Raw genomic sequence first — 115,343 nt, 5'->3', positions numbered from 1 at the left:
TATCGAAGTGGCGCGGGTCGATGTGCAGTCGAGTCTGCCCGGCCCGGCGGTGAGCGCGTTCAACGCGGTGTTAACTGCTAGTCAGCAGGCTGACAAAGCTGTTGCCAACGCGCGAACTGAAGCCGAGAAACTGACTCAGTCCGCCAATGAACAAGCCGACCGCACGCTGCAAGTGGCTCACGCCCAGGCCAGCGAACGCCTGGCCAAAGCTTCCGCCGACACCGCCACGGTGCTGAGTTTGGCCAAGGCGCAACAGCAGGGCACCGACCCGCAAATGCTGCTGCGTATTTACCGTGAGCGGATGCCGAAGATTCTCGGTCAGGCTGGTTCGGTGACGACGGTCGATCCCAAAGACGATTCCCGCCTGATCATTCAGGGAGCTGCACAATGACTGCCCAAACCGCCGCCGCGCCGAGCATGTTGTCCTCGGCTGAACAACGTAGCGCCGCGCGCCAGTTGACCCTGGCCATGCTTGCACTGGGCTTGCTTGCCCTCGGCCTGGTCTGGCGCTGGTTGTTGCCGGAACAGACCGGGGTCAGCCAATTGCTGTTGGGTTTTGCCTCGTTGCTGGTGGCCGTGCCGGTCATGCGCTCGGCGTGGTACAGCCTGCGTTATCCGAGCCTGCACGGGATCACCGATCAATTGATCGCCCTGGCCATGCTCGGTGCCTGGGCCACTGGCGATCTGCTGACTGCGGCACTGCTGCCGATCATCATGATCTTCGGCCATGTGCTGGAAGAGCGCAGCGTGATCGGTTCCCAGGAGGCTATTCACGCCCTCGGCAAACTGACCCGCAGCCATGCACGCAAGATTCAGGCTGACGGCGCTATCGTTGAAGTCGATAACGGCACGCTCAAGGCCGGCGACTTGGTGGAGGTGCGTGCGGGTGATCGCGTGCCGGCCGATGGCCGGGTGTTGTCCGGTCAGGCGAGCCTCGACACGGCATCGATCACCGGTGAGTCAGTGCCCATAGAGGCCGTCGTGGGCATGCCGGTGTTCGGCGGGGCGATCAACCTCGATGGCCTGCTGCGCATTGAAGTGACCCGCACGGGGCACGAATCGACGCTGGGCAAAGTCATCGCGCTGATGCAAAACGCCGAACGTTCCAAGCCGCCGATCACCCGTCTGCTCGAACGCTACGCCGGTAGCTACATGGTGCTGGTGTTGCTGCTGGCCGCCGTGACCTGGTTCGTTACCAATAATGCCCAGGCGATGCTCGCAGTGTTGGTGGCCGCGTGTCCTTGCGCGTTGGTGTTGTCGGCACCAGCCACGGCGATTGCCGGGGTGGCGGTCGCCGCTCGGCACGGGATTCTGATTCGCAGCTCGGCGTTCCTCGAAGAATTGGCGGACCTGACCTCGTTGGTGGTCGACAAGACCGGCACCCTGACATTCGGTACCTTGCGCCTGCAATCGATCGACAGTCCCCTGAAAGATCGCAGTCACGTATTAAAACTCGCCGCCAGCCTCGGTTCCGCCAGCAGCCACCCGGTCAGCCGCGCGTTGGCCGGGTTGGTCACTCAGGAACATTTTCTGCTGCTCTCCGACATCCGCGAGCGTCAGGGGCTGGGTGTGGTGGCAATGACCGAGCAGGGCGAAGCGGCCCTCGGTCGTCCGGAGCTGTTCGCGCAATTGGGCATCGTCACTTCAGCCGTTCCAAAACACGATGGCCCGATCGCCGGGTTGGCACTCGATGGCGAGTTTCTCGCCTGGCTATTGCTCGCTGACAGCGTCAAACCCGAGGCACGATTTGCCCTGAATGAGTTGCGTGAACTGGGCCTGGGGCGTCAGCTATTGCTCACCGGGGATCGGCACAGCGTGGCGCACACCCTGGCCCGGGATGTGGGCATCAGCGATGTCGAAGCCCAGGCGTTGCCCGAGGACAAACTCAACCGTGTGCTGAAAGAAATCGGCAGTGGTTTCCGGCCGATGGTGGTCGGCGACGGGATCAACGATTCTCTGGCGCTCAAGGCCGGTGTGGTTGGCGTGGCCATGGGCGCGGGCGGTGCGGACATCGCGCTGGCCTCGGCCGACATCGTACTGATCGGCAGCGACCTGCGCCGACTCGGAACCTGTGTGCGCTTGAGTCGCCAATGCCGTCAGACTTTGCAGGTCAATGTGATCATCGGTCTGGGCTGGACCCTGGCGATTGTCGCCTTCGCCGCATTCGGCTGGCTGGGCGCGGCCGGGGCGATGATTGCCGCGCTGTTGCACAACTTGAGTACGTTATTGGTGCTCGGTAACGCTGGGCGTTTGCTACGCTTTCAGGAACCCCTACTCAAGCTTAAGGATGAGGTGTGAGCGACTACTCAACTTTTCAGAACTGTGTGCCGGGGTTGTAGTCTTTTAGGTTAGAGGCGGGGCATATCAAGGCTCGCCCGTTGGCGGCTTTACCGTTGGTGGCAACACCGGGAATAGAAAAAGGCTATTAATTCGATAGCCTGCTATTTTTCAAGGATGGTCTACCCTCAGATCTGACGTCTGAAACAAGGGGGACTTTTCATGCTCGCGCAACTTCCACCGGCCTTACAGAATCTGCAATTACCGCTTCGCCTGCGGCTCTGGGACGGCCATGAGTTCAATCTGGGGCCGACGCCCAGCGTCACCATTGTGGTCAAGGACCCGCACATGGTTACCCAGTTCACCCATCCGAGCCTGGACGCGCTGGGGGCGGCGTTCGTCGAAGGCAAACTGGAGCTGGAAGGCTCCATCAGCGACGTGATTCGTGTCTGCGATGAATGGAGTCAGGCGCTGATCAGCGAAGACGAAGAGGTGCTGCCGGTGCGTTCGGTTCACGACAAGGAAACCGACGCCAAAGCCATCTCCTACCACTACGACCTTTCCAACGAGTTCTATCAGTTGTGGCTCGACAGCGACATGGCGTATTCCTGCGCCTACTTCGAGACCGGCAGTGAAACCCTTGAGCAGGCTCAACAAGCCAAGTTTCGCCACCTGTGCCGCAAGTTGCGCTTGCAGCCAGGGGAGTATCTGCTGGATGTCGGTTGCGGCTGGGGCGGGTTGGCGCGGTATGCCGCGCGGGAGTTCGGCGCGAAGGTGTTCGGGATCACGCTCAGCCAAGCGCAATTGACTTTGGCTCGTGAGCGGGTGAAAGCCGAAGGCCTGGAAGACCAGATCGAACTGCAACTGCTCGACTACCGCGATCTGCCTCAGGATGGTCGCTTCGACAAGGTGGTCAGCGTCGGCATGTTCGAACATGTCGGCCACGCCAACCTGGCCGAATACTGCAAAACCTTGTTCGGCGCGGTGAAAGAGGGCGGCCTGGTGATGAACCACGGGATCACCGCCAAGCACACCGACGGTCGCCCGGTGGGGCGCGGTGCCGGTGAATTCATCGAGAAGTACGTGTTCCCCAACGGCGAACTGCCGCACCTGGCGATGATCTCCGCCGAGATCAGCGAAGCGGGGCTGGAGATTGTCGATGTCGAGAGCCTGCGCCTGCATTACGCGCGGACCCTGGACCACTGGAGTGAACGCCTGGAAGACAATCTGGAAGCCGCCGCCAAACTGGTGCCGGAGCAGGCGCTACGCATCTGGCGGTTGTACCTGGCGGGGTGCGCCTATGCCTTCGCCAGAGGCTGGATCAACCTGCATCAAATCCTCGCGGTGAAAACCCATCCCGATGGCAGCCATGAACTGCCATGGACCCGCGACGACATCTACAGCTAGAGAATCGGTGAAATCAGCCGGGCGATCCGCATGCCGACCTGTTGCAGGCGGCGGGTCTCCCGGCCTTCTTCTTTGGCGATTTCATGCGCCTGGGCGAAGTCATCGTTGAGCATCTGTTCCACGTCGGCGGCGAATCCGCTGTCGACTGTCAGCAACATCACTTCGAAATTCAGCCGGAACGAACGGTTGTCCATATTGGCGCTGCCAATGGCACTGATTTCGCTGTCGATCAGCACCACTTTCTGATGCAAGAATCCAGGTTGGTAACGGAACATACGCACCCCGGCACGTACCGCTTCGAAGGCGTAAAGGCTGGAAGCGGCGTAGACGATCCGGTGATCCGGTCGCGACGGCAGCAGGATCCGCACGTCCACACCGCGCAGCACCGCCAGTCGCAACGCGGCGAATACGGCTTCGTCGGGGATGAAGTAGGGGCTGGTGATCCACACTCGCTCCGTCGCTGCATGGATGGCTTCAACGAAGAACAACGAACAGGTTTCGTAGGAATCCGCCGGGCCGCTGGCCAGTAATTGGCAGAGTACGCCGTCATCTGGATAAACGTCCGGCAGGATCAGTGGCGGCAGCGAACGGGCCGCCCAGAACCAGTCTTCGGCGAAGGACTCCTGCATGCAGGCCACCACGGGCCCGCGTACTTGCACGTGGGTGTCGCGCCAGGGTGCCAGGGGTGGTTTCTCGCCCATGTACTCGTCGCCGACATTGAGCCCGCCGACAAATCCGACAATCCCGTCGACGACTACGATCTTGCGGTGGTTGCGGAAATTGACCTGAAAGCGGTTGAGCCAGCCGCTGCGGGTGGCGAAGGCTTTGACCTCGATGCCGGCATCTCGCAACGGCTGCACATACTCGTGGGGCAGGGAGTGGCTGCCGATACGGTCGTAGAGCAAGTAAATCGCCACACCCTCGGCCGCTTTCTTCATTAGTAGGGCATGCAGGCGTTGGCCGAGGCGGTCATCGTGGATGATGAAGAACTGGATCAGTACCGCTTGCCGGGCCTTGCTGATGGCGTCGAAAATCGCATCGAACGTGGCCCGGCCGTCGATCAACAAGTGCACTTCATTGTTCGCCAGACACGGCATGCGTCCCAGCTTCGGCATCGCCCGCAAAGATGCGTAAGCGCTGGAGGCGCGCGCAGCCAGTGCCTCTTCTACCCAGGGGCGCCAGTTCAGTTCGGAGATGGCCTTGCGCATTTCCTCGTTGGCTTGTCGCCTGGCCTTGATGTAACCATCGAAGGTGCTGCGGCCAAATACCAGATACGGGATAAGCGTGAGGTAAGGAATGAACAGCAGTGACAGAGCCCAGGCGATCGAGCCCTGAGCGGTTCGAACGGTCAACACGGCATGGATGGCGGCGATCGAGCCCAGGGTGTGCAGCAGTGCGATCAGATAACCGAAAACATGCGGTCCGAAATAATCCATGGGGCAGCCTTGCTCCTTGAAGATTCAATGCTTAACAGACCATGTTCCGGGCAGAATGTCGCTATTTAATTGGCCCATGAACCGAAGCCCGTGGCTGACGTCTAACGGCCACTAATGATCAGGAGTTATTCGATGAACGTTCGTCTGCTGGGCTTGGCCATTGCGTTTGGTTTGACACTTCCTGTGGCCGCTCAGGCGCAGATGTTGCAACCAGGTTTGTGGGAAATGACTTCAAGCAACATGAAGGTCGATGACCAGAACCTGCCCGATCTGCAGTTGATTCTCGGCCAGATACAGAGTCAGATGACCCCTGCACAGCGCGCGCAGCTGGAAAAGCAGGGGATCACCATGGGCGGTAAAGGGATTCGGGCCTGCCTGACGCCTGAGCAGGTGAAGAATGACAATATTCCGCTGACGGACCCGCAATCGGGCTGCAGGCAGGAAATTACCGAGCGTACCGGCAACCAGTGGAAATTCCGTTTCAGCTGTCCGAAAGCCCAAGGCAACGGAGTGGCCACTTTTATGAGCGATCGTGAGTTCACCACCAAGGTCAACGGCACTTTCAATGCCACTGGCATTCAGCAGAAGGGTAGCCTCGATACTCGCGCTGTGTGGTTGGGCCAGGATTGCGGCACAGTGAAGCCAAGAGCCTAAAAGCGTTGCGAGCAGGCTCGCTCCCACAAGGTCATATGCGATCCCTGTGGGAGCGGGCTTGCCCGCGAAGGCGTCCGCTCAGGCACCTCCAGTCTTGGGCTGACTCAGCAACTCACACACCGCCTCAATCCCTTGCTCCCCGAAATCCTCCCCGCTGCCACTGCGCATACTGACAAACCCACCGTCCCTTTCCTTCTCTCCCACCACTAACAGATAAGGCACCTTCTGGCTGTGCTGGCGAATCTTGTGGCTGATTTTCTCATTGCGCAGGTCCGAGTTGGCGCGCAGTCCACGACGGCGCAGCGTCTCGGTCACAGAGTGTGCATAAGCGCTCTGACGCTCATCGATGTTCACCACCATCACCAGCGGCGGCGCTCGCCAGGTGGTCAGCTCCTGTTGGCTGGACCAGCATGTGCCGTAGATCCGTTGCTGCAACGTGCCGCTGATATGGTCCAGCGCGAAAGCCTGCAATACCTTGGTGGTGGGAACATGCGGGCCTTCAGCGAAACCTTCGAAGTCCCCCAGGCGATACAGCGATAACCCTTCGCTACTCGTCGCGCGAGAGGCTGGTTCCCGACGGCGGATCGAGTGGTTGGTTGCCGCCAGTGCACGCATGCGCGCTTCGATCGTTGGCAGCGCGGCCAGGGTTAACGATCGCCGGAAAGCAAATTCATAAAAGAAGCCGTCACCCAGCACCGATCCGGCCCGCAGCTGTGCATTCGGATGCAGCTGTTTCACGGCCATGGCCAGCATCAGCGCACAGGAACGGCGAAGGATCTCCAGACCGTCGGGTTCCTGGGACGTGACGATACTGACCCGGGCATCGCCCTCGATCAGGAAGCCACAGTCCACCAGCACGCCGTCTACCCGACCCGCGACCGCCGCGTTAGCCAGGCCGAGGCTGATGCTCGCGGCAACCTCATACACGGACAGCGGCTGGTCATATTCACGCAAGGAGCCATCGGGCAGGGTGATGTGGATCATGTCGGTGTTCTCGAAGTCTTCCAGACGTGCGTTAGCGCATGAACCGCAGGGGTAAACCCTGGCAGCTGTCATGTAGACGATTGGCGTGCCAGGCAATTTGCCCCGATACGACGGTGGTGCTGACGCTGTGGCGAAAGCGATGCCGGGCGAAGGGCGTCCAGCCACATTGCGAGAGGATGGGTTGCCGGGAAACGGCCACGCCATCGGGCTCGGGTTTGATCAACACCAGGTCGGCCCAATACCCTTCGCGCAGGTAGCCGCGGTCGGGGATGGCAAACAGATCGGCGACCCGGTGACTGGTTTTGGCCACAAGGGTGGTGATCGGCACGATTCCATCGGCCACCAGTTCCAGCAGCGCGGGCAGGGCGTGTTGCACCAACGGCAAACCGGACGGCGCCTGACTGTAGGGGCGCTGTTTCTGCGCCCATGTGTGAGGTGCGTGATCGCTACCGATCACGTCCAGTCGATTGCCCGACAGTGCTTTGCGCAAGGCATCGCGGTCGGCCTGGGTCTTGATCGCCGGGTTGCATTTGATCAGGTTGCCGAGGCTCGGGTAGTCGCGGTCGTCGAACAGCAAGTGGTGCAGACACACCTCGGCAGTGATGTGTTTCTGGGCCAGTGGCTTGTCTTCGAACAGCGCCAGCTCACGGGCGGTGGTCAAGTGTAAAACGTGCAGTCGGGTGCCGTGTTGTCTGGCCAGATCAACGGCCATCGAGGAGGAGCGAAAGCACGCTTCGGCGTTGCGGATCAGCGGGTGAGCGGCGGGTGGAAGGCGATCGCCGAACAGTCCCCGCAGGTTCGCTGTGTTGGCCTCAATGCTGGGAGTGTGTTCGCAGTGGGCCAGCAAAAGGGTCGGCACCTCGGCGAAGAGCCGTTCAAGAATCCGTGGATCGTCCACCAGCATGTTGCCCGTGGAGGCGCCCATGAACACTTTGACCCCGGCCACCTCGCAAGGATTGAGTGCGGCGACGGTGTCGAGATTGTCGTTGCTCACGCCGAAATGAAAGCCGTAATTGGCCACTGAATGGATGGCCGCTTGGCGCTTCTTGTCGGCCAGTGCGGCGAGGGTCAGGGTGGCAGGAGAGGTGTTGGGCATGTCCATGAAACTGGTGATGCCTCCGGCCACCGCCGCTCGAGACTCGGTATGGAAGCTGCCCTTGTCCGGTGCTCCGGGGTCACGGAAATGCACCTGGTCATCGATCATGCCCGGCAGCAGCCATTGACCGTTGGCGTCGATTTCCACGGCAGCTGTTTCACCTTCGATGCTGCTGGCGATCTTGACGATGCGACCGTGGCTTACCAGCAGATCACCGTCGAATTCCCGGCCTTCGTTCACCAGTCGGGCGTTGCGAATCAGCACGCTGCTCATGGTCAGAACTCGTTCTGCAGGGCTTTGTAGCCGCGGACTAAATCAACGTTGGTGCGCGCCACGTCTTCGGAAAACTCCGAGGCGCTGACGCTGACTGGTGGGAACTGCGACAGGTCGGTGTTGGGGCCGATGCGTGTGGTGGAGGGCACGTAGAAGGCGTCAGGCAAGTCACGACCATCGACTACCGAGTTGTGCCGCACCACGCAACCGTCGCCCACCGCGCAGTTGAACAGCACGCTGTTGAAACCGATGAATACGCGATTACCGACGCTGCAGGGGCCATGGACGATGGAGCGGTGGGCGATTGAGCTGAACTCGCCGATGGTCACCGCCGCGCCGGACTTGGAGTGGATCACCACACCGTCCTGGATGTTCGAATTGGCGCCGATGGTGATCGCTTCCATCTCGCCCGAGTCGTCCACTTCGTCGGCGCGAATCACCGCGTAGGGGCCGACGAAGACGTTCTCGCCGATCACCACTTTGCCGCAGATGATTGCGGTTTTATCCACGTACGCCGACTCCGCAATCAACGGCAGATCACCTGAAGGATTCTTGCGGATCATGGCTTGCTCAACGCCTCGTACAAGGTGTTGAGGTTGTATTCGAACAGCCCGATGAAGGTGCTGGCCGGGCCAGTTGCAGCGAGGGCATCGGAGTACAGCGTGCCGCCGATATGCGCACCGCTTTCTTCCGCAATTTGCTTGAGCAGGCGTGCGTCCTTGATGTTTTCCATGAACACCGCTTTGACCTTGGCCTGACGGATCTGCGTGATCAGCGCAGCGACTTCGGCGGCCGATGGTTCGCGCTCGGTGGACAGACCTTGAGGCGCCATGAAGTTGATGCCATAAGCCTGACCGAGATAGCCGAAGGCATCATGGGAGGTCACGATTTTGCGATTGCCCGGCGGCAGCGAACCAAGCTTGGCTTTGGCCTCGGCGAGCAGGGCGTAGATCTTTTTCAGATAGGCCTGGCTGTTGCGCTCATAGTTGGTTTTGTTGGCGGGGTCGGCGGCGATCAGTGCTTTGGTGATGTTGCTGATGTACAACTCGGTGTTCGCCAGGTTGTGCCAGGCGTGCGGGTCCGGGATGGTTTCGCCGTCTTCATCCAGTGAGCGCGGGATGACTCCATGGCTGGCGCTGATCACCGGTGCTTTGGTCTCGGTGCTGGTCACCAGGCGGTCCAGCCATGGCTCGAAACCCAGCCCGTTCTTGATGATAAGTCTGGCGTTGAGCAATGCCTTTGCATCGTCCGGCGTCGGTTCGTAGGTGTGAGCATCGGCGTCCGGGCCGACCATGTTGGTGATCTGAATATGGTCGCCGCCGACCTGACGGGTCATGTCGGCGAGGATGCTGAAGCTGGTGACCACCTGGAGTTTTTCCGCGGCAGACAGCGACATAGACAGCATCAAACTGAACAGCACGAGTAAAGCGCGCATCGGGCAACACCTCATTGGGATGTGAGCAAAGGCGGGCGGCGCAGCAAGCCGTGCACCGGACCGAACACCACGGACAGCAGATACCAACCGCCAGCCACCAGCACGATCGCCGGACCGCTGGGCAGTGAGTAGTAGAGCGACAGCAATAGTCCGAGCCAGACCGAGAGGCAGCCGAGCAGCGCGGCGATGGCAATCAGCACTGGCAAACGGCGACTCCAGAAGCGGGAAGCAGCAGCCGGCAACATCATCAAACCAACCACCATTAGTGCGCCGATGGCTTGGAAACCGATCACCAGGTTCAGCACCACCAGCGTCAGAAATACCCCGTGAGCCAGTGGCCCGAGGCGGCTGACGGTTTGCAGAAAGAGTGGGTCGAGGGTGTCCAGCAACAGTGGTTTGTAGATGAGCGCCATGGCGATCAGGCTGAAGCCCGAGACCCAGAGCATGCCGGTCAAGGTCGGGCCATCGACCGCCAGCGCCGAGCCGAACAACAGGTGCAACAGGTCCAGACGCTTGCCGGCGATGCCAAGGATCAGCACACCGCTGGCCAGCGATATCGGGTAGATCGCGGCCAGGCTCGCGTCTTCCCGCAAACCGGTGCGACGGGTAATCCAGGCGGCTAATCCGGCCATGCTCAGGCCGGCACCGAGGCCGCCGATGGTCAGCGCGGGCAGGCTCAATCCGGCGAACCAGAAGCCCAATGCGGCACCGGGCAAGATACCGTGAGCCACCGCGTCGCCAATCAGGCTCATGCGTCGCAGGATCAGAAAGACCCCAAGCGGTGCCGTGCTGCACGCCAGGACAAGGCCACCGAGCAGCGCTCGGCGCATGAACACGAATTCGTGGAACGGTTGCCAAAGGTTAGCGGCAGCGATCATCAAGCCACCTGCGTCTGAGGTTGTTGGCGAATCAGCTCGGTACTGGGACCGAGGACGCAACCGCTACTTTTGATCAGTAATGCTTGTGGAATATGTTGGCGCACGGCGGCCAGGTCGTGACACACCACGACCAGGGTTCGGCCATCGGCATGCCAGGCGTGGATGTGTTTCCAGAGCAGCGCCTGGCCGAGCTCATCGAGAGCGGCGTGGGGTTCGTCGAGCAGCAGCAAGCGCGCTTCGGCGAGGCTCAGTCGGGCGAGCAGGGCCCGCTGCAATTCGCCCCCGGAAAGGGCCATCAACGGGCGATGTTCCAGACCGGTCAGGCACCAGTCTTCCAGTGCAGCCTTGAGTCGCTGGCTGCGAATTTCCGGAGTTTGCTTGCTGCCCCAAAAACCTGCGGCCACCAACTCTTGCAGGCTGACGGGGAATTGCCGGTCCAGGTGTTGTTGCTGAGGCAGGAACGAAAGCCCGCCCTTGCGTGGAACATCAATGACGACGTTGCCAGCCAGTGGCTTTTGCAAGCCGGCGATGACCTTCAGCAGGCTGCTTTTACCCGAACCGTTGGCGCCGATGACGGCGGTCAGGCTGCCCTGGGGTAATTCGAAATCCACTGGCGGAGTGAGTGGCTGACCGGGTGCGCCCCAGCGCAAGGCTTGGCATCGGATCATGCAGCCTCCCAGTTCCAGCGGCTTTCGGCGACGGCATCGTGGGCGTGAAGACTTTCGGCGTGGACGACTCGCACGTGAAAGGCGTTGATGCCCGGGGAGCGTCTCAGTGCCAAGTTCAGGCGTCGCGCGGCGTCTTCGCAGAACATCAGGTTTTGACCGTTGGCGAGGGCGAAAGCTTGTTCGTCGGCGCGTTTCACGGCGGTTTGCACAGCAGTGCCGAGGGCTGCTTCCGCGTCGTTGATCGCGGCGATCAGCGGCAGGTCATCCAGATAGTCATCCAGACGCAGCCGTAATTGTGCATTGCTGCGTTGGCTATGCGGTGTCGCGATGATGCCTTTCGTGGAGCCGAGCCAAGCCAGAACGTCTGCGTGTTGCAATGGTTGATTGGCGAAATCGTCAACGAATTGCTGCTGAATCAACTGTCTCGCAAGGGCTGCTGAGCACGGGCAGGTTGAGGAATAAGGCACGTCGATTTTAAGTTCCACGTGGAACATCGCGTTTTTAAAACTGGCTTCGATGCTCACCGGATAAGTTTTCCAGCCGGCCAGGGGACTGACGAGCGCGGGTCTTTTGAGCAATAGATCGGTATGAATTTTTAGGTAAGCGTTGTGGGAAAGTCCTTCATGAGTCTCGAGAAAACTCCGCAAGACTCGCCGCAACAACGCGGGTGAAAGGTTCTCCTGCTCAAGCAGTTCCAGCGCCAGATACAGCCGCGACATATGAATGCCACGCGCCTCTCCATCGTCGAGGCTAACGCCGGCGTCGGCCTTTGCGTTCAGTCGCTGGCCATCGAATAAAACAGGAAGAGCAACGCCGCACATGCCCACCCAATCGAGTGGCAGGGCTTGGCGTGAGGCCTGCGCGGCGATATCCGGCAGAGTCAGCGCATTCATGAGCAGGTCCATCGTGGGAGTTGATTTGGCATGTTATATTATAACAATCAAATCGACGATGCCTTTTTCGTGAACGAGCTTTCATCATGCACAGACGTCACTTGCTCAACCTGATTCTGGCCAGCGCGGCCTTCGCGTTACCTTTTGGTGTGTCGGCCACGCAAATTCGCAATGCACGACTGTGGCGTTCGGACGACAAGCTGCGACTGGTGTTCGATCTGAGCGGGCCGGTGCAATACAAAACCTTTTCCCTGAGTGCTCCTGAGCGGCTGATCATCGATCTGAGTGGCGCCGACCTCAGTGGCGACTTCAGTCAGTTGGTGCTCGACAACTCGGTGATTCGCGCGATCCGTTCCGGGCATTTCGGTCAGGGTGATACGCGGATCGTTCTTGACCTCAGCGGCCCGGTGCAGCTCAACAGTTTCCTGCTGCCGCCACAGGATGGGCAGGGGCACCGATTGGTGCTCGATCTGAAGGCCATTGCTCCGCTACAGATCGCGGCGGCGTCGTCGGAAAAACGTGAGCCCATCATCGACAAGGCTCACCCCAAGCGCGACATCATTGTGGTGGTCGACCCTGGTCACGGCGGCAAAGACCCGGGCGCGGTCGGCGCCAAAGGTGAGCGGGAGAAAGACGTGGTGCTATCGATCGCCCAGCTGTTGGCCAAGAGGCTGAAGCGTGAAAAGGGCTTCGACGTGAAACTGGTGCGTAACGATGACTTCTTCGTCCCGCTGCGCAAGCGCGTGGAGATCGCCCGCAAGCACAAGGCCGACATGTTCATCTCCGTCCATGCGGACGCCGCGCCGCGCCTCACCGCTTCAGGTGCGTCGGTGTACTGCCTGTCCGAAGGCGGCGCGACCTCGGCCACGGCGCGCTTCATGGCGCAACGGGAGAACGGTGCGGACCTGTTGGGCGCCACCAGCCTGCTCAATCTCAAGGACAAGGATCCGATGCTCGCCGGGGTGATTCTCGACATGTCGATGAACGCCACCATCGCCGCCAGTTTGCAGTTGGGCAACACGGTGCTCGGCAGCCTGGCAGGCATTACCACGCTGCATCAGAAGCGTGTGGAACAGGCGGGTTTCGCCGTGTTGAAGTCGCCGGATGTGCCATCGATTCTGGTGGAAACCGGCTTCATCTCGAACGCCCGCGACAGCCAGCGACTGGTGACGGCGCGGCATCAGCAGGCCGTGGCGGATGGTTTATTCGAAGGCTTGCAGCGTTACTTCCAGAAGAATCCCCCAATGAACAGCTATATCGCCTGGCAGCAGGAGCAGAAAAAGGCACAGGCCTAGCAACCGGTCATCCGGCTGCAGGTGAACTTCGCGCTGCTGCCCCCGGAGCTGGAGAACCGATTGATGGTTGTCCAGCCAACCCGGCGGTTGTAGCCGACCCAGGCTTCGCCATCGGACGCGATGCCGGTAAAGAACGTCAGTTGCCCGTAGCGGCTATTGGTCTGCGCCCAATAGCGTTTACCGGCGACTTCAAAGCCGCGCAAGTAGATCATGTTGCCGACGGTGTTAACGCTGTAGGCATTGCCGTCGGCATCCACGCAGGCCAGCAGATTGGCGCTGCGGGTGCATTTGGCCAGGCTGGGAATTTGTCCCCAGGCATCGACTGCGATCAGCAGCGAAAGGCTCAACAACGAGAATCTCAGAGCGTTTCCCATGGCATTTCTCAAGGAGCGGACGGGTTAAAGCATCGTGCTCTTTGTCGCGGTGAGCAAGAGGAGAGTGGCTTGTTTGTGTTGTTATACTATAACATAAATTAAGCCCGACATTGCGACCGGGCATCCCTGTGAGGAATACCTGATGCCCAATCGTCTCCCCGTGACCGTCCTGTCGGGCTTTCTCGGCGCCGGAAAAAGTACACTGCTGAATTACGTACTACGTAATCGCGATAATCTGCGGGTCGCGGTGATCGTCAACGACATGAGCGAGATCAATATCGATGGCAGCGAAGTTCAACGCGATGTCAGCCTGAACCGTGCCGAAGAAAAGCTCGTGGAAATGAGCAATGGCTGCATTTGCTGCACCTTGCGGGAAGATTTGCTCGAAGAAGTCAGCAAACTCGCCAAGGACGGTCGTTTCGATTACCTGTTGATCGAGTCCACGGGCATTTCCGAGCCGTTGCCCGTGGCGGAAACTTTCACGTTTCGCGATGAAGAAGGGCAGAGCCTTGCGGACATTGCACGGCTTGACACCATGGTCACCGTGGTCGACGGCATGAACTTCCTGCTCGACTACCAAGCCGCTGAAAGCCTCGCTTCCCGTGGCGAAACCCTGGGAGAGGAGGACGAACGCTCGATCACTGACCTGTTGATCGAGCAGATCGAATTCGCTGACGTGATCCTGATCAGCAAGATCGATTTGATCAGCAGCCGCGAGCGCCAGGAGTTGATCGCGATCCTCGAACGGCTCAATGCCCAGGCCGAAATCATTCCGATGGTCATGGGTGAAGTACCGCTCAAGAAAATCCTCGACACCGGCCGCTTCGACTTCGAAAGGGCCGCTCAGGCGCCGGGTTGGTTACAGGAACTGCGTGGTGAGCACGTCCCGGAAACCGAGGAGTACGGCATTGCCTCCACGGCCTATCGGGCGCGGCGACCGTTTCATCCGCAGCGCTTTTTCAGCTTCATCGACCGCCCGTGGGTGAACGGCAGACTGCTGCGTTCCAAGGGCTTTTTCTGGCTGGCCAGCAAACACATGGACGCCGGCAGTTGGTCCCAGGCCGGCGGCTTGATGCGTCATGGTTTTGCCGGGCGCTGGTGGCGTTTCGTGCCGAAAAACCAGTGGCCGCAGGATGAAGAAAGCACCGCGGGGATCATGGAAAACTGGACGGCCGCCACCGGCGATTGCCGGCAGGAACTGGTATTTATCGGCCAGAACATCGACTTTGCACAACTCACCGCCGAACTTGATAACTGCCTGCTGACGGATGCTGAAATGGCCCTGGGCGTCGAGGGTTGGCGGTTGTTGCCCGATCCGTTCGGTCCCTGGCACGAAGAGGCGGCGGCCTGATGCTGGCGCCCAGTCTGAAGCGGCGACCGCTCATTGCTCAGGTTCAAGGTGAAACGCCAAAGGTGCTGACCGGGATTCTGGACGACGGTGTGAACCTCGCCCTCTGGCAACGCCAACTGCCGGCGCACATTGCCGGTTTCGGTCGCTTGCTGCTGTCCCTGAACGAGCCGCTGGCCGAATCGCTGTCCCTGGAAATGGCCAGTGAAGACGCCGAACCCAATCTCCACGGTTTAGCCTCAGGCTTCGGCGACCTTGAAGGTTACGAAGGCTTTATCGCCGACGTTTCCTGGCTGGTCAGCGCGTTCGCCTGCCTGCTGGGCGCCCAACGTATCGGCCTGCGCCTGCGGGTTCTGGACAAAGCCATGTGCCCGCGTTTCCACGTCGATCATGTGCCGGTGCGGTTGATCACCACCTACGCAGGGATTGGCAGCCAATGGCTGAAGGAAGGGGCGATGGATCGCCGGCAATTAGGCAAGCCTGACGCCGAACCGCAGGATGATTCGCTGGTCCAGCAAATCGCCAGCGGCGAAGTGGCGCTGCTCAAAGGAGAGAAGTGGCACGGCAACGAAGGCTTCGGCCTGATTCACCGTTCGCCGCTGCTGGCGCCGGGTGAGCGTCGTTTGATTCTGACCCTTGACTGGCTGAGCTAGCGGCTCAAGGGTTGAGCCAGGTTCCCTGGCTCTGGGTTTCGCAAAACGGCTTCAGATACGCCGCATCGGTGGCCACGCCGTAATAGTGAATATCCTGCCGGTAAGGCATATTGGCGACTTGAGCGTTGCTGCACACCCCGAACGCGCCGGTGGGGCATTGGTCGACGTACTGCACCTCGACCTTCTGCCCGGCCAGATTCGGCTGGCAGAAACCGTCGGCGAACAGTTTTTCCGGGATGTTGCGGTTCTGCTGGCAGACCTTCACGTCGAGCCGCGCAGCCGTGCTGTGCACCACGCAGGCCTGGGCCAGCACTTCACTCGACGTGAGCACCAGAAGTAACGACCATCCCATCAACCGCATCCTTGACCTCCTCAGAAAACCTTGATCATGTTGCAGAACATTCCCACCCATGTCATTGCAGGCCCGCTGGGGGCAGGCAAGACCAGCCTGATCAAGCACCTGCTGGCGCAGCGGCCGGCGGGTGAGCGCTGGGCGGTGCTGATCAACGAGTTCGGCCAGATCGGCCTGGATGCTGCGCTGTTGACCCAGGACGCCGATGGTATCGCACTGGGGGAAGTGGCCGGGGGGTGTTTGTGTTGCGTCAATGGTGCGCCGTTTCAGATCGGCCTCGGGCGGTTGCTGCGCAAGGCACGACCGGATCGACTGTTCATCGAGCCCTCCGGGCTGGGGCATCCGGCGCAGTTGCTCAGGCAATTGCGCGAGGCGCCATGGCAAGGCGTCCTGGCGGTGCAGCCCTGTGTGCTGGTGTTGGACGCCCAGGCGCTCGCGGCCGGAAAACCGCTACCTGCGGCGCAACAGCAAGCCTTGGACAGTGCCGGCTTGCTGTTGCTGAACAAGTCTGAAGGCCTCGACGACAGTGGTCGCCAGCGAATCGCCGCACAGTTACCGTCGCGTCCTTTGTACTGGACGCAGCAAGCCGTCTTGCCGTTGACCGAGTTACCGGGCCTCAAGGCCCAGGCTGTCGCGGGTGTGGATAACTTTGTCGTGCCCAAGGGATTGGCGCAGATGCCAGCCATCTGGACTGACCCCACGCAGCCGATTTGCTTGAGTCAGGCGCAAGAGGGTGGCTGGAGCGTCGGCTGGCGTTGGCATCCGAGTCAGGCATTCGATGTCGTACTGATCGGAAAGTGGCTCGAGAGCCTTGAATGGCGGCGGGCGAAACTGGTTATCCACAGCGTCGAGGGGTGGGTGTCGGCCAATGGGCTGGATAACTCGTTACTGGATTGGCAACCCAGCGAATGGCGACGGGATTCGCGCATCGAGCTGATTTTCAGTGAGGCGCAGGCTGTTGAGGGGTTGCAGCAAGGCTTGGCCGGATGCCGGGTGCAAGCGAGCTAGCTGGTTTTTTGCAGAGCCTGTGAAGGCCTCTTCGCGAGCAAGCCCGCTCCCACAGGGGTTCTGTGGGGTTTACACAAGTTGTGCCGCACAACAGACCAAATGTGGGAGCGGGCTTGCTCGCGAATGGATTTATCTGACGACAACCACCTTCAAGGCCGCCACTTGGTGTGTTCCTGCCGCCACTGGCTCAATTCAATCACCTCGGCGCTGGGCTTCGCGATATCGACCACCGGCGGTGTGTCGTCGAACGGCATCGGGTAGGGCGCGAGCTCGATCTGCGCGCTATGGGCGCCGAACTGGGTGATGGTACCGGTGTGGCGTGTTTCGCCGGTCACGGTGAATTCGAAGTTATACACACGGGCCAGGCGCCGACGGCCATTAGCGTCTTTAATGAAAGCGATCTTTTTCAAGGCTACGTTGCCGTCCAGCAACTCGATCCGCAGCTTGGCACAGTGCTGCTGAACCCGTTCCAGCGCGCGTTCACGCAAGCCGTGGTTGTGCCACAGCCACGCACCACCGGTGGCGAGCAGCATAAACACGAAGATATTTCCGAGGGTCAGCATCAGCAGGGTGCTCCAACAAGATAGTGTCAGCTTAACTGCGTCGCCGGTCTGTCGTACAGGCTGCGTTTAGTCGCATACTGCGCGGCTCGAATTTCAATCGGTTTACGGAAAACTCACCGCATGAAACGTACGCCCCATCTGCTCGCCATCCAGTCCCACGTGGTGTTCGGCCATGCTGGCAACAGCGCCGCGGTATTCCCGATGCAGCGGGTCGGGGTGAACGTCTGGCCGCTCAATACCGTGCAGTTCTCCAACCACACGCAATATGGCCAATGGGCCGGGGAAGTGCTGTCTCCGCATCAGATTCCGGAATTGGTGGAAGGGATCGCGGCAATTGGCGAGTTGGGTAACTGCGATGCCGTGTTGTCCGGCTACCTCGGCAGCGCGGCCCAGGGCCGGGCGATTCTGGTGGGGGTGGAGCGAATCAAATCGATCAATCCAAAAGCTTTATATCTCTGCGACCCGGTGATGGGCCATCCGGAAAAGGGCTGCAGTGTTCCAGCCGAGGTCAGCGATTTTCTGCTCGAAGAAGCCGCGGCGGTGGCCGATTTCATGTGTCCGAATCAGTTGGAACTGAACAGCTTCTCGGGGCGTAAGGCGCAATCATTATTCGATTGCCTGGCCATGGCGCGGTCGCTGCTGGCGCGCGGTCCGAAGGCGGTGCTGGTCAAGCATCTCGACTATCCCGGCAAACCGGCGGATGGCTTCGAGATGTTGCTGGTGACCGCTGAAGGCAGCTGGCACTTGCGTCGGCCGCTGCTGGCGTTTCCCCGTCAGCCGGTGGGCGTTGGCGATCTGACTTCCGGGCTGTTCCTGGCGCGTGTGCTGCTGGGTGACAGCCTGGTGAATGCCTTTGAATTCACTGCGGCGGCGGTGCATGAAGTGCTGCTGGAAACCCAGGTTTGTGCCAGCTACGAGCTGGAACTGGTGCGGGCGCAGGACCGGATCGCCCATCCCCGGGTGCGGTTCGAGGCGACCGCGATCAGTTTGTAATCGGGGGGTTATCCCAATCGCGAGCAGGCTCGCTCCCACAGAGTTATCGCTGTACCTGTGGGAGCGAGCCTGCTCGCGATAGCGGTCTGAAGAGCGCGGGATAACTTTCTGCTCAGGCGTCGCCCTTGATTTCCTGATAGCGCTTTTCCAGCTCCTGACGAATCTGCCGACGCTGCTGGGCCTGCATGTATCGACGCTTATCCTCACTGTTCTGCGGTTGCAGCGGCGGGACGGCGGCCGGTTTGCGCTGGTCATCCACCGCGACCATGGTGAAGAAGCAGCTGTTGGTATGGCGCACCGAGCGCTCGCGAATGTTCTCGGTCACGACCTTGATGCCCACCTCCATCGAGGTATTGCCGGTGTAGTTGACCGAGGCCAGAAAGGTCACCAACTCGCCGACGTGAATCGGCTCGCGGAAGATCACCTGATCTACCGACAAGGTCACCACGTAACGGCCGGCATACCGGCTGGCGCAAGCGTAGGCCACTTCATCGAGGTATTTGAGCAGGGTGCCGCCGTGGACATTGCCAGAGAAGTTGGCCATGTCGGGGGTCATCAATACCGTCATCGACAGCTGGGCGTTTCCGGGTTCCATAACGTACTCACGGGTTCAAGGCAGGGTTTCGGGGTCACACCTCTGTGGGTGCTTGTCGGTGTTTTTCAAACCAACAGTTATCGGGACGCCGGGCGGGGGGCCGCCGTCACGCCCGAAGCGATCTGTTTCCATATATTGCACCGTCTTCCCGCCGGAAGTCGCGGTGTTACCCTTCAAAAGCCCGTCCGCCAGGAGCCACACACCATGCATGCCATCAGTTTCATTCAGGATCTGGCAGTGATCATGTTGATCGCGGGTGTGGTGACCGTGCTCTTTCACCGTCTCAAACAACCGGTGGTGCTGGGTTACATCGTCGCCGGCTTCATCATCGGTCCGCACACACCGCCGTTCGGCCTGATTCACGACGAAGAAACCATCAAGACCCTCGCCGAGCTCGGGGTGATTTTCCTGATGTTCTGCCTGGGGCTGGAATTCAGCCTGCGCAAGCTGTTCAAGGTCGGCGCCACGGCGTTTATCGCGGCCTTCCTGGAAATCGTCCTGATGATCTGGATCGGCTACGAAATCGGCCGCTGGTTCGACTGGAATACCATGGACTCGCTGTTCCTCGGCGCGATCCTGGCGATTTCCTCGACCACCATCATCGTCAAGGCGCTCAACGATCTGAAAATGAAGAACGAGCGTTTTGCGCAATTGATCTTCGGCGTTCTGATCGTCGAAGACATCCTCGGCATTGGCATCATCGCGCTGCTGTCGAGCATCGCGGTCAGCGGCACCGTCAGTTCCGGCGAAGTGTTTTCCACGGTCGGCAAGCTTTCCCTGTTCATGATTGTCGCACTGGTCATCGGCATCCTGCTGGTGCCGCGACTACTGGCCTATGTGGCGAAATTCGAAAGCAACGAGATGCTACTGATCACCGTGCTGGGCCTGTGTTTCGGCTTCTGCCTGCTGGTGGTCAAACTTGAATACAGCATGGTCCTCGGCGCATTCCTGATCGGCGCGATCATGGCCGAATCACGCCAACTGCTGAAGATCGAGCAGCTGATCGAGCCGGTTCGCGACTTGTTCAGTGCGATCTTCTTCGTCGCCATCGGCCTGATGCTCGACCCGATGATTCTGCTGCAATACGCCTGGCCGATTGCGGTGATCACTGTGGCCGTAGTGCTGGGCAAGATGCTGTCCTGCGGCCTCGGCGCGTTTATCGCCGGCAATGATGGACGCACCTCACTGCGCGTGGGGATGGGGCTTTCACAGATTGGCGAATTCTCTTTCATCATCGCGGCGCTGGGCATGACGCTGCAGGTCACCAGCAGCTTTCTCTATCCGGTGGCTGTGGCCGTCTCGGTGATCACCACGCTGCTGACGCCCTATCTGATCCGCGCGGCCGATCCGCTGTCGATCAAGCTTGCTGCCGTGATGCCGCAGCGTCTGAGCCGCGTGCTGGGGATGTATGGCGAATGGCTGCGCAGCATCCAGCCGCAGGGTGAGGGCGCGCTGTTGGCGTCGATGATTCGGCGGATTCTGTTGCAGGTGGGGGTCAATTTGGCGCTGGTGGTTGCGATCTTTCTATCGGGCGCCTTCTTCGCCGCGCGCATGTCCGTTTACCTGCAGGACTGGATCAGCGACCCGAGCTGGCAGAAAGCGTTGATCTGGGGCGGGGCATTGCTGTTGTCGCTGCCGTTCCTGATCGCGGCTTATCGCAAGCTCAAGGCGCTGTCGATGCTGCTGGCAGAAATGGGAGTGAAGGCGGAGATGGCTGGCCGCCACACACAGCGAGTGCGTCGGGTGATCGCCGAAGTGATCCCGATCCTCTCGCTGCTGGTGATTTTCCTGCTATTGGCAGCCTTGTCGGCCAGTATTCTGCCGACCAACAAGTTGCTGGTGCTCATCGCCGTCGTTGCGGCCGCCGTGGCGGCGCTGCTTTGGCGCTGGTTCATCCGCGTGCATACGCGGATGCAGGTGGCCTTGCTGGAAACCCTGGACAACCACAAGGATTCGTCCGGGCATTGACCTCGTAGCGGATCACACGGATCAGCTTTCCAGCCAGACGTCCCGCGCCCAGTGCCAGACCGACTCCCAGGTTTCTTCGGCGAGCAATTCTTCTTCGGCCAGCCACAGCACCACCGTGCCGTCTTCTTCGACGCAGTAGTAGTTGTCGCCGTCCTGGCAGATCGGGATCAGGCTGCGATCAACGCCAGCATCCCAGGCGTTGGCGGCAACATCCGGCAGATAGGTGTGGGATTGTGGGTCGGTGACGGTCACCGGCTCCAGGCTGCCATAGACCACATCGCTGACGGTCAGCAGGAACTCTCTGAATACGAAGGGAATATCGATGAACAGTTGTTCTTCGATTTCTACCAGCAGATCTTCGTCGGGCAACTCCAAGGGGACCGGTACCGGTTCGTTGGCTTCACGCAGTTGTTCGATGATTTCTTCCACGTCCGGGATCCTCTTGCTTGATGGCGCGGTTAAGTTGGGCGGTTTATACAGTAGCTCGCTATAGATGCAACCGTGAAATAGAAAACCCCAGCCTGGGCTGGGGTTTTTATTGCAACAGGTTTAACGCGAGACGACTCAGGCGTTCTGGCGGATACCCGCTACCAGCCAAGGCTGGTTTTCGCCCTGTGGACGCTCCATGTTCCAGCTTTCGCTGAACACTTCGCCCTGGTCGAAACGCGAGGTCTTCGACACGCCGCTGAAGGTCAGGGTGGCGATGGTCTTGTCTGCACGGTCATCAACGCCGTCCAGCTGAACATGGAGGTTATCGATGTAGGTCGACTGGAAGCCATCACCCAGGTCGGCACGTTCGCGCTTGAGGAACTCCAGCAACTGCGGGGTCACGAACTCGGCGATCTTGTCCATTTCGTTGGCGTCCCAATGTTGCTGCAGGGACTGGAAGTGGTTGCGGGCCGCTTCGACGAAACGCTCTTCGTTGAACCAGGCTGGAGCATTGATCACCGGACGAGCGGCAGCAGGTGCAGCCGAACCGCCGAAGATCGAACCCATGGCGGGCTTCTGCTCGAACACTTCACGTTGCATCGGCGCGCCGGCCGGGGCCAGGTGCTCCTGCTGCTTGCGACGACGAGCGGCGATGAAGCGGAAGATCAGGAAGGCGATGACCGCCATGATCAGGATGTCGAAGATCTGCATGCCCTGGAAGCCGCCGCCCATGAACATGGAGGCCAGCAGGCCACCGGCCGCGATACCGGCCAGAGGGCCGAGCCAGCGCGAAGCACCGCCGGCCTTGGCGGCAGCGCCAGCGGCACCGGCCGCACCGGCAGTGGCGGCTGCGCCGCCCACGCCAGGAGAAGAAGGAGCCATTTGGCTGGTCTGGTGAGTCGGCGCAGCGCCGACACTCTTGCCGCCACCAAAGCGTTTGGCGTTGGCGTCCAGGCTCATCGTCAGGCCGATGCACAACGCCATGGCGATGCTAAGAAAACGTTTCATAAAGGGAATTCCCATTTGTGGATGGCACGCGCGCCATGTTGCACAGCTGAAGTGTCACTGGCTAGCGGCAGAGTGTTTCGGGCTTTTGCCTGACAGGTTCTGTTCAGCTTCAGTCAGCGCAATAGGGCCTGTTAACTTTGGTCTGTAGGAGGAGTGGATAAGTTCTGTAGGACGATGAGTCCTGTGGGAGCGGGCTTGCTCGCGAAGAACGATAACGCGGTGTTCCTGACAAACCGCGTTGCGGCCTTCGCGAACAAGCCCGCTCCCACATTGAATCACTGGCGGGCTTTAGATCGCTTCCAGCTTGGCGTAACCCAGCATCAGCCACTTGCTGCCTTCGCTGAAGTTCACCTGCACCCGCGCCTGAGCGCCGGCGCCTTCGAAATTCAGGATCACGCCGTCGCCGAACACCGAGTGCCGCACAGTCTGGCCGAGGCTGAACCCAGTGTCCGGGATCTCGCTGCCGCCGAACAGGCTGCTGGAACTCTGCTGCTGTCCACCACCGAACGGACGGCTGACGCTGTTGGACAGTCGTACTTCCTGGATTAGACCTTTCGGCACTTCACGTACGAAACGCGACACCTTGTTGTAGGTCTCGCTGCCGTACAGGCGTCGGGTTTCTGCATAAGTCAGCACCAGGTTCTGCATCGCCCGAGTGATACCGACATAGGCCAGACGACGCTCTTCTTCAAGACGCCCGGGTTCTTCCAGGCTCATCTTGTGCGGAAACAGGCCTTCTTCCATGCCCACCAGGAACACGTAAGGGAATTCCAGGCCCTTGGCGCTGTGCAGAGTCATTAGCTGAATGCTGTCTTCGTGCTCATCGGCCTGGGTGTCCCCGGCCTCCAGCGAGGCATGACCGAGGAACGCCGACAGCGGCGACTGTTCTTCGTCCTCTTCCGGGTTTTCGAAGTTGCGCGCGGCGCTGACCAGTTCCTCAAGGTTTTCTACCCGGGCCTGGCCTTTCTCGCCTTTTTCCGCCTGGTGGTAGGCAATCAGCCCCGATTGCTCGATGACGGTTTGGGTCATCAGGTGCAGCGGCATTTCCATGCACTTGGCGGCGAGGTTCTCGATCAGCTCCATAAACGCCCCAAGGGCGCCGGCAGCGCGACCGGTCAGGCCCTTGTTGGCCACCAGCTGACGCATGGCTTCCCACATCGACACGTCGCTGTGGCGCGCATGATCGCGAATCGCTTCGACGGTTTTTTCGCCGATGCCACGGGCCGGAACGTTGATCACCCGCTCCAGGGCTGCGTCGTTGCCACGACCTTCCAGCAAACGCAGGTACGCCATGGCGTTCTTGATTTCTGCCCGTTCGAAGAAGCGCTGACCGCCATAAATGCGGTACGGGATGCGTTCGCGCAGCAAGGCTTCTTCCAAAACGCGCGATTGGGCGTTGGAACGGTACAGAATCGCGATATCGCTGCGAGCCAAGCCGGTTTTCAGCGCGCTTTCAATGGTTTCCACCACGTAGCGTGCTTCATCGTGTTCGTTGAACGCGGCATACAGATTGATCGCTTCGCCTTCGCCGCCATCGGTCCACAGCTCTTTGCCCATGCGCCCGGTGTTGTTGGCGATCAGGGCGTTGGCAGCCTTGAGGATCCCGGCGGTGGAGCGGTAGTTTTGCTCCAGACGAATGATCTCGGCATCCGGGAAATCGTCGGAATACTGATAGATATTCTCGATTTTCGCGCCGCGCCAGCCATAGATCGACTGATCGTCATCGCCGACCACCATCAGGCTGTCGCCGCCCTTGGCCAGCAGACGCAACCAGGCGTACTGCACGGCGTTGGTGTCCTGGAACTCGTCCACCAGAATGTGTCGGAAGCGTTTCTGATAATGGGCGAGCAGGCCCGGATGATCGCGCCACAAGTCGAGGGCGCGCAGCAGCAGTTCGGAGAAGTCGATGACGCCGGCGCGCAGGCATGCAGCCTCGTAGGCTTCATAAATGCTGCGCATGGTCGCCAGGAACAGATCGCCGCTGGCCTGGATATGTTGCGGCCGCAGACCTTCGTCTTTCTGCCCGTTGATGAACCACTGGGCCTGTCGGGCGGGCCAGCGTTGCTCGTCCAGGCCCAGTTCACGGATCACCCGCTTGACCAGCCGTTGCTGGTCGTCACTGTCGAGAATCTGGAAGGTCTGGCTCAGGCCGGCTTCTTGCCAGTGCGCCCGCAATAAGCGGTGTGCCAGGCCGTGGAAGGTGCCGACCCACATGCCGGCCGGGTTGATACCCATCAACTGCTCGATGCGATGACGCATCTCGGCAGCGGCCTTGTTGGTGAAGGTCACCGACAGAATGGAGTGGGGCGAGGCGTTTTCGACCTGGATCAACCAGGCGATACGGTGCACCAGCACTCGGGTTTTACCGGAGCCAGCACCGGCCAGGACCAACTGACGACCCACGGAGGCAGCTACGGCCTGGCGTTGGGCATCGTTGAGGGAGTTCAGCAGAAGGGAGAGATCATCGCGCATCGGGGCATTCTAGGGTGCGCCGTCACACCGGGCAAACCGAGCTTTGCATTAGCCGATGAAAGAAGCACCGATGACGACCGGTCGGTCATTGGCTGCACGCATGGGCGGGGCTCGTCTGGCGGCTTTTGCGTCGGTGCGGTTGGCTTAAACTTTCGTCTATTTTATGACTTGAGGCAGTTTGGTCCGGGCATCTGCTTGTGTATGCTCGGTCCCCAATTCGGGCTCACCTGCTCATTATAAGAACAAGAACATCGCCTATGACCCTCAGCTCCGACCTGTCGGGCCCCTCCGTGGAGCCTCGGGCTATCCGCAAACAGTACGCCATGGAGATGGCGGTCGAACGCACGCGTCTGCTGTATCAGGGCTCACTCTTGCCGACGCTATTCATGTTGATCAACGGTCTGGTCTGCGCCGGGTTGCTCTGGAGCCCACAGCGCTACTTCGTGGTCAGTGTCTGGCTGATCTGGTTATTGTCGCTGGTGGCGTTGCGGGTGATTCAGGTCGCGGCCTTCGATTCGGCGATTCCCAACCGTCAGGCCCATCCGATCTGGCGTCGCATGTTCCTGCTCGGTTCGGCGATGACTGGCCTGACTCTGGCCGGTGCCGGCATTGCACTGGTGCCCGCTGACAATTTCATGCAGCAGGCCTGGGTGTTCGGCCTGATCGGCGCCGCGGCCCTCTCGGCCAGCGTTGCTTATGCGGTCAGCCTGCCGGCTTTTCTGTCCTTTACCTTGCCTTGTCTGTTGCCAGCCATCGGCTATCTGTTCTGGGGCGGCGATGAACAAGAGCAGGGCTGGGGCTGGTTCGGGCTGATTCTACTGGGCTCGTTGAGCGTGGTCGCCTGGCAGGTCAATAGGCTGATCGACCAAGGGTTGCTGCGGCGCTTTCAAAATCAGGCGCTGATCGAACACTTGCAGCAGGCGCAAAGTCGCAGCGATCAGCTCAATCACGAACTGGCCAGGGAAATCGACCAGCGTCGCCGCGCCGAAGACGAATTGCGCGAAACCCAGGTCGACCTCGAAAATCGGGTCGCCCTGCGCAGTCTGGAGCTGGACGCGGCCAATCAGGCCTTGAGCAAGAGCGAAGCGCGGCTGGCGCTGGCGTTAAAGGCGAGCGAGCTCGGTTTGTGGGACTGGAACCTGCAGACCGACGAAGTCCATCACACCCAGCTTCAGGAGTTGTTCGGGCTGGAGCCGGAATACGTGACGGCAATGCTCCGCCACCTTAAACCGAGGCTGCACCCCGACGACTTGCCAGCGCTGAAGCGGGCGCTGGTCGAGCATTTGAAGGGCCGCACCGAGGATTATCAGATCGAGTACAGGGTGCGACATGGCGATGGCCACTGGGTCTGGATCGAGGACCGCGGTCGAGCGGTCGAGCGCAGCGAAAACGGCCGGGTGATCCGCATGGTCGGCACCCGTCGCGATATCAGTGCCAGCAAGGGCCTGGAAGAGCAGCGTCAACTGGCGGCGACGGTATTCGAGGCCGCCAGCGAAGGCATCGTGATTTTCGACCCGAATTACGCACTGATCGCGGTCAATCAGGCTTTCAGTCGGGTGACCGGCTATGAAATCGACGACATGCTCGGGCGCAATGTGGTCGATTTGCCCTGCAGCCGCGATGCCCGTCGGCATTACGCAGCGATTCGTCAGGCGCTGGAGCAGCACGGTAGTTGGCAGGGTGAATTGGTCGAAACCCGCAAGAACGGCGAGTTGTATCCGCAATGGCTGCAACTGAATGCCGTACGTGATGCTCGGGGAAATGTCAGCCATATCGTTGGCTTCTTCGCCGATCTTTCCGCTCGGCGTGAATCCGAAGAACGCATGCGCTACCTCACCCATTACGACGAGCTCACTGGGCTGGCCAACCGTTCGTTGTTTCGCGAGCGGCTGCGAGAAGCTCATCAGCGGGTGCGTCAGGGCGGTCGGCGCAGCCTGGCGTTGCTGCACATCAATCTGGATCGCTTCAAACTGCTCAACGACAGCCTCGGCCACGAAATCGCCGATCAACTGTTGCAGAAAATGGCCCGCCGCCTGGTCAATGCGCTGCCGGAAGCCGACACCATCGCCCGGTTGTCCGGCGATGAATTTGCGGTGCTGTTCGATGCCTACGGCAATCTGTCGAGCCTGGCGCGGGTGGCGACCCGATTGTCGACCAAGTTGCGTTTGCCGATCACCGTCGAGGGACATGAACTGGTGGTCAGCGCGTCCATGGGCATCAGCCTGTTGCCGGACACCGCGCGGGAGATATCCGCGCTGGTCAGCCAGTCGAACATGGCCATGCAGCATGCCAAGCACTTGGGCGGCAACAACTTCCAGTTTTACACCGACAGCCTGCAAGCCAGCACGCTCGAGCGTTTGCAATTTGAGAACCAGTTGCGCAAAGCCATCGAAGAAAAGCAACTGAAGGTGTTTTATCAACCGAAACTCTGCCTCGCCACCGGCCGGCTGAATGCCGCCGAGGCGTTGGTGCGCTGGGATCACCCAGCCCTGGGCCGAGTGCCGCCGGGGGATTTCATTGGTCTGGCCGAGGAAATCGGCCTGATCAACGCTATCGGCGAGTTCGTTTTGCGACAGGCCTGTTGGCAAGCCTGTGAATGGCAGCGTCAGGGACTTGAGCCGATTCGGGTGTCGGTCAATCTGTCGGTGCATCAATTGCGTCAGGGGAAACTGGTTAGCCTCGTGCGCCAGGTGCTGGAGGAGACTGGTCTGGCACCGCACTACCTGGAACTGGAACTCACCGAAAGCCAGTTGCTGGACAGCGTCGAGCACATCATCGCGACCTTCCAGCAGTTGCGCGACCTTGGGGTGAAGCTGGCAATCGACGATTTTGGTACCGGGTATTCGTCGCTGAGCTACCTCAAGCGCATCCCCGTGGATTACGTGAAGATCGATCAGGCATTTATCCGTGGTCTGGGAGAGAGCAGCGAGGACGCGGCGATCACCCGGGCGATTATTGCGATGGCCCACGGGTTGTCACTGAAAGTGGTGGCTGAAGGCGTCGAACGACCGGAGCAGCTGGAGTTCCTCAAGGCCGAGCGCTGCGATGAAGTGCAGGGCTATTGGATCAGCCGTCCGGTTGAGGCCGCGGACCTGGCCGAGCTGTTACGCGCGGACGAAAAAACCTCGTAGGTGCTACATGGAGCATATGTCGCGTGAAACGGGGATATTGAGTTACGCATTGAGCAGGCAAAAAGCCGATTCATGTAGTATAACTACAAGCGTGCTACATCCCCGGCACCTGCCAATGACAAAGAGTCCAGCCCCTTGAATCTGCTGCAACACATCGCCCAGTCACGCCACCTGTTACGCAAGTCGGAGCTCAAGGTCGCCGACCACGTGCTGCTTGATCCTGCGGCGGTGATGCACAGTTCCATGGCCGACCTGGCCCACAGCGTGGGCATCAGCGAGCCGACCATCGTGCGGTTTTGCCGCGCCATCGGCTGCTCCGGGTTCCAGGATTTGAAGCTTAAATTGGCGCAGAGCCTGGCGGCCGGCGCGAGCTTCGGGCAATTCGCGATTCATGAAGACGATTCGGTTGCCGATTACAGCCTGAAAATCTTCGACACCACCTTGCACACCCTGATGGAAGTTCGCGAGAAACTCGATCCGGTGGCGTTGCAGAAAGCCGTGACCGCGATGTCACAGGCCCAGCGTGTCGAGTTCTACGGCTTCGGTGCGTCCGGTGCGGTGGCGGCTGATGCCCAGCACAAATTCTTCCGTTTGCTGCTGACCGCGGCGGCGTATTCCGACCCGCACATGCAGGCGATGTCGGCGGTGACCTTGAAGCCGACCGACGTGGCGATCTGCATTTCCCAGTCCGGTCGCTCAAAGGACCTGTTGATCACCGCCAATCTTGTGCGCGAAAGCGGCGCCTCGCTGATCACCCTGTGCCCGAGCCAGACACCATTGGCCGAACTGTCGACCGTCAACCTGGCAATCGATGTGCACGAAGACACCGAAATCTACACGCCGCTGACGTCGCGTATTGCGCACCTGGTGGTGATTGATGTGCTGGCAATGGGCGTGGCCATGGCCCGTGGGCCAAGCCTGGTCAATCACCTCAAAAGCGTCAAACGCAGCCTTCGCAGTTTGCGGTTGTCACCCAAGTCGGTGAAAGCGCTGGACGATTGATTCTGATCTGACATTGGCGGAAGGTCGTTCCGACCTTATTCGCGAGCAAGCCCGCTCCCACATTGATCGGTTGTGTTGCACAAGAAGTGCGAACATCGCAGATCCACTGTGGGAGCGGGCTTGCTCGCGAAGACGGCCGCAAAAACACCACAATCAATGGCAATGTTCACAACCTTGTAACCCTCCCGCCGCCAAACCGTCATCCCCCGCGCCTATCTTGAAACTCCCGTACTCGCCTTGGGAGACTCGAAATGGCCCAGCCCTACGAAGAACGCAACAGCGCCGTCAAAACCCGTCGTCAGCAAGAAGACCAGCGCCGCATGGAATTTCGCCGCGCCATTGAAGATCGCTGCGAACGCCGCCAGCTTCTGGCCGAAATCGGTGAATTTCCTGACGGCCTCGAACTCAACTACTGGCAGGCAGCACCGGCAACTTCCCGTCGAAACGCTCAACAAGCGCGCTGATCTGCGCCCGTTCGCTGCGGATAAACGCAAGGAATGCGTGGGCCACCGGCGATAGCCGTTTGGCCTTGGCCTGCACCAGGCACCAGCTACGCAGCAGCGGCAGTTCTTCGACCGGCAGCTCAATCAGGGCGCCGGTCGCCAATTCAAGGTTCAGGGCATGGCGCGTCAACAGCGCCAGGCCCAGACCCGCCAGCACGCATTCACGCTGAGCTTCCGCCGACGCGACCTCCTGGGTCTGGGTGAAGTGCACGCGCTTCTCTTTGAAATACTCCTCGCAAGCCAGTCGCGTGCCGGAACCGGGTTCGCGCAACAGCAGTGTGTAGGGTTCCAGATCCTGCAAGCGCAACGGCCCCATGTGGCACAGCGGATGATCCGGCGGCGCCACGGCTACTATCGGGTTGTTGAGGAACGGCAGGAATTCCAGCCCCATGTCCTGGGGGACCATCGACATGATCACCAGGTCATCGCGGTTATCCGACAGGCGCCGGATAACCTGGCCGCGGTTGACCACCGTCAGGTGCAGGTTCACTTCCGGGTGCTGACGCTTGAAAGCGGCAAACAGGTGCGGCACGAAATACTTGGCGCTGGATTCCACCGCCAGTTTCAGCTGGCCCTGCAATGAGCCTTGCATGTCCGACAGCTGCATATCGAGGTTCTCCAGGCGCCCGAAAATGTCCCGGCTGGCGCGCTGTAGCGCTTCGGCCGCCTCGGTCATGTAGAGCTTTTTGCCGACATAATCGAACAAGGGCTGACCGATCAGCTCTTCGAGTTGACGAATCTGTAGGCTCACGGCAGGTTGTGTGAGAGACATTTCGTCGGCGGCGCGGCTGTAGGACCTTAAGTCGCACACCTCATTGAAGATCTGCAATTGACGCAATGTCATACGCATCAATGACTTACGCATTTTCTATAAATCCTGAGCGAAGGCCGATGGCTCAACTATAAGTCTTTACTTATGCACGACCCAATTATTATTCATTTTTGTTAATCCCTTGCGAGAGCTAGTGTGGAGCTGCGACTGAATTGAAACATTTGGTCACGCGTCGACCTGTCTAATCGGGTCGTGGGTGCCACCGGCTCAAGGGAACCTCCAAGTGATAAAAAAGATCCTGATTGCCAACCGTGGTGAGATTGCCGTACGAATCGTGCGCGCCTGCGCCGAGATGGGCATTCGCTCGGTCGCGATCTATTCCGACGCCGACCGTCATGCTTTGCATGTGAAGCGTGCGGACGAGGCCCACAGCATCGGTGCCGAGCCACTGGCCGGTTACCTGAACCCGCGCAAGCTGGTGAACCTGGCGGTGGAAACCGGTTGCGATGCGTTGCACCCCGGCTATGGCTTCCTTTCGGAAAATGCCGAGCTGGCAGACATCTGCGCTGAACGCGGAATCAAATTCATTGGTCCATCGGCTGAAGTCATTCGCCGCATGGGCGACAAGACCGAAGCACGCCGCAGCATGATCAAGGCTGGCGTGCCGGTCACCCCGGGCACCGAAGGCAACGTGTCGGGCATCGAAGAGGCCTTGGCCGAAGGCGACCGTATCGGTTATCCGGTAATGCTCAAGGCCACCTCCGGTGGTGGCGGCCGCGGCATTCGTCGTTGCAACAGTCGCGAAGAACTCGAACAAGCCTTTCCGCGAGTGATTTCCGAAGCCACCAAGGCGTTCGGTTCGGCGGAAGTGTTCCTGGAAAAATGCATCGTAAACCCGAAACACATCGAAGCGCAGATCCTCGGCGACAGCTTCGGCAACGTGGTGCACCTGTTTGAGCGTGATTGCTCGATCCAGCGTCGCAACCAGAAGCTGATCGAGATCGCTCCGAGCCCGCAACTGACCCCGGAACAGCGCGCCTACATCGGCGACCTGTCGGTGCGTGCAGCCAAGGCCGTGGGTTACGAGAACGCCGGCACCGTGGAGTTCCTGCTCGCCGAGGGCGAGGTGTACTTCATGGAGATGAACACCCGGGTGCAGGTGGAACACACCATCACCGAAGAAATTACCGGCATCGACATCGTTCGCGAGCAGATCCGCATCGCGTCCGGTTTGCCGCTCTCGGTGAAACAGGAAGACATCCAGCACCGCGGTTTCGCGTTGCAATTCCGGATCAACGCCGAAGACCCGAAAAACAACTTCCTGCCGAGCTTCGGCAAGATCACCCGTTACTACGCGCCCGGCGGTCCCGGCGTGCGCACCGACACAGCGATCTATACCGGCTACACCATTCCACCGTTCTACGATTCGATGTGCCTGAAACTGGTGGTCTGGGCGTTGACCTGGGAAGAGGCGATGGACCGTGGCTTGCGCGCCCTGGACGACATGCGTCTGCAAGGGGTCAAGACCACCGCCGCGTACTACCAGGAAATCCTGCGTAACCCGGAATTCCGTAGCGGCCAGTTCAATACCAGCTTCGTTGAAAGCCACCCTGAACTGACCAACTACTCGATCAAGCGCAAACCCGAAGAGCTGGCCCTGGCCATCGCCGCCGCCATCGCCGCCCACGCAGGCCTGTGAGGAATATGACAATGTCCAAGAAGATCCATGTAACTGACACAATCCTGCGCGACGCCCACCAATCGCTGCTCGCCACCCGCATGCGCACCGAAGACATGCTGCCGATCTGCGACAAGCTCGACAAAGTCGGCTACTGGTCGCTGGAAGTCTGGGGCGGCGCGACCTTCGATGCCTGTGTACGCTTCCTGAAAGAAGACCCGTGGGAGCGTCTGCGTCAACTGCGCGCCGCGTTGCCCAACACACGCCTGCAAATGCTCCTGCGTGGCCAGAACCTGCTGGGCTACCGCCACTACAGCGATGATGTGGTCAAAGCCTTCGTTGCCAAGGCCGCGGTCAACGGCATCGACGTGTTCCGCATCTTCGACGCGATGAACGACGTGCGTAACCTGCGCGTGGCCATCGAAGCGGTGAAAGCGGCCGGCAAACACGCCCAGGGCACCATCGCCTACACCACCAGCCCGGTGCACACCATCGAGGCTTTCGTGGCGCAAGCCAAGCAAATGGAAGCCATGGGTTGCGACTCGGTGGCGATCAAGGACATGGCCGGTCTGCTGACCCCGTATGCCACGGGCGAACTGGTCAAGGCACTGAAAGCCGAGCAGTCGCTGCCGGTGTTCATCCACTCCCACGACACCGCTGGCCTGGCTGCGATGTGCCAACTCAAAGGCATCGAAAACGGCGCCGACCATATCGACACCGCGATCTCCAGCTTCGCCTGGGGCACCAGCCACCCGGGCACCGAATCGATGGTCGCCGCCCTTAAAGGCAGCGAGTTCGACACCGGTCTGAACCTGGAGCTGCTGCAAGAAATCGGCCTGTACTTCTACGCCGTGCGCAAGAAGTACCACCAGTTCGAAAGCGAGTTCACTGCCGTCGACACTCGTGTGCAGGTCAACCAGGTGCCGGGCGGGATGATTTCCAACCTGGCCAACCAGCTGAAAGAGCAGGGCGCCCTGAACCGCATGAGCGAAGTGCTGGCCGAAATCCCGCGTGTTCGCGAAGACCTCGGCTTCCCGCCGCTGGTGACTCCGACCTCGCAAATCGTCGGCACCCAGGCGTTCTTCAACGTGCTGGCCGGCGAGCGCTACAAGACCATCACCAACGAAGTGAAGCTTTACCTGCAAGGCGGCTACGGCAAGGCGCCGGGCACCGTGAACGAGAAACTGCGTCGCCAGGCAATCGGCAGCGAAGAAGTGATCGACGTGCGTCCGGCCGACCTGCTCAAGCCGGAAATGACCAAACTGCGTGCCGAAATCGGCGCTGTGGCCAAGTCCGAAGAAGACGTGCTGACCTACGCCATGTTCCCGGACATCGGCCGCAAGTTCCTCGAAGAACGCGCAGCCGGCACCCTGACTCCAGAAGTGCTGCTGCCGATTCCTGAGGCGGGCGGTGTCGCCTCGGCCGGTGGCGAAGGCGTGCCGACCGAGTTCGTCATCGACGTCCACGGCGAAACCTACCGCGTCGACATCACTGGTGTGGGCGTCAAGGCTGAAGGCAAGCGCCACTTCTACCTGTCCATCGACGGCATGCCGGAAGAAGTGGTGTTCGAACCGCTCAACGAATTCGTCAGCGGCGGTAGCAGCAAGCGCAAGCAAGCGTCGGCACCGGGCCACGTCAGCACCACCATGCCCGGCAACATCGTCGACGTGCTGGTCAAGGAAGGCGACACCGTGAAAGCCGGCCAGGCCGTGCTGATCACCGAGGCGATGAAGATGGAAACCGAAGTCCAGTCGGCCATCGCCGGCAAAGTCACCGCCATCCACGTGGCCAAGGGCGACCGGGTGAACCCGGGTGAAATCCTGATCGAGATCGAAGGCTGAGTTAACAGCCTCGATATACCGCTTTAAACCTCGGGGGGGCATGTGCTCCCCTTTTTTTTCGCCCGGGGTTTGGGCTTTCCCCAATGCCGGTAAGCTAAAGGAGAACCTGTGGGAGCGTGGCTGCCCGCAAAGAACGATGACGCGTAATACCTGAAAAACCGCGGTGCATTCTTCGCGGGCAAGCCACGCTCCCACAAGGAACTGTGCTGAATCAGTGAGGACGAGGCAATTTCGTCAGAATGCCATCCGCCACTGCCCCATCACGCCATGATTGCGACTGTCAGTGCCGATCTCTCCAGTGACACCTACGCCCAGCGTGTGGTTGGCCGAGAGTCCCAGGTCGAGCCCGGCATCAAGCGACAGGCTGTCGCGATCAAACGCTGCCCCGGCGACATCGAAACGTTTCCCGCCCTTGACCAGCTGTTGGCGCGTTTCGCTGTCGAGCTCGCCATAGATGTGTATCCAGCCGGCGCTGAATCGCGGCGTCAGGCGCATGCCGTTGTCCAGAGTGTTCAGCTTCGCCGCGCGCAGGCCGAAGGTGCTGCTGAAGTTGTCCTGGGTTTGCCCATGGACTTTCAGCGCTGCATCCCCTCCTTTTTCGGTGTGTTTTTCACGCTGGTAGCGTTGATAACCGACACTGGCGAATGGCTCGATGGTCACATTGTTGCTGCCCAGATTGAAGCCCGCTTCGGCAAAAGCCTGCTGGGTGTTGGCGTCATAACTGCCTTTGAGGCGGTCGCTGAATCCGTTGAACGCAACCCGACGTTTGCTGCTGCCTTCATGGCTGGCGTAGGTAGCACCGAGACGCAGCGCCAATGGACCATCCTGACGCACCGCATAAGCCCCCAGATGCCAACTGTCGAGGTCGCCATCGAATTGCCGGGCATCGAGTTGCGTCTGTGATTTTCCGCCCATCACCCCGGCATGCCATTGCTGATCGAGCCGCCAGTCGGCGCCCAGAACCAGGCCTTGGGTGGAATGTTTCAGCGTGTTGTCGAAGTCGTTCTCGACTTTGCCGCCATGGCCCAATGCCTGAAGCCAGACGCGACTGCTGTTTTCACTACCAGTGGCAACGCGTGGAGCCTTGTTGGAAATAGCGCCCGTGCCGTTATCCAACTGGTGCATGGCGGAGAGCATGCTGGCGCTGACGGGGCTGACACTGCTTAACGTGGCGTTTGCGAGGTTGGCGTTGCTACTTGCGGTCAATTGTTCAATGGCGATGGCGGCAGTGGCTTTGTTGCTGGCCAGCAGCGCGTTGATGGCAGCGTTGGCGGTCATGGTCTTGGAGGTGTCCACACTGCGGGCCAGGGCCTGCCCGCTGGCAGAGGTGGCAGCCGTCTCGAGCGGCACGTCGTTGCGGGTCGGCGCCACTTGAGTGTCACTATAGGAAGCCTTCGGCGTCATGAATGCCAGATTGTTGGTGACTTGTCCGGACTCACCTTCAACCGTTCCGGTATTCAGCACGGTGTGGGCGGTGCTTTGAGTGTCGTTACCGGGAAGACCAATAACATTCAAACTTGCATTACTTAGTGTGGTTGTACCCTCGACCGAAAGCGCTGAAGCGCTTGCGGTGGCCTCTTCGAGCACATGGCCAGTGGGGGCTACAGGTTTGGCTGTTCTTTTTCGGGTTTTGGTGGGTTTTGCATTAGCATCGACTTGAAGCCCTGGTTGCTGGGCCAGCGAAAACTCTGCACAACCAACTGCAAGTGCAATGGCCAGAACAAGGTGGTGGGGTTTGTATTTGTGTTGAACGGGCATCGAGTACGGCCTCTTTTGACTGGAGGCCAAACTCTAAAAGGGGGGCTATAGGTGCCGATGTCAGCCGCTTCCGGCGGGCTTGCGGGGGTTGTCGGCAGGTTGGGTGGAAAATAGTCAGCCGCTTGAGAGCGGCTGTTTTTTACCCATTCGAGCTGGACGCTTTTTCTTACAGCGAATCAAGACATGGGGGCTAGCGCACCGGCAAAAACGCATCTGCCGCAGATCAAAGGATCGCAGCTCTCGGCAGCTCTTACCGGCTCACATACGCCTTCCCATAATGCCGCTCCATCCGCGCCTGAATCAGCTCCAGTCCAATCGACATCAGCCAATAAATAACCGCCGCCGTCGTCAGCATTTCGATATAGCGATAGCTCGAACGCCCATACGATTGCGCCAGGAACATCACTTCCCAAACCCCCATCACCGAGATCAGCGACGAGTCCTTGAGCATGGAGATGAACTGGTTGGTGGTGGGCGGGATGATGGCGCGCATGGCCTGGGGCAGGGTGACGCGCCAGAAAATCACGGTTTCGCGCATGCCCAGGGCCAGCGATGCTTCGCGTTGGCCATGGGGAACGCCGAGGATGCCGGCGCGGAAAATTTCGCTCAGATACGCGCCGTAGTTCAGCGACAGGGCGATGATGCCGGCGGCGATGGCGCCCGGCACGATGCCCAATTGCGGCAAGCCGAGGTAGATCAGCAGTATCTGGATCAGCAGCGGCGTGCCGCGAAAGAACGAGGCATAGAAGCTTGCGATGCCGAACGCCACGGCGCTTTTTGACAGCCGGGCCAGGGCCGTGACGAAGCCCAGCAACGACGAAGCCACGATCGAGCACAGGCACAAAAACAGCGTCAGCGCCGCGCCTTGCAGAAAGCCGTTGGGCGCCAGGTGCAGGCCGATCAGGTTCGGCAGTTTGTCGAGGATGATCGAGAACTTCAGGTCGAAGCTCAGGAAGAAACTCGCAAACAACCCGAACATCGCCGCCCAGGTCAGGTACAGCCGGGTACGAAAGCCGAAGACCCTTTGCAGTAATGACTCAGCCACCGGTTGCGGCGGCTGAGGAGGTTTGGGGAAGGAAGTCATTTGCTGATGTCGGCGCCGATCCATTTTTGCGACAGCTTGCTCAAGGTGCCGTCCTGCTTCAGTTGGGCAAACACATTACGCACTTTGGCGTCCCACTGCGGGTCGCCTTTTTCGATGGCCACCGAGTTCGGCTCCGAGTACAGCGGCTGGCCGGCGAGTTTGAAGCGCGTATCTTCGTTCAGGCGCGGCTGCGCGGTCACCAGGTTGGTGAGGATTGCGTCCAGACGCACGCCAGCGCCCAGGCCCAGATCCTGGAACGCCACGTTGTCGGTGTCATATGGCGCGATTTGCACGTTCTCGAACGGGTACTGCAATTGGGTGTCTTCTGCGCCTTCGATCACCAGGTTTTTGTTCAGGTAGCTTTCATAGCTGGAGGCGCTGGTGAGGCCGACTTTCTTGCCGCTCAGGTCCTTGGCGCTGTGAATGCTGTCGTCCTTGGCATTGACCACGATCACGGCGGGGGAGGCGTAGTACTCGACCGGAAAGTCGAAGACTTCGGCGCGGGCCTTGCTCGGGGTCATGGAGCAGATGCAGATGTCATAGCGCCCGCTCCAGCGGCCGGCCGCGATCACATCCCAGGATGGCGTTTCCAGGCGCAGCTTGACGCCCAGCTTGTCCGCCACTGCCTTGGCCACATCGACATCGAAACCGTCGAGCTGGTTTTGATCGTTGAGGAACGAGAAGGGTGGATAGCTTTCCATCAACACGCCGACCAGTTCTTTCTTCTGTTCAATGCGATCCAGGGTGGCGCCTGCAAAGGCTTGGGTGGAGGCAGCCAGAATCGTCAGGCCCAGGGCCAGCAGCGGTTTAAGTTTCACAGTTGATCCCTGAAAAAAAAGAGGTTGTTATTAACCGGATGGTGCGTATTAAATAGTTATAAGAACGACTCTGATAGTGAGTTATTTTCATAAGCTTATGAGTGAAAAGCATATGGGCGCAGACAGCACGGTAATTCTGGATGGCGGCATGGGTCGCGAGCTGCAACGCCGGGGGGCGCCGTTCCGCCAACCCGAGTGGTCGGCGCTGGCCTTGAGCGAGGCGCCGCAAGCCGTGGAGGCAGTGCACGCGGCTTATATTGAAAGCGGTGCCAACGTGATCACCAGCAACAGTTACGCGGTGGTGCCGTTCCACATTGGCGAAGAGCGTTTCGCCGCTGAAGGCCAGGCCCTTGCGGCGTTGGCCGGCGAACTGGCCCGTCGTGCGGTCGATGCGTCAGGCCAACCCGTGCGGGTGGCCGGCTCATTGCCGCCGTTGTTCGGCTCCTACCGTCCCGATCTGTTCGATGCTGCCCGGGTGACTGAGCTGCTGACCCCTCTGGTCAATGGCCTGGCGCCTCATGTCGACCTGTGGCTGGCCGAAACCCAGAGCTCGATCATTGAGGCGCGGGCGATTCATGCTGGTCTGCCGAAGGACGGAAAGCCGTTGTGGCTGTCGTTTACCTTGAAGGATGAAGACACGGACGAAGTGCCGCGTTTGCGCTCCGGTGAGCCAGTGGCTGAGGCCGCTGCGGTCGCAGCTGAACTGGGTGTCGAGACCTTGTTGTTCAACTGCAGCCAGCCGGAAGTGATCGGTGCGGCGATTGATGCGGCACGGGAAACCTTCCAGCGTTTGGGGGTGAAGATTCACATCGGCGCGTACGCCAATGCCTTCCCGCCGCAACCGAAAGAAGCCACGGCCAACGATGGCCTGGACCCGCTACGCGACGATCTGGACCCGCCGGGTTACCTGGTTTGGGCGGCTGACTGGCAGAAGAGGGGAGCCAGCCATTTGGGCGGGTGCTGCGGGATCGGGCCGGAGCATATTGCGGTGCTCGCACAGAAACTGGCGTGATGCCAATCGCGAGCAAGCCCGCTCCCACATGGATTGGAACCTGATCACAGTTTTGTGGCCAGTCCAAAACCCTGTGGGAGCGGGCTTGCTCGCGAAGACGTCCAACCAGACGACAATTTATTTGCGGCACTCCGCCAGCGTCTTCACCTGCCCCGACTCCGTCTGGTTCTCATCGCTCAACCACCGCTCGAACCCCGCGCCAATCGCCGGCCATTCCGAATCCAGAATCGAATACCACGCCGTATCCCGGTTCTGTCCCTTCACCACCATGTGCTGACGGAATACCCCTTCAAAACTGAATCCCAGCCGCTCCGCCGCGTACTTGGAGCGAGCGTTGCCGTTGTTGCACTTCCACTCCAGGCGCCGGTAACCCAGGGCAAAGCACTCCCTGGCCAGCAGGTAAACCGCCTCGGTACTTTTCGGCGAGCGCTGCATTGGCGCGCCGAAGGTCACATGACCGATCTCGATGCGACCCTGAGCCGGGACAATCGACATCAGGCTGAGCAGGCCCTGCACGTCGCCGCTGACACGATCGATTACGCTGAAAAAATACGGATCGCTGTTGGCCGCATGGTTGTTCAGCCAATCGTTGAACGCGCTGCGCTCCGGAAAAGGACCGTACGGCAAATAGTCCCAGAGTTTCGGGTCCGAGCCCGGGCCTTCGAGGGCTTTCCACAAACCATCGGCGTGACGCGCCGGGTCGAGTTTTTCCAGGCGGATGAAACGCCCTTCGAGGGTTTGAACCGATGGTGCCGGGACACCTTTCCAGTTTGCGAGTGAAGTCGACATGGTGTTCTCCTTGAACCTTAAAGGGCTTTGCGAAACTGGATGAAACCGGGGCGTTCGGCGATGCGCTCGTAGAGCTGGATCGCTGTGGCGTTGGTTTCGTGGGTCAGCCAGTGGACCTTGCAGCAACCGTCCGCTTCGGCGGTGGCATACACAAATTCGATGAGCTTGCGGCCGATGCCGGTGCCTCGGGTTTGCGGCGTTACCAGCAAGTCTTGAAGGTAGCAGGAGTTTTCGATGCTCCAGTTCGAGCGATGGTAGATGAAGTTCACCATGCCGACTGCTTTGCCATCGACCCACGCCAACGCCGAATGGGTCGGTTCATTGGGGGCGAGCATGCGCTGCCAGGTGCTGTCAGTGACTGCATCTGGCAATTCGGTGTTGTAGAAGCGCAGGTAGGCTTGCCACAGCGGCAGCCAGGCGGCGTGATCGTCGGCACTGACCTGGCGAATTTCAATCTGACTCATGTTCATTCCTTAACGCATCAAGTGGGCGAGGGCCTGATCGTGTACATCGGTACTGGCGGCGAGCCCTTCGCGCACGCCAGCGATGTCTGCGGTGCTGCGGTTCTGACTGAGTTTGCGTTTGCCTTCCAGGCGCTGTATCGGCAGGGCAAAACCGACGATGGCCTTGAGCATGCCGTCGATGTAGTCGGCGGGCGCGTCGGCGACTTTCCAGGGTTGCTCGCGTCTTGCTTCGTGGCGATCAGTCAGCGCGCTGACCAGGTTGAGCAGGCGATCGGCATCGGTGAACACGTCGGCTGTTCCGTAAGCGTGCACGGCGACGTAGTTCCAGGTCGGCACGACTTTGCCGTGCTCGGCTTTGCTCGGGTAAAACCCCGGGCTGACGTACGCATCGGCACCGGCAAAAATCACCAGCGCTTCGGCACCGTTCTGCAGTTCCTTCCACTGAGGATTGCCCCGGGCGAAGTGGCCATAAAGAGTGCCATTGGGGCCCTGTTCGGGATTGAATAACAGCGGCAGATGACTGGCTTGCAGGCCTTGCTCGCCGTGGGTGACCACCATGGCGAGACGGGTGCCGAGTATCTGTTGCTGCAGTTCGGACAATTCTTTGATGGCAAAGCCGCTGGGGTTGTACATGGAAAAATTCCTTGGCGAATGCCTCCATCCTAGGCAGGCTATTGGTCTGTTGTAAGAGCCATTAACGACCAATTTCATAGGTCCATTGCCATGAGCGAAGCGTCGCTTTCCCTGTCATTCAACCCCGCCGGTATTGAACTCGATCGCCGTCAGGGCTTGAGTCGCCAGCTCTATCAGGCATTGCGCCTGCGGGTGCTCGATGGACGACTGGCCAGCGGTACGCGATTGCCGGCCAGTCGGGATCTAGCGGCAGCGCTGGCGATTTCCCGCAATAGCGTGGTGCGTGCCTACGATCAGCTGTACGCCGAGGGGTTTATCGAAGGGCGAGTGGGGGACGGGACTTACGTTGCGCAATTGCCCCAACCCACACTACTGGCAAAAAAATTATCCACAAAAGTATCCACAGGGTTGTCAACAGGGTTACCCACAACCTTATCCACAAATTGGCTCGATTTACCTGTGGTTTCATCCAGTAAAGTTATCCACAACGGTGCGTTGGGGCGCGTGGAGAAGAACCATTTGCCGACGCCGCCGGCTGGTCCACCCAAGGCCTTTCGGGTTGGCGTTCCGGCATTCGATCTGTTTCCTTTCGACGTGTGGGCCAAGCTGAACGCGGCTTTCTGGCGAAAGCCGGATTTGCAGCAGCTGTGTTATGGCGATCCGGCGGGCGACGAGCGTTTACGCGGCATGATCGCCGCGTACCTGCGCAGTTCAAGGGGGATGCAGTGCTCGGCTGAGCAAATAGTGATCACCAGCGGCGCGCAGCAGGGGATTAGCCTTTGTGCACAGCTGCTGGTGGAGCCGGGCGATGGCGTGGCGATTGAAAATCCGGGGTATCGGGCGGCAGGTCATGCCTTCGCCGTGGCCGGTGCGCGATTGCATGGCGTGGCGGTGGACAGTGAGGGCATCGACTGCACGGAGCTGGCCGGGCTCAGCGACTGTCGGCTGGCCTATGTCACGCCGTCGCATCAGTACCCGACCGGGGTGGTGATGAGCCTGGCGCGACGCCTTGAGTTGCTGGCCTGGGCCGAACGCACCCAAGGCTGGATCGTCGAGGATGACTACGATGGCGAATACCGCTACAGCGGCGCGCCGCTGGCACCCTTGGCCGCACTCGACCGGCAGGGCCGGGTTTTGTACGTCGGGACGTTTGGCAAAGTCGCCTTCCCGGCGCTAAGGCTGGGTTATCTGGTGCTGCCGCCCGGTTTGGTTCAGGCCTTCTCGCAGCGCCGTGCGGTTGATGTTCGACATTCCGAAGTGAGCACCCAGGCGGTCATGGCCGAGTTCATGGCGGCCGGGCACTTTCAGCGCCACATCCGGCGCATGCGGCGTGCGGCCCTCAGCAGACGTAATACGTTGCTGGCCGGTTGGCCTCAGAACATCCCCGGTATCGGTAGCCTGCCGAGCGTCGTGGCGGGGCTGCATCTGACGGTGCCGGTCGACTCGCAGGCCCGTGAGCGCGAGCTAGTGGAACAGGCTGCCAGCGTCAATGTCGAGATCAATGCGCTGAGCAGCTACTGGCTGCCGGATTCGCAACAACCGGTGGACCAGCGTGCCGGGCTGGTCCTGGGTTTCGCGGCGGTACCCGAGACGGCGATCAGCGCAGCGCTCGGGCGCCTGGAAAAGGTCTGGCGTCGCTGAGCCTCTTGCGGGGAAAAAAAGACCCGCGCCAAGGCGGGTCTCGAGTTCATCCGGGGCCACAACTCACGATTCAGGCGCTGTCGACGTCTTCTTTGCGAAGAACAGCGCTTTAGCCAGTTGAGGACTGATCTCGCTGCGGTAGATCGAAATCGCCTGCAGATCGTCATTCGTACCACGCGCTCGGTGCGCGCCGCCCAAGCGCCTTTGTTGAGCGGTTTTCAGGTGCGCCGCCGTGAAGTTTTGCACAGGCGCCGCGGAGTCGCCGTAGTGGAAATGTGCGTACCACAAGACACTTTGGTCGGTGGCGTCACGAATCTCATATTCATCGAGGTAATCTTTTTTGCGGCTCTTGAGCAAACGTCGGCCCGGCATTTTGACCATGCTTACTTCGCCTTCCTCATGCAACCACTGGACGCGGCCCGCAGTTGGAGGCTGCAGCTTGGTCATGCTGACTCGAACCTGATGCCCTTTGCTGTAAAGCCTGGTGGCCTCGTCGTTGAGTTGTTTGGCCACCGTAACGGCGGATCCCGGGCCGCCATCGGTCGAATTGCTGGACGTCAGGGCTTCGTCGATAACGCTCGCTGCTTCATTCAGGCGATGGGCCTGCTGATGGAACATTTCCTCGATTTCCACGGGAATTCTTCGTAGCCCTTTTGAGTGGGCCTCTGTGCGCCGAATGAACGCATCCACACCGTCCAGCAATGTTTGCCCCAGGAGAATGCTGTTGGCCAGCGTGGGGGTGTTTGCGGTGGGTGAAACCGCTTTTGGGTTCACCCTTTCAACCCAGACGCCCGGGGACTTTTCATGAAAGGTCGTGATTTTGCCGGTCTGCGTTGATGTCACATCAAGCAATGCAGATCCCTTCATCCCCGGATCGCTGCGCATCTGGCCGACCACCGTGCCCCGAAAGCGGGTCTTGACGATGCGCTTGGCAGGAGCGTTTGGTGGCCGGGAAGGCCCGGGTTGCGGCTCAAGGCTCTGGCGCTCTCGCAGCAGGCTCGCCAAATGCGTCTCGGTTTGTTGCTGGAACACTTCTATACGTTGGCGCATCAGGTCGAGCGGTGGTTGCAGCAGCTGACCCGGGAACTCGCCCGGCAGATCGATGATGCGCTGGTTGATGGTGGTGAGTTGCTCGAGTAGATCACTCAGGCCGTCGATCCGCTCGGGCAAACGCAGGATGTCATCCTCAGTGACCAGATCAAGCGAAGACTGGATGGAGAGGGTGGCGTCTTCGACCAGGTCTTCGAGTGCCTCTCGTACCTCCTGGGTAGCGGTGGTACCGGCCTCGTTGACGCACAACTCTTGCGTCAGCGTGATCTGGAACAGTTTCAGATCCTGTAGCTTCAGCGCAGGTATGACTTTTTTGAAGTCACGTATCGTTTCGGCGCCACCTTTACCGAGAACGTTCAGTTGCTCGAAACGCGATTGCGCGAATTCGATTTTGTTGATGTAGGCCTCAATCAGATCGCTGGTGTCCTGGAAGGTCTGACGAGCAGCCTGTGCGTTTTCCGTGCTCTCGCCGTCGATAATGGCGAGGGTGAGGCGTCTCTGGTTCTCGTAGACCGGACCCTGCTGGGCGAACCACTTTTCCAGCCGCTCAAGCTGAAAACCCAGACGGCTTATCATCGCTGCGCGGTAATTTTCGATCTTCCCGCGAAATTGAAACTCTTTCATCTGCTCGATGTTGGTGCTGACCGAGGCCATTTGCATCTCGAGCATTTCAAGGTACAAGCGGCGCTGCGTGTCGGTGGCTGTCGAAGCCTGCGCTTTTGTCTGCACCTCCTTCAATTGCGTCTCCCAGCTTTTTTTCTCTATTTCAAACGCGTTCATCTGGGTTTTCAGTTCTATCTGACGTTCTGATGTTCGTTGCTCTCTCTGTTGTAATTTCTTGCCGCCACCCCTCAGTCTCAACCGCGTATCAATGAACCATTCGCCTTTGGCATTCTTGATCAGCAGCGGACCGGTGCGTGCGGGAGACTGGCGAGAGTCAATGATCTGCACGTCGCCGTTGTCGTTGAGCGTGGTTTCGAACCATCGCTGACCGACCTGCGCATACCACTTTCCATTGAGTGAACCGAGGTATTGGTGAGGTCCGGGCTCCGGGGCGCCGGCGGTCATGCCCTTGGGTTCGGTGATGGCCAGCTCATCGAGAAAAGTACCCAGGGAGGAGGCCGGGAGTGCCGCGACGGCATGCAGGGATGCTTCGTGGGTAGGCGGTAACCGGGTGAGGTCGGGCAGGCGTGTCACCGTCGGCTTTGGGGCTGGCCGGATCGCAGGTGTCTGGAGGGGGATTTCAGGCTGACCCAGCGGCCGGGTCGCCGGTTTATGACGAGATGCTGCCTGATGGGCGAGCACCATGCCGAGCGTCAACAGCAGATCGGTCAGGGCGGTCCAGCCACGATCACCGTCATCGTTTTCTACGGCATCGGTCACCTCCTGCAAATCGTCCATGATCTGCCAGATCCAGGCAGCGATGCCGATATTGCGTCCGAGGAAGGGCAGCGCGATGTTGAACAGCATCCAGGCGCCCTGCTTGAACGTTGCCCAGCGAGCTTGCGCATTGGACACTGATTGACGATCCGCCAGGCTGATCAGCGCGTTGGCGTTGGTTTTGAACAGCGTTGCCAACGGATCGTCATCCAGTGCGGTGGTGCCGAGTGTCACTGTACCCATCCTGGCCAGTACCGATGTGGGATCGACCAGCAATTGGGTCAGTGTCCAGACCGACGGCAGGTCACCTGAAAACACATACTGGGAATAGTTGAAGCGCACATCGTCAGGCAGCCAGGCCAGAACCGATTGGCGCAAGGCTTTGTCATGCTTGATTGCGTATAGCAGATTGGTTTCGTTCGGATATTGTGTCAGCGAGGGGGTGAGCAGTGGACGGTACAGCAGGCACGGTCCCTGATCGGGGTTCCGGGGGCCGATCACGAACATGTTGGTGACGACGTCGGCGGTAGTGTCCGTGCGATCGCCGGTCACGAAAGCCAGCGGACGAATGACGATGGGCTGTCCATTGACAACGCGATCGGCCGCGTTTTCCTGCATGGCCGCTACCACGTATTGATAGCCACGTTCGTTGATGCCTGCTTCGCCACGCATTTTGTGCTGCAGCGCCTGCAACGGTAGCTGAATGCGCAAGTGCCGGGTGTAGAGGTCTTGTCGTCGCAAGCTCTCCCGCGGATCGTCAAGCAGTTTGCCCTTGATCAACGCCGGGTACACCGCACCGATGTTTACCTGCGTAACGAGCTTTTCCAGATAGGCCGCGGTCATCCAGGACGGCACGGCATCGCCATTCTTGTATTGCACGGTCTTGTTGCCCAACGGAACGGCAATCAGGTTTTGTAACGCCAGTTCAGTCAGCGACAGCGTGACTGTCTGCATCTTGCCGGGCACCACGATGGTGCCCAGCACAACGGCGCTGGTGACGCTGATTTCAATGTCCTTCAGTGCCAGATCCGCTGCCGCGGGATGATCTTTGATCATTTGTTCGCGCAGGGCTTGCAGGGCAAACTCAGGCAGCGCTGCGATGCCCTCGTCGAAGGACTTTCCGGCGTCCTGTTCCCGCAGCAGCGCCAGATCCATCAAGTGCCGGCTGCAACGCGTAAGATCCGCAGGTGAAGCAGTCTTCAGCCAGCCTGACAATAAACCCCGAACCTTGTTGAAGCGCGACGAGGGCAAGGTTTCAAAGTCGGTGAAGCTTTTTGCGGCGGCACTGATTTGTGTTGAAAGCCCCACGGAGGACGCGGTCTGAAATGTCTGTAATGTCCCAATGGCCTCGGCTTCAAGCGCGATCAGTGCGCACGCCTGGTGATGGAAAAAATTCCCTTCGGGTTCATACAGACGCCACTGCAGGCTCTGCGTCGAACTGGACAGCGTTTCACCCAATGCCTCAAGAGATTCGTAGCGCTTGAACCCCTCTGCAATAGAGTGCGTCAGCACAAGGCTGCGAATGCCCGACGTACCCACGAGAACGGCGGTGTCCAGAACCCGCAGATGTTTGTTCACACCGTTTTCCACGTGATCGATGTCAATCAGGCAGGCCTTGCTCAGGTATCGGTCCTGAGGCCGTCGGGTCGCCCGATCCGGGTGATTGAACAGGGTGCGGGCCATCGCTTTCTGGTCCGCGTCCCAGTCTGTGGGAGGCGCGGTGTTCCAGAGGTCCTGCAATGACTGCGAAAGCTGATGCCAGCGTGGGGTCGAGGGTTTTGTTTCCTGGTTCCAGTAATCCAGTTGTTGTTGCTGATAGGCGATGAACAGCTGTGGAGCGAGCGTATTGATCAGGCGTCCTATCGCATCGATTTTCACCGGCAGGTGAGCCAGTGGCTCGACACCGGGTTGCAAGGTCAAAAAGTGTTCACCATCGATGAACGTCACAGCTGATCCCGACAGCCCGAGTCGCACCAGCACATCGGTAAGGGACTCATACAGGTTTTCACCCGGCACGACACTGTCGTCAGTGATAACCCACGTCGGGGTGACGACCGTGGCGAGCGTCGGATCGATCTTCAACGACGGATACAACTCGTTGAGCGCGGGCGCTAAAGCAGTCGCCGCGACCTCTCCGATCGAGGGGCCGGTGACCAGTTGGGTCAGTACATCTTCTGCACTCGGGGAAGCGGTTTCGGGCATGGTCGTCGTCTCCTGACTGGGGCGCAATTGATCGCGCAATGCTGATTCAGGGAACGGTATTGGCTCGGCCGACATGCCTGGTGGTATATAAATATCGCGTGTAAAAAAAGACCCGCGAGTGCGGGTCTTCGCTGTTCAGCCGGGTTTCAGGTCCCGGACTTGATCTTGGTCCAGGCCCGGGTCCGGGCACGTTCGGCATCGCGGGGCAGCGGTTGCAGGGTGTAGAGCGTGCCCATCGCCGTTTCGGTCGGGTACAGGTTCGGGTTGTTACGGATGGCCGGGTCGACCATTTCCGTGGCGTCCTTGTTCGGGTTCGGGTAGCCGACGAAATCGCTGACCGGTGCGATGACCTGGGGTTGCAGCAGGTAGTTGATGAAGGTGTAGGCGTCTTCCGGGTTTTTCGCGCCTTTGGGAATCGCGAGCATATCGAACCAGATCGGCGCGCCTTCTTTGGGCAGGCGCATGTCGACGATCACGCCGTTCTTGGCCTCCTTGGCGCGGTTGGCGGCCTGGGAGAAGCTGCCGGAGTAACCGACCGCGACGCAGATGTCACCGTTGGCGATGTCGGCCATGTACTTGGACGAGTGGAAGTAGGTGATGTACGGGCGGATCTTCATCAGCAGCGCTTCAGCCTTGGCATAGTCCGCAGGCTTTTTGCTGTTGGGGTCCAGGCCCAGGTGTTGCAAGGCCAGCGGCAGGATCTCCGAGGGTGAGTCGAGCAGGGCCACGCCGCACTGCTTGAGCTTGCTGATGTTCTCTTCCTTGAAGATCAGGTCCCAGCTATCCACGGGTGCGTTGTCGCCCAGCGCGGCTTTGACCTTGGCCGGGTTGAAGCCGATCAGGATGGTGCCGTACATGTAGGGCACGGCAAATTTGTTGCCTGGGTCGTTGGCTTCGATGAGCTTCATCAGCTTGGGATCGAGGTGGTTCCAGTTCGGCAGTTTGCTGCGGTCCAGCGGTTGGAATACGCCGGCTTCGATCTGCTTGGCGAGGAATACGTTGGACGGCACCACGACGTCGTAGCCGGAGTTGCCGGTCAGCAGCTTGGCTTCCAGCGCTTCGTTGGTGTCGAAAATGTCGTACACCAGTTTGGTCTGGATGTTCTGCGCCTTGAAATCGTCCAGCGCTTTGGGAGTGATGTAGTCGAACCAGTTGTACACCCGCAACGTACGTTCTTCTGCGTGAACGGCGCCACTGAGCAGCGTGGCGCATAGAGCTGGAGCGATAAGACGCTTGAGTCGATTCATTGTCTGATTCCTCATTGGGCGCTTTCAAAACCTTCGAGAACATTCACGGCATTGATGCCGATTTCAGCTACCGCGTAACCGCCTTCCATCACGAACAGCGTCGGCTTGCCGAGGCCCGCGATGCGCGCGCCCATCGCCAGGTAATCCGGGCTGTCGAGTTTGAATTGGGAGATGGGATCGTCCTTGAACGTATCGACGCCCAGGGATACGACAACGATGTCGGCGCCGTACGTTTCGATCTCTTTGCAGGCTTGTTCCAGCGCGGCGCTCCAACGGTCCCAAGCGCTGCCGGCGGGCAACGGGTAGTTGAAGTTGAAGCCTTCGCCTGCGCCTTCACCGTGTTCGTCTTCGTAGCCGAGGAAGAACGGAAACTCGGCTTCTGGATGACCGTGGATCGAGGTGAACAGCACATCGCTGCGTTCGTAGAAAATCGATTGAGTGCCGTTGCCGTGGTGGTAATCGACATCGAGGATCGCGACCTTTTTGTGGCCCTGATCGAGGAAGGCCTGGGCGGCGATGGCCGCATTGTTGAGGTAGCAGTAACCGCCCATCAAATCGCTGGCGGCATGGTGTCCCGGTGGACGGCACAGGGCGAAGGCGCTGCGGGCGCCGCGCTGGATCGCCGCTTGGGCCGTGAGGGCAACTTGTGCTGCGCTGTACGCCGCTTGCCAGGTGCCGGCGGTAATCGGGGCGCCGCCGTCGAAGCTGTAATAGCCGAGTTGACCGTGCAGGCTGGTGGGCATGATTCGGCGCAGGGTGCGGGCCGGCCAGGTGTAGGGCAGCAAGTCGCCGTCGGTATTGAATGCAGTCCAGCGCGCCCAGGCGCCTTTGAAGAAGTCGAGGTAGTCGCGGCTGTGGATGCGCGCGATCGGATCAAGGCCAAAGTCTTTCGGCACTTCAACCGGGCCGAGGTTCTGGTCCTTGACCCGTTGCAATACGTGATCGGCGCGCGAGGGCATTTCGAAGCAGGGCATCAGTTGCCCGTCCATCAATTCACAACGGCCGTGGTGCAGGTGGTGGTCGTCCGAGTAGATCGTCAGCATTGTTGTTCTCCGCAGGCTGATTCGGTTTGAACACAGTCTTGCGGCAGGCGACGTTTGGGAGAACGGCAGGAAAGGCCAAAAGGGGATCTATGTGGCCAAAACATTTGACCGAAATTCGCCCCTTAATGGCACGCCAGCGCCCTCTAATAATGCATCCGACCCCTGTAGAAGCGAGGCTTGCCCGCGACGCTTTTGGCGTTCTTGAGGATGCCTTCGCGAGCAAGCCCGCTCCCACAGTGGATTTTCGTCGGGTATCGATACTGTGTTCGCTGAAGGTCAAGTGTGGGAGCGGGCTTGCTCGCGAAGACGGCCTGAAGACCGCGGCAGGACTCAAGGGCGGAACTGGCTGGGCGCCACGCCACTCCAGCGCACAAACGCATGCCGGAAGCTTGCTGTCTCGCTGAATCCCAATGCTTCGGCGATCTGATAGATCGGCAGTTGATCCTCGCAGAGCATGCGTTTGGCCTGTTCGAATCGCAGTTCATCGAGCAGCTCCTGATAGCTGCATCCCAGGTCCTTCAGATGTCGGCGCAGGGTTCGCGCCGAGCAGTTCAACTGTTCGGCCAACCCGTCCAGGCCAGGCGCCGCGCTCAGTTGCGCGGCGAGCAATTGGCGGATGCGCCCGAGCCAGGCCTGACGCCCGGTGAACTCGGTGTTTTGCTTGCGGCAGCGTTCGGCCATGGCCTGGTGGGTGATGGCGTCGGCCAGCGGCAGGGGGTGTTCGAGCCAGCGCTTGTCGAAGGCAAATCCGTTGGATGCTGCATCGAACTGTAACGGGCAGTCGAAACGCTCGCTGTAGCGCGCCTGATAGTCCGGTGCCGGGTAATCGAAGCGAGCGCCAAGCAAAGGTAGAGGGTGGCCGAGCAGGTCTTCGCAGGTGACTTTCATCGAGACTAGGCAAAACTCGACATTGAACGGTGCCAGCGCGGGGTTTTCCCGATAGTCGCCAGCGGTGAGCCAGATGCGTTCGTGATCTTCCTCCAGGCTCAACTCGAACAGTGTTCCCAATAACGCCGGATAGCGCAGCGCCAACCGCAAGGCGTCACCTAAAGTGGCGCTGGTGAGTAAGGCGTACCCGAGCATGCCGTAGGAAGAAACGTGCATCCGTCGGCCCAGTTCCAGGCCGATATCACGCTTGAGCGCGACGGCGTTGATGCAGACCTGCATCTCCTGGTTGGTGGTGATACGCGTGTCCGCCCGGTTCAGATCCGCCGCGCTGATGCCGCTGCCGGCCAATAACGCCTCGCTGGACAAGCCTTCGGCCTTGAAGGTGTTGAGCACCAGGGAGACGGCGTTGAGGGTGGTGAGGTGGGAGTGGAGCATGGAGTCTTCCAGCGTCGAGATGCTGGAACGGGAGCAAGTTATGTGCCCAACAACGATCTTGTGAGAGCGGGCTGTGGCGAGGGGGCTTGCCCCCGTTTGAGTGCGTAGCACTCACAAGATCTTTGGTACATCAGAGATTTTGGGGCAGCTTCGCAGCCCAACGGGGGCAAGCCCCCTCGCCACAGACCGCTCCCACAGGGCAATGTGTTGTGTCAGATGAGTTCGCCGCACAGGTCGAGTTCGACCAGCCGCCGGACTTCAGCGGTTTCAAGGCCCGCACCCAGCAGGGCATGCAACTTGCCGAATGCCGCCTCGCGGGTCATGCCGCCACCGGACAACAGACCGGCGTCACGCAAGCGACTACCCGCCTCATACACGTCGAGCTTCACGCCACCTTCGTGGCATTGCGTGACCGCGACCACCACCACGCCGTTGTCTCGCGCCCGTTCCAGGCTGGCGATAAACCCGGGATTGTCGCTTGGCCCGGTGCCGCTTCCATAACATTCCAGCACCAGACCCTGGATACCACTGTTGAGCAAGCCATCCAGTTGCTCGGCGTCGATGCCGGGGAACAACGGCAGGACCGCGACCTTCGCCAGTTGCTTTGGCTGGTTGTAGTTCAGTTGTGCAGGTATCGAGGAAGCTTTCACGCCACCACTCTGGCGCACCAGCCGCTTGAACGGATGACGGCCGAAACTGCGAACCTTGGCGCAACGGGTCGGGTCGAGCAGTTCACCGTGGAAGTACAGATGAACACCCGGCGCGAGGCCTTGGCCAAGGGCAACCAACGCATCGCCAAGGTTTTCCCAGGCATCGCTGTCGGTCACGCCGGCCGGCAGCATGGAGCCGGTGAAACATACGCGGGCGTTCAGGCCGAGCAGCTGAAAGCTCATCGCCGCGGCGCTGTAAGCCAGGGTATCGGTGCCATGCAGGATCAACACGCTGTCGCAACCCTGGACATCGACCGCGTCGACCACCGCTTCACGCAATTGCTGCCAGTACGCAGGCGTCATGTTGGCGCTGTCGATCAGCGGCGACATCTCGCGAAAACGCCACTGCGGCACCACCAGCTCGGGCTGGCTGTGCAGGTAGTCGCGCATCCGTGCTTCAAAGCCGGACGCCGGGGCCAGGCCGTGGGCACTGGCTTGCATGCCGATGGTGCCACCGGTGTAGAGCACCATGACGTGCTGGGCGGCAGGAAAAGTCGAGGAATTCATGTGGGTTCTCCGAAAACTGTGGGAGCGGGCTTGCTCGCGAATGGCCGCGATGCGGTCTTGCAGGCTTGAACCCTGAACGGCAGCCTCATCAAGCTGCCACAGCGTAGGGCCGAGCATGACGCTGACCGAACGCTGTGTCACGCCGGGCGCAGGGGATGCGCCCGGTTTTTTACCGATCAGCGTTGCGCTGCGGTCACGCCTTCCGGCTGAGGCTGTGCCTGAGGTGCGGCGGCTGGCGGGTTGGCCGGCCAGGCTTTCAGGTCCAGGTCCAGATCCGGGAACTTGCTCGAATCGAACACCGGGGTCTTGATGCCGGCGGCACGCTGGTCATCGTAGTCACGCAGGATGCGCATGCCGACCTTGAACAGCAGGAACAGCGCGATCAGGTTGACGAACGCCAGCAGGGTCATGGTGATGTCGGCGAACGCGAACACCGTGCTCAGGTTCTCGATGGCACCCCAGAAGATCAACGCCAGTACCAGTGCGCGGTAGCCCATCAGCGCCTTGCGGTTTTCACCGACCAGGAAGCGCAGGCTGTTCTCGCCCAGGTAGTAGTTGTAGAGGATCGAGGTGAACACGAACAACGCCAGGGCCACGGAAATGAACATCCGGCCCCAGTCACCGACCACTGCGGCCAGGGAGTTCTGGGTCAGGGCAATGCCGTCGCCTTCGAAGCCCGGGGTGTAGAAGCCCGACAGCAGGATCAGCAGCGCGGTGCAGGTGCAGATCACGAAAGTGTCGAGGAACACGCTGAACGCCTGAACCACACCTTGCGCAACCGGATGCTCTACCGAGGCCACGGCGGCCACATTCGGCGCACTGCCCAGGCCCGCTTCGTTGGCGAACACGCCACGCTTGACGCCCATGACGATAGCGCTGCCGATCAGGCCGCCGAACGCCTGGTCCAGACCGAAGGCGCTTTTGACGATGGTCATCAACATGCCCGGAACATGGTCGAACTGCAGCACGATCACGTAGATGGTCACGCCGATGTACACCAGGGTTTTCACCGGTACCAGCAGGTCAGCGACCTTGGCGATCCGCTTGATACCACCGATGAACACCAGACCCAGCAATACCGCCAGGGCCAGCCCGGTGTACGTGGTGTCGAGGCCGAAGGCGTTGTTCAGCGAGTGGGTCACGGCGTGGGATTGCAGGCCGTTGAAGGCGAAGCCGAAGGTCACCAGCAGCAGCACGGCCATGACCATGCCCAGCCAGCGTTTCTGCAAGCCGTGCTGGATGTAGTAGGACGGGCCGCCACGGAACTGGCCTTCGGAGTCGCAGCGCTTGTAGAGCTGGCCGAGGGAGCACTCGAAGAAGCTGCTGGACATGCCGACCAGCGCAGTCACCCACATCCAGAACACCGCGCCGGGGCCACCGAGGGTCACGGCGATACCGACACCAGCGATGTTGCCCGCACCAACGCGGCCCGCGAGGCTGAGCATCAGGGCCTGGAACGAGCTGAGTTGGCCGGCGCTGCTGCGCAGACTGTCGCGGAACACCGCGAACATGTGGAAGAAGTGGCGCAATTGGACGAAACGCGAGCGGATCGTGAAGTAGCTACCGAGCCCGACAATGAGCGCGATCAGTACTTTCCCTGAGAGGAAGTCGTTGATGACTTCGAGCATGGATTATTCCTCGCTATTTTTTGTGTGTGCGAATACTGGATGGTCCGACACATCGCGTCACACCCGCCTTCGCGGGGTGCAACAGGTGGATCGAAGCTCGTTCCGGTTCCATATCGCGGGTTGTTATTAGTTCGGGTTTTCGCATGGGTTTGGGCCTCGTTACCGACGACCGCTCACGCGAAGAGGGCCGGCACTATACATAGGAGCGTGCCATCCGTCTGCACGGTTGTGGTGCAAGCGACGAAACGAAGCTTTAAAACACCTGACCTTTTTGGGGGACAGGCTCGTGTGGGAGAGAATCAGGCCACTTCCACAGAAGTCTTTTTTTACCTCTCATAACGTTAAAAAAAAGGGCTTGGAGAGCGATCTCCAAGCCCTCAAAAGGTGAGAGGTGTCTAGTCCCTCGACCTGGTGAGCGGGGCTCCTGGTGAGTAGAGCCAGCGTTTGGTCAAGCCTTCAGAGGCACCAGACGCGGAGCAATCATGTTTTCCGGGCGCAGGATGTCGGCGAGCATTTCTTCGTCGAGCAAGCGTTCCTCGCGCACCAGTTCCAGCACGCCGCGGCCGCTTTCGAGGGCAACACGGGCAATGCGGGTGGCGTTTTCATAGCCGATGTACGGGTTCAGCGCGGTGACCAGGCCAATCGAGTGTTCGACCAGTTCACGGCAACGCTCTTCGTTGGCGGTGATGCCGACGATGCAGTGCTCGCGCAGCATGTCCATGGCACGTTGCAGCAGGCGGATCGAGTCGAAGATCTTGAAGGCGATCAGCGGCTCCATCACGTTCAGCTGCAGCTGGCCGCCTTCGGCCGCGATGGTCAGGGCCAGGTCGTTGCCGATGATCTGGAACGCCACCTGGTTCACGGCTTCAGGGATAACCGGGTTGACCTTGCCTGGCATGATCGAGCTGCCTGGCTGACGTGCCGGCAGGTTGATTTCGTTGATGCCGGTGCGTGGGCCGCTGGACAGCAGACGCAGGTCGTTGCAGATCTTCGACAGCTTGACCGCGGTGCGCTTGAGCATGCCGGAGAACAGCACGAAGGCGCCCATGTCGGAAGTGGCTTCGATCAGGTCGGCGGCTGGAACCAGCGGTTGACCGCTGATCAGGGCCAGACGCTGAACGGCCAGGGCCTGGTAACGCGGGTCGGCGTTGATGCCGGTACCGATCGCGGTGCCGCCCAGGTTCACTTCGGTCAGCAGTTCAGGCGCCAGGGTTTTCAGGCGCGCGAGGTCTTCGCTCAGGGTGGTGGCGAAGGCGCGGAATTCCTGGCCCAGGGTCATTGGCACGGCGTCTTGCAGCTGGGTACGACCCATCTTCAGAACGTGGCTGAATTCTTCACCTTTGGCGGCGAACGACTGGATCAGGCTGTCGAGGCTGGCCAGCAGTGCGTCGTGGCCCAACAGCAGACCCAGACGGATGGCCGTCGGGTAGGCGTCGTTGGTCGACTGCGCCATGTTCACGTCGTTGTTCGGGTGCAGGTACTGGTATTCGCCCTTGCTGTGGCCCATGGCCTCCAGCGCGATGTTGGCGATGACTTCGTTGGCATTCATGTTGGTTGAAGTGCCAGCGCCGCCTTGAATCATGTCCACCACGAACTCTTCGTGGAAATCGCCGCGGATCAATCGGGCACAGGCTTCGCTGATGGCTGCGTGCTTGGCTTCGCTCAGGTGACCCAGCTCGCGGTTGGCGTCAGCGGCGGCCTGTTTGACCATCGCCAGACCAACAACCAGTTTCGGGTAATGCGAAATCGGAACGCCTGAGAGACGGAAGTTGTTCACCGCTCGCAGGGTCTGGATGCCGTAATACGCTTGAGCAGGTACTTCGAGTACGCCAAGCAGGTCTTTTTCTGTGCGGAAAGATGCAGCGGAAGACATGATAGAAATCATCTCGATATGGACCCGGTCTGTGCCGGAACAGCGCAAATGCTAGGCTTGTGAAGATTTTTGGGCCAATGCTGTTAAACACTAGCCTATGCACATTCGGCATAATGCCCGTGTGACGCCGCGTACGCGGCGAACGTGTGACCTAAATTGGTGCATGTCCGGGAGGGCGTGATGAATCTGGAAAGCAAATGGCTGGAGGACTTTAGTGCTCTGGCTGCCACCCGCAGCTTCTCCCAGGCGGCCGAAAGACGCTTCGTGACCCAGCCTGCCTTCAGCCGACGGATCCGCAGCCTCGAAGCCGCGCTGGGGCTGACCCTGGTCAACCGCTCCCGCACCCCGGTCGAGCTGACGGCGGCAGGGCAGCTGTTTCTTGTCACCGCGCGAACCGTGGTCGAACAATTGGGTGAAGTGTTGCGTCATCTTCATCATCTGGAAGGCGGGCAGGGCGAGGTGATACAAGTCGCCGCCGCCCACTCCCTGGCGCTGGGTTTCTTTCCGCGCTGGATCGCACAATTGCGCAACGAAGGGCTGAACATCGCCACCCGACTGGTGGCCACCAACGTGGGTGACGCGGTGCATGCACTGCGTGAAGGCGGCTGTGACCTGATGCTGGCGTTCTATGATCCGGACTCCGCGATGCAAATGGACCCGGAAATTTTCCCGTCACTGCATTTGGGCGACACCGAAATGCTCCCGGTGTGCGCCGCGGACGCTGATGGCAAACCATTGTTCGACCTGGAAGGCGAGTCCAGCGTGCCTTTGCTGGCCTACAGCGCCGGAGCGTTTCTCGGGCGTTCGGTGAACGGCTTGCTGCGTCAGCGCGCCTTGCGCTTCACCACGATCTACGAAACCGCCATGGCCGATAGCCTGAAAAGCATGGCTCTGGAAGGTCTCGGCATCGCCTGGGTGCCGCAATTGAGCGTGCGTGCCGAACTTGCCCGGGGCGAACTGGTGATCTGCGGCGGCCCGCAATGGCATGTGCCGCTGGAGATTCGCCTGTATCGCTGCGCACTGGTGCGCAAGGCGAATGTGCGGTTGCTGTGGCGCAAGCTTGAGGGCGGTGCGGCGCAAGGCACGACCGGATCTTGAGCATAATGAAGATCCAATGTGGGAGCGGGCTTGCTCGCGAAAGCGGTCTGTCAGTCACATTAATGCTGGATGTGCCACCGTCTTCGCGAACAAGCCCGCTCCACAGGGGATTTGTGTTGCTCTTTCGCTGACCTCAGAGTCAATAAAACCGGCACTTTGCGCCGTATGACAGATGGTCGTATTGGGGGCTGTTTATCTGCTTCTTTGAGGTATACTGCGCGGCCTTCGGCCGGTTTGACTGGCCATAATTCGTACAATCAAGCCACGCATTTTGCGTGGCTTGTTGTTTTTTGACGCGCCTGCGGGCGCCCAGAGAGAAGAGGCACGACGATGAGCGCACTGGTTGGCGTGATCATGGGCTCCAAGTCCGATTGGTCCACCCTTAGCCACACCGCCGATATGCTGGAAAAGCTCGGCATCCCTTACGAGGTGAAAGTGGTCTCTGCCCACCGCACCCCGGACCTGCTGTTCCAGTACGCCGAAGAGGCTGAGGCCCGTGGTATCGAGGTGATCATCGCCGGTGCCGGTGGCGCGGCCCACTTGCCAGGCATGTGTGCGGCCAAGACCCATCTGCCGGTGCTGGGCGTGCCGGTGCAGTCGTCGATGCTCTCGGGCGTCGATTCGCTGCTCTCTATCGTGCAGATGCCCGCGGGCATTCCGGTCGCCACCCTGGCTATCGGCAAGGCCGGCGCAATCAACGCAGCGCTGCTCTCGGCGAGCATCCTGGGCGCCAAGCATCCGCAATTTCATACCGTGTTGAAAAAATTCCGCGCAGAGCAGACAGACAGCGTCCTGGACAATCCAGACCCACGCATCGCCTGAGGTTGTTGACGATGAAGATCGGTGTAATCGGTGGCGGCCAGTTGGGTCGCATGTTGGCACTGGCGGGCACTCCGCTGGGCATGAACTTCGCTTTCCTCGACCCTGCGCCGGACGCCTGTGCCGCTGCGCTGGGTGAACATCTGCGGGCCGATTACGGCGATCAGGATCACCTGCGTCAGCTGGCCGATGAAGTCGATCTGGTGACCTTCGAGTTCGAAAGCGTCCCGGCCGAAACCGTGGCCTTCCTGTCGCAATTCGTCCCGGTGTACCCGAGCGCCGAAGCCCTGCGCATCGCCCGCGATCGCTGGTTCGAAAAAAGCATGTTCAAGGACCTGGGAATTCCGACTCCTGCGTTCGCCGACATCCAGTCCCAGGCTGACCTGGACGCCGCCGTGGCTTCCATCGGCCTGCCAGCCGTGCTGAAAACCCGCACCCTGGGTTACGACGGCAAGGGCCAGAAAGTCCTGCGCAAACCTGAAGACGTGGTCGGCACCTTTGCCGAGTTGGGCAGTGTCGCCTGCCTGCTGGAAGGCTTCGTGCCGTTCACTGGCGAAGTCTCGCTGATCGCGGTGCGTGCTCGCGATGGCGAAACCAGGTTCTACCCGCTGGTTCACAACACCCACGACAGCGGCATCCTCAAACTGTCCGTGGCCAGCACCGACCACCCGTTGCAAGCCCTGGCTGAAGACTACTCCAGCCGGGTGCTCAAGCAGTTGGATTACGTCGGCGTGATGGCGTTCGAGTTCTTCGAAGTCGATGGTGGCCTCAAGGCCAACGAGATCGCCCCGCGTGTGCACAACTCCGGGCACTGGACCACCGAAGGCGCCGAGTGCAGTCAGTTCGAAAACCACCTGCGGGCCATCGCCGGTCTGCCGTTGGGTTCGACGGCCAAGGTTGGCGAGAGCGCGATGCTCAACTTCATTGGGGTCGTGCCACCGGTAGAGAAAGTGATCGCGATTGCTGACTGCCACCTGCATCACTACGGCAAGGCTTTCAAGGTCGGCCGCAAGGTTGGTCACGCCAATCTGCGTTGTGCGGACCGTGAGACGTTGGCAGCACAGATCCTCAAGGTCGAAGCGCTCATTGCCGAATAGTTTCATGTGGCAGCGGCGGAACCTTCCGAGGCCGCCGTTCTCTGATGGCAGGATGCCAAAGTCTGTCTAGGCTTTGGCCAAGTGTCCTGCCTCACCCATTCAATCAGAGGGAAATGCCATGGGAATTATCGGAACCATCTTTATCGGCCTGATCGTCGGCCTGCTGGCTCGGTTTCTGAAACCGGGCGATGACAGCATGGGCTGGATCATGACCATTCTGCTCGGTATCGGCGGTTCGCTGGCGGCCACTTACGGCGGCCAGGCCCTGGGCATCTATCATGCGGGTCAGGGCGCAGGCTTCATTGGTGCGCTGGTGGGCGCGGTGGTATTGCTGGTGATCTACGGTCTGATCAAAAAGAACTGATTGAGGCGACAAAGCCCTCTCTGCGCCGCCGTCGGAGAGGGCTAGAATGCTCGGCGTTACACCGTCCTTTCCTTTGTCGAGCACCTTCATGCGCCGTCTTCTGTTGACTCTTTTATTCCTGGGCAGTGGTTTGGCCCATGCCGGCGAACTACCGGAAACCGACTGGCTCGAACTGATGCCCAAGTCGGACCAGAAGGCCCTCGAGGCCATGCCCGAAATCGATCACAACTCCCCGGAAGCCAATGGCACCTTTACCCAAAAGGGTGGCATGAAGCAGAGCAAGGGCTTGCCGGCGGTGATGTATTCGACCAAAACCGTGCCGTCGATGAACGACAAGCACATCCGCATCGGCGGTTACCCGGTACCGCTGGAAACCGATGCCAAGGGCCGCAGCACGTTGTTCTTTCTCGTGCCATATCCGGGCGCTTGCATCCATGTGCCACCACCGCCGCCTAACCAGTTGGTGCTGGTGCGTTATCCAAAAGGCTTGAAGCTGAATGACATCTACACGCCGCTGTGGGTGACCGGCACGCTGAAGATCGAGAAGGTCAACAACGATCTGGCGGATGCGGCGTATGCGCTGGACGCGGCGCAAGTGCGGGTGGTCAAGGAGTCGGATTTGTAAAAACGCCAGTCAGCCTGGCACAGATCAATTGTGGGAGCGGGCTTGCTCGCGAAGGCGGTGTGTCAGGCAACATTGATGTCGACTGATACACCGCCTTCGCGAGCAAGCCCGCTCCCACATTGGGTTTATGGTGTTGCTTATAGAGGGTTGCTGGCGATGCTCACGCCCAGGGTATGGCTCGCACCCGGCGCCAGGGTCACCACATCACCCATCACATTCGCCGTTTCAATGCACAACATGCGCTGCCAGCCATCGTCAGCCATGTCGCTGAACGCCGCCGCGCGGTCGATCCACGGGTTCCAGATCACCGCAGAACGAGAGCCGCTGCTGGTCAGTTCGATGCGTCGTTCCCAGTGCGGGTCAACGATGCTCAGTTTTGGCGGGGTATTGAGATAGATGCGATCGGTCTCGCCGGTAAAACGCAGATCGCCGGTCTGGGTGACGGTTTTCCAGTCGTCCAGCGTCTCGATGTAGCTCAAGCCATCCAGCCCTTCAACGTGCACGTTGCGCACATCGCTGACCGCGAAGTAACTGTGCAGCGCCTGACTGATCGTGACATGTTCGGCGCCCTTGTTTTCGCTTGTCAGGCTGATATGCAACTGCTCATCCAGACGAATGCTCAGCTTCAAGTCCACCTGATGCGGCCATCCCGGCAGGCCGCCTTCGGGGTAGGGCAGGACGAACTCCGCTTTCAGGCTTTCGCCCTCGGATTCGATGCCGACCAGCTCCCAGTTCATCGCCCGCACCAGCCCGTGAGCCGTCGGCGGTTCCTGGCTGACGCGCATGGCCTGGACACTCTGCGGGTTGCGCGACAGATTGCCGAACCACGGCCAGCACACTGGCACGCCGGCACGAATAGCCTTGCCGGTCTTGAACACCGCCTCGTCGTTGAGCCAGATCAGTGGCGGTTGGCCGGCCAGTTGATAACTGAGGATGTGCGCGCCTTGCTGGGCCACCAGCAATTCGGCCTGACCGTGGCGGATGCGCCAGCAGTTCAGTTCATCCAGTTTCACGGCTTCGACGGTGGGCGTGCTCATGGGGCGACTCTCAATCAGGAACAGGGCTGCAATGGACCGCAAAATGGTCGCCGGGTTTAACGCGCTCTAGGCGGAACCGAACGAGTGCGGCCGCTGCCGTCGATGGCGACGAATACAAACACGGCTTCGGTCACTTTTCGCCATTCGCTGGACAGTGGATCGTCGCTCCAGACCTCGACCATCATCTGAATCGAGCTGCGGCCGATTTCCAGGGTCTGGGTATAGAAAGAAAGCTGAGCACCCACCGCCACCGGCACCAGGAACGCCATGCGATCGATCGCAACGGTAGCCACGCGCCCACCTGCAACCCTGCTGGCCATTGCGGTGCCGGCCAAATCCATCTGCGCCACCAGCCAGCCGCCGAAAATATCGCCAAAGCCGTTGGTTTCGCGCGGAAGCGCGGTGATTTGCAGGGCCAGGTCGCCTTGCGGGATTGGATCTTCTTGTTCGAGCTCTATCATGCCGGGGGTGCCTCTGACCCGTGACTCATCGTAGGTGTAGCGGGTGAATAGCCGTCTCGGAAAAACGATTCAGCCCCGAACATACTACGTTCGTCACGTTTTTCGTAAGGCGCCTAAAGGGAAACTCTGCGAAATCGGCTGACAGGTGCCAACGACGGTTTCGCACAGCAACCCCTTACAAACCGTTGCAATATTGCGAGTATATCGATCGGTAGACTCCGAGACGACCATCCGGTTCTCATTTCGACTGTCAAATACGCGCCTCTATGTGCTTTTTCGAACAATTTGCTATCGTGCCGAACCTGCCCAAGCCTCCGCCAGCGTTGTTGAGGTTGCAGATCCGACTATAAGAGAAGCCCTTGCCATGACCACAGCGCCCTCGAGCATCGCGCAACCAGCCCAACCCGCACGACCGCTGACCCGCAACGATTACAAGACATTGTCGCTGTCCGCCCTGGGCGGCGCGCTGGAATTTTACGACTTCATCATCTTCGTGTTCTTTGCCACGGTCGTCGGCAAACTGTTCTTCCCCGCCGACATGCCCGAGTGGTTGCGCCTGATGCAGACGTTCGGCATCTTCGCCGCGGGCTATCTGGCGCGACCGCTGGGCGGCATCGTCATGGCGCACTTCGGTGACCTGCTGGGACGCAAGAAGATGTTCACCCTGAGCATTTTCATGATGGCGGTACCCACCCTGATCATGGGCTTGCTGCCAACTTATGCGCAGATAGGCATGTGGGCGCCGATCCTGTTGCTGCTGATGCGAGTCATCCAGGGCGCGGCGATTGGTGGTGAAGTGCCGGGGGCCTGGGTATTCGTTTCCGAACACGTGCCGCAGCGGCACATCGGCTATGCCTGCGGCACGCTGACCAGCGGTCTGACTGCCGGCATTCTTTTGGGCTCGCTGGTCGCCACTGCGATCAACAGCATTTATACGCCGCTGGAAGTATCGGATTACGCCTGGCGGATCCCGTTCCTGCTGGGCGGCGTGTTTGGCCTGTTCTCGGTCTACCTGCGCCGCTGGCTGCACGAAACCCCTGTGTTCGCCGAACTGCAATTGCGCAAGGCCCTGGCCGAAGAAGTGCCGCTGCGCGCTGTGCTGCGTGACCATCGCGGGGCGATTCTGATTTCCATGCTGCTGACTTGGTTGCTGTCCGCGGGGATCATCGTGGTGATCCTCATGACACCGACTGTATTGCAGACCGTTTACCACTTCCCGCCGACTACCGCGTTGCAGGCCAACAGCCTGGCCATCGTGTTCCTGAGCCTGGGCTGTGTGGCCTCCGGTGCACTGGCTGACCGTTTTGGCGCCGGGCGGGTGTTCGTGTTCGGTAGCGCGTTGCTGCTGTTGACCTCGTGGACCTTCTATCACAGCCTGTTCAACCACCCCGACTGGCTGTTCCCGATGTACGCCCTGACCGGTTTGCTGGTCGGCACCATTGGTGCGGTGCCGTATGTGATGGTCAAAGCCTTTCCGGCGGTGGTGCGTTTCAGCGGGTTGTCGTTCTCCTACAACCTGGCCTACGCGATTTTCGGCGGCTTGACCCCGATGGTCGTCACCCTGCTGCTGAAGGAAAGCCCGATGGGGCCGGCCTATTACGTGGCGATCATTTGCGGCGTTGGGATTCTGGTGGGGGCGTATCTCTGGAGGAAGGGGCGCTAACCTTGTAACCGATCGTTCCCACGCAGAGCGCGGGAACGATCTATCGCTAGATGCTGGCCTTTCATCCAATTGTCATATTTCAGCCATAGAGTGTTCACACGGCCTGCTGATACTTGGCCCGACTTAACACACCCTATCTGCTAGGAGTAAGGCATGAAACTGAAGCGTTTGATGGCGGCAATGACTTTTGTCGCTGCTGGCGTTGCGACTGCCAACGCGGTTGCCGCTGTTGACCCTGCTATCCCGAGCTACACCAAAACCACTGGTGTGTCGGGCAACCTGTCCAGCGTCGGCTCCGATACCCTGGCCAACCTCATGACCCTGTGGGCTGAGAACTACAAGAAAGAATACCCGAACGTAAACATCCAGATTCAGGCCGCCGGCTCCGCCACCGCGCCACCTGCGCTGACTGAAGGCACCTCCAACCTGGGCCCGATGAGCCGCAAGATGAAGGACACTGAACTGGCTGCCTTCGAGCAGAAGTATGGCTACAAGCCAACCGCTATCCCGGTGGCCGTGGACGCCCTGGCGGTCTTCGTACACAAAGACAACCCGATCCAGCACCTGACCATGGAACAAGTCGACGCGATCTTCTCTTCGACTCGTCTGTGCGGCGCCAAAGCTGATGTGAAAACCTGGGGCGACCTGGGTGTGACCGGCGACCTGGCCAACAAGCCAGTGCAACTGTTCGGTCGTAACTCGGTATCCGGCACTTATGGCTACTTCAAAGAAGAAGCCCTGTGCAAAGGCGACTACAAGCCAAACGTCAACGAACAACCAGGTTCGGCTTCGGTCGTGCAGTCGATCAGCTCCTCGCTGAACGGCATCGGTTACTCGGGCATCGGCTACAAGACCGCCAGCGTGAAGACCGTGGCCCTGGCCAAGAAAGGCAGCACTGACTTCATCGAAGACAGCGAAGAAAACGCCCTGAACGGTAAATACCCGCTGTCGCGTTTCCTCTACGTATACGTCAACAAAGCCCCGAACAAGCCTCTGGCCCCGCTGGAAGCCGAGTTCGTGAAACTGGTTCTGTCCAAGCAGGGCCAGGAAGTTGTAGTGAAAGACGGCTACATCCCACTGCCAGCCAAGGTTGCTGCAAAAGCACTGGCTGACCTGGGTCTCGCGGAAGGCGGCGCTGAAGTCGCAAAAAAGTAAAACCCTAGGTCCGTGGTAAACCCGGACCTGTGTAGGAGCTGTCGAGTGAAACGAGGCTGCGATCTTTTGATCTGGCTTCCAACTGCAAGATCAAAAGATCGCAGCCTCGGTTCCCTCGACAGCTCCTACGCCCCCCAAATTTCCGATCCACTGCCAGTTTCCACTGGCGGCGGATTTGTTGCGTCACTGCATTGTCATCTTTCTGTCATACAGGATCGCTAGGGTGTGCGCATGAATGATCTGGCCAATTCCACCATGACTACAAATCCCCCCAAGCGAATTGACTTCAATACGCCTGAGCTGCACCGCAAGCGCCGTATCCGTGCGCTGAAAGATCGCCTGACCCGCTGGTACGTCCTCGTCGGCGGCCTCGCCGTCCTGGGCGCGATCACCCTGATCTTCTTCTTCCTCGGTTATGTCGTCGCGCCTTTGTTCCAGGGTGCCGACCTGACCGCCAAGGACGCCATCACGCCCGCCTGGATGCAAGACGCCGGCAAGCCGCTGATGATTTCCCTCGAAGAACAGAATCAGGTGGCCATGCGGGTTTCCGACAAGGGCCAGGCGCTATTCTTTGATATCGATAGCGGCGCCGAACTGCGTCGCGTCGACCTGCCGATCCCGGCCGGTACCAGCGTGACCTCCATCGGTGAAGATCAACCCGGCCATCCATTGGTCGCAGTGGGGTTGTCCAACGGTCAGGTGCTGGTGTTCCGCCACACCTATAAAGTCAGCTACCCGGACGGCAAGAAAACCATCTCGCCGGCCATTGAATACCCATACGGCGAAACGCCAATCGTGCTGAACGAGGCCGGTGGTGCCCTGGAGCACATCAGCCTCAACGCGACCGATTCGACCCTGTTGCTGGCAGGTTCCACCGGTGCGCAACTGCATGTCATGTCGCTGACCAGCGAAGAAAACATGATGACTGGCGAAGTCACCAACGAGCAGAAACGCATCGAGCTGCCGCAAATGACCGAGCCGGTGAAGAACATCTTCGTCGACCCGCGTCAGCAGTGGTTGTATGTGGTCAATGGTCGTGCCCAGGCCGACGTGTTCAGCCTGCGCGACAAGAGTCTCAACGGTCGCTACAAACTGCTCGAAAACGGCGAGGCCGAGATTACCGCCAGCACCCAGCTGGTGGGTGGTATCTCGCTGATCCTCGGCGACTCCAAGGGCGGCCTGGCCCAATGGTTCATGGCTCGCGACCCGGATGGCGAGCTGCGTCTGAAGCAGATCCGTACCTTCCAGATGGGCACTACGCCGATTGTTGAAATCACCGCCGAAGAACGTCGCAAAGGTTTTATTGCCCTCGACGCGTCGGGCAAGCTTGGCGTGTTCCACAGCACCGCACACCGCACCTTGCTGGTGGACCAGGTGGTCGATGGCCAAGGCCTGTTCGGCCTGTCGCCACGGGCCAACCGGGTGATCGTGGAGCAGGGCGGCAAGTTGCAACCGCTGCTGCTCGACAACCCGCACCCGGAGGTTTCCTGGAGCGCGTTGTGGAGCAAGGTCTGGTACGAGAACTACGACGAACCTAAATATGTCTGGCAATCGACTGCCGCCAACACCGATTTCGAACCCAAGCTGAGCCTCTCGCCGCTGACCTTCGGTACCCTGAAAGCCGCGTTCTACGCCATGCTATTGGCCGCGCCGCTGGCCGTCGCCGCAGCGATCTACACCGCGTACTTCATGGCCCCGGGCATGCGTCGCAAGGTCAAGCCGGTGATCGAACTGATGGAAGCGATGCCGACGGTGATCCTCGGTTTCTTCGCCGGCCTGTTCCTTGCGCCCTATGTGGAAGGGCACTTGCCGGGCATCTTCAGCCTGTTGATGCTCGTGCCGATCGGCATTCTGGTGGCGGGCTTCATCTTCAGTCGCCTGCCTGAGTCCATCCGCCTGAAAGTGCCGGACGGCTGGGAAAGCGCGATTCTGATCCCGGTCATTCTGTTCGTGGGCTGGTTGTCGCTGTACATGAGCCCGTACATGGAAGCCTGGTTCTTCGGCGGCGACATGCGTATGTGGATCTCCCACGACCTGGGCATCACCTACGACCAGCGCAACGCCCTGGTGGTCGGTCTGGCCATGGGTTTCGCGGTCATTCCGAACATCTACTCCATCGCCGAAGACGCCGTGTTCAGCGTGCCGCGCGGCCTGACCCTGGGCTCCCTGGCCCTCGGTGCCACGCCGTGGCAGACCATGACCCGCGTGGTGATCCTCACCGCCAGCCCGGGCATTTTCTCGGCGTTGATGATCGGCATGGGCCGTGCGGTCGGTGAAACCATGATCGTGCTGATGGCCACCGGTAACACCCCGGTCATGGAAATGAACCTGTTCGAAGGCCTGCGCACCCTGGCAGCCAACGTCGCGGTGGAAATGCCCGAATCGGAAGTTGGCGGCAGCCACTACCGCGTGCTGTTCCTCTCGGCGCTGGTGCTGCTGTTGTTCACCTTCATCATGAACACCCTCGCGGAACTGATTCGTCAGCGTCTGCGCAAGAAATACTCGTCGCTTTAACAAAGGTAGAAGTCTGTGAAACAGAACTCCCTGAATGGATGGTTCAAGAGCGGCGCCCCTGGCGTCTGGATCAGCGGCGGCGCGGTGTCCATTGCGGTCATCATGACCATTGGCCTGCTGGCGGTCATTGCCGTGCGCGGTCTGGGGCACTTCTGGCCGGCGGACCTGATCCACGCCAATTACGACGTGCCGGGCCAGGCCAACCACCTGGTCATCGGCGAAGTGGTGCAGAAGGAAGAAGTGCCACGCGAGCGCCTGAAAACCGCTGGCCTGCCGGTGCCCGATCAAGGCCCGGAGTTCATGACCCGCGAGCTGATCAAGGTCGGCAACCGCGATCTGAACGGCACGGACTTCACCTGGATTGTCGGCGAGTGGTTGACCAACCAGAAAACCCCGCCAGAGCTGATGACCATCGAGCGTCGCGAGTGGGGCAATTTCTACGGCTACCTGGTCAACGTCAAAGAGGACGGCAAGGTCATCGCTGAAGGCGAAGCCGCATGGCCTGAGTTGCAGGCCCGTGTCGATCGCGTCAACCAGTTGGCTGGGCAGCTCAAGAGCCTGGAAAAAACCGACATCGGCGCGATCAACGCCGGTCTCGAACGTGTTCGTCTGCACGGTCGCAAGCTGGAACTGGCCGGCCGTCTCGACGCTACCGCACAGGCGGACCTGGAGTCTGAGCGCGCCGAGCTGAATGCCCGTTATCAGGAAGTCGAAGCGCGTCTGAACGACCTGCACAAGCAGTTCAACCGCGACAGCCTGACGGCTCGTGACGCCAACGGTAAAGAAATCGAGATCGGCATCGGTAAAGTGGTTCACGCTTATCAGCCGAACGCCATGAGCACCTTCACCAAGGTTGGTTTCTACTTCAGCAAGGTCTGGGAATTCCTCAGCGACGACCCGCGTGAAGCCAACACCGAAGGCGGGATCTTCCCGGCGATTTTCGGCACCGTGATGATGACCCTGATCATGGCGATGATCGTTACCCCGTTCGGCGTGCTGGCGGCGGTCTACCTGCGTGAGTATGCCAAGCAGAACACCTTGACCCGGGTAATCCGTATTGCAGTGAACAACCTGGCGGGTGTTCCGGCGATCGTTTACGGCGTGTTCGGCCTGGGCTTCTTCGTTTATGTGCTGGGCGGCTCGATCGACCGGTTGTTCTTCCCCGAAGCCTTGCCGGCGCCGACCTTCGGTACGCCGGGTCTGCTGTGGGCTTCGTTGACCCTGGCGCTGCTGGCTGTGCCGGTGGTGATCGTGGCCACCGAAGAAGGCCTGGCGCGGATTCCTCGCACCGTGCGCGAAGGCTCGCTGGCCCTTGGCGCGACCAAGGCCGAGACCTTGTGGAAGATCGTGCTGCCGATGGCCAGCCCGGCAATGATGACCGGCATGATCCTCGCCGTGGCCCGCGCCGCCGGTGAAGTGGCGCCGCTGATGCTGGTGGGTGTAGTGAAACTGGCACCGTCGCTGCCGCTGGATGGCAACTACCCGTACCTGCACCTGGACCAGAAGATCATGCACCTGGGCTTCCACATTTATGACGTCGGCTTCCAGAGCCCGAACGTCGAAGCCGCGCGGCCGCTGGTGTACGCCACGGCGCTGCTGCTGGTGCTGGTGATCGCGACATTGAACCTGTCGGCCGTTTATATCCGTAACCACCTGCGGGAAAAATACAAAGCGCTGGATAGCTGATTTCCATGTGGGAGCGGGCTTGCTCGCGAAAGCGGTGGGTCAGGCAACATTGAATGGGCTGACCTCTTCGCGAGCAAGCCCGCTCCCACACTAGACCGCGTCCAACCGAACATTTATTGGGCATGCCGCGAAGCGGCGTCCCGAACCGAATTTGTTAGCACAGGGAGCCTCCCATGCAGCACGAAGCACACACTCACGGCATCAACATGTCGGCCCTGGGCCGCGACAAGCAGAGCCTGAGTCTCGAGCAGGAAACCGTGGCCATTGAAGTGCCGGGCCTGAGCCTGTTCTACGGCGATAAACAAGCGCTGTATGACGTCAGCATGAACATCCCGAAACAGCGCGTGACCGCCTTCATCGGCCCGTCGGGTTGCGGCAAGTCCACGCTGCTGCGCACGTTCAACCGCATGAACGATCTGGTGGACGGCTGCCGCGTCGAAGGGGCGATCAACCTCTACGGCAATAACATCTACCGCAAGGGCGAGGACGTGGCCGAGCTGCGTCGCCGGGTTGGCATGGTGTTCCAGAAGCCCAACCCGTTCCCGAAAACCATTTACGAAAACGTGGTTTACGGTTTGCGCATCCAGGGCATCAACAAAAAGCGCATCCTCGACGAAGCCGTCGAGTGGGCATTGAAAGGTGCGGCGCTGTGGGATGAGGTCAAGGATCGTCTGCATGAGTCGGCACTGGGCCTGTCCGGTGGTCAGCAGCAACGTCTGGTGATCGCCCGCACCATCGCGGTGGAGCCTGAAGTGCTGCTGCTCGACGAACCCTGCTCGGCACTCGACCCGATCTCCACGCTGAAGGTCGAAGAGCTGATCTACGAACTGAAATCCAAGTTCACCATTGTTATCGTGACCCACAACATGCAACAGGCCGCGCGGGTTTCCGACTACACGGCGTTCATGTACATGGGCAAACTGGTGGAATTCGGCGACACCGATACCCTGTTCACCAATCCGGCGAAGAAGCAGACCGAAGACTACATCACCGGTCGTTACGGCTAGGAAGCTGTTGTTGCTCACTGAACTGACGCTGCGGTCCACCGCACCTTACCGGACGCTCCAAGGACGCCAACATGATTAGTAAAGAAGGCCTTACCCATCACATCTCCCAGCAGTTCAACGCCGAGCTCGAGGAAGTGCGCAGCCACCTCCTGGCCATGGGCGGGCTGGTCGAGAAGCAGGTCAACGACGCGGTCACCGCGCTGATCGAGGCCGACTCCGGCCTGGCCCAGCAAGTGCGCGAAATCGACGACCAGATCAACCAGATGGAACGCAACATCGACGAAGAATGCCTGCGCATTCTGGCCCGTCGTCAGCCGGCGGCGTCGGACTTGCGTCTGATCATCAGCATCTCCAAGTCGGTGATCGACCTGGAGCGCATCGGCGACGAAGCCACCAAGATCGCCCGTCGCGCCATCCAGTTGTGCGAAGAAGGCGAAGCACCGCGCGGTTACGTCGAGGTCCGCCACATCGGCGACCAGGTGCGCAACATGGTGCGCGATGCCCTGGACGCGTTTGCCCGCTTCGACGCCGACCTGGCGCTGTCGGTGGCGCAATACGACAAGATCATCGACCGCGAATACAAGACCGCCCTGCGTGAGTTGGCTACCTACATGATGGAAGACCCACGCTCTATCTCGCGGGTCTTGAGCATCATCTGGGTGCTGCGTTCGCTGGAGCGGATCGGCGATCATGCGCGCAACATCTCGGAACTGGTGATTTACCTGGTGCGCGGCACCGACGTGCGTCACTTGGGCCTCAAGCGCATGAAGGAAGAAGTGGAAGGCACAAGTGCCGAAAACGCTAATGTTCCGGGCAAAGCTGACGATAAGTAAGTTTGCCCAAGAAAAGCGCCCGGCCCTTTGGCCGGGCGTTTTTGTGTGCGGCACATGAATTCGACAGCAGCACCCGCGAACGAAAAGTCCCGGCGTGACTGAAGATTTTTGGCAATGTGCCATCAGGCAGTTGGTATGCTTGCCGGGATTTTTTAAAGGGGTGATGGATGAGTAAGGTCAGTGTGTTGGTCGTGGACGATGCGTCGTTCATTCGTGACCTGGTGAAGAAGTGCTTGCGCAACTACTTCCCGGGCATTCGAATCGAAGATGCCGTCAACGGCAAAAAGGCTCAGGCCATGCTGGCGCGCGAGGCGTTCGATCTGGTGCTGTGCGACTGGGAAATGCCGGAAATGTCCGGTCTTGAGCTGCTGACCTGGTGCCGCGAGCAAGATAATCTCAAGACCATGCCGTTCGTGATGGTGACCAGCCGTGGCGACAAAGAGAACGTTGTCCAGGCAATCCAGGCCGGGGTTTCCGGCTACGTCAGCAAGCCGTTCACCAACGAGCAACTGCTGACCAAGGTCAAGCAGGCGCTGAACAAGGTTGGCAAGCTGGACACCTTGATGAACAGCGCACCGACCAAAATGAACTCGGCGTTCGGCAACGATTCCCTGAGCGCATTGACCGGCGGCAAAGCCGCGGTAGTCGCACCCGCGGCTGCACCGGTCAACCCGTTTGCCAAACCTGTCGCCGCCGCGCCAGCCCCGGCAGCGGCAGCGTCTCGTGGTTTGCTCAACAGCCCGCCGGTCAAGGCACCTGTGGCCGCTTCTGCCGCCTCCGCGGGCGGTCGTGGCCAAGGCCAACTGCGCCTGTCGAGCGGTACTCAGCAATGCGTGATCAAGGCCTTGAGCCTCAAGGAAGCGCTGCTGGTGGTGAAACGCACCGACACCCTGCCACAAGTGCTCGACAGCGCCGTGCTCGACCTGGAGCAGGGTGACAACGCTGAAACCGCCCGTCTCAATGGCTACCTGCACGCCATCGTCGCCCACGAGCCGAAGCCCGACAGCGAGTGGCTGCAACTGACCTTCCGCTTTGTCGACCAGGATGCGCAGAAGCTCGACTACATTTCTCGCCTGATCGCCCGTGGCACCGCGCAGAAGCACTTCGTACCGGGTGCGTAACGTGTACCGCTGATCGTTCCCATGCTCTGCGTGGGAATGATCATCTGAAACATCTGTCGACTACGCAGGTCCATTTCAGCTGCTAGGCTCCTTCTCAGGCCTTACTCGACAGAATCTTGCCCATGCTCGTGCGCCTGCTGTTTTTCTGTGGTCTTTTCATGGCCTCCACCTCGGCTGTGGCCATGACGATCTACAAGTCCACCAATGCCAGTGGCGTGGTCTCCTACAGCGACCGCCCCACCAAAGGCGCAAAGGTGTTCGTTTTTCGCGACCGGATGGTCGAACATCTTGAGCGGCAGGTGTACCTCGACATCAAGAGGTTGAATGGCATGGACAGCGTGTTCGTGCGCAACGACCTGTATGCGCCGGTCGAGATCGAGCTGAGTTTCGACGGGCTGCAGAACGTCAGCGGTGCGCCGAGCCGACCGATCCGCCGGGTGATGCCGGCGCGCAGCAACCTTCGTCTGGCCCTGCTCACGCCGACGAAGGCCGGAAGGCCGATCGTGTATAACCCAAGGTTCGCATATTCCCTGGGCGACCCCTCAGGGGCTGCCATGGCCTATCGATATCCGTTGCCCTGGCGTGGCGGTCCGTTTCGGCTGACCCAGGGCGCCAATGGCCAATACAGCCACTACGGACCGAAGAACCGTTACGCGATGGACATCGCCATGCCCGAAGGCACGCCGATCATCGCGGCGCGCGGCGGGGTGGTGGTGAAAACCGAGAATGGCCAGACCGGGCGCGGCAACGACCCGTCGGGCAATTTCGTGCGGGTGTTGCACGATGACGGGACCATGGGCGTGTATCTGCACCTGAAGAAGGGCTCAGTCTGCGTCCGGGAAGGTCAGCGTGTGGTGGTGGGCAGTGCGCTGGCGTTGTCGGGCAATACCGGCAATAGCAGCGGCCCGCATCTGCACTTCGTGGTGCAGCGCAATACCGGGTTGGGGCTGGTGTCGATTCCGTACCAGTTCAATCAACCGGTGGGGGCGTTGCCCAACTTTGCGTTGGGCAAGAAATGACTTGTTGCCTGGCCTGGCGCCTTCGCGAGCAAGCCCGCTCCCACACTCGATCTGCGTCGGGCGCCATTGATGTGATCGGCGCATAACTCATGTGGGAGCGGGCTTGCTCGCGAAGGGATCGACGCGGATCCGGCTCAGCCTATCAATCCAGCAGCAACACCTTGGCCAATATGATCTTCGGCCCTTTCATCTTCTTGATGATGATCCGCAAACCTTCTACCTCTAGCACTTCTTCCTCTTCCGGCACCCGTTTCAGGGTTTCATAGACCAGCCCGGCGAGGGTTTCGGCTTCGATGTGGTCCAGGTCGATGCCCAGCAGGCGTTCCACCTTGAACAGCGGCGTATCGCCCCGAACCAGCAGCTTGCCCGGCTGATAGGCGAGGATCCCGCGCTCAGCCTTGCGATGTTCGTCCTGAATGTCGCCCACCAGCACTTCCAGCACGTCTTCCATGGTCAGGTAGCCGATGATGTTGCCGTCGGCTTCCTCGACCACGGCGAAGTGCGAGCCGCCCTTGCGAAACTGTTCCAGCAGTTGCGACAGCGGCATGTGCCGCGACACGCGCTCCAGCGGCCGGGTCAGTTCGGCGAGGTTGAACGACTCGGGAATGTGATCCAGGGCGGCCAGTTCCAGCAGCAGATCCTTGATGTGCAGCAGGCCGACGAACTCCTGGCGCTCGCTGTCGTACACCGGGTAGCGGCTGAATTTGTGGCGACGGAACAACGCCAGGATTTCCTTGAGCGGTGCGTTGTACTCAAGGGTGACCAGGTCTTCCCGGGAGTTGGCCCAGTCGACTACTTCCAGCTCGCCCATCTCGACCGCCGAGGCCAGTACGCGCATGCCTTGGTCGCTCGGGTCCTGACCACGGCTGGAGTGCAGGATCAGTTTCAGTTCTTCGCGGCTGTAATGGTGCTCGTGGTGCGGGCCGGGTTCACCTTGCCCGGCGATGCGCAGGATCTGGTTGGCGCTGGCGTTGAGCAGGTAGATGGCCGGGTACATGGCCCAGTAGAACAAGTACAGCGGCACTGCCGTCCACAGCGACAGCAACTCGGGTTTGCGGATGGCCCAGGACTTTGGAGCCAGCTCACCGACCACGATGTGCAGGTACGAAATGATGAAGAACGCCGTGAAGAACGAAACCGCCTTGACCACTTCAGCGGAATCTACGCCCACGGCACTCAGCACAGGCTCCAGGAGGTGCGCGAACGCCGGTTCGCCGACCCAGCCCAGACCGAGGGAGGCGAGGGTGATACCCAATTGGCAGGCTGACAGGTAAGCATCGAGCTGACTGTGCACGGTGCGCAGGATATGCCCGCGCCAGCCGTTTTGTTCAGCGATGGCTTCGACCCGGGTCGAGCGCAATTTGACCATGGCAAATTCCGCCGCAACGAAAAAACCGTTGAGCAAAACCAGGATCAGAGCAAAAAGAATCATGCCGAAGTCGGCGAATATTGTTGCGAGGGTCAAGCCAGGGGAAGGGTCCATGATGGAGTTTTGCGGGTTCCGTGTATTCAAAAAAGGGGGAAATGCAGTGCCTGAAGGGCAGGCACAAGTCAGCCAATGTAGCGGCTGACTGATCGATTGCCTAGTGGTGAGTGCTGGTCGGTATCAGTCAGCGGCGCTGATCACGCGGGATTTGGTGACCTGGGCCGGCGCAAAATGGCAGGTAAACGTACTGCCATGTCCCGGCACACTGCTGATTTCCATGCGTGCCCGGTGGCGCAGCAACACGTGCTTGACGATGGCCAGACCGAGCCCGGTGCCGCCGGTGTTGGAGTTGCGGCTGGAGTCGACGCGATAGAAGCGTTCGGTCAGGCGCGGCAGGTGCTTGCTGTCTATACCGATCCCCGAATCCTGCACGCTCAGGTGGGCGCCTTGATCGTCCCCCCACCAGCGAATGCGGATATTGCCCTCGGCAGGGGTGTATTTCACCGCGTTGAACACCAGATTGGAAAACGCACTGCGCAATTCGGCTTCGCTGCCTTTGAGCTGAATCGTCGGATCGGCTTCCAGGGTGATGTGTTGATTTTTCTGACCGGACAGCTGCTGGGCATCGCTCTTGATCGATTGCAGCAGGCTGTCGATGGACACCGGCTGGTTGTCCGACGGGTAATCGGTGGCTTCCAGCTTGGCCAGCAGCAGCAAATCGTTAAGCAAGGTCTGCATCCGCCCGCCTTGCTGCTGCATCTGCTGCAGCGCGCGGGTCCAGCGCGGGTTCACTTCCTCGACGTTATCGAGCAGGGTTTCCAGGTAGCCGCAAATCACTGTCAGGGGGGTGCGCAGCTCGTGGGACACGTTGGCGATGAAGTCTTTGCGCATTTGTTCCAGCTGGTGGATACGCGTCACGTCGCGCACCAGCATCAAGTGTTCGTTGTTGCCGTAGCGGGTGATGTACAGCTGAATGCGCAGGCGATCATTGATCGGCGAGGGGATTTCCAACGGCTCGGCGTAGTTGTCCTGCTCGAAGTATTCCTTGAAGCGCGGATGACGCACCAGGTTGGTCACCGGCTGGCCGCTGTCTTGAGGGGTCTTGAGGCCCAGCAGGGTTTCGGCGGCGCGGTTCCACCATTCCAGGTTGCCATCGCTGTCGAGCATGACCACCGCGTCTTTGAGCGCGGCAGTGGATTCCTGGACCCGATCGATCACCGCTTGCAGGCGCCCGCGCACCCGTTGGTCGCGGCGTTGCAGGTGGTAAATGCTGTCGAACACTTCACCCCACAGGCCGTAGCCATCGGGCGGTGCTTCATCAGGTTGATGCAGACGCAGCCATTCGTGCAGGCGCAGCAACTGCTTGAGGGTCCACGCCAGATAAAGGCCCAGGCCCACGGCGAGGCTCCAGCCGTAGTAGCCGGAAATCAGGCCGATCACCAGGCAGGCGGTGACCAGCAACAGCATGTGGCGAATCAGGGTGCCATGCCAGTTTTGGTTCACGGAAAATATGCGTCCTTGTCAGCGAGGCTGGCGGCCGGCTCAGGCCTTGGTAGAGAACCTGTAACCGGTGCCGCGCACGGTTTGTACCAGATTTTCGTAAGCATCGCCGAGGGCTTTGCGCAGGCGACGGATGTGCACGTCGACGGTGCGCTCTTCGACGTAGACATTGCCGCCCCAGACCTGATCCAGCAGCTGGCCGCGAGTGTAGGCGCGTTCCTGGTGGGTCATGAAAAATTGCAGCAAACGGTACTCGGTCGGGCCCATCTCGGCAGGTTTGCCATCGATGGTCACGCGGTGGCTGATCGGGTCCAGCAGCAGGCCACCGACTTCGATCGGCGCTTCGCCATCGGTCGGACCGGCGCGGCGCAGCACGGCTTTGAGGCGCGCCACCAGCTCGCGGGGGGAAAACGGTTTGGTGATGTAGTCGTCGGCGCCGACTTCCAGGCCCTGGATCTTGTTGTCTTCTTCGCCCTTGGCGGTGAGCATGATGATCGGGATATCCCCGGTCAGCTCATCGCGCTTGAGCCGGCGGGCCAGTTCGATGCCGGAAGTGCCGGGCAGCATCCAGTCGAGCAGAATCAGGTCCGGTTTGCGGTCGACGATAATGGCATGGGCCTGCTGCGAGTTCTCTGCCTCCAGGCAGTCGTAGCCGGCCATTTCCAACGCAACGGCGATCATTTCGCGAATGGGCGCTTCGTCGTCGACGATCAGAATGCTCCTGCCAACCATGCCTTAATCCTCTTGTCATTTAACTGTCTTGCGCCGCATTAGATAACGGAATTATTGCAGTCGTGTGACAGTATTTTAGCCGCCCTGCGATTGTCGCGATCCTGAACTAAGCTCTAAGTCCGAATCCTGACAACCACAAAAGGAAGGTTTCCATGAATCACATTGCTCAATCCTGGAAGGTCCTGCTGGTCACGGCTGCGCTAACGTTGCCGTCCATGGCCTTTGCGGCAGAACCCGCCATGATGAAAGACGGGATGATGGTCGATCACAAGGGTATGACGGTGTACACGTACGACAAGGACTCAGGCGGTAAGTCGATGTGCAACGGCGAGTGCGCTGAATACTGGCCGCCAATGATGGCGCCGGCGGGTGCCAAGCCCGAAGGCAAGTGGAGCACGATCAAGCGTGACGACGGTAAGATGCAGTGGGCCTATGATGGCAAGCCGCTTTACACCTTCATGAAGGACAAAAAACCCGGTGACATGGCAGGCGACAATATGAAGGAAGTCTGGCACGTCATGCGCGAGCATAAATAAGCGATTCGCCTGCGCCGTAAACAGTTCGCAGCCTGCAGTCGCTCCATCCCCCTGTTGGAGCTTGCACAGGCTGCGATCTTTTCCAATGGTCAACGCAACGCGTAATCCAGCACAATCCCCACAAATATCGCCAACCCCGCCCAGTGGTTATGCAAAAACGCCTGGAAGCAACGCATCCGGTCTTTGCTGCGGGTGTACCAGAACTCCCACGCAAAGCAGCCTGCCGCCACCAGCAACCCAAGGTGGAACCAGCCACCAAGATGGAATTTCGAGCCAGCCAGCAACAGGCAGCCCAGCGCCAGGCCTTGCAAGGTCAGAATGATCACCCGGTCGGCATCGCCAAACAGGATCGCGGTGGATTTCACCCCGATCTTCAGGTCATCGTCGCGGTCGGTCATGGCGTAATAGGTGTCGTAGCCCACGGTCCACAGCAAGTTGGCGATCCACAGCAACCAGGCTGTCGCCGGCAACTCACCGGTCTCGGCAGTGAACGCCATTGGCATGCCCCAGGAGAACGCCGCGCCCAGCACCACTTGAGGGTAATAGGTGTAACGCTTCATGAACGGATACGTGAAGGCCAGGGCCAAACCGCCCAGCGACAGCCAGACAGTCGCCGCGTTGGTGCACAGCACCAGCAAGAAGCTCACGCCCATCAGCACCGCGAAGAACACCAAGGCTTCTTTGGAGCTGATCTTGCCGCTCACCAGCGGCCGTTGCTCGGTGCGTTTCACATGGCCATCGACCTTGCGGTCCGCCCAGTCGTTGATCACGCAACCGCCGGCACGGGTCAGTACCACACCGAGCACGAAAATCACGATATTGGCCAGTGACGGCGAACCTTCACCGGCAATCCACAGTGCCCACAGTGTCGGCCACAGCAGCAAGTAAATGCCGATCGGCTTGTCCATGCGGGTCAGCTGAATGAAATCCCAGGCCCGAGGATTCACTCGGTTCAGAGACTTGAGCAGGTTCTGGTACATCAGCAGTTCTCCGGATGCGCGCGGGCGGCGCTCCACAGGGTCGGCAGGAAAACCTCGGCCACCAGCACGCTCAGGGCGCAACGGTCGAAACGCGAGCGCCGGCCCCACAGTTCAGGCGCCTGAGCCTCCATCGGCAACCAGGCTTGAGGATAATGACAAACCTCGATGGCCCGGCGCTGAAACGCCCGATCGCAAAACAGCAATTCGCCCAGAGAGCGGCTGCCCAGCTCATCCATATGCAATCCGTCGCCCTGCAGCGCGCTACGCGCCGCTACGCTGCGGGCAAACACCCAGGCTTCACCGTGGCCGCGCAGATACACCTCGCGCACCCAGCCTTCGCTGCCTTCAGCCAGCTCCAGCGCGGCACATTCGTCGGCGCGCAGCGATTGCCAGCCTTCGAACAATGGCGTGACGCTGAAACCGTCATTCGACAAACGGGTCAGGCGTCGGGTCAGCGACCCTTCATCGAACAGCCAATCGAGCGTAGACGTGTCGGGGAGGGGCGTCACTTGGCTTCGAGGGAGCCAGAGTGGCGTCGGGGAAGGGGCTTTTGAGTGCGGCACAGTGAGTCATTATTGGCAGCAAATGAGGCGGCGAGCTTACCATGGCAGGCGGCGAGTTTGATTGATCCGGCCTGCCGTTGCGCCGAACAGGCTTGCATCTGACGGGCCTGATCAGTACAAAACGCCCTGAGCCGGACGGCAACGCTTCACTATCGACCGTTTGCGCCGGCAAAAGCCTGAATTCCGAGGAAGTACCTGAATGAAAAAGTGGCAATGTGTGGTCTGCGGCCTGGTCTATAACGAAGCCGAAGGCTGGCCGGACGACGGTATTGCGGCGGGCACACCGTGGCAGGACGTGCCGGAAGACTGGCTGTGCCCGGACTGTGGCGTGGGCAAAATGGATTTTGAAATGATTGAAATCAACTAAGCATCCAAGGAGTAAGGAATGAACACACCTGTCGTGATCGTCGGCACTGGGCTGGCTGGCTACAACCTGGCCCGGGAGTTTCGCAAGCTCGATGGCGAAACCCCGCTGCTGTTGATTACCGCAGATGACGGGCGCTCCTACTCCAAGCCGATGCTTTCCACCGGCTTTGGCAAGAATAAAGACGCCGATGGCCTGAGCATGGCCGAACCGGGCGCCATGGCCGAGCAATTGAAGGCCGAAGTGCGCACCCACACGCGTATCAGCGGCATCGATCCGGGCCACAAGCGCCTGTGGATCGGCGAAGAATCGGTGATCTACCGTGACTTGATCCTGGCCTGGGGCGCGGAAACCGTGCGGGTGCCGATCGAAGGCGACGCGGCCGACGCGGTTTTCCCGATCAACGACCTTGAAGACTATGCACGTTTTCGCGCGGCCGCGGCCGGCAAGCGTCGGGTGTTGCTGCTGGGCGCCGGTTTGATCGGCTGTGAATTCGCCAATGACCTGATTCTCGGTGGCTACGAAGTACAACTGGTTGCTCCCTGCGAACAAGTCATGCCGACCTTGCTGCACCCGGCCGCGGCCGCTGCGGTCCAGGCCGGCCTGGAAAGCCTCGGCGCACGCTTCCACCTCGGGCCGGTGCTCAATCGCTTGCAGCGCGTGGCTGACGGCCTGGAAGCGCATCTGTCCGACGGTCAGGTCATTCCTTGCGACGTAGTGGTTTCGGCTGTCGGTCTGCGTCCGCGCATCGACCTGGCGGCCGCTGCCGGGGTGCAGGTCAATCGTGGTGTGGTGGTTGACCGTCACCTGAAAACCTCTCACGCCAACATCTACGCCCTGGGCGACTGCGCCGAGGTCGATGGGCTGAATCTGTTGTACGTCATGCCCCTCATGAGCTGTGCGAGAGCGCTGGCCCAAACCCTCGCCGGAAACCCGACGGTGGTGAGCTATGGCCCGATGCCGATCACCGTGAAAACCCCGGTCTGCCCATTGGTGGTTTCACCGCCACCACGGGGCGCGGAGGGCGTCTGGACGGTCGAAGGGCAGGGCGCGGACATCAAAGTGCTATGCCGCGACAGCGCCGGCAAATTACTGGGTTACGCCCTGACCGGCGCGGCGGTGATGGAAAAACTCGCCCTGAACAAAGAGCTTCCGGCCCTGTTGGCGTAAATGCCGGTCGTTCTGTCGGAATCACCCCGTTTTTGCCCCCACAAAGGTCGCGGGGAGACTGGCGCCGCTCTTGCGCGCGTGCCATCCTCATTCCCGTCTGCCGCAGAGTAGAGCACCTGCGGCGCCTTGGGCGCTGTTCCAATGAGAACAGCACGGACATAACAACAAAAAACCGTCAAAGGGGCTTCACTAATGCGTAAACCAGAACTCGCCGCTGCCATCGCGGAAAAAGCAGACCTCACCAAAGAACAGGCCAATCGCGTTCTCAACGCCGTTCTCGAAGAAATCACCGGCGCTCTGCATCGCAAGGATAGCGTCACGCTGGTGGGCTTCGGCACCTTCCTGCAACGCCATCGCGGTGCCCGTACCGGCAAGAACCCGCAAACCGGTGAGCCGGTGAAGATCAAGGCCAGCAACACTGTTGCGTTCAAGCCAGGCAAGTCGTTGAAAGACAGCGTTAATCCGTAACACGCACCGACTTCCCGCACAGCGGGCGAGCGGGATAAAAAATGGGCACGCCAACGAGGTTGGGTGCCCATTTTTTCTGTCTGGCGGATCAGCCGACTCGGCTTTGTTTCCTGGCGAGAATCGCTGCTATTTCCGGCTCATTCAGGTGATCCAGCGCGCGCTCTACCAACAAATGCACCCCGTCGGCCAGGCGGCTGAGCGACAGGGCTACGGAGCGGCGTGAACCGTCCACGTCGTCGGCGAGGTCGGCGGCGATGGCGCTGATGGACAAGATATCTTCCGAGGCATTGGCGAGGAGGGCTTCAGTGTTGACGCCCGGGCAGACGCTGAAGAGTTGGCCTTTGCGTTTCGGTGGTTTTGGTTCGGCTGGCGGGAAGTGATGGTCGAGGGCGCGCTCGGCGGCATCGTTGAGTTTTTTTGAATCAGGGCTTTCGTATGGGGAGACCGGATCGGTGTCCGGTGGGTTAGGTGTAACTTTGAACATGATCTTCAATTCCATGAGTGATGCTGACACCCCTTCGCCGACTAAACGAAGGGGTGGCGGCTGTACGCAGGTTAGTCGGACCGGGGAATTGAAGAAGCCGGCGCACCCAAAGGTGCCCTACGCACAGCCACCATCAAAATGCAGGTAGCAAGTACCTGTCTGACGGACGCTTGTACAACTTCAATTACCAGCGGGCGACTAAACCCGACCACTGACGATCAGTGACACGAATTAAGTTACCGACCGACCCCAAAGCGCACAAGCCGGCGGATTCTGGCGTAGCCGTAGGCAACGACGCAAGGTGTTGTAGCTTTCACGACGTTACCTACAAGGCTTTTAAACAAGCACTGTCAGGCATTGGCGTGGGACCGACTGGAAAACCATTTTCGATCGGGGTTGGGGTTGCCTACGTAATCGCCAGGTAGAAAGCATTAGTACTTCCTTGTTGATTTGGCGACTGACCGAATGGCGAGGGAACATGATGAGTGCGAGCTGGAAAAATGGGCACGCCGACTGGGTCGGGTGCCCATTTTTTGTAGGCGTTGATTGACGCTTTTAACGAATGCCTTCCACTAGTAGATCACGCTTGGTTTTTATAGGGGGTGAATGAGCGCTCGGCGGTGTAGAAGCCTAGCCCTTTGTCGCTTTTGAATTTCTGTTCGATCATGGCATCAGCCAACTCTTGGGAAATCAAAAGATCTCCCGAGTCACGCTCGCGTGCAATTGCGCCCATTTCCGCGGCGTTATCATGAAGCCAAATTTCATTGAAGTAGAGTATTGAGCCATTGTCAGAGAGCTCTGCTACCGACTTGCTGTGATCAACCGCACTTATCGCCTGGGCAGCATTGACAACGTAATAGACTTCGCTCACTTGCTCCCCGTCCGCAGCAATACTTGTGGGTGGCAAGAGCTCAATAGAGTGACCGGCGTTCTGTACGAGGAAATCCGCTAACCGCTGGCTCACCAAAGGAATGTCGCCTAATAGCCATAAGCAGTCGTAAGTCAGCAATTTTTTCTTTTTGCATGGAAAAAATATTTTGGGTTTATCCATGTCGACAGGGTAAGGCTCACCTGTCAGGAGTGACAGATAGTCAAAGTTCGATCCTGCCGTTTCATAGGAGCCGCGCTCCGCATCGTATGACCCGATCAATTTATCGTTGTAATAGATAGGGGCTTTCCAGCTTAAGATCATTTCTGGATCTCCTAATTGTAATGAGCGCCAGGGCGTGCATTTTGATTCAATTGCCTTTCGCCTGAGCGGAGTAATTTGCGCTCGTTGGACACTATTTTATCCAACGCTTTGCGGTATTGGGCCTGATTCCAGTTGTTTCGTTTGCCGATTATTTCCACTTGGTCCATTTTGCTTCCAAGGTTTCGATTGACTCTACCCGCATGGCGTCCTTGGTGGATCGATCGACGCCCATCAGTCAAAGCTTTGGTTTTATTGGGCAGGAATATTTTGTTCTGCCGGCTTTGCAGGTCGAACCCTGCCAATTTGAGCAGTGGGTGATTTTTCGTACTGTCGTGTTTGTCGCTCAGTATGTGATGGTCCTGATAGCCCTGCTTCTTCAGCTTGTTGATTCGTTTGTTAATGGATGACGAGCAACTTCATCCCAACGGGTCCACCCACTCGAGTGGGTTGGCCGCATACAGATAAAGATTGATTCCCCCCCGCCAACCCAATCGGATCCGGCGTAGTAAACCGCCCCACATCCGGATCATAAAACCTGAACGTATTGAAATGCAGCCCCGTCTCCCGGTCCAGGTACTGCCCCTGAAACCGCAGGTTCTGCTCTTCAATGTAATACGGCTCGCGCACCTCTTCTAACGTGTTGCCCCACACCCGATAACTCGCCTGCCAGACGTTGTGGCCGTCCGCCTCGGTGAGCTGTTCCGGCAGGCCGTTGAGGTCGTTGTGGTAATAGCGGATTTTTTGCAGTGGGCCGGTGCCGTCGACACGGGCCAGCGGTTCGTAACCTTCGTCTTCGTAGAGGTAGAGGCTGGTTTGCTGATGGCGATGTTCCTGCAACAGGCGCAGGCCGTCCCAAGTGAAGCGGGTTTCGCCGAGTGGGTAGCCGTTGCTTTTTCATCCATAAACCTCGATCGGCATCCTGCTCGGTTTCTCCGACGCATTGGTCCTAGAGTCCCCGGCCTTGCTCAGGCTTTTTTCTCTAAATAGAATTTCAGATATTTTTTTGGTCTTTCTTGAAAGGCTCGCGCCTTACCGAAGCTATAAGCATCGTCAAAGTATTTATAAGCCTGTGAATAATCTTCCAGTTCAAAGTAGACCATTCCCAAGTTGATCAACGGACCTGTATCGATATCTGACTTTCGGCCATCCAGGGTCTTTTGTGCCCAATCTTTAGCGGCCTCGAAGTCACCGTTGTCGAAGTGCAGGTTGAAAAAAGAACCTGTGACCCATGACGACAAAGGTGTCCATTCAAGTTTTGGCTCAGGAAGCAAGTCCCATGCTTTTTGGTACAAGGCCTGGGCTTCATTTTTTTTGTTTTGCTCATCGAGCTCATTGCCCGAGGCCATGATGGCCATTAACTCGTCTGCCAGTTTGGGGTTTTCATTGGCTAAGTCTTTCATATGATAGCTCTGCATTTATGGTAGACGTCCTGCTTAATACTTGATCGCTGTAAGTGGCGTCAGATTTCTAATAGCCTACTCTAGGATTTCTATTGCAGTTTCCCATACAAAGGTTTGAACGGTCGTTCGACAAATTACCGTCCAAGGATATGTTTTGAATCATTCATTCCAAGTCTTCCTCATCGATTAGCCCTTGAACAAACCGGAGGAAATTCGAGCAGACGAACTTCTCGGATTGGGCCTGATTCTCTTCAGGGCTTAGGTCGCTATCAAAGCTATCAGCCGTGAAATAACTAACATCCTCCGTATCAAGATTCAGGCAAAAAAAGTTGCCACCCCAGTCGTTCGCGAAAGGCAGGAGGTGTGCAGGAAGTACCTGTTTTTTTAGCATCAACTGGTAGGTGGACAGCAGCGTGGAGTCGCCACCGGTAATTGGCTTGAATGCAGCCACTTCCAGTGGCTCGTCAAAATCTTCGCTGACCCAATAGGTCCGCTCCGGTACGCCACCGTTGTGCTTGAGGTAATGGTTTCTAAAGGGCGTCGGTAGCTTCTTGCCAATGGCGGATTCCAGATGATCCAGATCCGCTGGCGTAATGGCCGCTTCGTCATTTGAGAATGTATTTTCAAGCATCATTAATCTCCACCAGCAGCTTTTTCACCTTACTAAGGACCAACAGCTACTGTCGATCTTGGTGAATAGTTCCTTGCGGGCTACTTGTTACCTGTCCCCAGAATTTTATTTGCCAAAGCCAAATCAAATTGTTTGTTTCCGAATATTGATTTGGTTGCAAGGACTTTTTTGAAGACGTCTGAGTCCAGGCTCAGGTCATTTTTTTGCGCTGCAAATAATGCGGCTAGGAAGGGGTACGCATAGTTGTCAGGTTCTGCCAATATGTCGTCAATTAATGAGGGCGTGCCAAGGATGCAGTTCTCTGCCTTTGACAGGTAAAATTTTATCAGTCGTTCGTTTATTTTTTGTACTGTTGCGTTTATTTCATCAGGTGGTGGAGTTCTAATGATGCCGCCCAGCTCGTCACCAAACTGTTTTGTTTCTTCCGATAATGAACTTTTCGACAAAAAAGATGAGTTCAATAGTCGGCTCTGATAGGGCGGTGATTGGTTTATGCAGAAGCTAAATGCCTCGCATGTATAAACCTCCAGACCCGCATAGTAGCCGTTGGCCTTGGTCAAGTGTTGTATGTAAATCTCCCCGAGCTTTTCCTTGGAGATAAATAGGCCAAGTTTGTTTTTGCTTGCTTTCAGGTCCAAGTGAGACGACGTTATCTTTTTTAGCCCTACCAGAAATTCAACTTCCAAGCTTTTCCGAATTTCTATGCTCATTATGTTCACTTGTAGATAGACCCCGAATCAAGGTTCAGGCAAAAGAAATTGCCGCCCCAGCCATTCGCGAAATGGTAGAAGCTGCGCAGAAACCGTAATAAGCACCGGCTGTCATCAGGTTGGCGGCGAGGTCGTACTCGAAATGCTTTCGCACGGTAGCCGGCATCATTGACGGTTGGCTGGTGTGTTCGGCATTGTCGCGTAGCGACCATTGCGGCAGGTAAACCGATCTTCGTATTGGTTATTCAGCCTGTGAGTTCGGCAATGAATTCTTCAAATGAGCTGCATACAAATGCCAGCTCTTTTTCATCCATCAAAAAAAGGTAGATGTTTCCATAGTCATCATCCTTGACTGACAGAAGGAAAGAGTTCCCGCCTTGATCGTAGGCAAAGGGGATCATTTCTTTCAATGACGGAATATCATCAGTTAAATCATCATGAACAACTTCAATGGGAACTTCGCCGTATTTGATTGGTGTGAAGCCGCCCAACAAAAACTCGTTGTCGCTTTTACTCTCAGGTAAATAGCCCCCATTGTTCCTTAGATAAAACTCTTTAAAGGCTGTTGGTAATGGCACGCTGAATTTTTTTTCGAATTCATTCAGGTCCTGCACGGAGAGGGCATGTTCGGACTCTTCGAGGGTCAACCGCATTTTAGCGCTCCTTTTGTTTTGCTCTTGAAACGAGCTGGGTGAGTATAGGCCTTGCCTGTAGCAGCCTTGTATTGGGCTACGCCGCCATTGTGGCTTATGCCACTGTGGGCGTTTTGCTTGATGAGCTGCATAGTGCCTTTGTTGGTCTTGGGATCGTAATCATCCAAGTGATGCCAGACATGACCGGCCGGCGTTGTTTTTTGACTCAACTTGGCCGCCTTGTTTGCGGCCTCGAAGTCTTTGCCATAGTCACCAGTGTATTCAATTCTGACGATTGGATTAACGCCGGGCTTCTTGTTGTAAAGAGCATTACTTTCTGAGTAGTCGAGACCTCCGCCGGGGGTCTTTGTAACGCCTGTGTAGCCGCGGTCTTTCAGTTTTACCAGCGGGTCGACGGCAAGGCCCAGAGGGTCAGCATAGCCGATAGGGTTGGGTGCGTAAGAGTAAAAATTAAGGCCTCCGGCCAGGCCTATCGGATCTGGTGTCGTAAAGCGACCAACGTCAGGATCGTAGAACCGTAGGACGTTGTAGTGCAATCCGATTTCACGGTCGAGGTACTGTCCCTGGAATCTCAGGTTTTGTTCTTCGATGAAGTAGGGTTCACGGACTTCCTGGATGGTGTTGCCCCACACCGCAAAACAAGCTTGCCAGACGCTATGTCCGTCGTCCTCTGTGAGCTGTTCCGGCAGGCCGTTCAGGTCGTTGTGGTAATAACGGACTTTCTGATGAGCGCCCTGTCCATCAATTCGTGCAAGTGGTTCATAGGTGTTGCCTGCATAAAGATAGAGGCTGGTCTGGCTGTACCGACTCTCCTGCAACAAGCGCATTCCATCCCAAATAAAACGAGTCTTGGAGAGCGGCCGGTTGTCAGAGGTGTATTCGGTTTTCTCTATACGACGGCCCAGTGGGTCGTATTTCATCCGCACAACGGTTTGGTGAATGCCGTTTTGATTCTGCACTTCAACCAAACGATTATCTGCGTTGTAGAAGAAATGTTGGGTTCCGCGATTGGTGCTGCGCTTCTCAACGACTCGGCCAAAGGCGTCGTAGCGATAACGCTTGTCCTGATAGGTCAGCAGTTTGTTGTGCACCACCAACCCGGCGCCGGGTTGTGGGCCGTCCAGCAGGTTGGCGGCGGCGTCGTAGGCGAAGGTTTCGCGCTGGCCGTGCAGGCTGTCCTGGCTGGCGATGATGCGGCCGGTGGCGTCGTAGTGCAGCAGTTGGCGGTGTTGCGCGGCGGGTTGCTGGTCGAGTTTGCCGATCAGGTTGTCGGCGGGGTCGTACTCGAAATGTTTCTGCACCGCTGCCGGCATCAGCGATGGCTGGCTGCTGTGTCGGCGTTGGCGTGAGCGTAAGCGCCCGCTGCGGTCGTATTCGCTACGAGTGCTGATCTGGCCCTGGGTGCGCAGCACTTCGCGGTGCAGGCGGTCGCGTTCGAAGTCGCTGATGACCTGGCCGTCGAGGTTGATCTGGTGCAGGTGGCCGCTGCCGTAGTACAGGCGATTGAGCCAGCGGCCGTCGGGCAGTTGGGTCTGGATGAGATTGCCGAGTTCGTCGTAGTGGTAGTGCAGGTTGCCGGCCGCGCTTTGTTCTTCGAGCAATTGACCGAGGGCGTCATAGGCGAAGCTCAAGGTTTGTGCGTTGCCGTGGTGGTCGGTGAAGGTGACAGCGGTGAGCTGGTCCAGTGAGTCGTAGGAGTAGTCGGTGCGGCCATCGTCGGTGATTTTGGCGATCAGCCGGCCAACGGCATCCCGTTCCAGCCGATGAACGATGGGAGCGGGAGGCGACTCGGGGACGACGGCCAGGCCGTTGCCATAAGGCGCCGGAACAGCCGTGACCGCCGCGACGTTATCCAGCAGGTCATAGGTGTAGCGCTTGGCACTGCCATCCAGATCCTGTTGTTCAATCAGTCGATCCCCAGCATCCCAGGCAAACCGATAACTCTCGCCATTTTCGTTGGTCAGCGCCTGCAGCCGCCCATAGCGGTCGTACCCGAACTGCACCTGCCGGCCATGGGCGTCGGTGCGTTGACGGACCTGGCCGCGACGGTTGTGTTGGTAGAGCGTGGTGTGCCCGGCCGGGTCGGTATAGCCGATCAACTGGCCGCTGACGTCGCGCTGATACTGCTCGGTGCGGCCGTCCGGCAATTGGCTGCTGAGCAACCGTCCCTGGGCGTCATAGCTGAATTGGGTGCGTTCGCCGAGGGCATCGGTGATGGTTTGCAGATAGCCCCGGTGGTCGTAGTTGAAGCGCGTCGGGTAACCCGAGCAATCGATGTGTTCCACCAGTTGGCCGAACGGGTTCCAGCGCAGCCTTTTGCTTTTGCCGGTGGCGTCGATGATCTCGACGACCTGGCCCAAGGTGTCGTAGCGGTAGCGGGTGACATGGCCCAGCGGATCGGTTTCGGCGATGCAGTTGCCGCGCTGATCGTAGCGATATTGCCATCTGTTGCCGGTGGCGTCGGTCTCCACCAGCGGCAAGGCCCAGTGCTCGAGCCATAACGTCGAGTCACTGCGGCCCAGCGGGTCGGTTTCGCCGATCAGGTTGCCGGCGTCGTCGTAGCTGTATTCATAGCGCCCGCCCAGCGGGTCGGTGGCACTGAGCAATTGGCGTTCGTCGTTCCACTCGAACTGCCAGGTCTGGCCGAGGTTGTCGGTGTACTCGGTGATCTGGTGCTGGGTGTTCCAGTGGCGAGTACTGATGCGCTGTGAGCCGTCGGTGATGCGCGTTGCACCGGCGTTCAGGTCATAGTCGAACTGGTAAGTGTCGCCTTCGTCGGTCCAGTGCCCGACCACGCGCCATTCAAGGTCTTCAACCAACGCCCATTCATAAAAGCACCGCAGCCCCGTGGGCAACTGATGCTCGACCATCCGCCGCCCGGCGTCGTATCTGAAGCGCCGTTGCACTTGGCCGGTGGCGTCGCGCACTTCGGCCAGATTGCCCATTGCGTCGTAACCGTAGCTGACGAGTATTTCGCGGTGTTGATCGGGGTACAGACGTTCCACCCGAGCCACACGACCGCCTTCTTGAATCAGCTCGACCTGCACCAGATCGAAAGTATCCCGCAGGCGCGCCAACCGTCCGGTTTCGTCATAGTCGAGGTGGATACGGTTGTCATTGCGGTCGCCCAATTGATCAAGGCGCAGCAGCGCTGTATTGCCCGGCGTCGGATTGAACAAGCGGTACATGCCGTCATCGCTTTCAATCAACAACTGCCCATTAACGTGCCGCCGAACACTCAGCCCTTCACCCGCGCTGAACACCGCACCGCCCAAGGGGATCGACCCCATATCGATGCGCCGGCCCTGCTCATCGGTGTACACCAGCGTTTCCCCACCCTCCGGATGAGGCAGGATTTCCACACAGACCTCGTAGGACACGCTCCAGCCCGCGCCGAACAACCCGTCGCGGCGTTCGTCACGGCTGTTGTAGAAGCGCTGCCAATCGATCGGCAAGATGCCCGGCAACACGAAATCCAGCTCTTCATCGCCCCCCAGCACCTTGGCCCCGGTCGCAGCATGCACCGGGTTCGACGAACCCATGGCGGCGTTGGCCATGGCGCCCATTGCGCTGCTGACGGCCATCGACGTCGCGCCGCCGATCAGCATGCACGGTAGTTTGCTGAAGAACTTGCCCTTGCCGCCCTTGAGCATCAGCAACGCGGTGACCGCCAGCCCCACGCCCGGGGTCTTGCCGCTGCGGATCTCACGCACCACCACCGAACCGCCGCCAATGGTCACGTTCGATGAGATCAGCCCGGACGATACGACCTTGGCATCGCAGGTGCTACGGTCGCCGCTGCGCACGGCGGGTTGGCCGTTGATGGTGACCTTGTCCGAGCCCTCGGCCATGAACTGCGGCGGCATCGGCGGATGCTTCATGCAGACGAGCAGGTCCAGCGGCTTGGGCACGGCGCCGGGCGCCGGAGTGGCGACGGTAGGGCGCCACATCTGCGAGAAGAAGCTCTCGGCCATGTCCAGGTAGCTGGGCTCGGCTTCGGGCTCGGGTGCCTCCAGCTCGGTGCCGGCCGGCGCAACATGGGACGGAATCGCCCCGGCGGCGCGGGCGGCGGGGATGTTGTTGGTGAGGGTGTTGGTGGAACCGGTGAGAATATTCGCCTGCACCGTGGGCGGAAACAGCGCATTGCTGAAGCTCTCGCACAGGTTACTCAAGCCCTTGTCGGCCCCGGTCTTGCTCATGGCAAGGCCGACGATGGTGCCCACCACCGCGCCGAGCAGGAAGCAGCCGAGGCCGCCGGTGGCGACAGTGATGCCCGTGGCCGCCACCACGGCAGCCGTCGCCACCGCGGTGATCGCGATGTTCGCTGCCACCTCCAGCACGCCGCCAAGAATGTCGGCCATCATCGAGGTGTGGTCGAGGGCATCGCCCAGCCGGGCGGCCCAGAGTGCGTCAGACATGCGGGATGTTAATCCGACGTAAGTGTCTGACGGCTGCGTAATCGTTGTGCGGGTTGCGCAATTCGATGCCTTCCATTGCACCTTTCTCCGTGTAGGTTACGGCATACTCATCAGCGCCATTCTCAGGCGTTTGATCAGCTTCGGATTCTTGAGGCAATCGGCCGGCCGTTTGTTACCGAGGGCGGGCACTTTCTGTTTGATCCACCACAACCCTTCCTCAAGCCCTCTTTTACCGTTGAGGACGACCGCCATATCGAGGTAACCATCCATTACTTTGGCCAGTGTGCGGGCGTTGTCGTCGAGATAGTCCTCTTCGTATAACCGCACAAACACATTCCAATCGGAATCGCCGGGGTATTCGTCTTCCAGTTGTTCCATCTTCTGCGCTCATTGGCCGGGTCAGAATCATGACCTGAAGATCAACCATAAAAGTAATCAAAAAACCGTTCGAAATTTTCTTTCCCCAGTAGGGGACTGACTTCCTTTGTGAGTAATTTCACGAACTTGCTGGAAAGCTCGTCATCGTCGTTATAGATCTCAAATATTTCGAATTTTCCGTGGACAACCTCAATCAATTTTGCAAGAGCGAAAAAGAAATCAGCCAATGAGTCGGCAATTTTGAAAGGCAAAGCCACGTCATAGCTGGCAAATACAGGTGTACCCTCAATGTCGGTAACAGCGATGACAGGTTTACCACCTCCGATATCATCCATGAATACTACAAAACTGGCTGGCCAGCGTGGGTTGAGCTGCGACTTGTTTGAATTGCCATCCCACTTGTAACCCACTTGGTCATCTTCAAGGGTGTTCAGATCAAAAAAACGTATCGGAGTCAAACCTGTCTCTATCTCTACACCCACAGGCTCGTAGTTGTCGTAGAAAAAGTCAGTTTCGACAGAGCGTTCAAGCGTTTGCGGCCATGTGGCGTTGACTTGGCCATTCTTTTCGAAGCTGCCCTCTAACTGAAATTTTTTGTGGATACGGCGCAGCTCTATTAGTGCCTTTTCTAACGCGCTCATGTTCGTTATTCCGAATAAAAACTCAAGTGACGCATTTAGGCTTGCCAAGCGTTTAATGCAGTGAATCAAGCGCCTTTATAGCTATTACCAACCGCTGTGCATTAAACGCTGCTTTTTATCTTAGTGGTACAGGTAAACGTCGGGTTAAAGGCCGCAGACTCTCACGATCCGTCCACAGCCCCGGAAATACTTCAAATTTCAAATCGTCACGGTTAAGTCCAGTATCGAAATAGCGGCACAATCTGTCGCTCAAGTCTTCGTCCCCCCACATGTTGGTAAGCTCATACTGTTCAATAGCATCGCGATTTTTTGAAAGCTTCAGATCTTTTTGACGCACGGGTGCCAAGCTGTAATCGATAGCGCAGTCTTTGCCGGTATCGATCAGGTCGGCACCGCGAAAGGGGAATCCACCTTCAAAGTTAACGTGCGGTCTTAACCAGTAACGTTCGTGGTCTGACAGGACCAGTGGAGTCGTAGGTTGTAGTTTTTCGACGGCAAGTCGTTGGGTAACGACCTTCCCTACAAAACCGCTGAACAGAATTTTACTGTCGTCCAGCACGAGATCGCTCCAGATTCCATTCACGCTTCTCACGTCGTAAAAACGCATGACGGAATTTTTGATCATCTGGCCTACGGTATATAAATCGTCTCGCAGTTTGAGGCTGACTAAATCGCCTTCCTTCCAGGTTATGCGTTTGGCCATGGGGCTCACTCCATCTTAATAATCATTAACGAATCACTCATGAGCAACGGCCTCCTCTGCCTTTGCTGACCCCTTTAGCGGCGGCTTTGACTCTGGCTTTGTTGGCGGCTTTTATACGTTTATCCAAGGCTTTGCCTGCCGGTGTTTTGGCCAGATGTTTATCAGCAGCAGCAAGATATTCTTTTCTTCGCGCATTACCTTGGCCCACCGGATTCTGCGCGTTGGCGGTGCCGTCTTTTCCGCCTAACCCTTCATAAACGCGTTGCTCCAGCCCACGGGTAACGTCCTTTCCGTCCTGGCCGTATGCTGTATGCAGGACCTGAGGAGCTTGACCACCAAAGCGATCAAAACTCGATCCATAGCGATAGTTCAGCACGTCTGAACCCACCTGTTTACCTTGCATGCTGGCATAGCCGACATAGGCTTTACCGGTCGCTTTGTCGACGCCCAGATAGGTGATATGGGTTGCCGTAGTTGGACTGCCCGCCAGCCCCCATGCATCACTCCAACCCATCGGGTTGGGGCCATACTGATAGAGGTTCAGACCGCCGGCGAGCCCTATTGGATCAGGCGTAATGAACCGACCAATGTCAGGGTCGTAAAACCTGAACGTGTTGTAGTGCAGTCCGGTTTCCCGGTCCAAGTATTGTCCCTGGAATCTCAGATTCTGCTCTTCTATATAGTACGGCTCACGAGTCTCCTTGGCGGTATTACCCCAGACTCGATAATTGGCCTGCCAGATGCAGTGCCCATCGTGTTCCGTGAGCTCCTGCGGCAACCCATTGGGGTCATTGTGGTAGTAACGGATTTTTTGCAGCGGGCCCATTCCGTCAACGCGCGCCAGCGCCTCGTAGCTGCCGTCTTCATAAAGGTACAGGCTAGTCTGGTTGTTCCGGTGCTCCTGAAACAGTTGCAAGCCGTCCCACACAAAACGAGTGGTGCCAAGCGGATAACCATTCTTGTCTTGTACGGTTTTTTCAATGCGCCGACCCAAGGGGTCATACGCCATCTTGACGATAGTTTCACCCGCCGCACTCTGATTTCGAACTTCGATCACACGGCTTTCGGCGTCGTACCTGAAGCGCTGAACCCCTCGGCTGCCACTACGTTTTTCGATCAGTCGACCGAAACTATCGTAGCGGTAGCGTTTGTCCTGATAGGTCAACAATTTGTTATGTACTACCAGACCTGCCCCCGGTTGCGGGCCGTCCAATAAATTGGCCGCCGCATCATAGGCATAGATTTCATGCTGCCCTTGAATGTTGTCTTGGCTGGCGATGATTCGGTCGGTAGCGTCGTAATGCAAAAACTGTCGATGCGCAGTGCCTGCTTTTTGTCCGAGGCGCGCAATCAGGTTGTCGCTGGGGTCATAGTCGAAGTGTGTTTGTGTCGCTCCAGGTAATTGTCGCGGCTGGCTATTCGGGCGCCGCACGTATGAGCGCAGGCGCCCGCCGCGATCATATTCAGTTCTGGTATTGATTTGGCCCTGTGTGCGAAATACCTCACGGTGCAGGCGATCACGTTCGAAGTCACTGATGACCTGGCCGTCGAGGTTGATCTGGTGCAGATGACCACTGCCGTAATACAGCCGATTGATCCAGCGGCCGTCGGGCAGTTGGGTCTGGATCAGATTACCGAGTTCATCGTAGCGATGTTTTAAACTGCCGCCCAAACTTTGTTCTTCGAGTGGCTGGCCCAGAGCGTCATATACAAAACCGAGTTTTTGTTCGCGGCCCTGGGTGTCTCTGAAAGTGATCGCGATCAGTTGATCCAACGGATCGTAAGTGTAATCAGTGCGGCCATCGTCAGTGATCTTGGCAACCAGACGCCCAACCGCATCTCGCTCCAGGCGGTGGACGATAGGCTTTTCGGGCGTTTCCGAGACAACAGCAAGCCCGTCACCATATTGCGTAGGCAACGAGACTACGCGGGTAATGCTGTTCAGAACGTCGTAATCATAGCGATGGGCGCTTCCATCGAGATCCTGTTGTTCAATCAGACGGTCGCTGGCATCCCAGGTAAACCGATAATTTTCGCCGTTTTCATTAGTCAGAGCTTGTAGCCGCCCGTAACTGTCATAACTGAATTGCACCTGCCGGCCATGGGCATCCGTACGTTGACGAATTCGACCCCGAAGGTTGTATTGGTAATGAGTGGTATGACCTGATGGGTCGGTATGTTCCGTCAATTGACCACTGGCGTTGCGTTGATAATGTTCAAAACGACCATCGGGAAGTTGGCGGCTGAGCAACCGGCCCACGGTGTCATATGTGAAGGTTGTACGCTCCCCGAGCGAGTCGGTGATGACCTGAAGGTAGCCACGATTGTCATAGCCATACCGCGTCGGATAACCCGAACAATCGATGTTTTCCACCAATTGGCCGAAGGGGTTCCAGCGCTGCTTTTTGCTTTTACCAGAGGCGTCGATGATCTCCACCACTTGGCCGTGGGTGTCGTAGCGGTAGCGGGTGACATGGCCCAGCGGATCGGTTTCGGCGATGCAGTTGCCTCGCTGATCGTAGCGATATTGCCAGCTGTTGCCTGCAGCATCGGTTTCCACCAGCGGCAAGGCCCAGTGCTCGAGCCATAAGGTCGAGTCACTGCGGCCCAGCGGGTCGGTTTCGCCGATCAGGTTGCCGGCGTCGTCGTAGCTGTATTCGTAGCGACCGCCCTGTGGGTCGGTGGCGCTGAGCAATTGGCGTTCGTCGTTCCACTCGAACTGCCAGGTCTGGCCGAGGTTGTCGGTGTACTCGGTGATCTGGTACTGGGTGTTCCAGCGCCGTGTGCTGACGCGCTGCAAGCCGTCGGTAATGCGCGTTGCACCGGCCTTCAGGTCATAGTCGAACTGGTAAGTGTCGCCCTCATCGGTCCAGTGCCGGACCACGCGCCATTCCTTTTCTTCGATGCAAGCCCACTGATAAAAACAGCGAAGGCCTGTGGGCAACTGATGCTCAGTCATCCGCCGCTCACTGTCGTAAACGAAACGACGCTGCACCTGGCCTGCGGTATCGCGCACTTCTGTCAGGTTGCCTGACGGATCGTAGGCATAACTCACTAAGACTTCACGACGCTGGTCGGGATACAGGCGTTCCACTCGAGCCACGCGGTCGCGTTCCCGAATCAGTTCGACCTGCACCAGATCGAAGGTATCTCGCAGTCGTACCAGCCGTCCGGCGTCGTCATAGTCGAGATAGACGCGGTTGTCATTGCGATCACCCAATTGATCAAGGCGCAGCAGCGATGAACTTCCAGGCGTTATATCGAACAGTCGATACAGTCCGCTGTCGCTTTCAATCAACAGCTGCCCGTTGACGTGCCGCCGAACACTCAGCCCTTCACCCGCGCTGAACACCGCACCGCCCAAGGGGATCGAACCCATGTCGATGCGCCGGCCCTGTTCGTCGGTATAAACCAACGTTTCCCCGCCCTCGGGGTGAGGCAGGATTTCCACGCGCACCTCGTAGGACACGCTCCAGCCCGTGCCAAACAACCCGTCACGCCGCTCGTCACGGCTGTTGTAGAAGCGCTGCCAATCGATCGGCAAGATGCCCGGCAGCACGAAATCCAGCTCTTCGTCCCCACCCAGCACCTTGGCCCCGGTCGCCGCATGCACCGGGTTCGACGAACCCATGGCGGCGTTGGCCATGGCGCCCATGGCGCTGCTGACGGCCATCGATGTCGCGCCGCCGATCAGCATGCACGGCAGTTTGCTGAAGAACTTGCCCTTGCCGCCCTTGAGCATCAGCAACGCGGTGACCGCCAGCCCCACGCCCGGGGTCTTGCCGCTGCGGATCTCACGCACTACCACCGAACCGCCACCAATGGTTACGTTCGATGAGATCAGCCCGGACGATACGACCTTGGCGTCGCAGGTGGTGCGGTCGCCGCTGCGCACGGCGGGCTGGCCGTTGATGGTGACTTTGTCCGAGCCCTCGGCCAGAAACTGCGGCGGCATCGGCGGATGCTTCATGCAGGCGACCAGGTCCAGCGGCTTGGGCACCGCGCCGGGCGCCGGAGTGGCGACGGTGGGGCGCCACATCTGCGAGAAGAAGCTCTCGGCCATGTCCAGATAGCTGGGCTCGGCTTCCGGCTCGGGTGCTTCCAACTCGGTGCCGGCCGGCGCGACATGGGACGGGATCGCCCCGGCGGCGCGGGCAGCAGGGATGTTGTTGGTGAGGGTGTTGGTGGAGCCGGTGAGAATCGTTGCCTGCACCGTGGGCGGGAACAATGCGTTGCTAAAGCTCTCGCATAAATTGCTTAGCCCTTTGTCGGCCCCGGTCTTGCTCATGGCGAGGCCGACGATGGTACCCACCACCGCGCCGAGCAGGAAGCAACCGAGGCCGCCGGTGGCGACGGTGATGCCCGTCGCCGCCACCACGGCAGCCGTCGCCACCGCGGTGATCGCGATGTTGGCCGCCACCTCCAGCACGCCGCCAAGAATGTCAGCCATCATCGAGGTGTGGCTGAGTGCATCGCCCAGGCGGGCGGCCCAGAGTGCGTCAGACATGCAGGGTGCTCATCAGGCCGGAACGTCGAACAGCAACGAACTCTTGATGGTCGCCCAATGCGCGGCTTCGGCATCGCCGAGTTTTTCCGCCTTCACGTAGCTCAGGGCGAGCATTTTGCGGGTGCCGGGCAATACCAGCGCCAACTGATACTGGAAGACTTTGTCGTTGCCCTTGTTGAACTGGCTGCGCAACTCAATGCCTTCGACTTCCTGGTTGGCCCCCAGGCGCACGGCGACGCCTGGTTGAAAACGCAAGTCTTGCACTTGTTTTTCCAGGCGCTTGAGCTGGTCGTCGAAGTTGCTTTGCAAGGTTTCGCCCTCGGCCAGCAAGCTGCGGCTGACGATCAGCGAAGTGCCCAGTTCAGGGAACTTGAGGATGTTGATCGAGGCGTCTTGCAGTTCGCTTGCCGGGAGCTGGAACTGGAATTCATTGATGCGGTAAGTCATGGCGCTTAAATCTCGTGGTTAACCCTTGGCGTTGGGGAACGCGGCATTGATATTGGCGTCGATGCTGGCCTTGACGCCCTGGCCGTCAGGCGTGGCGCCAGGGCCGCCGCCGTTGTTCAGGTGCAGCACGCCGCCGGTGTTGATCTCGGCGTCACCGCTGGCATAGAAGCTGATTTGCACGCCGGTCAGGTTGATCTGGCCGCTGGCATTGAGCTCCAGGATGCTTTCACCGCACACCAATCGCAGGTTCTCGCCCACTTCGATGACGTAGCTCTGGCTGATGCTGTCGGTCTTGCGCTGGCCTACCGACAGAATGTCTTCCTGCTTGACGATGCGCAGGCGGTTGTTGCCGATGGTCACCGTCTCGTTATGCCCGATGCTTTTGTTGCGGTCGTGGCCCACCGAGTGGCTTTCATCCACCTCGACCACGATGTCCTGATTGCGCTCGGCATGGATGTACAACTGCTCGGCGCCTTTTTTGTCTTCCATGCGGATTTCGTTGAAATTGGCCGGCGAGCCGCCCTTGCTCGAACGGCTTTTCATACCGCTCTGGGTAGCGTTTTCCGGCAAGTCGTAGGGCACGGTCTGCTCGGCGTTGTAGACGCGACCGGTGATGATCGGCCGGTCCGGGTCGCCTTCGAGGAAGCTGACGATCACTTCCTGGCCGATCCGCGGGATCTGCATCGAGCCCCAGTTTTTTCCAGCCCAGGATTGCGACACGCGTATCCAGCACGAACTGTTTTCGTTGGACTGGTCGTGCCGGTCCCAATAGAAATGCACCTTCACCCGGCCGAATTGGTCGGTCCAGATTTCCTCACCCTTGGGGCCGACCACCAATGCGGTCTGCGGGCCTTTGACGATGGGGCGCTGGGTGTTGGGAAGCGGGCGGTAGCTTTGTTGGGCGTCGATGCAGGTCAGGCTGCTTTCGAACTGTGCCGAAGCCACGCCGCCGCTGGTTTCCAGGCTTTCCTGGTCAATGTGGTAGCGGGCGCCGACGATCAGGTATTCGCGGTTCTGGTCCTGGCGGCTGAAGCCGGTGAGGCTGAACAAATGACCCGACCCCAGGCCTCGGGCGTTGCCGGCCAGCTCGACCTGTTCGTGCAGGGTCTGCAAGGCTTCGATGCGGGTGCGGGCGTAGTGCTCGCCGTCTGCGCTTTGCACATAGGTGCCGGGGTAGTCGTACAGCGGATAATCGCCGGCGGTGTGCGGACGGGGCATGGCCGAGCGCACATCGATGCGCGCGCTGGGGCGCTGGAAGTCATAGTCGTTGAGTTCCAGCGAGCCCGGCTGGACTTGCTGGGCCAGGTGCCAGTCGTGGATATGATCGCGTTCGCGCTGTTGTTCATTCTTGGGGTAGTAGGGCACCGAGGCGTAGCCGGGCGCGCTGGCGTGAGCGCCATAAGCATCGGCCAGCACCAGCACATGACGGTTCTGTTCATGGCGGAAGAAATAGTAGATCCCTTCCTGCTCCATCAGGCGGCTGACGAAATCGAAGCTGGTTTCGCGATACTGCACGCAGTATTCCCACTCGCGATAGGGCCGGCTCAGGGCATCTTCGAAATCCGAGAAACCCAGGTCGCGAAACACCTGCTTGATGATCTGCGGGATGGTCAGGTTCTGGAAAATCCGGCAATCGGAGGTGCGGGTCAGCAGCCAAAGCCAGGGCCGTAGCGTGGCCTGGTAGCTGGCGAACTGGCCCTGGTCGACGTTCTGGCTGCAGCGGGCAACGATGCCATGGAAATGACGCTCGCCACCGCCGTCCAGTTGCAGGCTCAGGCACATGGGTTTGCCGAGCAACTGGTTGAGGTCGATGGCGTTGTCCAGCGAGTGCAGCTGCAGCTCATAGTTGAACAGCCGCCCCAGCTCTTCGCCGCCGCCCATGTCCTTGAGCAACAGCACCTCGGGCCCGAGAGGGCTGGTGATTTTTGCCAGGCGTGAGAGTTGCTTGAATAGCATCAGTAATCCCGTAAACGTTGTAATCGCCGCACCGCTTTTTTCTTTGCCGGAACCAGATCAAGTGTGGGAGCGGGCTTGCTCGCGAAGGCGGTGTGTCAGCCCACATCAATGTCGCTGACAGATTGCATTCGCGAGCAAGCCCGCTCCCACATTGACGGTGTTCTGCTCAGGTCATGCGGCGTCGCTGAAGTCGTAGTGCAATTCGTTATCCCGGGCGCTGATCCGTACCCCTGCCAGCGCCTTGCCTTCGAGCATGCGGGTGAGGAATTCGCGGCTCATGTCCGGTAGCAGGCTGTTGGTCAGAATGGTGTCGATCATCCGCCCGCCGCTTTCGGTTTCGGTGCAACGGGAGACGATCAGGTCGATCACCGCGTCGTCGTAATCGAAGGCCACCTTGTGGGTGTTCTCCACGCGCTTCTTGATGCGGTTGAGTTGCAGGCGAGTGATGGCCTTGAGCATCTCGTCGCTGAGCGGGTAATACGGAATGGTCACCAGGCGGCCCAGCAATGCCGGCGGGAAAATCTCCAGCAGCGGTTGGCGCAGGGCCTTGGCGATTTCCTCGGGTTCGGGCACGTTTTGCGGGTCTTTGCAGACCTGGGCAATCAGCTCGGTGCCTGCATTGGTGGTCAGCAGAATCAAGGTGTTCTTGAAGTCGATCACCCGGCCTTCGCCGTCCTCCATCACGCCTTTGTCGAAGACCTGGAAGAAGATCTCATGCACGTCCGGGTGGGCCTTTTCCACCTCATCCAGCAACACCACGCTATAGGGTTTGCGCCGCACGGCTTCGGTCAGCACGCCGCCTTCGCCATAGCCGATGTAGCCCGGTGGCGCGCCCTTTAGGGTGGACACCGTGTGAGCTTCCTGGAATTCACTCATGTTGATGGTGATGACGTTTTGCTCGCCGCCGTACATGGCTTCGGCCAGCGCCAGGGCGGTTTCGGTCTTGCCCACGCCGGAGGTGCCGGCGAGCATGAACACGCCAATCGGTTTGCTCGGGTTGTCGAGGCCGGCGCGGGAGGTCTGGATGCGCTTGGCGATCATCTGCAAGGCATGGTCCTGGCCGATGATGCGTTTCTTCAGGTGCTGGTCGAGGTTGAGCACGGTTTCCAGTTCGTTGCGGGCCATGCGACCCACTGGAATGCCGGTCCAGTCGGCGACCACCGAGGCCACGGCCTGGTAATCCACGGTCGGCAGAATCAGCGGGGTTTCCCCTTGCAGAGCACTGAGACGCTGTTGCAGGTCCACCAGTTTTTCGCGCAAGGCGTGGCTGGTCTCGCTGCCGTCCTCGCTGTCCACCACACCGACGCGCTCGCGCAGGGTGGCGCGGGTGGCGAGCAATTCGTCTACCAGGGTTTTCTCTTCGGCCCAGCGACTTTCCAGCTCGGCGAGGCGTTCGCGTTCGGCGCTCAACAGGTTTTCGCTTTGGGTCTGGCGGGCGCCGATGACGATTCCGATGGCGTGCTCGCGCGCGATGATCTGCAGCTCGGTTTCCAACGCTTCGATGCGCCGACGGCTGTCGTCCACTTCGGCCGGCACGGCATGCAGGCTGATGGCAACGCGGGCGCAGGCGGTGTCCAGCAGGCTCACGGATTTGTCCGGCAACTGGCGCGCGGGGATGTAGCGATGGGACAGTTTGACCGAGGCTTCCAGGGCTTCGTCGAGGATCTGTACCTGGTGATGTTTTTCCATGGTCGAGGCCACGCCGCGCATCATCAGCAGCGCCTTGTCTTCCGACGGCTCGGCCACTTGCACCACCTGGAAGCGACGGGTCAGGGCCGGGTCTTTTTCGATGTGCTTCTTGTACTCGGCCCAAGTGGTGGCGGCCACGGTGCGTAACGTGCCCCGGGCCAGGGCCGGTTTGAGCAGATTGGCCGCGTCCCCGGTGCCGGCGGCGCCACCGGCACCGACCAGCGTGTGGGCTTCGTCGATAAACAGGATGATCGGTTTCGGCGAGGCCTGGACGTCTTCGATGACCTGGCGCAGGCGCTGTTCGAACTCACCTTTCATGCTCGCGCCCGCCTGCAACAGGCCGACGTCCAGGCTGCGCAGTTCCACGTCCTTGAGCGCCGGCGGCACGTCACCGGCGACGATGCGCAGAGCAAAACCTTCGACCACCGCGGTTTTACCGACGCCGGCTTCACCGGTCAGAATCGGGTTGTTCTGCCGCCGACGCATGAGGATGTCCACCAGTTGGCGGATCTCTTCGTCACGCCCGACAATCGGATCAAGCTTGCCGCTGCGGGCCTGCTCAGTGAGGTCGACGGTAAAACGCTTGAGCGCTTCCTGCTTGCCCATGGCGCTTGGGGCCATGGCACCGCTGGCTTCACCGGGCACGCTGCCGGCGTTGAAACCATCGCTGGCGCTGAGGGCATTTTCCGGCGAGTCGCCGACGTATTCGTCAAAACGCTCGCTCAGGGCCTCGACCTTGATCTTGTCAAACTCTGCCGATAGCCCCAGTAGCCCATGGCGCAGGCTCGGCGTCTTCAGGATGCCCAGCACCAGGTAGCCGGTACGCACCTGGCTTTCGCCGAACATCAGGCTGCCGTAGACCCAGCCCCGTTCCACGGCCTCTTCCACATGGGAGGACAAGTCAGTGATTGATGTCGACCCCCGTGGCAAACGGTCCAGGGCTTCGGTCAGGTCCCGGGCCAGGCGTGCCGGCTCGATATTGAACTGGCGGATGAGGCGGTGCAGGTCCGAGTCCTGCAATTGCAGCAACTGATGAAACCAGTGGGCCAGTTCCACATAAGGGTTGCCGCGCAATTTGCAAAACACTGTGGCGGCTTCGATGGCTTTGTAGGCCACGCTGTTGAGTTTGCCGAACAACGCGGCGCGACTGATTTCACCCATGCTCTTGGCTCCTTGAGATCTGTGAGGTGCTGACTTGCTCGGCGTAATGCCGGGCCAGTATTAAATCCTTGGCGTCCTTTTCAGGGCGGCCCAGCCACATGTTGAACCCCAGGCGGAAGCGGCCATTGAGTTGCAACGCCGGGACTTCGGGCTGTTGCAGAACCAGGTTCAGGTCCCAGTCCAGTTCATGGCCCAGGTATTCGGCCACCCAGGTCACCAGCTCATTGAAGGGTTGGCCGCCAGGCAGCATGCCCATGTAGTCATCCAGCGTGAGCGGCCCCAGGCGTATGCGGAATTTGTGCTGACGATCCCAGACGTAACGGCCCAGGCAAAAATCCACGCCCAATTGATGGGCGCTGACGCCCACGCGGCTGCGCTCCGGCAGCTCAAGCCATTGGCCGACGTACTCTTCGATCTCCACCGGCAGCCCGAAGTACTCGCTGATAATGGCTTTCAAACCGTCCGGGTAGCGGGTCTGCGCAGACAGATGGCCGCTGTAATGCAGCTTCGCGGTGTCGGGGATCAGCCCCTGTTTGAGCAGGCTCGGCATGCCTCGGCCACTCAGTGCTGCCAGGCGTGCCGACCAGTAGTCATCGTCCGGGCGATCATGGCTGACCGTCGGCCGCGCTTCGGCCCAGGCCCGGTAAAACAGGCTCAGCAGGCGATGGTGGAACACATCCAGAAAGCGTTTGCTGGTGCTGTCGGCGTTGTTGCGCTGGCGTTCGCGCACGTATTCGGTGAGGTGCAACGGCAACGGGCCGTTGGGGCCACCGAGGCCGAAAAAGAATTGCTCCAGGCGCGCCGGCGAACCGTCGACGCCCGGCTGCACCGAGGCCAGGGTCGAGGGGGCGAAAGTGCAATCGGCCTGTTGCCCAAGGCGCAGGGGATCATCGGCCAGGCGCGCCGAACGGCCCAGGCGCGGTAGCTCGGGCGACTCGCACTCGATGCGCCGTAACGCCTGGAAGAAGTCGTATTCCCAGGGCTCCTGTTGCATCGCGTCCAGGGTATTCACAGGGTCGGACGGCGTCCGGGCTTGGCTTTCCATCGCATGATCTCGCCGCGTTCGGTGGTACGGATCACCGTCTCGGTAAAACTGTTGATCGACACGTAACGTGCCAGGAAGCGTTCGAACACTGCGCCGAGCAAGAAGACCCCGGTGCCGCGAAACGCGTTTTCATCGAATTCCAGGGTGATCTCCAACCCACGGCCAAACACGATCGGACCCGGCATCGGCAAGCGTCGGGTACAGGCCTTGCTGCTGACTTCGCGCAGGCCTTCGATCTGCAATTGCAAGGCTGCATCGTTGTCATCGCCATACAGACGCAGCAGCTCGCGCAGGGCGGCGGCCCCCTGGCCTTGTTCGCTGAGGGACAAGTAGTTCAGCGAAAGCTGGCTGATCAACCGCCAGGCCTTGGCGTCATGGGCATGGCTGGCGCGTGGGCGGCTCGGGCCTGCCACGCAGCGCACCGCCGCTACTGGTGCACTGTCGGCCAGGGTGAAGTCGGTCTTGCTGTTGCCCACGCTCATGAACAGCGGCAAATCGCGGTTGGTACACAACGCCGTGACGCCCAGCTGGCGCAGGTCGTGGCGATAGGGTGCCTGCTGGCTGTCTACCAGGCTGACGAAGGTTTCGCTGCCGATGTAAGTTGAGCGCGGGCCGTTGCGTCGCTGGCCGCTGGACAGCACACGGGGTTCGCGCCGCACCGTGTACCAGGCCTGATCGCGGCCATAGCGAGACGGATCGCGTACGGCATAGAACGGCAAAAAAGGCTGTTCCGACCCGGTGCCATGGCCGGTGAGGGCGGTCAGGGAATGAATCTCGTAATCCATCGGCCGGGTACGGTCGGCGATCACATGGTGTTCATTCACCCGTTCCGACAGGTGTATGCGATCCAGGCGCTTGGGAAACAAGTTGATTGCCGGGGTGCAGAACGGCAGGAACTGCGCGGTGCCGGCACTGCCCTCCAGGCTCGGATCGTGACGGTCGAACAGCACGATCAATTCCAGTTCCTGGCCCTCGCAGCGTTTGACCGCGCGGCTCAACCCGGTGAAGTCGACAAACAGAAAGCGGTGGGGCAGGGCGAAGTATTCCTGCAACAGGCGATAGCCCTGGAAGGCTCGCGACACCACGGGCAACGCGGCGTCGGCATCGTCGAATCCCACGGAGCGCAGGGCGTCCTGCGGCAGGCGTTCCACCCAATCGGCGCCGGGCTGGCGGGCGAACACGGCGCAGGCATTGCCCAGCAGTTGTTCGTAGAGGCGAAAGGGCTGCTCGTCTGCGCCGTTGAGGTACAACGGCAGATTGTCCAGGGCAAGACTGTTGAACGGCAGTTCGGCGCCGGTGCGCAGGGTCAGGCGCAGGCCGGCCTTGGCCTTTGGGGCGCTGGCGGCCAGGCGCCCGAGCACGGCGGACGGATTGCCGAAGTACTCGGCCTGGCTGACCTGCAATGGCCACAACGTCACCGCATGGGCAGTGCGGTACTCACAGCAGGTTTGGCTTTCGCGACCCAGGGCTGCACGCAGAACCGTATCCCGGGGCAACGGGAAGCCGCTGCTCAGTGAGCCTTCATCGGGGTCTGCCTGCAATTGCACCACGGTCATCGACGGTGTCGGCGCCAGGTAATGGGGGTACGCGATTTCCAGCAGGTTGTGGGTGAAGGTCGGATATTCGGCATCGAGCTTGAGCTGTACCCGCGCCGTCAGGTAGGCGAACCCTTCCAGTAAGCGCTCGACGTACGGATCGGCGCAGTCCATGCCGGACAACGTCAGCCGACTGGCGATTTTCGGGTATTCCTGGGCGAACTCCGCCGCGCTTTCGCGTACGTGGTGCAACTCCTGGTTGTACAGTTCCAGCAGGCGCGGGTTCATGAGTGTCTCCGCTGGTCGGCGTTGACCACTCGCACATGGCCGGATTCCAGGTCCAGATCGGTTTGCAGCATCAGGCGCAGCGGCACTGGCTGCGCCCAGAGATCGCCTTCGATCTCGAAACTCAGGGCGTTGTGATTCATCTCGGCGGATGCCCGGGCCCGTACGCGCAGGGTATGGCGCAGAATCCGCGGCTCGAACGTGGCGATGGCCTGGTGGATCAGTGCTTCAAGCGCCGCGATATCGACGTTCGATGCACTGTTGCCGGCCAGGGCTGGCAGCCCGAAGTTGACCACCGAAGTGCCGGCCGGTGTGTGCAGGGCCGCATCGGCGCTGAGCAATGACGTGGTGTTGAGCAGCCACGCCAGGTCCCGCAGCACCGAGGCTTTGAGTTGGGTCAGGGACAGTACGCGCTTGTCGGCGCTTTCCTTGAGGTTGCTTGGGTCGTCGTCGGTCAACCGATCCAGCAGGGACGGTTGCAGGCGATCACGGGTGGCGATTTCGGTTACCACGAGAAATGCGCCACGAAATTTTTCTGGTCCATGCCGCCGGTCATGCAGCCAGCACTATGGGCGACGTTTGACACTTCCATGGGCTGACCTTTGATTTGGCGGATGGCCTGATACCGAGCGTCACAATCACGGCTGGGAGGGGGCTCGGGCGTGGAGTGCTCCACGATAATGATTTGGGCGTTGTTGAAGGTTTCGACCCGTGGCTGACCCTCACGGTTGACACTCAGAAAACAAGGCCACGGCATGTCTAGTTTCAAGATGCTTTGGTCCTGTTTGCGTAACGCACATTGCTGATCGTGGTTTTCCAGAGTCAATGTTTGTCCGGCGACAATGACTTCATTGCTGGGGGCAGCAAGTGGTTGCTGCCCGGCCCAGGCGTTGAGGCTCAACGGCAGGCAGCCGGACAGCAGCATCAACAGGGTTCGTTTGATCATTTCAACCCTCAAAGCCCAACCTGTTTTGCGCGATGCGCAGAGTCGTAAGTGATTGCATGTGAAGTCGCTTACCAAGTGAAAAGCGCTGTGTAGTCTTTCTGATCGCCTGCACCGCGCAGGCAACTGGCACTGCGAGAAACCACCGAAGGTTCGAGCTGGCCTTTGATCTGGCGTACGGCGCGGTACTCGGACCGACAGTCGCGACTGTTCGCAGGGTCAACGCTTATGTGCAGCACGATGGCAATCGGCACATTGTTGAAGGACTCGACGTGCGGCTTGCCTTGGCGGTCGACCGCAAATTGGCAAGGCCATGGCATTTCAAGTGGCAGCACGCTCCGATCCGGTTTACGCAACACGCAGCGCTGCTGGTCGTTCTCCAGTGTCAGCTGTTGTGCGCCCAGGGTGACTACCTGGTCTGCGGCAGCAGACGGGGCTTGCTGGTCGGCGCACGCGGATACACTCGACAATACGCAACACAGGACCACAGCGTTTCGGCTGGACTTGATCATGTCAGCTCCCAGAACCAGATGGCTCGGGATCGGTAGGATGGGTCGCTATACCGGCCGATGGTCAGGCCGCGATTCCACAGGTCGATATGGTCGCCGGTGCGACTGTCCGATGACTCTCCTGTCTGCTGGAAACAATCCTTGAAGAAGATGAGCCCGGTCTTGTCTTGCAACTTCCGACGTTCTTCGGCACTTCCACCGAGAATCAGTGGCCGCCCCAGATGATGCTTCCACAACCAGTTCGCCAGTGACTCGGCACCCCGGGCGTGCTCATGTGCACACTTGGGTTCGGTATAGGTGGATTTGTTGACCTTGATGGTCAGCTCTGTGTTGAGCGTCATGCTCATGCGGATAGCACACTGGTTTTCCCAAGGGCCATCACAGGGCTTTGCATCAGGGTACGTGACCAGGAGATCGGAATACGCTTTCCACAAATTAATAAACGAAGGCTTGGCCATGACTCAGACACCGGATGGGAAAGGATTGGATTCGAGCAAGCACCAAAATGCCCCCGGCGCATAACGACGGGGGCACGTTCGATTACACCTTGACGTTCTGGCGGATGTTCCAGCCGAACTTGATCGGCCCGCCTTCCTTGGTGCCGTCGGCTTTTTGCGGCTGGTAGTCCACCAGCACCTTGGCGAAGTTCAGGGTGACGTTTTCAGTCAGACGATCATCGCTGCCCGAGCCGCCGGTGCTCAGGGAACTGATCAGCACTTCTTCCAGGTTGATGATCATGTACTCGACCTGGCTTTCGCCGCCGGCCTTGCGCACGGTCAGCTTGACCTTGTCGATGTGCTTGCCGCTGGCGCAGTGCATCATCAGGTTGGGTGTAGCCTTGTCGACGTACTTGGTCAGCGACAGGTCCTGGACGTTCACCTTGCCGGCTCCGCCGCCGCCGCCCACGTGCATATTGCCGGACTGAGACATGCCCCAGCTCCAGTTCAAGACGTCGATTTCGTCCTTGTGGGCCTTGTCCATGGACTCGCCCTTGATGTCGCCGATCTTGATGAAAATATCAACAGCCATGTTCTCTCCCTGTGTGGTGTCTACCACGTTGTGTTTTTCTGATCGTTCCCACGCTGAGCGTGGGAACGATCACATCAAGGGCGGTGTTACGCGCCTTTGGCCGAAGGCAGCTTGGATACCAGACGCAGCGAAACAGTCAGCCCTTCGAGCTGATAGTGCGGGCGCAGGTAGAATCTGGAGTTGTAGTACCCCGGATTGCCTTCCACGTCCTCGACGATCACTTCAGCTGCCGCCAATGGGTGCTGGGCCTTGGTGGTTTCGGTGGAGTGCGCCGGGTCACCGTCGACGTAGTTGAGGATCCAGTCCTGCAACCAGCGCTGCATTTCGTCCTTCTCTTTGAAGGAGCCGATCTTGTCGCGCACGATGCACTTCAAGTAATGGGCGAAACGGCAGGTGGCGAACAGGTAGGGCAGGCGCGCGGCCAGGTTGGCGTTGGCGGTAGCATCCGGGTCGTCGTACTCGGCCGGCTTTTGCAGCGACTGGGCGCCGATGAACGCGGCGAAGTCGGTGTTTTTCTTGTGCAGCAGCGGCATGAAACCGTTCTTCGCCAGTTCCGCTTCACGGCGGTCCGAAATGGCGATTTCGGTCGGGCACTTCATGTCCACGCCACCGTCGTCGGTCGGGAAGGTGTGCGCCGGCAGGTTCTCCACTTCACCACCAGACTCCACGCCACGAATGCGCGAGCACCAGCCAAAGTGTTTGAACGAGCGGTTGATGTTCACCGCCATCGCGTAAGCGGCGTTGGCCCAGGTGTACTTGGAGCTGTCGGCGCCGTCGGTGTTTTCTTCGAAGGCGAAGGCTTCCACCGGGTCGGTCTTGGCACCGTATGGCAGGCGTGCCAGGAAGCGCGGCATGGTCAGGCCGATGTAACGCGAGTCTTCCGATTCACGCAGCGAACGCCAGCCGGCATATTCCGGGGTGGTGAAGATTTTGGTCAGATCGCGCGGGTTCGACAGTTCCTGCCACGAGCCCATGCCCATCACGGTCGGCGATGCGGCGGCAATGAATGGCGCGTGCATGGCGGCGCAGACTTTCGACAGTTCGCCCAGCAATTCGACATCCGGCGGCGACTGGTCGAAGTAGTAATCGCCCACCAGGCAGCCGTAAGGTTCGCCGCCGAACTGGCCGTATTCTTCTTCGTACATCTTTTTGAAGATCGGGCTCTGGTCCCATGCGGTGCCCTTGAACTTCTTCAGGGTCTTGTGCAGGTCGGTCTTGGAGATGTTGAGCACGCGGATCTTGAGCTGCTCGTCGCTCTCGGTGTTGTTGACCAGGTAGTGCAAGCCACGCCAGGCGCTTTCCAGTTGCTGGAAGTCCGGGTGATGGATGACCTGATTGACCTGGGCGGTGAGCTTGGCGTCGATGGCGGCGATGATCGACTCGATCGACTTGATGGCGTCGTTGGACACCAGGTCGGTCTGCGCCAGGGCCTGTTCGGCGAGGGTGCGCACGGCGGTCTCGACGGCTTCGCGGGCGCGTTCGGTCTTGGGTTTGAATTCTTGCAGCAGCAGGGAGGCGAACTCGCTGGTTTGCTCGGTCCCGGCGGCGGGTGACTGATTGTCACGTGCTAATTCGTTCATGATCATTCGTCCTGATTAAGCCTGAGGCTCGGCGGGCTTGGGCGCACTGGCAAGTGCCTGGAGCAGCGCCGGATCCTTGATGGCCTTCATGATGATTTCTTCGGCGCCGGTCTTGCCGTCCATGTAGGTCAGCAGGTTGGCCAATTGGGTGCGCGCTTCGAGCAGCTTGTTCAGCGAGTCGACCTTGCGTGCCACGGCGGCCGGGCTGAAGTCGTCCATGCTTTCAAACGTGATGTCCAGGCTCAGGTTGCCTTCGCCGGTCAGCTCGTTGGGCACGTTGAACGCCACGCGTGGCTGCATGGCCTTGAGGCGGGAGTCGAAGTTGTCCACGTCCACTTCAAGGAATTTGCGATCGGCTACAGGTGCCAGAGGCTCGGCGGGTTTGCCGGCGAGGTCCGCCATGACGCCCATGACGAAGGGCAACTGGACCTTTTTCTCGGCGCCGTAGAGCTCGACGTCGTACTCGATCTGCACTCGAGGCGCGCGGTTGCGCGCGATGAATTTCTGAGAACTTTGCTTCGCCACGTTGCTGCTCCTGGTCGCTCAAGCGACGGTGTTGGCGTCATCGGCGGTGCCGGTGACGTGACTGCGTGATCCGTACGCTTTTATTCGCTGTCTGGTCCGCGCAGGTTTTCAAATTGGGTCATGCCGTCGGGAATCAGGTTGCGCACGATCGCCGCGAAGTCGGCATGCACCAGATTCTTTGCCCGGTTCAACAGCACCGGCAGCGGGCTGGAGGGCTCGTGACGGGTGTAATACGCAAGAATCCGGTCCAGGCTGCGCAGCACGTCATCGCGATTGTTGATTTCACCGGTGCTGGTGCCGCTGCTGCGCGGTGCGCTCGGCGCGGTGGGGTACTCAACCGGCGTGGCGTTGTTGTCGCCGATGGTATCGGGCAGGGGGGTGTCGCCGCTCTGCGGGGCGAACTGGCCGAGAATCTGCAAGGCCATTTTGAGCGGTTGCTTCAACGGCCCGAGGTCTACGCCCTGGGCGGAACCGACCTGTTCGCTGACGTGTTGCTCGATGGCCTCGGCGGCGCTGCGGGCCTCGTGCAAAGCTGCGCGGGTGATGTCCAACTGTTCGGGATCGCTGTCGAGGAGCGCTCCGGCGAGCTGCTCGGCGCCGAGGTTTTCGTCAGGGAAACTTTGCAGGCCGCTGGCGTTGGCGGCGGCGCGCAGGCTGACAGCGCCAAAGGTTCGCGAACGGGCCAGGATGCTTTCGCGCAGCAGGCGAATGGTGGCATCGGACGCCAGGCCGGTGAGGGCATTGATGCGCACGGTGGGGTCGTTGTCATCTTCGGCATCCAGGCGTGGATGCAGGTCGGCCCAGTATTGCTTGAGCAATTCGCTGATCAGCGTCAGGACGCGAGCCAGGCCGGTAATGCCTTCGAGGGCAAGGGAACTTTGCAAAAGGAAATGGGTGATGCGCAGGTCTTTGCTGCGTTGCAACAAGTCCAGGCTTTGCTGCTGGATGCTGCGCCATTCAGGAGGTTCAGCAGGCAATATCGAATCGCCCATGCTGCGCTCGGGCTGGCCTTGGGAATCGCGTTCCAGGCGCAAAAAATCCGCGTCATATTCCAGATCTTCGCCACAAGGCGAAGTCGCGGAAACGGCGGCGAGCAGCAAAGGCACTTCCACTGAATTTGATCTCCATATCGTTCATGTTAATTCCAAATGGAACTAACATGTTTCCTTGAGGGTAGTGGCTCTTTGAATGCTCAGAGATCTCAAAGTGCCACTACGTATATTCAAGAAAGTATTTCATTTTTGGTGTAGTAGTTGTGGCTTGTCAAGGTAAGCTATTTCTCCTGTGTGACAGTTGTGAGGTGTTTAACAACCCGCGCGACCGATAGGTCGAGGCAGGTGCTGGCGCAGGTTTTTTGTCACGCAAGCCGGTTAAGATCGGCAATCATGCTGGCAATAAGCGGTTTTTAAAGGTTTTTTGCAAGGTATGTCGTCGAGTCGCTTGGGCATAGTCCCTTCATTCGACGGTGCGCAAAGTGTGCAGCAAGGAGGCAAGATGCCACTGTGTTTGACTATTACTAGTTATCACAAAATTACCCCTGGTCAGTGCCCTGAAAAGTCTATGGATCAGGGAGTGATGGCAATTGGCCGTAATTCTGATAATGACTGGGTATTGCCCGATCCAGAGCGTCTGGTTTCCGGAAAGCATTGCGTTATTCAATACAAAGATGGCCGGTATTATTTAACCGATAACAGCACTAATGGTGTGGAATTGGTCAAGGCCGGCATTCGTCTGCGCAAAGGAAACAGCGAGCCGTTGCAGGATGGGGAAGTGATCCGCATCGGTGATTATGAAATCCAGGCGCGCATCGATTTCAATCTGCCGGTGACCGACAACAACCCTTTTGCCGATTCGTCCAACAGCTTCGAGGCTCTGATGGGGCGTCAGGGCGCCGTCGTGGCTACGCCGACATCGTCGCCCATGCCACCCCCTGCACATTTCCAGGGTGTGTCGGCCATGGACACGCTGCCGGACTTGTTCGACTTTCTGGCGCCGAGCAGCATCCCGCCGGCCACCCAGCCCGACCATGTCCCGGCTGAGCAGCACGACTTCCGCCCACCGACCCCGATCCCCAACCCGACGCCCATCGCCGAGCCCGTGCCGCTGGCGTCGGCCCCAGCCCCAGCCCCAGCCCCGGTGATTCCGGAAGACTGGGACCTGTTCAGCGATAAGCCCGCGCCGGTGGCGGTTGCGCCCCTGCCTGTCGCTCCCTCGCCTGTTGCAGAGGTTGCGCCGCCGGAGCCTCAAGTCAGCGTACCGATCGAGGCACCGGTCGAGCCGCCACCACGGCACGAACCTCCCGTGGCCATCGTCGAACACCCGGTCAATCCGTCCGTCCCGGCCGACCATGCTCAACCCGACCTGTTGCAAGCCTTTCTGCGCGGTGCCGGGCTGGATCAAGTGCGCCTGGACAAGGCTCAGGCCGAGGCACAAATGGAAAGCATCGGTCGCAGTTATCGGTTGATGGTCGAAGGCCTGATCGATGTCTTGCGCGCCCGCAGCAGCCTCAAGGGCGAGTTCCGGATTCAGCAGACGATGATTCAACCGGTGGAAAACAACCCGTTGAAATTCGCTCCCAACGTCGATGAAGCCTTGCTGTTGCTGTTACGCCACAGCAATCAGGCGTTCATGGCGCCGGACCTGGCGGTGCGCGACAGCTTCGATGACTTGCGCGCCCACCAGTTGGCGGTGATGGCCGGTGTCGAGGCGGCGATCAAGCACCTGTTGACGCGCTTCGAGCCCTCGCAACTGGAAGAGCGCATGGGCAAGCCCGCTGGCCTGTCTAGTATTTTCAATGGCTCACGACAAGCCCAGTACTGGCAGCAGTTCACCGAGCTCTACAGCAATATTTCCCGTGAGGCCCAAGAGGATTTCCAGGACCTGTTCGGTCGGGAGTTCAGCCGCGCCTACGAAGAACACAGTACCAGGCAACGCCGCCGCTGAGCGTCGCCGTTGCATAACGGCATTCAGAGCAAAGAACGGAACAACGGATAGCTGAAACGTCATTGAGGACGCAGGATGATTCACAGGTTTTTACTCGCAGTCGCCACCGCGCTTCTGCTGACCGCATGTGCCAGGGAGACGGCCAAACCCCAGGCCGAAGAGGCTGAGGCCGACACGGCCGCCGTCGAGTTGCACTTTCATGCCATTGCCGGGCTCAACCCCGGCGCCACTGGCCAGCCGGCCCCGGTCCGGGTGCGCATTTTCGAATTGAAGAATGCCGCCACCTTCGGTCGTTCCGATTATTTCGCCCTGGCCGAACGGGCTCAGGCGACGCTTGGTGCGGATCTGATCGACCAGGACGAAGTGCTGATCCAGCCCGGACAGCAGTTGAGCCTGCAGCGCGATCTCGACCCGGCCACCCGCCATATCGGTGTTCTGGTGGGGTACCGCGAGCTGGATCAGTCGCAGTGGCGCACGGTGATGAACGTGCCGCCGCGCCAATACACCGAATACCAGATCAGCCTCGATGTGCGAGCCGTGCGCAGCGCCGTCGCGGTTCCTCCATCCAACCCTGCCCAATAAGCACTCGGAGCCCCCCATGTCCTGGAACAATCGCGTGGTCTGGTCGGAAGGCATGTTCATTGGAACGCAGCACTTCCAGCAGCATGACCGTTACCTGGAGAACCTCATCGACGCTCGGAGCCGACCTTTGTCGGCCGGTGCCTGGGGATTCTCCGAATTGCTGATCGATCAGGGCCTGCTGGCCCAGGGCAAACTGGCGATCATCTCGGCGCGGGGCCTGTTGCCGGACGGCACGCCATTCAACATTCCCCAGGATGACCTGGCGCCGAGCCCGCTGAATGTCGATGACAACCTGCGCGATGGTCTGGTGTACCTGGCCTTGCCGCTCAAGCGAGCCGGTGCGCGTGACACCGTTGACGAAGGCGAAGCCCTGGGTGCCGCGCGCTACGTGAGCCAGGTGCGTGAAGTGCGGGACGACAACGCGCCGTTCGAAAACCAGGCGCCGGTGGCCGTGGGTTCGAGGGCACTGCGATTATTGGTCGCCCAGGATGGCATCAGCGACTACGCCGCCATTGGCCTGGTGCGGATCAAGGAGAAACGCGCCGACCGCGCCTTGGTGCTCGACGAGACTTACATCCCGCCACTGCTGGATGTGGCCGCCTCCAATCCCCTGAGCGCGTTTCGCAACGAGCTGTTGGGCCTGCTTCATCAACGCGGCGAAGCCCTTGCCGGGCGGGTGGTGGCGTCCGGAGCCGGCGGCGCCTCGGAGATCGCCGACTTCATGCTGCTGCAACTGGTCAACCGCGCCCAACCGCTGATCCAGCACCTGAGCCGGTTGAGCCCGTTGCACCCCGAACGGTTCTACAGCGAGCTGGTGAGCCTGGCCGGAGAGTTCTCCACCTTTACCGCTTCCGGGCGGCGACCGCAGGAGTTCCCGCAGTACCAGCACGATGACTTGGCGCTGAGTTTTGCGCCGGTGATGCAAGCCCTGCGTGAGGCGCTGTCGATGCTGATCGACAGCAAGGCCACGCCGATTCCGATTGTCGAAAAAGCCTACGGCATTCATGTGGCCATGCTGGCCGACAAGACCCTGCTCGACAGCGCCAGCTTCATCCTGGTGGTGCGCGCCGACGTGCCCGCCGAGACCCTGCGCGGCCACTTCGGCCAGCAGAGCAAGGTCGGCTCGGTGGAGCACATCCGCAACATGGTCAACCTGCAATTGCCGGGCATCAAGCTGTTGCCGCTGCCGGTGGCGCCACGGCAGATCCCGTATCACGCCGGCTCCACCTATTACGAACTGGACCGGGGCAGCGAGCATTGGTCGCAACTGGCCAACTCCGGCGGTTTTGCGTTCTACATCGCGGGGCAATTCCCGGGGCTGAACCTGGCTTTCTGGGCGATCCGAGGATAAACCGCGATGAACAATGACGATCGTACCCAGTTCATGCCGACACCCGGTGGCCGTGGCGCCGACCCGATCCGCCCGGATCCCGGTCGCGCCCAGCCCGCGCCCCTATCGATGCCGGCCGCGCCGGTGTTGACCGGGAAGGCAGAAGGTCTCAACCCCCTGGAGAGCGCCGCCGGCCCGCTGCTGGCGTTGTTGACTCGCTTGCGCAACACCATTGCTCACCCGGCACCGGCGAGCCTGCGGGCGCAATTGCTGGCCTACCTGCGCCAGTTCGAGGAACGCGCCGAGGCCGCCGGCGTGGTGCGCAATGATGTGTTGCTGGCTCGTTACGCCTTATGCACTGCCCTGGATGAAGCGGTGTTGAGTACGCCGTGGGGCGGCACCAGTGACTGGGGCAAGCAGAGCCTGCTTATCACTGTGCACAACGAAGCCTGGGGGGGCGAAAAAGTGTTCCAGCTGTTGGAACATTGCCTGCAAAGCCCCCGCGAACGTTTGTATCTGCTGGAGCTGTTGTACCTGTGCGTGTGCCTGGGTTTTGAAGGCCGGTATCGGGTCATGAACGACGGTCGCAGCCAACTGGAAGCCTTGCGGGAACGCACCAGTGGGGTCATCCGCAGCGCCCGTGGCGATTATGAGCGTGAATTGTCGCCCCATTGGCGCGGCGTCACCGTGGCCCGCGACCGGCTGGCGCAATTCATGCCGCCATGGATCGCCGTGGCCATTGGTGTGGCGTTGCTGCTGGCGCTGCTGTTCGGCCTGCGCCTGAAACTGGCCGCCGATGCCGAGCCGGTGTTTAAAAACATCCATGCGCTGGGCGAGATCCCGGTGCAGGCCATCGACCGTCCGGTGGTGCAGCCGAAACTGGTTGAGCGGCCACGCCTGGCCGGTTTCCTCGCCGATGAAATCAAGGCCGGCCGGGTGGCCGTGGAAGATGCCGTTGACCGTTCAGTGGTGACCATCCGTGGCGATGAGCTGTTCGCCTCGGGCAGCGCCAGCATTGTCGACAATTTCCAGCCGCTGATGCTGCGCATCGCCGATGCCATTCGCAAGGTCAAGGGCCAGGTCCGGGTGACCGGCCACAGTGACAATCGCCCGATTGCCACCTTGAGGTTTCCATCGAACTGGGCCTTGTCCGAGGCGCGGGCCACTTCGGTGCTGCAAATCCTGTCGGCCAAGACCGGCCAGCCCGAGCGCTTCAGCGCCGAAGGCCGCAGCGACACCGAACCGCTGGCCTCGAACGCTACGACAGAGGGCCGCGCACGCAATCGTCGGGTCGAAATCACAGTGTTGGCGGAGGGGGTCGAGTGAAGGCGTTTTTCAGTTTTATCATCCGCTGGGTCATTCCGTTGCTGGGGCTGATCGCCCTGAGCCTGATCATCTGGTTTGTCGGGCCGCTGCTCGAATGGCTGGTGCCCGAAGGCCGGCGCTGGGCATTGATCATTCTGGTATTTGCGGTATGGATCGCCTATCGGGCGTTTCGCATCATCCAGGCCCGCCGTCAGGCCGCCGAAGTCATGCGCAGCCTGGCGGCGCAAACCCCGCCTGACCCCACCAGCCTCGCCAAGGCCGAAGAACTCGAAACCCTGCGCCAACGCATGGACGAAGCCCTGGCGCTGTTGAAGAAAGCCAAGCTGGGCGGTGACGAGCGCCGCAATCTCTACGAACTCCCGTGGTACGTGATCATCGGTCCTCCGGGTTCGGGCAAGACCACGGCGCTGGTCAACTCCGGGCTGCACTTCCCATTGGCGGCGCAGTTGGGCGCCGGGGCGGTGCGCGGCGTCGGCGGCACGCGTAATTGCGATTGGTGGTTTACCGATCAGGCGGTATTGCTCGATACCGCCGGGCGCTACACCACCCAGGACAGCGACGCGACGGTCGACAAGGCTGCATGGCTGGGCTTCCTGGGGCTGTTGAAAAAGCAACGAGCCCGCCGCCCGATTGACGGTGCGTTTATTGCCATCAGCCTCTCCGACCTGCTGCTGGCCAGCGATGCCGAACGGGCCGCCCATGCCGCCGCGATCCGCCTGCGAATCCAGGAGCTGTACACCCAATTGGGTGTGCGCTTCCCCATCTACCTGCTGCTGACCAAACTCGATCTGGTGCCCGGGTTCATGGAGTATTTCGACACCCTGAGCAAGGAAGAACGGGCCCAGGTCTGGGGCATGACCTTCGCCCTGGACGACGGTAAAAGCAATGACAGCCCGTTGGTCCATCTGCAAAGCGAATTCGCCGGCCTGGAGCAACGGCTGAACGATCGGCTGGTGGAGCGCTTGCAACAGGAGCGCGACCCGGCGCGGCGCGATCTGATCTACGGCTTCCCGCAACAGTTCGGCGCATTGAAGGATTGCCTGCAAAGCTTCCTCGAGGGTGTGTTCAAACCCAACGCCTTCGAAGAGCGGGTGCTGTTGCGCGGGGTGTATTTCACCAGCGGCACCCAGGAAGGCAGCCCGATTGACCGGCTGATCGGTTCCATGGCCCAGAGCATGAACCTGGACCGTCAGCACTTGGTGCGCCAGAACGGCACCGGGCGCAGTTACTTCATTGAAAAGCTCTTCAGCGCCGTGGCTTTTGCCGAGCGTGGGCTGGTGGGGGTGAATCCGAAAGTCGAACGTCGGCGCAAATGGATCGCCCGAGGCGTGCTGGCCTCCAGCGTAGCCCTGGTA

100 protein-coding genes and 2 pseudogenes (2 of these 102 cut by a window edge) are annotated in these 115,343 nt (G+C 59.7%); 39 read left to right on the top strand and 63 right to left on the bottom strand.

Annotation, left to right across the window (positions count from 1 at the left end; all coding sequences use genetic code 11):
* From hflK to cfaB, 3 genes are all read left to right on the top strand, one after another.
* A protein-coding gene (gene hflK, locus PSH64_RS30165; protein WP_305479461.1) for a protease modulator HflK crosses the window boundary here: on the top strand, positions 1–391 show its 3' portion. Its footprint begins 668 nt before the window's first position; only the last 391 of its 1,059 coding nucleotides appear in the window; its start codon lies beyond the left edge, outside the window; it ends in the stop codon at positions 389–391.
* Complete coding sequence (locus tag PSH64_RS30160) at positions 388–2,298, top strand: heavy metal translocating P-type ATPase (protein ID WP_305479459.1); 1,911 nt, start codon at positions 388–390, stop codon at positions 2,296–2,298. The genes hflK and PSH64_RS30160 overlap by 4 nt, the downstream gene beginning before the upstream one ends.
* A gap of 201 nt (positions 2,299–2,499) precedes the next feature.
* Positions 2,500–3,684 (top strand): C17 cyclopropane fatty acid synthase CfaB, encoded by a 1,185-nt coding sequence (gene cfaB / locus PSH64_RS30155; RefSeq protein ID WP_305479457.1) that lies wholly within the window; start codon positions 2,500–2,502, stop codon positions 3,682–3,684.
* On the opposite strand, the gene cls is transcribed toward cfaB, so the two are convergent.
* Positions 3,681–5,120 (bottom strand): cardiolipin synthase, encoded by a 1,440-nt coding sequence (gene cls / locus PSH64_RS30150; RefSeq protein WP_105342521.1) that lies wholly within the window; start codon positions 5,118–5,120, stop codon positions 3,681–3,683. The genes cfaB and cls overlap by 4 nt on opposite strands.
* A 24-nt stretch (positions 5,121–5,144) precedes the next feature.
* Positions 5,145–5,213 (bottom strand): annotated as a pseudogene (locus PSH64_RS30585) (hypothetical protein); the annotation flags it as partial.
* 39 nt (positions 5,214–5,252) lie between these two features.
* Here PSH64_RS30585 and PSH64_RS30145 point away from each other — a divergent pair.
* On the top strand, positions 5,253–5,774 hold the full coding sequence (locus PSH64_RS30145) for a DUF3617 domain-containing protein (RefSeq protein WP_105342520.1): 522 nt from the start codon (positions 5,253–5,255) through the stop codon (positions 5,772–5,774).
* Positions 5,775–5,852: 78 nt separating this feature from the next.
* On the opposite strand, the gene PSH64_RS30140 is transcribed toward PSH64_RS30145, so the two are convergent.
* The 7 genes from PSH64_RS30140 to folE2 are packed head-to-tail and all read right to left on the bottom strand — an operon-like array spanning position 5,853 to position 12,001.
* Positions 5,853–6,758 (bottom strand): His/Gly/Thr/Pro-type tRNA ligase C-terminal domain-containing protein, encoded by a 906-nt coding sequence (locus tag PSH64_RS30140; RefSeq protein ID WP_305479454.1) that lies wholly within the window; start codon positions 6,756–6,758, stop codon positions 5,853–5,855.
* Positions 6,759–6,789: 31 nt separating this feature from the next.
* On the bottom strand, positions 6,790–8,127 hold the full coding sequence (locus PSH64_RS30135; RefSeq protein WP_305479453.1) for a dihydroorotase: 1,338 nt from the start codon (positions 8,125–8,127) through the stop codon (positions 6,790–6,792).
* A 2-nt stretch (positions 8,128–8,129) separates the two neighbouring features.
* Complete coding sequence (locus tag PSH64_RS30130; RefSeq protein WP_019580363.1) at positions 8,130–8,690, bottom strand: DapH/DapD/GlmU-related protein; 561 nt, start codon at positions 8,688–8,690, stop codon at positions 8,130–8,132.
* Complete coding sequence (locus PSH64_RS30125) at positions 8,687–9,562, bottom strand: metal ABC transporter substrate-binding protein (RefSeq protein ID WP_305479451.1); 876 nt, start codon at positions 9,560–9,562, stop codon at positions 8,687–8,689. The genes PSH64_RS30130 and PSH64_RS30125 overlap by 4 nt, the downstream gene beginning before the upstream one ends.
* Positions 9,563–9,573: 11 nt before the next feature.
* Complete coding sequence (locus tag PSH64_RS30120; RefSeq protein WP_305479449.1) at positions 9,574–10,440, bottom strand: metal ABC transporter permease; 867 nt, start codon at positions 10,438–10,440, stop codon at positions 9,574–9,576.
* Complete coding sequence (locus PSH64_RS30115; protein WP_305479447.1) at positions 10,440–11,108, bottom strand: metal ABC transporter ATP-binding protein; 669 nt, start codon at positions 11,106–11,108, stop codon at positions 10,440–10,442. Before PSH64_RS30115 ends, PSH64_RS30120 begins: the two co-directional genes overlap by 1 nt.
* Positions 11,105–12,001 (bottom strand): GTP cyclohydrolase FolE2, encoded by an 897-nt coding sequence (folE2, locus tag PSH64_RS30110; RefSeq protein WP_305479445.1) that lies wholly within the window; start codon positions 11,999–12,001, stop codon positions 11,105–11,107. The genes PSH64_RS30115 and folE2 overlap by 4 nt, the downstream gene beginning before the upstream one ends.
* Positions 12,002–12,087: 86 nt before the next feature.
* On the opposite strand from folE2, the gene PSH64_RS30105 reads away from it, so the two are divergent.
* Positions 12,088–13,296, top strand: coding sequence for an N-acetylmuramoyl-L-alanine amidase (locus tag PSH64_RS30105; protein ID WP_305479443.1), 1,209 nt, complete (start codon positions 12,088–12,090; stop codon positions 13,294–13,296).
* Here PSH64_RS30105 and PSH64_RS30100 read toward each other — a convergent pair.
* Complete coding sequence (locus tag PSH64_RS30100) at positions 13,293–13,670, bottom strand: glutamine synthetase (protein WP_305479441.1); 378 nt, start codon at positions 13,668–13,670, stop codon at positions 13,293–13,295. The two genes, PSH64_RS30105 and PSH64_RS30100, sit on opposite strands and share 4 nt — an antisense overlap.
* Positions 13,671–13,812: 142 nt before the next feature.
* Here PSH64_RS30100 and zigA point away from each other — a divergent pair, with 142 nt between their 5' ends.
* Together zigA and PSH64_RS30090 are read left to right on the top strand one after the other, a co-directional pair.
* Positions 13,813–15,021 carry a zinc metallochaperone GTPase ZigA gene (gene zigA, locus PSH64_RS30095; protein WP_105342497.1) on the top strand — a complete coding sequence of 403 codons (1,209 nt, stop codon included), beginning with the start codon at positions 13,813–13,815 and terminating at the stop codon, positions 15,019–15,021.
* Positions 15,021–15,671, top strand: a complete 651-nt coding sequence (locus PSH64_RS30090) for a DUF1826 domain-containing protein (protein WP_305479439.1) — start codon at positions 15,021–15,023, stop codon at positions 15,669–15,671. The genes zigA and PSH64_RS30090 overlap by 1 nt, the downstream gene beginning before the upstream one ends.
* Before the next feature lie 4 nt (positions 15,672–15,675).
* Here PSH64_RS30090 and PSH64_RS30085 read toward each other — a convergent pair whose 3' ends face one another.
* Entirely contained in the window at positions 15,676–16,032 is a 357-nt protein-coding gene (locus tag PSH64_RS30085; RefSeq protein WP_305479437.1) for an NADH:ubiquinone oxidoreductase, read from the bottom strand.
* A gap of 27 nt (positions 16,033–16,059) precedes the next feature.
* Between PSH64_RS30085 and PSH64_RS30080 the strand changes: the two genes are divergently transcribed.
* Positions 16,060–17,031 carry a GTP-binding protein gene (locus PSH64_RS30080; RefSeq protein ID WP_305479435.1) on the top strand — a complete coding sequence of 324 codons (972 nt, stop codon included), beginning with the start codon at positions 16,060–16,062 and terminating at the stop codon, positions 17,029–17,031.
* A 149-nt stretch (positions 17,032–17,180) separates the two neighbouring features.
* Here the strand turns inward: PSH64_RS30080 and PSH64_RS30075 are convergent, their stop codons facing one another.
* Positions 17,181–17,594: a DUF3301 domain-containing protein gene (locus tag PSH64_RS30075; RefSeq protein WP_105342488.1), complete on the bottom strand. Its 414-nt coding sequence runs from the start codon at positions 17,592–17,594 to the stop codon at positions 17,181–17,183.
* 120 nt (positions 17,595–17,714) lie between these two features.
* Between PSH64_RS30075 and pdxY the strand changes: the two genes are divergently transcribed.
* Complete coding sequence (pdxY, locus tag PSH64_RS30070; RefSeq protein ID WP_105342485.1) at positions 17,715–18,587, top strand: pyridoxal kinase PdxY; 873 nt, start codon at positions 17,715–17,717, stop codon at positions 18,585–18,587.
* Between the two features lie 112 nt (positions 18,588–18,699).
* Here the strand turns inward: pdxY and PSH64_RS30065 are convergent, their stop codons facing one another.
* The gene (locus PSH64_RS30065; RefSeq protein WP_003229693.1) at positions 18,700–19,182 is read right to left on the bottom strand and encodes an acyl-CoA thioesterase; all 483 of its coding nucleotides are present in this window, start codon (positions 19,180–19,182) and stop codon (positions 18,700–18,702) included.
* A gap of 204 nt (positions 19,183–19,386) precedes the next feature.
* Between PSH64_RS30065 and PSH64_RS30060 the strand changes: the two genes are divergently transcribed.
* A complete protein-coding gene (locus PSH64_RS30060) occupies positions 19,387–21,150 on the top strand; it encodes a cation:proton antiporter (RefSeq protein ID WP_105342480.1) in 1,764 nt (587 codons plus the stop codon).
* A 21-nt stretch (positions 21,151–21,171) separates the two neighbouring features.
* Here the strand turns inward: PSH64_RS30060 and PSH64_RS30055 are convergent, their stop codons facing one another.
* The 3 genes from PSH64_RS30055 to uvrD form a co-directional block, all read right to left on the bottom strand.
* Entirely contained in the window at positions 21,172–21,579 is a 408-nt protein-coding gene (locus PSH64_RS30055; protein WP_007934432.1) for an SMI1/KNR4 family protein, read from the bottom strand.
* Positions 21,580–21,714: 135 nt separating this feature from the next.
* The gene (locus PSH64_RS30050; RefSeq protein ID WP_105342478.1) at positions 21,715–22,587 is read right to left on the bottom strand and encodes a Tim44 domain-containing protein; all 873 of its coding nucleotides are present in this window, start codon (positions 22,585–22,587) and stop codon (positions 21,715–21,717) included.
* A gap of 288 nt (positions 22,588–22,875) precedes the next feature.
* The gene (gene uvrD, locus PSH64_RS30045; protein WP_105342475.1) at positions 22,876–25,059 is read right to left on the bottom strand and encodes a DNA helicase II; all 2,184 of its coding nucleotides are present in this window, start codon (positions 25,057–25,059) and stop codon (positions 22,876–22,878) included.
* Between the two features lie 257 nt (positions 25,060–25,316).
* Between uvrD and PSH64_RS30040 the strand changes: the two genes are divergently transcribed.
* The 3 genes from PSH64_RS30040 to PSH64_RS30030 all read left to right on the top strand — a co-directional run bounded on the left by PSH64_RS30040 (position 25,317) and on the right by PSH64_RS30030 (position 29,656).
* On the top strand, positions 25,317–28,190 hold the full coding sequence (locus PSH64_RS30040; protein WP_305479428.1) for an EAL domain-containing protein: 2,874 nt from the start codon (positions 25,317–25,319) through the stop codon (positions 28,188–28,190).
* Positions 28,191–28,325: 135 nt separating this feature from the next.
* Positions 28,326–29,192, top strand: coding sequence for a transcriptional regulator HexR (gene hexR, locus PSH64_RS30035; protein ID WP_003187110.1), 867 nt, complete (start codon positions 28,326–28,328; stop codon positions 29,190–29,192).
* Between the two features lie 251 nt (positions 29,193–29,443).
* Positions 29,444–29,656: a PA3496 family putative envelope integrity protein gene (locus PSH64_RS30030; protein WP_305479427.1), complete on the top strand. Its 213-nt coding sequence runs from the start codon at positions 29,444–29,446 to the stop codon at positions 29,654–29,656.
* Here PSH64_RS30030 and PSH64_RS30025 read toward each other — a convergent pair.
* The gene (locus PSH64_RS30025) at positions 29,598–30,560 is read right to left on the bottom strand and encodes a LysR family transcriptional regulator (protein ID WP_007934452.1); all 963 of its coding nucleotides are present in this window, start codon (positions 30,558–30,560) and stop codon (positions 29,598–29,600) included. The genes PSH64_RS30030 and PSH64_RS30025 overlap by 59 nt on opposite strands.
* A gap of 190 nt (positions 30,561–30,750) precedes the next feature.
* Between PSH64_RS30025 and PSH64_RS30020 the strand changes: the two genes are divergently transcribed.
* Both PSH64_RS30020 and oadA read left to right on the top strand, forming a co-directional pair.
* On the top strand, positions 30,751–32,166 hold the full coding sequence (locus tag PSH64_RS30020) for an acetyl-CoA carboxylase biotin carboxylase subunit (RefSeq protein WP_105342468.1): 1,416 nt from the start codon (positions 30,751–30,753) through the stop codon (positions 32,164–32,166).
* Between the two features lie 11 nt (positions 32,167–32,177).
* Complete coding sequence (gene oadA, locus PSH64_RS30015; RefSeq protein ID WP_105342466.1) at positions 32,178–33,986, top strand: sodium-extruding oxaloacetate decarboxylase subunit alpha; 1,809 nt, start codon at positions 32,178–32,180, stop codon at positions 33,984–33,986.
* Between the two features lie 234 nt (positions 33,987–34,220).
* On the opposite strand, the gene PSH64_RS30010 is transcribed toward oadA, so the two are convergent.
* The 3 genes from PSH64_RS30010 to PSH64_RS30000 all read right to left on the bottom strand — a co-directional run bounded on the left by PSH64_RS30010 (position 34,221) and on the right by PSH64_RS30000 (position 37,646).
* Positions 34,221–35,744: an autotransporter outer membrane beta-barrel domain-containing protein gene (locus PSH64_RS30010; protein WP_305479426.1), complete on the bottom strand. Its 1,524-nt coding sequence runs from the start codon at positions 35,742–35,744 to the stop codon at positions 34,221–34,223.
* Positions 35,745–35,994: 250 nt separating this feature from the next.
* A complete protein-coding gene (locus PSH64_RS30005) occupies positions 35,995–36,828 on the bottom strand; it encodes an amino acid ABC transporter permease (RefSeq protein WP_105342463.1) in 834 nt (277 codons plus the stop codon).
* On the bottom strand, positions 36,825–37,646 hold the full coding sequence (locus tag PSH64_RS30000; protein ID WP_305479425.1) for an ABC transporter substrate-binding protein: 822 nt from the start codon (positions 37,644–37,646) through the stop codon (positions 36,825–36,827). The genes PSH64_RS30005 and PSH64_RS30000 overlap by 4 nt, the downstream gene beginning before the upstream one ends.
* 112 nt (positions 37,647–37,758) lie before the next feature.
* On the opposite strand from PSH64_RS30000, the gene PSH64_RS29995 reads away from it, so the two are divergent.
* Positions 37,759–38,658: a homocysteine S-methyltransferase family protein gene (locus PSH64_RS29995; protein ID WP_105342456.1), complete on the top strand. Its 900-nt coding sequence runs from the start codon at positions 37,759–37,761 to the stop codon at positions 38,656–38,658.
* Positions 38,659–38,775: 117 nt separating this feature from the next.
* Here PSH64_RS29995 and PSH64_RS29990 read toward each other — a convergent pair whose 3' ends face one another.
* From PSH64_RS29990 to PSH64_RS29980, 3 genes are read right to left on the bottom strand one after another with little or no spacing between them, the layout of a single operon-like run.
* A complete protein-coding gene (locus tag PSH64_RS29990; protein ID WP_105342454.1) occupies positions 38,776–39,447 on the bottom strand; it encodes a GNAT family N-acetyltransferase in 672 nt (223 codons plus the stop codon).
* Positions 39,448–39,464: 17 nt separating this feature from the next.
* Positions 39,465–39,911 carry a GNAT family N-acetyltransferase gene (locus PSH64_RS29985; RefSeq protein WP_305479424.1) on the bottom strand — a complete coding sequence of 149 codons (447 nt, stop codon included), beginning with the start codon at positions 39,909–39,911 and terminating at the stop codon, positions 39,465–39,467.
* Positions 39,912–39,920: 9 nt separating this feature from the next.
* Positions 39,921–40,544 (bottom strand): FMN-binding negative transcriptional regulator, encoded by a 624-nt coding sequence (locus tag PSH64_RS29980; protein WP_305479423.1) that lies wholly within the window; start codon positions 40,542–40,544, stop codon positions 39,921–39,923.
* A 90-nt stretch (positions 40,545–40,634) separates the two neighbouring features.
* Here PSH64_RS29980 and PSH64_RS29975 point away from each other — a divergent pair, with 90 nt between their 5' ends.
* A complete protein-coding gene (locus PSH64_RS29975) occupies positions 40,635–42,185 on the top strand; it encodes a PLP-dependent aminotransferase family protein (RefSeq protein WP_305479422.1) in 1,551 nt (516 codons plus the stop codon).
* A gap of 63 nt (positions 42,186–42,248) precedes the next feature.
* On the opposite strand, the gene PSH64_RS29970 is transcribed toward PSH64_RS29975, so the two are convergent.
* The 7 genes from PSH64_RS29970 to aspA form a co-directional block, all read right to left on the bottom strand.
* A complete protein-coding gene (locus tag PSH64_RS29970; RefSeq protein ID WP_305481220.1) occupies positions 42,249–46,817 on the bottom strand; it encodes a dermonecrotic toxin domain-containing protein in 4,569 nt (1,522 codons plus the stop codon).
* 146 nt (positions 46,818–46,963) lie between these two features.
* Entirely contained in the window at positions 46,964–48,064 is a 1,101-nt protein-coding gene (locus tag PSH64_RS29965; protein ID WP_105342443.1) for a polyamine ABC transporter substrate-binding protein, read from the bottom strand.
* Between the two features lie 11 nt (positions 48,065–48,075).
* The gene (locus PSH64_RS29960) at positions 48,076–49,107 is read right to left on the bottom strand and encodes a histone deacetylase family protein (protein WP_305479421.1); all 1,032 of its coding nucleotides are present in this window, start codon (positions 49,105–49,107) and stop codon (positions 48,076–48,078) included.
* A gap of 330 nt (positions 49,108–49,437) precedes the next feature.
* Positions 49,438–50,430: an AraC family transcriptional regulator gene (locus tag PSH64_RS29955; RefSeq protein ID WP_305479420.1), complete on the bottom strand. Its 993-nt coding sequence runs from the start codon at positions 50,428–50,430 to the stop codon at positions 49,438–49,440.
* Between the two features lie 212 nt (positions 50,431–50,642).
* Positions 50,643–51,647, bottom strand: a complete 1,005-nt coding sequence (locus tag PSH64_RS29950; protein WP_105342436.1) for an asparaginase — start codon at positions 51,645–51,647, stop codon at positions 50,643–50,645.
* Between the two features lie 176 nt (positions 51,648–51,823).
* Positions 51,824–53,275, bottom strand: coding sequence for a sodium:alanine symporter family protein (locus PSH64_RS29945; protein WP_105342435.1), 1,452 nt, complete (start codon positions 53,273–53,275; stop codon positions 51,824–51,826).
* 448 nt (positions 53,276–53,723) lie between these two features.
* On the bottom strand, positions 53,724–55,148 hold the full coding sequence (aspA, locus tag PSH64_RS29940) for an aspartate ammonia-lyase (RefSeq protein WP_105342433.1): 1,425 nt from the start codon (positions 55,146–55,148) through the stop codon (positions 53,724–53,726).
* 180 nt (positions 55,149–55,328) lie between these two features.
* Between aspA and PSH64_RS29935 the strand changes: the two genes are divergently transcribed.
* The 5 genes from PSH64_RS29935 to PSH64_RS29915 all read left to right on the top strand — a co-directional run bounded on the left by PSH64_RS29935 (position 55,329) and on the right by PSH64_RS29915 (position 59,151).
* On the top strand, positions 55,329–56,246 hold the full coding sequence (locus PSH64_RS29935) for a LysR substrate-binding domain-containing protein (protein ID WP_105342432.1): 918 nt from the start codon (positions 55,329–55,331) through the stop codon (positions 56,244–56,246).
* Positions 56,247–56,576: 330 nt separating this feature from the next.
* Positions 56,577–57,068 carry a 5-(carboxyamino)imidazole ribonucleotide mutase gene (purE, locus tag PSH64_RS29930; protein ID WP_003196369.1) on the top strand — a complete coding sequence of 164 codons (492 nt, stop codon included), beginning with the start codon at positions 56,577–56,579 and terminating at the stop codon, positions 57,066–57,068.
* 11 nt (positions 57,069–57,079) lie between these two features.
* Entirely contained in the window at positions 57,080–58,162 is a 1,083-nt protein-coding gene (locus PSH64_RS29925) for a 5-(carboxyamino)imidazole ribonucleotide synthase (protein ID WP_305479419.1), read from the top strand.
* A gap of 118 nt (positions 58,163–58,280) precedes the next feature.
* Entirely contained in the window at positions 58,281–58,526 is a 246-nt protein-coding gene (locus PSH64_RS29920; RefSeq protein ID WP_105342430.1) for a GlsB/YeaQ/YmgE family stress response membrane protein, read from the top strand.
* Between the two features lie 88 nt (positions 58,527–58,614).
* Positions 58,615–59,151 (top strand): DUF3299 domain-containing protein, encoded by a 537-nt coding sequence (locus PSH64_RS29915; protein WP_105342782.1) that lies wholly within the window; start codon positions 58,615–58,617, stop codon positions 59,149–59,151.
* A 137-nt stretch (positions 59,152–59,288) separates the two neighbouring features.
* On the opposite strand, the gene PSH64_RS29910 is transcribed toward PSH64_RS29915, so the two are convergent.
* Positions 59,289–60,188: a D-hexose-6-phosphate mutarotase gene (locus PSH64_RS29910; RefSeq protein WP_105342429.1), complete on the bottom strand. Its 900-nt coding sequence runs from the start codon at positions 60,186–60,188 to the stop codon at positions 59,289–59,291.
* 56 nt (positions 60,189–60,244) lie between these two features.
* Positions 60,245–60,649 (bottom strand): acyl-CoA thioesterase, encoded by a 405-nt coding sequence (locus PSH64_RS29905; protein WP_003229628.1) that lies wholly within the window; start codon positions 60,647–60,649, stop codon positions 60,245–60,247.
* 364 nt (positions 60,650–61,013) lie between these two features.
* On the opposite strand from PSH64_RS29905, the gene PSH64_RS29900 reads away from it, so the two are divergent.
* The 8 genes from PSH64_RS29900 to PSH64_RS29865 all read left to right on the top strand — a co-directional run bounded on the left by PSH64_RS29900 (position 61,014) and on the right by PSH64_RS29865 (position 71,647).
* On the top strand, positions 61,014–62,312 hold the full coding sequence (locus tag PSH64_RS29900) for an MFS transporter (protein ID WP_305479418.1): 1,299 nt from the start codon (positions 61,014–61,016) through the stop codon (positions 62,310–62,312).
* A 153-nt stretch (positions 62,313–62,465) separates the two neighbouring features.
* Entirely contained in the window at positions 62,466–63,467 is a 1,002-nt protein-coding gene (locus PSH64_RS29895; protein ID WP_018927390.1) for a phosphate ABC transporter substrate-binding protein PstS, read from the top strand.
* Between the two features lie 480 nt (positions 63,468–63,947).
* The gene (locus PSH64_RS29890; RefSeq protein WP_181150663.1) at positions 63,948–65,981 is read left to right on the top strand and encodes an ABC transporter permease subunit; all 2,034 of its coding nucleotides are present in this window, start codon (positions 63,948–63,950) and stop codon (positions 65,979–65,981) included.
* Positions 65,982–65,996: 15 nt separating this feature from the next.
* On the top strand, positions 65,997–67,667 hold the full coding sequence (pstA, locus tag PSH64_RS29885; protein ID WP_305479417.1) for a phosphate ABC transporter permease PstA: 1,671 nt from the start codon (positions 65,997–65,999) through the stop codon (positions 67,665–67,667).
* A 173-nt stretch (positions 67,668–67,840) separates the two neighbouring features.
* Positions 67,841–68,674 (top strand): phosphate ABC transporter ATP-binding protein PstB, encoded by an 834-nt coding sequence (gene pstB / locus PSH64_RS29880; RefSeq protein WP_008150054.1) that lies wholly within the window; start codon positions 67,841–67,843, stop codon positions 68,672–68,674.
* Positions 68,675–68,745: 71 nt separating this feature from the next.
* Positions 68,746–69,507, top strand: a complete 762-nt coding sequence (gene phoU / locus PSH64_RS29875; protein ID WP_105342425.1) for a phosphate signaling complex protein PhoU — start codon at positions 68,746–68,748, stop codon at positions 69,505–69,507.
* Between the two features lie 167 nt (positions 69,508–69,674).
* Entirely contained in the window at positions 69,675–70,628 is a 954-nt protein-coding gene (locus PSH64_RS29870; RefSeq protein ID WP_105342424.1) for a response regulator, read from the top strand.
* A 122-nt stretch (positions 70,629–70,750) separates the two neighbouring features.
* On the top strand, positions 70,751–71,647 hold the full coding sequence (locus tag PSH64_RS29865) for a peptidoglycan DD-metalloendopeptidase family protein (RefSeq protein ID WP_305479416.1): 897 nt from the start codon (positions 70,751–70,753) through the stop codon (positions 71,645–71,647).
* Between the two features lie 142 nt (positions 71,648–71,789).
* Here PSH64_RS29865 and PSH64_RS29860 read toward each other — a convergent pair whose 3' ends face one another.
* From PSH64_RS29860 to phoB, 3 genes are all read right to left on the bottom strand, one after another.
* Positions 71,790–73,130, bottom strand: coding sequence for a hemolysin family protein (locus PSH64_RS29860; protein ID WP_105342422.1), 1,341 nt, complete (start codon positions 73,128–73,130; stop codon positions 71,790–71,792).
* Positions 73,131–73,253: 123 nt separating this feature from the next.
* A complete protein-coding gene (gene phoR / locus PSH64_RS29855) occupies positions 73,254–74,540 on the bottom strand; it encodes a phosphate regulon sensor histidine kinase PhoR (protein ID WP_244914220.1) in 1,287 nt (428 codons plus the stop codon).
* A gap of 75 nt (positions 74,541–74,615) precedes the next feature.
* Entirely contained in the window at positions 74,616–75,305 is a 690-nt protein-coding gene (gene phoB / locus PSH64_RS29850; protein ID WP_007896474.1) for a phosphate regulon transcriptional regulator PhoB, read from the bottom strand.
* A 152-nt stretch (positions 75,306–75,457) separates the two neighbouring features.
* Here phoB and PSH64_RS29845 point away from each other — a divergent pair, with 152 nt between their 5' ends.
* Positions 75,458–75,841 (top strand): hypothetical protein, encoded by a 384-nt coding sequence (locus PSH64_RS29845; RefSeq protein ID WP_105342420.1) that lies wholly within the window; start codon positions 75,458–75,460, stop codon positions 75,839–75,841.
* Positions 75,842–75,930: 89 nt separating this feature from the next.
* Here PSH64_RS29845 and ubiA read toward each other — a convergent pair whose 3' ends face one another.
* Positions 75,931–76,821 (bottom strand): 4-hydroxybenzoate octaprenyltransferase, encoded by an 891-nt coding sequence (gene ubiA, locus PSH64_RS29840; protein ID WP_018927398.1) that lies wholly within the window; start codon positions 76,819–76,821, stop codon positions 75,931–75,933.
* A complete protein-coding gene (locus PSH64_RS29835; protein WP_305479415.1) occupies positions 76,821–77,384 on the bottom strand; it encodes a chorismate lyase in 564 nt (187 codons plus the stop codon). Before PSH64_RS29835 ends, ubiA begins: the two co-directional genes overlap by 1 nt.
* A gap of 199 nt (positions 77,385–77,583) precedes the next feature.
* On the opposite strand from PSH64_RS29835, the gene PSH64_RS29830 reads away from it, so the two are divergent.
* From PSH64_RS29830 to PSH64_RS29820, 3 genes are all read left to right on the top strand, one after another.
* On the top strand, positions 77,584–77,751 hold the full coding sequence (locus PSH64_RS29830; RefSeq protein WP_105342418.1) for a rubredoxin: 168 nt from the start codon (positions 77,584–77,586) through the stop codon (positions 77,749–77,751).
* A gap of 18 nt (positions 77,752–77,769) precedes the next feature.
* A complete protein-coding gene (locus PSH64_RS29825; RefSeq protein ID WP_105342417.1) occupies positions 77,770–78,918 on the top strand; it encodes an NAD(P)/FAD-dependent oxidoreductase in 1,149 nt (382 codons plus the stop codon).
* Positions 78,919–79,110: 192 nt separating this feature from the next.
* Complete coding sequence (locus PSH64_RS29820; RefSeq protein ID WP_003213368.1) at positions 79,111–79,386, top strand: HU family DNA-binding protein; 276 nt, start codon at positions 79,111–79,113, stop codon at positions 79,384–79,386.
* Between the two features lie 88 nt (positions 79,387–79,474).
* Here PSH64_RS29820 and PSH64_RS29815 read toward each other — a convergent pair whose 3' ends face one another.
* The 26 genes and pseudogenes from PSH64_RS29815 to tssA form a co-directional block, all read right to left on the bottom strand.
* The gene (locus tag PSH64_RS29815) at positions 79,475–79,870 is read right to left on the bottom strand and encodes a DUF6124 family protein (RefSeq protein WP_105342780.1); all 396 of its coding nucleotides are present in this window, start codon (positions 79,868–79,870) and stop codon (positions 79,475–79,477) included.
* Between the two features lie 580 nt (positions 79,871–80,450).
* Positions 80,451–81,062, bottom strand: coding sequence for an imm11 family protein (locus PSH64_RS29810; RefSeq protein WP_105342416.1), 612 nt, complete (start codon positions 81,060–81,062; stop codon positions 80,451–80,453).
* An 11-nt stretch (positions 81,063–81,073) separates the two neighbouring features.
* Complete coding sequence (locus PSH64_RS30580; protein WP_370694488.1) at positions 81,074–81,409, bottom strand: AHH domain-containing protein; 336 nt, start codon at positions 81,407–81,409, stop codon at positions 81,074–81,076.
* A gap of 72 nt (positions 81,410–81,481) precedes the next feature.
* Positions 81,482–81,953 (bottom strand): annotated as a pseudogene (locus PSH64_RS29800) (RHS repeat-associated core domain-containing protein); the annotation flags it as partial.
* 74 nt (positions 81,954–82,027) lie between these two features.
* Positions 82,028–82,462, bottom strand: a complete 435-nt coding sequence (locus PSH64_RS29795) for a hypothetical protein (RefSeq protein ID WP_305479414.1) — start codon at positions 82,460–82,462, stop codon at positions 82,028–82,030.
* A 163-nt stretch (positions 82,463–82,625) separates the two neighbouring features.
* Entirely contained in the window at positions 82,626–83,096 is a 471-nt protein-coding gene (locus PSH64_RS29790; RefSeq protein ID WP_244914215.1) for an SMI1/KNR4 family protein, read from the bottom strand.
* Between the two features lie 77 nt (positions 83,097–83,173).
* Positions 83,174–83,803 carry a hypothetical protein gene (locus PSH64_RS29785; protein WP_105342412.1) on the bottom strand — a complete coding sequence of 210 codons (630 nt, stop codon included), beginning with the start codon at positions 83,801–83,803 and terminating at the stop codon, positions 83,174–83,176.
* 245 nt (positions 83,804–84,048) lie between these two features.
* Complete coding sequence (locus PSH64_RS29780) at positions 84,049–84,456, bottom strand: SMI1/KNR4 family protein (protein ID WP_105342410.1); 408 nt, start codon at positions 84,454–84,456, stop codon at positions 84,049–84,051.
* Complete coding sequence (locus tag PSH64_RS29775) at positions 84,447–88,874, bottom strand: RHS repeat-associated core domain-containing protein (RefSeq protein ID WP_305479413.1); 4,428 nt, start codon at positions 88,872–88,874, stop codon at positions 84,447–84,449. The genes PSH64_RS29780 and PSH64_RS29775 overlap by 10 nt, the downstream gene beginning before the upstream one ends.
* Before the next feature lie 96 nt (positions 88,875–88,970).
* Positions 88,971–89,252, bottom strand: a complete 282-nt coding sequence (locus tag PSH64_RS29770) for a hypothetical protein (protein ID WP_086946470.1) — start codon at positions 89,250–89,252, stop codon at positions 88,971–88,973.
* A gap of 41 nt (positions 89,253–89,293) precedes the next feature.
* On the bottom strand, positions 89,294–89,893 hold the full coding sequence (locus PSH64_RS29765) for a hypothetical protein (RefSeq protein WP_105342399.1): 600 nt from the start codon (positions 89,891–89,893) through the stop codon (positions 89,294–89,296).
* A 115-nt stretch (positions 89,894–90,008) separates the two neighbouring features.
* Complete coding sequence (locus tag PSH64_RS29760; protein ID WP_105342397.1) at positions 90,009–90,596, bottom strand: hypothetical protein; 588 nt, start codon at positions 90,594–90,596, stop codon at positions 90,009–90,011.
* Between the two features lie 37 nt (positions 90,597–90,633).
* Positions 90,634–95,103: an RHS repeat-associated core domain-containing protein gene (locus PSH64_RS29755; protein WP_305479412.1), complete on the bottom strand. Its 4,470-nt coding sequence runs from the start codon at positions 95,101–95,103 to the stop codon at positions 90,634–90,636.
* Positions 95,104–95,115: 12 nt separating this feature from the next.
* Positions 95,116–95,550: a DcrB-related protein gene (locus PSH64_RS29750; RefSeq protein WP_105342393.1), complete on the bottom strand. Its 435-nt coding sequence runs from the start codon at positions 95,548–95,550 to the stop codon at positions 95,116–95,118.
* An 18-nt stretch (positions 95,551–95,568) separates the two neighbouring features.
* Positions 95,569–97,506 carry a type VI secretion system tip protein TssI/VgrG gene (tssI, locus tag PSH64_RS29745; RefSeq protein ID WP_105342391.1) on the bottom strand — a complete coding sequence of 646 codons (1,938 nt, stop codon included), beginning with the start codon at positions 97,504–97,506 and terminating at the stop codon, positions 95,569–95,571.
* A 171-nt stretch (positions 97,507–97,677) separates the two neighbouring features.
* The gene (tssH, locus tag PSH64_RS29740; RefSeq protein ID WP_019650054.1) at positions 97,678–100,356 is read right to left on the bottom strand and encodes a type VI secretion system ATPase TssH; all 2,679 of its coding nucleotides are present in this window, start codon (positions 100,354–100,356) and stop codon (positions 97,678–97,680) included.
* A complete protein-coding gene (gene tssG, locus PSH64_RS29735; protein WP_105342387.1) occupies positions 100,349–101,401 on the bottom strand; it encodes a type VI secretion system baseplate subunit TssG in 1,053 nt (350 codons plus the stop codon). Before tssG ends, tssH begins: the two co-directional genes overlap by 8 nt.
* Positions 101,365–103,224: a type VI secretion system baseplate subunit TssF gene (gene tssF / locus PSH64_RS29730; RefSeq protein WP_305479411.1), complete on the bottom strand. Its 1,860-nt coding sequence runs from the start codon at positions 103,222–103,224 to the stop codon at positions 101,365–101,367. Before tssF ends, tssG begins: the two co-directional genes overlap by 37 nt.
* Entirely contained in the window at positions 103,221–103,733 is a 513-nt protein-coding gene (tssE, locus tag PSH64_RS29725) for a type VI secretion system baseplate subunit TssE (RefSeq protein ID WP_305479410.1), read from the bottom strand. Before tssE ends, tssF begins: the two co-directional genes overlap by 4 nt.
* Positions 103,727–104,167, bottom strand: coding sequence for a hypothetical protein (locus PSH64_RS29720; RefSeq protein WP_019580413.1), 441 nt, complete (start codon positions 104,165–104,167; stop codon positions 103,727–103,729). Before PSH64_RS29720 ends, tssE begins: the two co-directional genes overlap by 7 nt.
* 68 nt (positions 104,168–104,235) lie before the next feature.
* Complete coding sequence (locus tag PSH64_RS29715; protein ID WP_019580414.1) at positions 104,236–104,676, bottom strand: hypothetical protein; 441 nt, start codon at positions 104,674–104,676, stop codon at positions 104,236–104,238.
* Positions 104,673–105,131 carry a type VI secretion system amidase effector protein Tae4 gene (locus tag PSH64_RS29710; RefSeq protein ID WP_028939182.1) on the bottom strand — a complete coding sequence of 153 codons (459 nt, stop codon included), beginning with the start codon at positions 105,129–105,131 and terminating at the stop codon, positions 104,673–104,675. The genes PSH64_RS29715 and PSH64_RS29710 overlap by 4 nt, the downstream gene beginning before the upstream one ends.
* 82 nt (positions 105,132–105,213) lie before the next feature.
* Positions 105,214–105,702, bottom strand: a complete 489-nt coding sequence (locus tag PSH64_RS29705) for a type VI secretion system tube protein Hcp (RefSeq protein WP_018927416.1) — start codon at positions 105,700–105,702, stop codon at positions 105,214–105,216.
* Between the two features lie 86 nt (positions 105,703–105,788).
* Entirely contained in the window at positions 105,789–107,282 is a 1,494-nt protein-coding gene (gene tssC / locus PSH64_RS29700; protein WP_305479409.1) for a type VI secretion system contractile sheath large subunit, read from the bottom strand.
* A 15-nt stretch (positions 107,283–107,297) separates the two neighbouring features.
* Positions 107,298–107,807 carry a type VI secretion system contractile sheath small subunit gene (gene tssB / locus PSH64_RS29695; protein WP_102614536.1) on the bottom strand — a complete coding sequence of 170 codons (510 nt, stop codon included), beginning with the start codon at positions 107,805–107,807 and terminating at the stop codon, positions 107,298–107,300.
* A gap of 80 nt (positions 107,808–107,887) precedes the next feature.
* Positions 107,888–108,919: a type VI secretion system protein TssA gene (tssA, locus tag PSH64_RS29690; RefSeq protein ID WP_305479408.1), complete on the bottom strand. Its 1,032-nt coding sequence runs from the start codon at positions 108,917–108,919 to the stop codon at positions 107,888–107,890.
* A gap of 382 nt (positions 108,920–109,301) precedes the next feature.
* Here tssA and tagH point away from each other — a divergent pair, with 382 nt between their 5' ends.
* From tagH to tssM, 5 genes are all read left to right on the top strand, one after another.
* Complete coding sequence (gene tagH, locus PSH64_RS29685; RefSeq protein WP_305479407.1) at positions 109,302–110,750, top strand: type VI secretion system-associated FHA domain protein TagH; 1,449 nt, start codon at positions 109,302–109,304, stop codon at positions 110,748–110,750.
* Positions 110,751–110,825: 75 nt separating this feature from the next.
* On the top strand, positions 110,826–111,332 hold the full coding sequence (tssJ, locus tag PSH64_RS29680) for a type VI secretion system lipoprotein TssJ (protein WP_305479406.1): 507 nt from the start codon (positions 110,826–110,828) through the stop codon (positions 111,330–111,332).
* 16 nt (positions 111,333–111,348) lie between these two features.
* Complete coding sequence (tssK, locus tag PSH64_RS29675; RefSeq protein WP_305479404.1) at positions 111,349–112,683, top strand: type VI secretion system baseplate subunit TssK; 1,335 nt, start codon at positions 111,349–111,351, stop codon at positions 112,681–112,683.
* Between the two features lie 6 nt (positions 112,684–112,689).
* Entirely contained in the window at positions 112,690–113,988 is a 1,299-nt protein-coding gene (locus PSH64_RS29670; protein ID WP_105342373.1) for a DotU family type VI secretion system protein, read from the top strand.
* Positions 113,985–115,343, top strand: the 5' end (the start) of a protein-coding gene (gene tssM / locus PSH64_RS29665) for a type VI secretion system membrane subunit TssM (RefSeq protein WP_305479403.1). It continues 2,142 nt past the right edge of the window; 1,359 of the gene's 3,501 nt are visible here — the first part of the coding sequence; it begins with the start codon at positions 113,985–113,987; its stop codon lies beyond the right edge, outside the window. Before PSH64_RS29670 ends, tssM begins: the two co-directional genes overlap by 4 nt.

This window comes from Pseudomonas sp. FP1742 (assembly GCF_030687145.1).
Classification (GTDB): domain Bacteria; phylum Pseudomonadota; class Gammaproteobacteria; order Pseudomonadales; family Pseudomonadaceae; genus Aquipseudomonas; species Aquipseudomonas frederiksbergensis_D.
This window is presented reverse-complemented; position numbering and strand designations above follow the sequence as displayed.

Excerpts from the sequence above, each read along its gene's own strand:
- PSH64_RS30160 (WP_305479459.1), top strand. The coding sequence starts at position 388 with ATGACTGCCCAAACCGCCGCCGCGCCGAGCATGTTGTCCTCGGCTGAA.
- cfaB (WP_305479457.1), top strand. The coding sequence starts at position 2,500 with ATGCTCGCGCAACTTCCACCGGCCTTACAGAATCTGCAATTACCGCTT.
- cls (WP_105342521.1), bottom strand. The coding sequence starts at position 5,120 with ATGGATTATTTCGGACCGCATGTTTTCGGTTATCTGATCGCACTGCTG.
- PSH64_RS30145 (WP_105342520.1), top strand. The coding sequence starts at position 5,253 with ATGAACGTTCGTCTGCTGGGCTTGGCCATTGCGTTTGGTTTGACACTT.
- PSH64_RS30140 (WP_305479454.1), bottom strand. The coding sequence starts at position 6,758 with ATGATCCACATCACCCTGCCCGATGGCTCCTTGCGTGAATATGACCAG.
- PSH64_RS30135 (WP_305479453.1), bottom strand. The coding sequence starts at position 8,127 with ATGAGCAGCGTGCTGATTCGCAACGCCCGACTGGTGAACGAAGGCCGG.
- PSH64_RS30130 (WP_019580363.1), bottom strand. The coding sequence starts at position 8,690 with ATGATCCGCAAGAATCCTTCAGGTGATCTGCCGTTGATTGCGGAGTCG.
- PSH64_RS30125 (WP_305479451.1), bottom strand. The coding sequence starts at position 9,562 with ATGCGCGCTTTACTCGTGCTGTTCAGTTTGATGCTGTCTATGTCGCTG.
- PSH64_RS30120 (WP_305479449.1), bottom strand. The coding sequence starts at position 10,440 with ATGATCGCTGCCGCTAACCTTTGGCAACCGTTCCACGAATTCGTGTTC.
- PSH64_RS30115 (WP_305479447.1), bottom strand. The coding sequence starts at position 11,108 with ATGATCCGATGCCAAGCCTTGCGCTGGGGCGCACCCGGTCAGCCACTC.
- folE2 (WP_305479445.1), bottom strand. The coding sequence starts at position 12,001 with ATGAATGCGCTGACTCTGCCGGATATCGCCGCGCAGGCCTCACGCCAA.
- PSH64_RS30105 (WP_305479443.1), top strand. The coding sequence starts at position 12,088 with ATGCACAGACGTCACTTGCTCAACCTGATTCTGGCCAGCGCGGCCTTC.
- PSH64_RS30100 (WP_305479441.1), bottom strand. The coding sequence starts at position 13,670 with ATGGGAAACGCTCTGAGATTCTCGTTGTTGAGCCTTTCGCTGCTGATC.
- zigA (WP_105342497.1), top strand. The coding sequence starts at position 13,813 with ATGCCCAATCGTCTCCCCGTGACCGTCCTGTCGGGCTTTCTCGGCGCC.
- PSH64_RS30090 (WP_305479439.1), top strand. The coding sequence starts at position 15,021 with ATGCTGGCGCCCAGTCTGAAGCGGCGACCGCTCATTGCTCAGGTTCAA.
- PSH64_RS30085 (WP_305479437.1), bottom strand. The coding sequence starts at position 16,032 with ATGCGGTTGATGGGATGGTCGTTACTTCTGGTGCTCACGTCGAGTGAA.
- PSH64_RS30080 (WP_305479435.1), top strand. The coding sequence starts at position 16,060 with ATGTTGCAGAACATTCCCACCCATGTCATTGCAGGCCCGCTGGGGGCA.
- PSH64_RS30075 (WP_105342488.1), bottom strand. The coding sequence starts at position 17,594 with ATGCTGACCCTCGGAAATATCTTCGTGTTTATGCTGCTCGCCACCGGT.
- pdxY (WP_105342485.1), top strand. The coding sequence starts at position 17,715 with ATGAAACGTACGCCCCATCTGCTCGCCATCCAGTCCCACGTGGTGTTC.
- PSH64_RS30065 (WP_003229693.1), bottom strand. The coding sequence starts at position 19,182 with ATGGAACCCGGAAACGCCCAGCTGTCGATGACGGTATTGATGACCCCC.
- PSH64_RS30060 (WP_105342480.1), top strand. The coding sequence starts at position 19,387 with ATGCATGCCATCAGTTTCATTCAGGATCTGGCAGTGATCATGTTGATC.
- PSH64_RS30050 (WP_105342478.1), bottom strand. The coding sequence starts at position 22,587 with ATGAAACGTTTTCTTAGCATCGCCATGGCGTTGTGCATCGGCCTGACG.
- uvrD (WP_105342475.1), bottom strand. The coding sequence starts at position 25,059 with ATGCGCGATGATCTCTCCCTTCTGCTGAACTCCCTCAACGATGCCCAA.
- PSH64_RS30040 (WP_305479428.1), top strand. The coding sequence starts at position 25,317 with ATGACCCTCAGCTCCGACCTGTCGGGCCCCTCCGTGGAGCCTCGGGCT.
- PSH64_RS30030 (WP_305479427.1), top strand. The coding sequence starts at position 29,444 with ATGGCCCAGCCCTACGAAGAACGCAACAGCGCCGTCAAAACCCGTCGT.
- PSH64_RS30025 (WP_007934452.1), bottom strand. The coding sequence starts at position 30,560 with ATGCGTAAGTCATTGATGCGTATGACATTGCGTCAATTGCAGATCTTC.
- oadA (WP_105342466.1), top strand. The coding sequence starts at position 32,178 with ATGTCCAAGAAGATCCATGTAACTGACACAATCCTGCGCGACGCCCAC.
- PSH64_RS30010 (WP_305479426.1), bottom strand. The coding sequence starts at position 35,744 with ATGCCCGTTCAACACAAATACAAACCCCACCACCTTGTTCTGGCCATT.
- PSH64_RS30005 (WP_105342463.1), bottom strand. The coding sequence starts at position 36,828 with ATGACTTCCTTCCCCAAACCTCCTCAGCCGCCGCAACCGGTGGCTGAG.
- PSH64_RS29995 (WP_105342456.1), top strand. The coding sequence starts at position 37,759 with ATGGGCGCAGACAGCACGGTAATTCTGGATGGCGGCATGGGTCGCGAG.
- PSH64_RS29990 (WP_105342454.1), bottom strand. The coding sequence starts at position 39,447 with ATGTCGACTTCACTCGCAAACTGGAAAGGTGTCCCGGCACCATCGGTT.
- PSH64_RS29985 (WP_305479424.1), bottom strand. The coding sequence starts at position 39,911 with ATGAGTCAGATTGAAATTCGCCAGGTCAGTGCCGACGATCACGCCGCC.
- PSH64_RS29980 (WP_305479423.1), bottom strand. The coding sequence starts at position 40,544 with ATGTACAACCCCAGCGGCTTTGCCATCAAAGAATTGTCCGAACTGCAG.
- PSH64_RS29975 (WP_305479422.1), top strand. The coding sequence starts at position 40,635 with ATGAGCGAAGCGTCGCTTTCCCTGTCATTCAACCCCGCCGGTATTGAA.
- PSH64_RS29970 (WP_305481220.1), bottom strand. The coding sequence starts at position 46,817 with ATGCCCGAAACCGCTTCCCCGAGTGCAGAAGATGTACTGACCCAACTG.
- PSH64_RS29965 (WP_105342443.1), bottom strand. The coding sequence starts at position 48,064 with ATGAATCGACTCAAGCGTCTTATCGCTCCAGCTCTATGCGCCACGCTG.
- PSH64_RS29960 (WP_305479421.1), bottom strand. The coding sequence starts at position 49,107 with ATGCTGACGATCTACTCGGACGACCACCACCTGCACCACGGCCGTTGT.
- PSH64_RS29955 (WP_305479420.1), bottom strand. The coding sequence starts at position 50,430 with ATGCTCCACTCCCACCTCACCACCCTCAACGCCGTCTCCCTGGTGCTC.
- PSH64_RS29950 (WP_105342436.1), bottom strand. The coding sequence starts at position 51,647 with ATGAATTCCTCGACTTTTCCTGCCGCCCAGCACGTCATGGTGCTCTAC.
- PSH64_RS29945 (WP_105342435.1), bottom strand. The coding sequence starts at position 53,275 with ATGCTCGAAGTCATCAACGACTTCCTCTCAGGGAAAGTACTGATCGCG.
- aspA (WP_105342433.1), bottom strand. The coding sequence starts at position 55,148 with ATGTCTTCCGCTGCATCTTTCCGCACAGAAAAAGACCTGCTTGGCGTA.
- PSH64_RS29935 (WP_105342432.1), top strand. The coding sequence starts at position 55,329 with ATGAATCTGGAAAGCAAATGGCTGGAGGACTTTAGTGCTCTGGCTGCC.
- purE (WP_003196369.1), top strand. The coding sequence starts at position 56,577 with ATGAGCGCACTGGTTGGCGTGATCATGGGCTCCAAGTCCGATTGGTCC.
- PSH64_RS29925 (WP_305479419.1), top strand. The coding sequence starts at position 57,080 with ATGAAGATCGGTGTAATCGGTGGCGGCCAGTTGGGTCGCATGTTGGCA.
- PSH64_RS29920 (WP_105342430.1), top strand. The coding sequence starts at position 58,281 with ATGGGAATTATCGGAACCATCTTTATCGGCCTGATCGTCGGCCTGCTG.
- PSH64_RS29915 (WP_105342782.1), top strand. The coding sequence starts at position 58,615 with ATGCGCCGTCTTCTGTTGACTCTTTTATTCCTGGGCAGTGGTTTGGCC.
- PSH64_RS29910 (WP_105342429.1), bottom strand. The coding sequence starts at position 60,188 with ATGAGCACGCCCACCGTCGAAGCCGTGAAACTGGATGAACTGAACTGC.
- PSH64_RS29905 (WP_003229628.1), bottom strand. The coding sequence starts at position 60,649 with ATGATAGAGCTCGAACAAGAAGATCCAATCCCGCAAGGCGACCTGGCC.
- PSH64_RS29900 (WP_305479418.1), top strand. The coding sequence starts at position 61,014 with ATGACCACAGCGCCCTCGAGCATCGCGCAACCAGCCCAACCCGCACGA.
- PSH64_RS29895 (WP_018927390.1), top strand. The coding sequence starts at position 62,466 with ATGAAACTGAAGCGTTTGATGGCGGCAATGACTTTTGTCGCTGCTGGC.
- PSH64_RS29890 (WP_181150663.1), top strand. The coding sequence starts at position 63,948 with ATGCAAGACGCCGGCAAGCCGCTGATGATTTCCCTCGAAGAACAGAAT.
- pstB (WP_008150054.1), top strand. The coding sequence starts at position 67,841 with ATGCAGCACGAAGCACACACTCACGGCATCAACATGTCGGCCCTGGGC.
- phoU (WP_105342425.1), top strand. The coding sequence starts at position 68,746 with ATGATTAGTAAAGAAGGCCTTACCCATCACATCTCCCAGCAGTTCAAC.
- PSH64_RS29870 (WP_105342424.1), top strand. The coding sequence starts at position 69,675 with ATGAGTAAGGTCAGTGTGTTGGTCGTGGACGATGCGTCGTTCATTCGT.
- PSH64_RS29865 (WP_305479416.1), top strand. The coding sequence starts at position 70,751 with ATGCTCGTGCGCCTGCTGTTTTTCTGTGGTCTTTTCATGGCCTCCACC.
- PSH64_RS29860 (WP_105342422.1), bottom strand. The coding sequence starts at position 73,130 with ATGGACCCTTCCCCTGGCTTGACCCTCGCAACAATATTCGCCGACTTC.
- phoR (WP_244914220.1), bottom strand. The coding sequence starts at position 74,540 with ATGCTGTTGCTGGTCACCGCCTGCCTGGTGATCGGCCTGATTTCCGGC.
- phoB (WP_007896474.1), bottom strand. The coding sequence starts at position 75,305 with ATGGTTGGCAGGAGCATTCTGATCGTCGACGACGAAGCGCCCATTCGC.
- PSH64_RS29845 (WP_105342420.1), top strand. The coding sequence starts at position 75,458 with ATGAATCACATTGCTCAATCCTGGAAGGTCCTGCTGGTCACGGCTGCG.
- ubiA (WP_018927398.1), bottom strand. The coding sequence starts at position 76,821 with ATGTACCAGAACCTGCTCAAGTCTCTGAACCGAGTGAATCCTCGGGCC.
- PSH64_RS29830 (WP_105342418.1), top strand. The coding sequence starts at position 77,584 with ATGAAAAAGTGGCAATGTGTGGTCTGCGGCCTGGTCTATAACGAAGCC.
- PSH64_RS29825 (WP_105342417.1), top strand. The coding sequence starts at position 77,770 with ATGAACACACCTGTCGTGATCGTCGGCACTGGGCTGGCTGGCTACAAC.
- PSH64_RS29820 (WP_003213368.1), top strand. The coding sequence starts at position 79,111 with ATGCGTAAACCAGAACTCGCCGCTGCCATCGCGGAAAAAGCAGACCTC.
- PSH64_RS29815 (WP_105342780.1), bottom strand. The coding sequence starts at position 79,870 with ATGTTCAAAGTTACACCTAACCCACCGGACACCGATCCGGTCTCCCCA.
- PSH64_RS29810 (WP_105342416.1), bottom strand. The coding sequence starts at position 81,062 with ATGATCTTAAGCTGGAAAGCCCCTATCTATTACAACGATAAATTGATC.
- PSH64_RS29795 (WP_305479414.1), bottom strand. The coding sequence starts at position 82,462 with ATGAAAGACTTAGCCAATGAAAACCCCAAACTGGCAGACGAGTTAATG.
- PSH64_RS29790 (WP_244914215.1), bottom strand. The coding sequence starts at position 83,096 with ATGATGCTTGAAAATACATTCTCAAATGACGAAGCGGCCATTACGCCA.
- PSH64_RS29785 (WP_105342412.1), bottom strand. The coding sequence starts at position 83,803 with ATGAGCATAGAAATTCGGAAAAGCTTGGAAGTTGAATTTCTGGTAGGG.
- PSH64_RS29780 (WP_105342410.1), bottom strand. The coding sequence starts at position 84,456 with ATGCGGTTGACCCTCGAAGAGTCCGAACATGCCCTCTCCGTGCAGGAC.
- PSH64_RS29775 (WP_305479413.1), bottom strand. The coding sequence starts at position 88,874 with ATGTCTGACGCACTCTGGGCCGCCCGGCTGGGCGATGCCCTCGACCAC.
- PSH64_RS29770 (WP_086946470.1), bottom strand. The coding sequence starts at position 89,252 with ATGGAACAACTGGAAGACGAATACCCCGGCGATTCCGATTGGAATGTG.
- PSH64_RS29765 (WP_105342399.1), bottom strand. The coding sequence starts at position 89,893 with ATGAGCGCGTTAGAAAAGGCACTAATAGAGCTGCGCCGTATCCACAAA.
- PSH64_RS29760 (WP_105342397.1), bottom strand. The coding sequence starts at position 90,596 with ATGGCCAAACGCATAACCTGGAAGGAAGGCGATTTAGTCAGCCTCAAA.
- PSH64_RS29755 (WP_305479412.1), bottom strand. The coding sequence starts at position 95,103 with ATGTCTGACGCACTCTGGGCCGCCCGCCTGGGCGATGCACTCAGCCAC.
- PSH64_RS29750 (WP_105342393.1), bottom strand. The coding sequence starts at position 95,550 with ATGACTTACCGCATCAATGAATTCCAGTTCCAGCTCCCGGCAAGCGAA.
- tssI (WP_105342391.1), bottom strand. The coding sequence starts at position 97,506 with ATGCTATTCAAGCAACTCTCACGCCTGGCAAAAATCACCAGCCCTCTC.
- tssH (WP_019650054.1), bottom strand. The coding sequence starts at position 100,356 with ATGGGTGAAATCAGTCGCGCCGCGTTGTTCGGCAAACTCAACAGCGTG.
- tssG (WP_105342387.1), bottom strand. The coding sequence starts at position 101,401 with ATGGAAAGCCAAGCCCGGACGCCGTCCGACCCTGTGAATACCCTGGAC.
- tssF (WP_305479411.1), bottom strand. The coding sequence starts at position 103,224 with ATGAACCCGCGCCTGCTGGAACTGTACAACCAGGAGTTGCACCACGTA.
- PSH64_RS29720 (WP_019580413.1), bottom strand. The coding sequence starts at position 104,167 with ATGATCAAACGAACCCTGTTGATGCTGCTGTCCGGCTGCCTGCCGTTG.
- PSH64_RS29715 (WP_019580414.1), bottom strand. The coding sequence starts at position 104,676 with ATGATCAAGTCCAGCCGAAACGCTGTGGTCCTGTGTTGCGTATTGTCG.
- PSH64_RS29710 (WP_028939182.1), bottom strand. The coding sequence starts at position 105,131 with ATGGCCAAGCCTTCGTTTATTAATTTGTGGAAAGCGTATTCCGATCTC.
- PSH64_RS29705 (WP_018927416.1), bottom strand. The coding sequence starts at position 105,702 with ATGGCTGTTGATATTTTCATCAAGATCGGCGACATCAAGGGCGAGTCC.
- tssC (WP_305479409.1), bottom strand. The coding sequence starts at position 107,282 with ATGAACGAATTAGCACGTGACAATCAGTCACCCGCCGCCGGGACCGAG.
- tagH (WP_305479407.1), top strand. The coding sequence starts at position 109,302 with ATGCCACTGTGTTTGACTATTACTAGTTATCACAAAATTACCCCTGGT.
- tssJ (WP_305479406.1), top strand. The coding sequence starts at position 110,826 with ATGATTCACAGGTTTTTACTCGCAGTCGCCACCGCGCTTCTGCTGACC.
- tssK (WP_305479404.1), top strand. The coding sequence starts at position 111,349 with ATGTCCTGGAACAATCGCGTGGTCTGGTCGGAAGGCATGTTCATTGGA.
- PSH64_RS29670 (WP_105342373.1), top strand. The coding sequence starts at position 112,690 with ATGAACAATGACGATCGTACCCAGTTCATGCCGACACCCGGTGGCCGT.